This window comes from Sphingomonas sp. J344 (assembly GCF_024700005.1).
Taxonomy (GTDB): Bacteria; Pseudomonadota; Alphaproteobacteria; order Sphingomonadales; family Sphingomonadaceae; genus Sphingomonas.
Window position 1 is genome coordinate 1,581,250 of sequence record NZ_JAJONB010000001.1, and the last position, 114,034, is coordinate 1,695,283.

Annotated in this window: 114 protein-coding genes, 9 pseudogenes and 1 riboswitch (2 of these 124 running past the window's edge); of the genes and pseudogenes, 22 read left to right on the plus strand and 101 right to left on the minus strand. The window is 63.3% G+C overall.

What is annotated here, in order from left to right; all coding sequences use genetic code 11:
* On the minus strand, positions 1-252 hold the 5' portion of the coding sequence (locus tag LRS12_RS08085) for a hypothetical protein (RefSeq protein WP_257844116.1). It extends 144 nt beyond the left edge of the window; only the first 252 of its 396 coding nucleotides appear in the window; it begins with the start codon at positions 250-252; its stop codon lies off the left edge, out of view.
* 75 nt (positions 253-327) lie between these two features.
* Here LRS12_RS08085 and LRS12_RS08090 point away from each other — a divergent pair, with 75 nt between their 5' ends.
* Positions 328-495, plus strand: coding sequence for a hypothetical protein (locus LRS12_RS08090; RefSeq protein ID WP_257844118.1), 168 nt, complete (start codon positions 328-330; stop codon positions 493-495).
* Between the two features lie 171 nt (positions 496-666).
* Here the strand turns inward: LRS12_RS08090 and LRS12_RS08095 are convergent, their stop codons facing one another.
* From LRS12_RS08095 to LRS12_RS08345, 52 genes and pseudogenes are all read right to left on the minus strand, one after another.
* Positions 667-1,113 carry a hypothetical protein gene (locus LRS12_RS08095; protein ID WP_257844119.1) on the minus strand — a complete coding sequence of 149 codons (447 nt, stop codon included), beginning with the start codon at positions 1,111-1,113 and terminating at the stop codon, positions 667-669.
* Between the two features lie 11 nt (positions 1,114-1,124).
* Entirely contained in the window at positions 1,125-1,367 is a 243-nt protein-coding gene (locus tag LRS12_RS08100) for a hypothetical protein (protein ID WP_257844120.1), read from the minus strand.
* An 85-nt stretch (positions 1,368-1,452) separates the two neighbouring features.
* A complete protein-coding gene (locus tag LRS12_RS08105) occupies positions 1,453-1,809 on the minus strand; it encodes a hypothetical protein (RefSeq protein WP_257844121.1) in 357 nt (118 codons plus the stop codon).
* A 144-nt stretch (positions 1,810-1,953) separates the two neighbouring features.
* Complete coding sequence (locus LRS12_RS08110; RefSeq protein WP_257844122.1) at positions 1,954-2,295, minus strand: hypothetical protein; 342 nt, start codon at positions 2,293-2,295, stop codon at positions 1,954-1,956.
* 26 nt (positions 2,296-2,321) lie between these two features.
* Positions 2,322-2,648: a DUF3574 domain-containing protein gene (locus tag LRS12_RS08115; protein ID WP_257844123.1), complete on the minus strand. Its 327-nt coding sequence runs from the start codon at positions 2,646-2,648 to the stop codon at positions 2,322-2,324.
* The gene (locus tag LRS12_RS08120) at positions 2,632-2,898 is read right to left on the minus strand and encodes a hypothetical protein (RefSeq protein WP_257844124.1); all 267 of its coding nucleotides are present in this window, start codon (positions 2,896-2,898) and stop codon (positions 2,632-2,634) included. Before LRS12_RS08120 ends, LRS12_RS08115 begins: the two co-directional genes overlap by 17 nt.
* The gene (locus LRS12_RS08125; protein WP_257844125.1) at positions 2,891-3,166 is read right to left on the minus strand and encodes a hypothetical protein; all 276 of its coding nucleotides are present in this window, start codon (positions 3,164-3,166) and stop codon (positions 2,891-2,893) included. Before LRS12_RS08125 ends, LRS12_RS08120 begins: the two co-directional genes overlap by 8 nt.
* 9 nt (positions 3,167-3,175) lie before the next feature.
* On the minus strand, positions 3,176-3,454 hold the full coding sequence (locus tag LRS12_RS08130; protein ID WP_257844126.1) for a hypothetical protein: 279 nt from the start codon (positions 3,452-3,454) through the stop codon (positions 3,176-3,178).
* Positions 3,451-3,642, minus strand: coding sequence for a hypothetical protein (locus tag LRS12_RS08135; protein ID WP_257844127.1), 192 nt, complete (start codon positions 3,640-3,642; stop codon positions 3,451-3,453). Before LRS12_RS08135 ends, LRS12_RS08130 begins: the two co-directional genes overlap by 4 nt.
* The gene (locus LRS12_RS08140) at positions 3,639-3,791 is read right to left on the minus strand and encodes a hypothetical protein (protein WP_257844128.1); all 153 of its coding nucleotides are present in this window, start codon (positions 3,789-3,791) and stop codon (positions 3,639-3,641) included. The genes LRS12_RS08135 and LRS12_RS08140 overlap by 4 nt, the downstream gene beginning before the upstream one ends.
* A gap of 2,040 nt (positions 3,792-5,831) precedes the next feature.
* Positions 5,832-6,662 (minus strand): phage terminase large subunit, encoded by an 831-nt coding sequence (gene terL, locus LRS12_RS08145; RefSeq protein ID WP_257844129.1) that lies wholly within the window; start codon positions 6,660-6,662, stop codon positions 5,832-5,834.
* A 132-nt stretch (positions 6,663-6,794) separates the two neighbouring features.
* Positions 6,795-7,592, minus strand: coding sequence for a phage terminase large subunit (terL, locus tag LRS12_RS08150; RefSeq protein WP_257844130.1), 798 nt, complete (start codon positions 7,590-7,592; stop codon positions 6,795-6,797).
* Positions 7,593-7,718: 126 nt separating this feature from the next.
* Positions 7,719-8,018: a hypothetical protein gene (locus LRS12_RS08155; protein WP_257844131.1), complete on the minus strand. Its 300-nt coding sequence runs from the start codon at positions 8,016-8,018 to the stop codon at positions 7,719-7,721.
* 42 nt (positions 8,019-8,060) lie between these two features.
* Positions 8,061-8,369: a hypothetical protein gene (locus LRS12_RS08160; protein WP_257844132.1), complete on the minus strand. Its 309-nt coding sequence runs from the start codon at positions 8,367-8,369 to the stop codon at positions 8,061-8,063.
* A 28-nt stretch (positions 8,370-8,397) separates the two neighbouring features.
* The gene (locus tag LRS12_RS08165) at positions 8,398-8,745 is read right to left on the minus strand and encodes a hypothetical protein (RefSeq protein ID WP_257844133.1); all 348 of its coding nucleotides are present in this window, start codon (positions 8,743-8,745) and stop codon (positions 8,398-8,400) included.
* Positions 8,742-10,856, minus strand: coding sequence for a phage tail fiber protein (locus LRS12_RS08170; RefSeq protein WP_257844135.1), 2,115 nt, complete (start codon positions 10,854-10,856; stop codon positions 8,742-8,744). The genes LRS12_RS08165 and LRS12_RS08170 overlap by 4 nt, the downstream gene beginning before the upstream one ends.
* Positions 10,857-10,912: 56 nt before the next feature.
* Entirely contained in the window at positions 10,913-11,323 is a 411-nt protein-coding gene (locus LRS12_RS08175) for a hypothetical protein (protein ID WP_257844137.1), read from the minus strand.
* Positions 11,324-11,340: 17 nt separating this feature from the next.
* Positions 11,341-12,150, minus strand: coding sequence for a hypothetical protein (locus tag LRS12_RS08180; protein ID WP_257844138.1), 810 nt, complete (start codon positions 12,148-12,150; stop codon positions 11,341-11,343).
* 213 nt (positions 12,151-12,363) lie between these two features.
* On the minus strand, positions 12,364-15,213 hold the full coding sequence (locus LRS12_RS08185) for a hypothetical protein (RefSeq protein ID WP_257844139.1): 2,850 nt from the start codon (positions 15,211-15,213) through the stop codon (positions 12,364-12,366).
* Between the two features lie 20 nt (positions 15,214-15,233).
* On the minus strand, positions 15,234-17,357 hold the full coding sequence (locus tag LRS12_RS08190; RefSeq protein ID WP_257844140.1) for a M23 family metallopeptidase: 2,124 nt from the start codon (positions 17,355-17,357) through the stop codon (positions 15,234-15,236).
* Between the two features lie 15 nt (positions 17,358-17,372).
* Complete coding sequence (locus tag LRS12_RS08195; RefSeq protein WP_257844141.1) at positions 17,373-17,702, minus strand: hypothetical protein; 330 nt, start codon at positions 17,700-17,702, stop codon at positions 17,373-17,375.
* Positions 17,703-17,815: 113 nt separating this feature from the next.
* Positions 17,816-18,250 (minus strand): hypothetical protein, encoded by a 435-nt coding sequence (locus LRS12_RS08200; protein WP_257844142.1) that lies wholly within the window; start codon positions 18,248-18,250, stop codon positions 17,816-17,818.
* A 44-nt stretch (positions 18,251-18,294) separates the two neighbouring features.
* Entirely contained in the window at positions 18,295-19,299 is a 1,005-nt protein-coding gene (locus LRS12_RS08205) for a hypothetical protein (RefSeq protein WP_257844143.1), read from the minus strand.
* Between the two features lie 58 nt (positions 19,300-19,357).
* On the minus strand, positions 19,358-20,485 hold the full coding sequence (locus LRS12_RS08210) for a hypothetical protein (RefSeq protein WP_257844144.1): 1,128 nt from the start codon (positions 20,483-20,485) through the stop codon (positions 19,358-19,360).
* Between the two features lie 20 nt (positions 20,486-20,505).
* Positions 20,506-21,108, minus strand: a complete 603-nt coding sequence (locus tag LRS12_RS08215) for a hypothetical protein (protein ID WP_257844145.1) — start codon at positions 21,106-21,108, stop codon at positions 20,506-20,508.
* Entirely contained in the window at positions 21,108-21,479 is a 372-nt protein-coding gene (locus LRS12_RS20305) for an endonuclease VII domain-containing protein (protein WP_374580593.1), read from the minus strand. Before LRS12_RS20305 ends, LRS12_RS08215 begins: the two co-directional genes overlap by 1 nt.
* Positions 21,480-21,546: 67 nt before the next feature.
* Positions 21,547-22,311 (minus strand): annotated as a pseudogene (locus LRS12_RS08220) (hypothetical protein); the annotation flags it as partial.
* 556 nt (positions 22,312-22,867) lie between these two features.
* Positions 22,868-23,740, minus strand: a complete 873-nt coding sequence (locus LRS12_RS08225; RefSeq protein ID WP_257844147.1) for a hypothetical protein — start codon at positions 23,738-23,740, stop codon at positions 22,868-22,870.
* Entirely contained in the window at positions 23,737-23,988 is a 252-nt protein-coding gene (locus LRS12_RS08230; protein ID WP_257844148.1) for a hypothetical protein, read from the minus strand. The genes LRS12_RS08225 and LRS12_RS08230 overlap by 4 nt, the downstream gene beginning before the upstream one ends.
* A gap of 8 nt (positions 23,989-23,996) precedes the next feature.
* Positions 23,997-25,532, minus strand: a complete 1,536-nt coding sequence (locus LRS12_RS08235) for a portal protein (protein WP_257844149.1) — start codon at positions 25,530-25,532, stop codon at positions 23,997-23,999.
* A gap of 561 nt (positions 25,533-26,093) precedes the next feature.
* Positions 26,094-26,900 (minus strand): hypothetical protein, encoded by an 807-nt coding sequence (locus LRS12_RS08240; protein ID WP_257844150.1) that lies wholly within the window; start codon positions 26,898-26,900, stop codon positions 26,094-26,096.
* Positions 26,897-27,028: a hypothetical protein gene (locus tag LRS12_RS08245; protein WP_257844151.1), complete on the minus strand. Its 132-nt coding sequence runs from the start codon at positions 27,026-27,028 to the stop codon at positions 26,897-26,899. Before LRS12_RS08245 ends, LRS12_RS08240 begins: the two co-directional genes overlap by 4 nt.
* Positions 27,029-27,143: 115 nt before the next feature.
* On the minus strand, positions 27,144-27,731 hold the full coding sequence (locus tag LRS12_RS08250) for a hypothetical protein (protein WP_257844152.1): 588 nt from the start codon (positions 27,729-27,731) through the stop codon (positions 27,144-27,146).
* A 181-nt stretch (positions 27,732-27,912) separates the two neighbouring features.
* Positions 27,913-28,224: a hypothetical protein gene (locus tag LRS12_RS08255; RefSeq protein WP_257844153.1), complete on the minus strand. Its 312-nt coding sequence runs from the start codon at positions 28,222-28,224 to the stop codon at positions 27,913-27,915.
* Positions 28,225-28,767: 543 nt separating this feature from the next.
* Positions 28,768-28,962 carry a hypothetical protein gene (locus LRS12_RS08260; RefSeq protein WP_257844154.1) on the minus strand — a complete coding sequence of 65 codons (195 nt, stop codon included), beginning with the start codon at positions 28,960-28,962 and terminating at the stop codon, positions 28,768-28,770.
* On the minus strand, positions 28,959-29,291 hold the full coding sequence (locus LRS12_RS08265) for a hypothetical protein (RefSeq protein WP_257844156.1): 333 nt from the start codon (positions 29,289-29,291) through the stop codon (positions 28,959-28,961). Before LRS12_RS08265 ends, LRS12_RS08260 begins: the two co-directional genes overlap by 4 nt.
* A 13-nt stretch (positions 29,292-29,304) precedes the next feature.
* The gene (locus LRS12_RS08270) at positions 29,305-31,299 is read right to left on the minus strand and encodes a DNA polymerase (RefSeq protein ID WP_257844157.1); all 1,995 of its coding nucleotides are present in this window, start codon (positions 31,297-31,299) and stop codon (positions 29,305-29,307) included.
* A 14-nt stretch (positions 31,300-31,313) separates the two neighbouring features.
* The gene (locus LRS12_RS08275) at positions 31,314-31,544 is read right to left on the minus strand and encodes a hypothetical protein (RefSeq protein WP_257844158.1); all 231 of its coding nucleotides are present in this window, start codon (positions 31,542-31,544) and stop codon (positions 31,314-31,316) included.
* A gap of 21 nt (positions 31,545-31,565) precedes the next feature.
* Entirely contained in the window at positions 31,566-32,114 is a 549-nt protein-coding gene (locus tag LRS12_RS08280) for a DUF6378 domain-containing protein (protein ID WP_257844159.1), read from the minus strand.
* Positions 32,086-32,532, minus strand: coding sequence for a hypothetical protein (locus LRS12_RS08285; protein WP_257845543.1), 447 nt, complete (start codon positions 32,530-32,532; stop codon positions 32,086-32,088). The genes LRS12_RS08280 and LRS12_RS08285 overlap by 29 nt, the downstream gene beginning before the upstream one ends.
* Positions 32,465-33,736 (minus strand): toprim domain-containing protein, encoded by a 1,272-nt coding sequence (locus tag LRS12_RS08290; RefSeq protein WP_257844160.1) that lies wholly within the window; start codon positions 33,734-33,736, stop codon positions 32,465-32,467. The genes LRS12_RS08285 and LRS12_RS08290 overlap by 68 nt, the downstream gene beginning before the upstream one ends.
* Positions 33,733-33,957, minus strand: a complete 225-nt coding sequence (locus LRS12_RS08295) for a hypothetical protein (protein ID WP_257844161.1) — start codon at positions 33,955-33,957, stop codon at positions 33,733-33,735. Before LRS12_RS08295 ends, LRS12_RS08290 begins: the two co-directional genes overlap by 4 nt.
* Positions 33,954-34,082, minus strand: a complete 129-nt coding sequence (locus tag LRS12_RS08300) for a hypothetical protein (protein WP_257844162.1) — start codon at positions 34,080-34,082, stop codon at positions 33,954-33,956. The genes LRS12_RS08295 and LRS12_RS08300 overlap by 4 nt, the downstream gene beginning before the upstream one ends.
* Before the next feature lie 31 nt (positions 34,083-34,113).
* Entirely contained in the window at positions 34,114-34,380 is a 267-nt protein-coding gene (locus LRS12_RS08305; protein WP_257844163.1) for a hypothetical protein, read from the minus strand.
* Positions 34,381-34,553: 173 nt separating this feature from the next.
* A complete protein-coding gene (locus LRS12_RS08310; protein WP_257844164.1) occupies positions 34,554-35,006 on the minus strand; it encodes an N-acetylmuramoyl-L-alanine amidase in 453 nt (150 codons plus the stop codon).
* Positions 35,003-35,377, minus strand: a pseudogene (locus LRS12_RS08315) (RusA family crossover junction endodeoxyribonuclease); the annotation flags it as partial. The pseudogene LRS12_RS08315 and the gene LRS12_RS08310, both read right to left, overlap by 4 nt.
* 41 nt (positions 35,378-35,418) lie before the next feature.
* A pseudogene (locus LRS12_RS20310) lies at positions 35,419-36,006 on the minus strand (hypothetical protein); the annotation flags it as partial.
* 116 nt (positions 36,007-36,122) lie between these two features.
* Positions 36,123-36,287 (minus strand): hypothetical protein, encoded by a 165-nt coding sequence (locus tag LRS12_RS08325; RefSeq protein ID WP_257844166.1) that lies wholly within the window; start codon positions 36,285-36,287, stop codon positions 36,123-36,125.
* Entirely contained in the window at positions 36,284-36,577 is a 294-nt protein-coding gene (locus tag LRS12_RS08330) for a hypothetical protein (protein WP_257844168.1), read from the minus strand. Before LRS12_RS08330 ends, LRS12_RS08325 begins: the two co-directional genes overlap by 4 nt.
* Positions 36,577-36,966, minus strand: coding sequence for a hypothetical protein (locus tag LRS12_RS08335; protein WP_257844169.1), 390 nt, complete (start codon positions 36,964-36,966; stop codon positions 36,577-36,579). Before LRS12_RS08335 ends, LRS12_RS08330 begins: the two co-directional genes overlap by 1 nt.
* A 90-nt stretch (positions 36,967-37,056) precedes the next feature.
* Entirely contained in the window at positions 37,057-39,438 is a 2,382-nt protein-coding gene (locus tag LRS12_RS08340; RefSeq protein ID WP_257844170.1) for a DNA-directed RNA polymerase, read from the minus strand.
* A 194-nt stretch (positions 39,439-39,632) separates the two neighbouring features.
* Positions 39,633-39,842: a hypothetical protein gene (locus LRS12_RS08345; protein WP_257844171.1), complete on the minus strand. Its 210-nt coding sequence runs from the start codon at positions 39,840-39,842 to the stop codon at positions 39,633-39,635.
* Between the two features lie 341 nt (positions 39,843-40,183).
* Here LRS12_RS08345 and LRS12_RS08350 point away from each other — a divergent pair, with 341 nt between their 5' ends.
* A complete protein-coding gene (locus tag LRS12_RS08350) occupies positions 40,184-41,434 on the plus strand; it encodes a site-specific integrase (RefSeq protein WP_257844172.1) in 1,251 nt (416 codons plus the stop codon).
* On the opposite strand, the gene LRS12_RS20315 is transcribed toward LRS12_RS08350, so the two are convergent.
* From LRS12_RS20315 to LRS12_RS08360, 4 genes are all read right to left on the minus strand, one after another.
* Positions 41,351-41,662: a DUF5131 family protein gene (locus LRS12_RS20315; protein ID WP_374581273.1), complete on the minus strand. Its 312-nt coding sequence runs from the start codon at positions 41,660-41,662 to the stop codon at positions 41,351-41,353. The genes LRS12_RS08350 and LRS12_RS20315 overlap by 84 nt on opposite strands.
* A gap of 4 nt (positions 41,663-41,666) precedes the next feature.
* Entirely contained in the window at positions 41,667-42,806 is a 1,140-nt protein-coding gene (locus LRS12_RS08355) for a hypothetical protein (RefSeq protein ID WP_257844173.1), read from the minus strand.
* Between the two features lie 227 nt (positions 42,807-43,033).
* A complete protein-coding gene (locus tag LRS12_RS20320; protein WP_374580603.1) occupies positions 43,034-43,315 on the minus strand; it encodes a helix-turn-helix domain-containing protein in 282 nt (93 codons plus the stop codon).
* Between the two features lie 206 nt (positions 43,316-43,521).
* The gene (locus tag LRS12_RS08360; protein WP_257844174.1) at positions 43,522-44,157 is read right to left on the minus strand and encodes a hypothetical protein; all 636 of its coding nucleotides are present in this window, start codon (positions 44,155-44,157) and stop codon (positions 43,522-43,524) included.
* A 211-nt stretch (positions 44,158-44,368) separates the two neighbouring features.
* Here LRS12_RS08360 and LRS12_RS08365 point away from each other — a divergent pair, with 211 nt between their 5' ends.
* Positions 44,369-44,860, plus strand: a complete 492-nt coding sequence (locus LRS12_RS08365; protein ID WP_257845469.1) for a site-specific integrase — start codon at positions 44,369-44,371, stop codon at positions 44,858-44,860.
* 263 nt (positions 44,861-45,123) lie between these two features.
* Here LRS12_RS08365 and LRS12_RS08370 read toward each other — a convergent pair whose 3' ends face one another.
* On the minus strand, positions 45,124-45,498 hold the full coding sequence (locus LRS12_RS08370) for a hypothetical protein (RefSeq protein ID WP_257844175.1): 375 nt from the start codon (positions 45,496-45,498) through the stop codon (positions 45,124-45,126).
* A 21-nt stretch (positions 45,499-45,519) separates the two neighbouring features.
* Here LRS12_RS08370 and LRS12_RS08375 point away from each other — a divergent pair, with 21 nt between their 5' ends.
* The 4 genes and pseudogenes from LRS12_RS08375 (at position 45,520) to LRS12_RS08385 (ending at position 49,130) form a co-directional block, all read left to right on the plus strand.
* Complete coding sequence (locus LRS12_RS08375; protein WP_257844177.1) at positions 45,520-45,864, plus strand: DUF3768 domain-containing protein; 345 nt, start codon at positions 45,520-45,522, stop codon at positions 45,862-45,864.
* Between the two features lie 313 nt (positions 45,865-46,177).
* Complete coding sequence (locus LRS12_RS08380) at positions 46,178-47,122, plus strand: hypothetical protein (protein WP_257844178.1); 945 nt, start codon at positions 46,178-46,180, stop codon at positions 47,120-47,122.
* 244 nt (positions 47,123-47,366) lie between these two features.
* Positions 47,367-47,456, plus strand: a pseudogene (locus LRS12_RS20325) (SEC-C metal-binding domain-containing protein); the annotation flags it as partial.
* Between the two features lie 162 nt (positions 47,457-47,618).
* The gene (locus LRS12_RS08385; RefSeq protein WP_257844179.1) at positions 47,619-49,130 is read left to right on the plus strand and encodes a hypothetical protein; all 1,512 of its coding nucleotides are present in this window, start codon (positions 47,619-47,621) and stop codon (positions 49,128-49,130) included.
* A gap of 190 nt (positions 49,131-49,320) precedes the next feature.
* Here LRS12_RS08385 and LRS12_RS08390 read toward each other — a convergent pair whose 3' ends face one another.
* The 17 genes and pseudogenes from LRS12_RS08390 to LRS12_RS08470 all read right to left on the minus strand — a co-directional run bounded on the left by LRS12_RS08390 (position 49,321) and on the right by LRS12_RS08470 (position 68,212).
* Entirely contained in the window at positions 49,321-50,676 is a 1,356-nt protein-coding gene (locus LRS12_RS08390) for a hypothetical protein (RefSeq protein ID WP_257844180.1), read from the minus strand.
* 724 nt (positions 50,677-51,400) lie between these two features.
* Positions 51,401-52,087 (minus strand): Fe2+-dependent dioxygenase, encoded by a 687-nt coding sequence (locus LRS12_RS08395; RefSeq protein WP_257844181.1) that lies wholly within the window; start codon positions 52,085-52,087, stop codon positions 51,401-51,403.
* Positions 52,088-52,104: 17 nt separating this feature from the next.
* Entirely contained in the window at positions 52,105-54,288 is a 2,184-nt protein-coding gene (locus tag LRS12_RS08400; protein WP_257844182.1) for a TonB-dependent siderophore receptor, read from the minus strand.
* Between the two features lie 275 nt (positions 54,289-54,563).
* Positions 54,564-55,586, minus strand: a complete 1,023-nt coding sequence (locus LRS12_RS08405) for an ABC transporter ATP-binding protein (protein WP_257844183.1) — start codon at positions 55,584-55,586, stop codon at positions 54,564-54,566.
* Positions 55,587-55,596: 10 nt separating this feature from the next.
* The gene (locus tag LRS12_RS08410; protein WP_257844184.1) at positions 55,597-57,183 is read right to left on the minus strand and encodes an iron ABC transporter permease; all 1,587 of its coding nucleotides are present in this window, start codon (positions 57,181-57,183) and stop codon (positions 55,597-55,599) included.
* Positions 57,174-57,602, minus strand: a complete 429-nt coding sequence (locus LRS12_RS08415) for an extracellular solute-binding protein (RefSeq protein WP_257844185.1) — start codon at positions 57,600-57,602, stop codon at positions 57,174-57,176. The genes LRS12_RS08410 and LRS12_RS08415 overlap by 10 nt, the downstream gene beginning before the upstream one ends.
* Complete coding sequence (locus LRS12_RS08420) at positions 57,556-58,221, minus strand: extracellular solute-binding protein (RefSeq protein ID WP_257844187.1); 666 nt, start codon at positions 58,219-58,221, stop codon at positions 57,556-57,558. The genes LRS12_RS08415 and LRS12_RS08420 overlap by 47 nt, the downstream gene beginning before the upstream one ends.
* A 187-nt stretch (positions 58,222-58,408) precedes the next feature.
* A pseudogene (locus tag LRS12_RS08425) lies at positions 58,409-58,504 on the minus strand (IS5/IS1182 family transposase); the annotation flags it as partial.
* A 107-nt stretch (positions 58,505-58,611) separates the two neighbouring features.
* Complete coding sequence (locus LRS12_RS08430; RefSeq protein ID WP_257844188.1) at positions 58,612-59,385, minus strand: acyl-CoA thioesterase; 774 nt, start codon at positions 59,383-59,385, stop codon at positions 58,612-58,614.
* Positions 59,382-59,951, minus strand: a complete 570-nt coding sequence (locus LRS12_RS08435) for a flavin reductase family protein (RefSeq protein ID WP_257844189.1) — start codon at positions 59,949-59,951, stop codon at positions 59,382-59,384. The genes LRS12_RS08430 and LRS12_RS08435 overlap by 4 nt, the downstream gene beginning before the upstream one ends.
* Before the next feature lie 38 nt (positions 59,952-59,989).
* Positions 59,990-60,988: a bile acid:sodium symporter family protein gene (locus LRS12_RS08440; protein WP_257844190.1), complete on the minus strand. Its 999-nt coding sequence runs from the start codon at positions 60,986-60,988 to the stop codon at positions 59,990-59,992.
* An 85-nt stretch (positions 60,989-61,073) separates the two neighbouring features.
* A complete protein-coding gene (locus tag LRS12_RS08445; protein WP_257844191.1) occupies positions 61,074-62,102 on the minus strand; it encodes a methionine synthase in 1,029 nt (342 codons plus the stop codon).
* Positions 62,103-62,132: 30 nt separating this feature from the next.
* Positions 62,133-63,119 carry a DUF1852 domain-containing protein gene (locus LRS12_RS08450; RefSeq protein WP_257844192.1) on the minus strand — a complete coding sequence of 329 codons (987 nt, stop codon included), beginning with the start codon at positions 63,117-63,119 and terminating at the stop codon, positions 62,133-62,135.
* Positions 63,120-63,246: 127 nt separating this feature from the next.
* Positions 63,247-63,470: riboswitch (cobalamin riboswitch) on the minus strand.
* 731 nt (positions 63,471-64,201) lie between these two features.
* Positions 64,202-64,552, minus strand: coding sequence for a DUF3147 family protein (locus LRS12_RS08455; protein WP_257842939.1), 351 nt, complete (start codon positions 64,550-64,552; stop codon positions 64,202-64,204).
* 61 nt (positions 64,553-64,613) lie between these two features.
* Positions 64,614-65,417 (minus strand): copper resistance protein B, encoded by an 804-nt coding sequence (locus tag LRS12_RS08460; RefSeq protein ID WP_257844193.1) that lies wholly within the window; start codon positions 65,415-65,417, stop codon positions 64,614-64,616.
* Between the two features lie 220 nt (positions 65,418-65,637).
* Positions 65,638-67,407: a copper resistance system multicopper oxidase gene (locus LRS12_RS08465; RefSeq protein WP_257842941.1), complete on the minus strand. Its 1,770-nt coding sequence runs from the start codon at positions 67,405-67,407 to the stop codon at positions 65,638-65,640.
* 79 nt (positions 67,408-67,486) lie between these two features.
* Positions 67,487-68,212: a glutaredoxin gene (locus LRS12_RS08470; RefSeq protein ID WP_257845404.1), complete on the minus strand. Its 726-nt coding sequence runs from the start codon at positions 68,210-68,212 to the stop codon at positions 67,487-67,489.
* Between the two features lie 169 nt (positions 68,213-68,381).
* Here LRS12_RS08470 and cueR point away from each other — a divergent pair, with 169 nt between their 5' ends.
* The gene (gene cueR, locus LRS12_RS08475; RefSeq protein WP_257842942.1) at positions 68,382-68,795 is read left to right on the plus strand and encodes a Cu(I)-responsive transcriptional regulator; all 414 of its coding nucleotides are present in this window, start codon (positions 68,382-68,384) and stop codon (positions 68,793-68,795) included.
* Here the strand turns inward: cueR and LRS12_RS08480 are convergent.
* Genes LRS12_RS08480 through LRS12_RS08490 form a run of 3 tightly spaced genes read right to left on the minus strand, consistent with a single transcriptional unit; the run spans position 68,774 to position 70,040 of the window.
* The gene (locus LRS12_RS08480; RefSeq protein ID WP_257842943.1) at positions 68,774-69,328 is read right to left on the minus strand and encodes an RNA polymerase sigma factor; all 555 of its coding nucleotides are present in this window, start codon (positions 69,326-69,328) and stop codon (positions 68,774-68,776) included. The genes cueR and LRS12_RS08480 overlap by 22 nt on opposite strands.
* On the minus strand, positions 69,325-69,759 hold the full coding sequence (locus LRS12_RS08485; RefSeq protein ID WP_257842944.1) for a periplasmic heavy metal sensor: 435 nt from the start codon (positions 69,757-69,759) through the stop codon (positions 69,325-69,327). The genes LRS12_RS08480 and LRS12_RS08485 overlap by 4 nt, the downstream gene beginning before the upstream one ends.
* Positions 69,756-70,040: a hypothetical protein gene (locus LRS12_RS08490; protein ID WP_257842945.1), complete on the minus strand. Its 285-nt coding sequence runs from the start codon at positions 70,038-70,040 to the stop codon at positions 69,756-69,758. The genes LRS12_RS08485 and LRS12_RS08490 overlap by 4 nt, the downstream gene beginning before the upstream one ends.
* A gap of 108 nt (positions 70,041-70,148) precedes the next feature.
* Between LRS12_RS08490 and copC the strand changes: the two genes are divergently transcribed.
* Both copC and copD read left to right on the plus strand, forming a co-directional pair.
* The gene (gene copC, locus LRS12_RS08495) at positions 70,149-70,538 is read left to right on the plus strand and encodes a copper homeostasis periplasmic binding protein CopC (RefSeq protein WP_257842946.1); all 390 of its coding nucleotides are present in this window, start codon (positions 70,149-70,151) and stop codon (positions 70,536-70,538) included.
* Positions 70,539-70,566: 28 nt separating this feature from the next.
* A complete protein-coding gene (gene copD / locus LRS12_RS08500; RefSeq protein WP_257844194.1) occupies positions 70,567-71,418 on the plus strand; it encodes a copper homeostasis membrane protein CopD in 852 nt (283 codons plus the stop codon).
* Here the strand turns inward: copD and LRS12_RS08505 are convergent.
* Positions 71,415-71,861 (minus strand): nuclear transport factor 2 family protein, encoded by a 447-nt coding sequence (locus LRS12_RS08505; RefSeq protein ID WP_257842949.1) that lies wholly within the window; start codon positions 71,859-71,861, stop codon positions 71,415-71,417. The two genes, copD and LRS12_RS08505, sit on opposite strands and share 4 nt — an antisense overlap.
* Positions 71,862-72,778: 917 nt before the next feature.
* On the opposite strand from LRS12_RS08505, the gene LRS12_RS08510 reads away from it, so the two are divergent.
* Genes LRS12_RS08510 through LRS12_RS08525 form a run of 4 tightly spaced genes read left to right on the plus strand, consistent with a single transcriptional unit; the run spans position 72,779 to position 75,708 of the window.
* A complete protein-coding gene (locus LRS12_RS08510) occupies positions 72,779-73,243 on the plus strand; it encodes a hypothetical protein (protein ID WP_257844195.1) in 465 nt (154 codons plus the stop codon).
* Entirely contained in the window at positions 73,240-74,433 is a 1,194-nt protein-coding gene (locus tag LRS12_RS08515; RefSeq protein ID WP_257844196.1) for a PfkB family carbohydrate kinase, read from the plus strand. The genes LRS12_RS08510 and LRS12_RS08515 overlap by 4 nt, the downstream gene beginning before the upstream one ends.
* Positions 74,430-75,026: a 7-cyano-7-deazaguanine synthase gene (locus LRS12_RS08520; protein ID WP_257844197.1), complete on the plus strand. Its 597-nt coding sequence runs from the start codon at positions 74,430-74,432 to the stop codon at positions 75,024-75,026. Before LRS12_RS08515 ends, LRS12_RS08520 begins: the two co-directional genes overlap by 4 nt.
* Before the next feature lie 49 nt (positions 75,027-75,075).
* Positions 75,076-75,708 carry a hypothetical protein gene (locus LRS12_RS08525; protein WP_257844198.1) on the plus strand — a complete coding sequence of 211 codons (633 nt, stop codon included), beginning with the start codon at positions 75,076-75,078 and terminating at the stop codon, positions 75,706-75,708.
* Here the strand turns inward: LRS12_RS08525 and LRS12_RS20330 are convergent.
* Positions 75,665-76,447 (minus strand): hypothetical protein, encoded by a 783-nt coding sequence (locus LRS12_RS20330; protein ID WP_374580614.1) that lies wholly within the window; start codon positions 76,445-76,447, stop codon positions 75,665-75,667. The two genes, LRS12_RS08525 and LRS12_RS20330, sit on opposite strands and share 44 nt — an antisense overlap.
* Before the next feature lie 185 nt (positions 76,448-76,632).
* Here LRS12_RS20330 and LRS12_RS08535 point away from each other — a divergent pair, with 185 nt between their 5' ends.
* A complete protein-coding gene (locus LRS12_RS08535) occupies positions 76,633-78,606 on the plus strand; it encodes an ATP-dependent endonuclease (protein ID WP_257844200.1) in 1,974 nt (657 codons plus the stop codon).
* Positions 78,603-80,474, plus strand: a complete 1,872-nt coding sequence (locus LRS12_RS08540) for a UvrD-helicase domain-containing protein (protein WP_257844202.1) — start codon at positions 78,603-78,605, stop codon at positions 80,472-80,474. The genes LRS12_RS08535 and LRS12_RS08540 overlap by 4 nt, the downstream gene beginning before the upstream one ends.
* 531 nt (positions 80,475-81,005) lie before the next feature.
* Here LRS12_RS08540 and LRS12_RS08545 read toward each other — a convergent pair.
* From LRS12_RS08545 to LRS12_RS08570, 6 genes and pseudogenes are all read right to left on the minus strand, one after another.
* Positions 81,006-81,773: a sulfite exporter TauE/SafE family protein gene (locus LRS12_RS08545; RefSeq protein ID WP_257844204.1), complete on the minus strand. Its 768-nt coding sequence runs from the start codon at positions 81,771-81,773 to the stop codon at positions 81,006-81,008.
* A 57-nt stretch (positions 81,774-81,830) separates the two neighbouring features.
* Positions 81,831-82,649: a universal stress protein gene (locus LRS12_RS08550; RefSeq protein ID WP_257844205.1), complete on the minus strand. Its 819-nt coding sequence runs from the start codon at positions 82,647-82,649 to the stop codon at positions 81,831-81,833.
* Positions 82,650-82,688: 39 nt separating this feature from the next.
* Positions 82,689-83,678 carry a TerC family protein gene (locus LRS12_RS08555; RefSeq protein WP_308222991.1) on the minus strand — a complete coding sequence of 330 codons (990 nt, stop codon included), beginning with the start codon at positions 83,676-83,678 and terminating at the stop codon, positions 82,689-82,691.
* A gap of 144 nt (positions 83,679-83,822) precedes the next feature.
* A pseudogene (locus LRS12_RS08560) lies at positions 83,823-84,136 on the minus strand (zf-TFIIB domain-containing protein).
* Positions 84,137-84,139: 3 nt separating this feature from the next.
* A complete protein-coding gene (locus LRS12_RS08565; RefSeq protein WP_257845471.1) occupies positions 84,140-84,781 on the minus strand; it encodes a Bax inhibitor-1/YccA family protein in 642 nt (213 codons plus the stop codon).
* A gap of 71 nt (positions 84,782-84,852) precedes the next feature.
* The gene (locus LRS12_RS08570) at positions 84,853-85,029 is read right to left on the minus strand and encodes a DUF465 domain-containing protein (protein WP_257844207.1); all 177 of its coding nucleotides are present in this window, start codon (positions 85,027-85,029) and stop codon (positions 84,853-84,855) included.
* 499 nt (positions 85,030-85,528) lie between these two features.
* On the opposite strand from LRS12_RS08570, the gene LRS12_RS08575 reads away from it, so the two are divergent.
* Entirely contained in the window at positions 85,529-85,792 is a 264-nt protein-coding gene (locus tag LRS12_RS08575; protein ID WP_257844208.1) for a hypothetical protein, read from the plus strand.
* 68 nt (positions 85,793-85,860) lie between these two features.
* Here the strand turns inward: LRS12_RS08575 and LRS12_RS08580 are convergent, their stop codons facing one another.
* The 6 genes from LRS12_RS08580 to LRS12_RS08605 all read right to left on the minus strand — a co-directional run bounded on the left by LRS12_RS08580 (position 85,861) and on the right by LRS12_RS08605 (position 98,963).
* Positions 85,861-85,992, minus strand: a complete 132-nt coding sequence (locus LRS12_RS08580; protein WP_257844210.1) for a hypothetical protein — start codon at positions 85,990-85,992, stop codon at positions 85,861-85,863.
* Between the two features lie 157 nt (positions 85,993-86,149).
* Positions 86,150-87,064 carry a hydrogen peroxide-inducible genes activator gene (locus LRS12_RS08585; RefSeq protein WP_257844212.1) on the minus strand — a complete coding sequence of 305 codons (915 nt, stop codon included), beginning with the start codon at positions 87,062-87,064 and terminating at the stop codon, positions 86,150-86,152.
* A gap of 485 nt (positions 87,065-87,549) precedes the next feature.
* Positions 87,550-90,180 carry a DNA-binding protein gene (locus LRS12_RS08590; RefSeq protein ID WP_257844213.1) on the minus strand — a complete coding sequence of 877 codons (2,631 nt, stop codon included), beginning with the start codon at positions 90,178-90,180 and terminating at the stop codon, positions 87,550-87,552.
* Positions 90,177-91,304, minus strand: a complete 1,128-nt coding sequence (locus LRS12_RS08595) for a DNA repair exonuclease (protein ID WP_257844214.1) — start codon at positions 91,302-91,304, stop codon at positions 90,177-90,179. The genes LRS12_RS08590 and LRS12_RS08595 overlap by 4 nt, the downstream gene beginning before the upstream one ends.
* Before the next feature lie 33 nt (positions 91,305-91,337).
* Positions 91,338-97,037, minus strand: a complete 5,700-nt coding sequence (locus LRS12_RS08600; RefSeq protein ID WP_257844215.1) for a DUF3320 domain-containing protein — start codon at positions 97,035-97,037, stop codon at positions 91,338-91,340.
* A 1,194-nt stretch (positions 97,038-98,231) separates the two neighbouring features.
* Entirely contained in the window at positions 98,232-98,963 is a 732-nt protein-coding gene (locus LRS12_RS08605; protein ID WP_257844216.1) for a hypothetical protein, read from the minus strand.
* 838 nt (positions 98,964-99,801) lie between these two features.
* Here LRS12_RS08605 and LRS12_RS08610 point away from each other — a divergent pair.
* Positions 99,802-100,429, plus strand: a pseudogene (locus tag LRS12_RS08610) (response regulator).
* 68 nt (positions 100,430-100,497) lie between these two features.
* Here the strand turns inward: LRS12_RS08610 and LRS12_RS08615 are convergent.
* Complete coding sequence (locus LRS12_RS08615) at positions 100,498-103,749, minus strand: PAS-domain containing protein (RefSeq protein WP_308222992.1); 3,252 nt, start codon at positions 103,747-103,749, stop codon at positions 100,498-100,500.
* A 218-nt stretch (positions 103,750-103,967) separates the two neighbouring features.
* Between LRS12_RS08615 and LRS12_RS08620 the strand changes: the two genes are divergently transcribed.
* Positions 103,968-104,804: an alpha/beta fold hydrolase gene (locus LRS12_RS08620; RefSeq protein ID WP_257844217.1), complete on the plus strand. Its 837-nt coding sequence runs from the start codon at positions 103,968-103,970 to the stop codon at positions 104,802-104,804.
* Here LRS12_RS08620 and LRS12_RS08625 read toward each other — a convergent pair.
* On the minus strand, positions 104,740-105,639 hold the full coding sequence (locus LRS12_RS08625) for a LysR family transcriptional regulator (RefSeq protein ID WP_257844218.1): 900 nt from the start codon (positions 105,637-105,639) through the stop codon (positions 104,740-104,742). The two genes, LRS12_RS08620 and LRS12_RS08625, sit on opposite strands and share 65 nt — an antisense overlap.
* A 104-nt stretch (positions 105,640-105,743) precedes the next feature.
* Between LRS12_RS08625 and LRS12_RS08630 the strand changes: the two are divergent.
* The 3 genes and pseudogenes from LRS12_RS08630 to LRS12_RS08640 all read left to right on the plus strand — a co-directional run bounded on the left by LRS12_RS08630 (position 105,744) and on the right by LRS12_RS08640 (position 108,757).
* Positions 105,744-106,645, plus strand: a pseudogene (locus LRS12_RS08630) (VOC family protein).
* A gap of 3 nt (positions 106,646-106,648) precedes the next feature.
* A pseudogene (locus LRS12_RS08635) lies at positions 106,649-107,807 on the plus strand (alpha/beta hydrolase family protein).
* Positions 107,807-108,757: a fumarylacetoacetate hydrolase family protein gene (locus LRS12_RS08640; RefSeq protein ID WP_257844219.1), complete on the plus strand. Its 951-nt coding sequence runs from the start codon at positions 107,807-107,809 to the stop codon at positions 108,755-108,757. Before LRS12_RS08635 ends, LRS12_RS08640 begins: the two are co-directional and overlap by 1 nt.
* Before the next feature lie 177 nt (positions 108,758-108,934).
* On the opposite strand, the gene LRS12_RS08645 is transcribed toward LRS12_RS08640, so the two are convergent.
* The 7 genes in view from LRS12_RS08645 to LRS12_RS08675 are tightly spaced (at most 38 nt apart) and all read right to left on the minus strand, a layout consistent with a single transcriptional unit that may run on beyond the window.
* A complete protein-coding gene (locus tag LRS12_RS08645; RefSeq protein ID WP_257844220.1) occupies positions 108,935-109,708 on the minus strand; it encodes an SDR family NAD(P)-dependent oxidoreductase in 774 nt (257 codons plus the stop codon).
* The gene (locus tag LRS12_RS08650; protein ID WP_257844222.1) at positions 109,695-110,588 is read right to left on the minus strand and encodes an NAD-dependent epimerase/dehydratase family protein; all 894 of its coding nucleotides are present in this window, start codon (positions 110,586-110,588) and stop codon (positions 109,695-109,697) included. The genes LRS12_RS08645 and LRS12_RS08650 overlap by 14 nt, the downstream gene beginning before the upstream one ends.
* Positions 110,588-111,151, minus strand: coding sequence for a cupin domain-containing protein (locus LRS12_RS08655; protein ID WP_257844223.1), 564 nt, complete (start codon positions 111,149-111,151; stop codon positions 110,588-110,590). The genes LRS12_RS08650 and LRS12_RS08655 overlap by 1 nt, the downstream gene beginning before the upstream one ends.
* Positions 111,148-112,314 carry an MFS transporter gene (locus LRS12_RS08660; RefSeq protein ID WP_257844224.1) on the minus strand — a complete coding sequence of 389 codons (1,167 nt, stop codon included), beginning with the start codon at positions 112,312-112,314 and terminating at the stop codon, positions 111,148-111,150. Before LRS12_RS08660 ends, LRS12_RS08655 begins: the two co-directional genes overlap by 4 nt.
* Before the next feature lie 10 nt (positions 112,315-112,324).
* Complete coding sequence (locus LRS12_RS08665) at positions 112,325-113,440, minus strand: FAD-dependent oxidoreductase (RefSeq protein WP_257844226.1); 1,116 nt, start codon at positions 113,438-113,440, stop codon at positions 112,325-112,327.
* A 10-nt stretch (positions 113,441-113,450) separates the two neighbouring features.
* Positions 113,451-113,582 carry a hypothetical protein gene (locus tag LRS12_RS08670; RefSeq protein ID WP_257844228.1) on the minus strand — a complete coding sequence of 44 codons (132 nt, stop codon included), beginning with the start codon at positions 113,580-113,582 and terminating at the stop codon, positions 113,451-113,453.
* Positions 113,583-113,620: 38 nt separating this feature from the next.
* Positions 113,621-114,034, minus strand: partial view of an MBL fold metallo-hydrolase gene (locus tag LRS12_RS08675; protein WP_257844230.1) — the 3' portion only. 387 nt of this gene lie beyond the right edge of the window; 414 of the gene's 801 nt are visible here — the last part of the coding sequence; its start codon lies off the right edge, out of view; the stop codon is at positions 113,621-113,623.

Sequence of the window (114,034 nt, forward strand, 5' to 3'; positions counted from 1 at the left end):
AGTGACCAGCATGTCGAACCCGACGATCATGTAGCAGCCCGGACAGAGCGGCTGAGTCGAGGCCTGGTGGAGAGTCCTCCCGCGCGCACCAACGCGCATGAGGTGATCGAGGTCGGTGGCTAGGGCCTTGCCGAGATCGGCGCGCTTACCGTCGGGGACGTGGATCAGGTTCGGATCGCCGCCATAGACGCGGCCCTCCGTGCCGTCCTGTGTAAGGCGCACGCCAAGGCGTTCCGCCAGAACGGTGGACATAGTGCTTCTCCTTGTGGCAGACTCCGCCCCATGCGGAGCATCTCTCAGACGTGGACGAGCGGTTTCGTCGCGCTCGTGACGCTGATCCTTTCAGCGGCCGCGGTCGGTGGCCTCGTGCTGTTCGTGACGGCGGCCGTAGTCGGCAGCGATGACGCGCCAATCTGGACGGCCTATGCGGCTCCGTTGTGGGTGCCGTTGAGTATCTGGATGGGCCTCAGCGGTGTCCGGAAGGCTCAGCCGTGAGGACCTGGGCAAGCGATAACGTCTCGCCCTCACGCAAAGGGCCGGAGTAGGACCGCAGCATTGCCCAGAGGTTTTCCTTGACGGCCTCCCTGTCGGACCCGACGGGATAGCTGGCCTCGACACCGGGACGGAACCAGCCGGGACGGCCGTAGATTTCCAGTCGGAACCGGATCATTGCCAGTCCGCCCCGGCCCCGCTGAGGGCGCTCTCAAGAGGCTCGAGGGTCTCCGGATCGAGAGGACGCTTCGGACCGACCGGAATGAACATGCGCTCAGCCTCCGACGTTCCCATTTCGACGGCCTTGGCCGGGACGTCATAGACCACCGGCCGGAACCCTGCGGCTACGTAGAGGCGACGATACCGAAGCGGAAACCACCGCTCGAAGCACTCGAGGTCTGGGGCTCCAAAGATCGGAGGGCGACCGAAATCGCGCTCGAGGCGCTCCCAGCGGCGGCTGGCTGAACCATATCGAAGGTCGTTCAACGTCTCCGCGATGGCTCTTGAAGAAGCGGTGATTTCCGCAACAAACTTGCGGAACTCCTCCCACCCCAGCACAGGCCAAGCCGTGCCGTAGAACGGCCCCCGACCAGCTTCATCCTCCATCCGATAGATGAGCATGACGTGTCTCCCTATGCGTGGATATATCCGGCCTCGAGGGCCGGCCCGAACTTTTCGAGCGTGAGCATGAACACGGGGAACGGCTGATCGGCGATCTTGTAACCGTTGTCGCTCCAGTCGACGGTATTCTCGTCTACGAGACGAGCGCCGAGCTCGCGCGCGATGGCAGTCGATCCGACCGGACGCTCAGCGGCGGGGATGAAGTCGGCGATGGCAGGGACGTCATCGACGAGGGCAGTGCCACCAAAGCACATAATTCTGTTCCTTGTTCTGATCCCGACACGACGTCGGCTAAAAGGGCGGACAGCGAGAACCGCCCGCCCTTCAGGTCGAGGTTGGTCAGATGATGCGGGTGAAGACGGCGGCGTCGCCGACCTCCTGGTCGCGCGTGGTGATCCAGACGCCAGCGGTATCCGGGGCGAGCGGGTCGCCGAGGAGGATATAGGCGACTTCATCCCGGTCGATCCCGACCGCGCGGATATCGTCAGCAAACAGCATGACCGAGTCCGCGACGGCGGCCGCATCAGGGGCGGGTGTCAGCTTGCCGGCCCAGACAAGGGGCTTCAGGTCCCGTGCTTGGCGCTTCGCGCCGACAGGTTCGTGACTGATCGGCAGCAGGTTCGCATCAGCCGCTTCACCGGTCGGCGTAACGGTGATGAGCGAGGCGTCGTGCTCACGAAGTTCGGTGTCGAGCATGATAATTCTCCTTGGCATTATCCGGCCCAGCGCCGGCTAGACGCGCGGATGCGAGACCCGCGCGTCAGGTCGAGGCTGGAGTAGGAGGAGGCCGCAGCCTCGACAATCGGGATGGGAGGAACATCCCGTAAACGTGAACATTGGTTAGGCGGCGAGTGGGTACGACGCGACGACCTCCGCCTGGGTCGGATCAAAGACGACCTGAACGCCGCCCTTGAGAACGTGCTGATCCGGAACCTCGAACTCGAAGAGCTTGTAGGCCCGGTCATGGAGCGCCTGACGGGCGCGCTTCGGAAACCAGCGGATGACGTCGCGGATCGTAGCGCAGCCGCATGGACGCCCGCCGCCATTCAGTATTCCGTCCTCCCAAGGACAGGGCATGGCCTGATAGTGGCTCGGGCGTCCCAGCGCATATTCGAGGACCCGCTGGCCTTCTCCCTGGAACGGCCCCTGACCGCAGTCGCGCTGCACACGAAAGACACGCATCTCATATCCTCCCTGAAACGTGACTATCAGATGAAGTCGACCCGCACGGGTGACGTTGAGCGCATCACGGTGTCCTGCCGGTAGAGCGCCTTATAGACCCTAGCGACCGCCAAGAGCGCCTTGACGCTCTCCTCCGACCCGTCATGGGCGACCTCGATGATCGTCGCGGGTTCGTGAACGGGCTCGCCGGTCGCCTCATCGCGCCATGCGCCCTCGGCGTGGATCACAGTGTATCCCGCCGGAAACGCAGGGGCGACGTGACGAGCCTCGAAGCGCGCCCAGTCTAAGGCGTCCACGAAGGAGCCGTCAGGGACCTTGCGGCCGAACGTCAGGCGGTCAAGCGTGGTCAGCATGGTCAGCCCTCCGGATTGAAGTGGTTCCGTCGAGGTGGTCGAAGTGGACGTCGAGGCCACGCGCCCATCCAGCCCGAATGGCGACAGTGGTTGCGGCGGCCTCGGTAGGGTAATCGGCCAGCCACATTGGAAGGCCGTCGGTGTCAGCCTCGTAAAGCCCCCAAGCGGCAATACGGTCACCCGCAAACGCCCGCTCGAAAGAGCCGTCGACCGGCTTGACCGGACGGACTTGGAGATAGCTGTCATCCATCACTATCCCCCTCGTTGCTGTCCGGGTCCTCAGCGGCCTCCATGTCGTGCATCCGGAGAGCCGACAGGACGAAGGCCTCGACGTCCGCCACTCCGGCTTCCAACCGGGCGAGGTGGGTCAAGCCCGTGATGAGGTCCTTGATCCGGGTCGACAGAGGCTCAACGTCATCGACGGATCGACCGGAGCCGGGGAAGTAGACCTGAGCGTCGAAGGCGTCCTGAGCGATGCGCGCCCAGTCCGCACGGTCACGGTTGGTGACTTGGAACATGGCCGGCTCCTATCCGATGATGCTGTAGGGTTTCGCCTCGCCCATCCGGTAGAGCTCCGAACGGTAGCGACCGGGTTCCGCGAGGGAATACGGCGGTTTCCAGTGGTCCGCCTGATCGTTGATCGCCTCGTGGTCGGACTCAACCGCAAGGTAGCGATCCAGCCAGACCGTCCCGTCAGGCTCGCGGATGACAAGGCGATGCGTGGCGACCTTGCCGATGATGGCGGTCGCCTCACCGCGCTCGATTGCGCCCGTGACGTGGTGGCGGAGGGTTCCAAGCGGGCTCACTTCAGGTCGCCCTTGCTCTGCGCGACGTAGGCGTCAGCCAGCCGCGCCATGCGGAACAGCTCCGCTTCGGCGGCCTTGATGCCGTCGTAATTGCCGTTCTGGAGGATCATGGAGATGATCCCCGCCGTCTCTTCCCATGTGGGCGTCAGGTCGATGGTTCCGACCACTTTGACGTCACCGGCCTTCACAGCTTCACCCGCGCCGCGTCAGCCAGCGTGGCGACAGCGGTCCCCGGATAGTGCTCATCCAGAAGCGCGGTGCGCGCCGCATAGGATAGCCGTCCAACGACAGCTTCCGCAGCCGCGATAATCGCAACCGCTCCCTTGAACGTGAACATTGTTCGCCTCCTCAGATGAACAGGTCAGCAAAGAGGAACGAGATCAAAACCCCCGTGACGGCCCCGAGAATGAACATTGAAAGCGCGAGGCTTTCCTCATCTTCGCGGATGCTGCGGTTGGACATGACGGTCCCCTAAACGTGAGTATCGGGTGCAATCCGGGTGATCCGGACGGCTTCTTTTGGGGATGGCTGCGCAGCGTGTTAGGTTCGTCCGACTAGTCGGTGCACCGGGTCGAAGTCCCCTAACGCATCCCCAAAAGAAACCGGGGCGAGCGTGATCCGTCGCACTCGGCACTCGCCCTGTTTCCCTTTTCGTAAGCCTCTACGCCACACGGCGACCCCTTGCGGGACGGCTTGGCCCTGCCCTAGCAATGCATATCCCTCCGCAGGACGCATATCGCCGGTAACCAGACCTCTTGCGCGGACTGAACGCTGTAGCCTACTCAAGCCGCCCGCATGTTTTCCAGCTTGCAGCGCACAAGGCGCGGTCCCACTGTTAGCCCATCCGACGCTTGCGCGACTAGGAAGGGCCATGCGTGCCGCAAGATGGTTCTCCCATCGTCCGACAAGGCTAAGCCGCCAAACAGAGGCGGATCAATCGAGGGGGCTTAGCGGTCCCTCTAGCTTCCCCCGGACGGACCTAAGGGAAGGCTTATCTATCGCCGTTCGATCCTAACGCGTCGCGTTAGGCTCCACCGTGGCGGACCTTGGCGGGTTCCGATTGGAGCCGCTAGAGAACCGCGAGAACCGTCCGACTAGACGTAACGGGAGCCGCAGAACCCCTTGGCATCCAAGCCCGGCCATTACAGCACAAGGCAGGGGACCCTAGGTCCGCCGCCGGAGGTCTTTCGCCCCGCGTCCGGATCATCCGGCGACAACAGGAATATGGATTAATCCGGTGTCCGATACAATCCCCCTAACGTGATTTTCTCGACTTTTTTCGGTTTCCCTTGTGCATCAAGCACTTAGCGGGGCGTTTTTGGCGCTTCAGGGGTGCTTCAAGGCAGCCGGCAGGGTTCCGCTAAGGCCTCCGCGATGGTCCCCGGATCGAAAAAGGCAGGGGCTAACAGGCGCTCGCCTCGCTGTACGGATCAAGCCAGCCCCGTCCCCTGCCGTCCCTCGCCCCTCCAGCCCCTCCACCGTGCCCGTCTGGCGCACAATCCGCCATCCGATTGGCTGATTTGCGAGGGGTCCGCGTCAATTGTGCCAGCATGTTGCGCCAAGAGGACGGCGTGGCGCCTTGCGGACAGGGGAAGACGCGACGCGCGTAGCAAGAACCGTGCCACCCACCCCTATGGGGGGAACCGCGGTGTCGAGCGCGCGTATATGGGGTCTCGGAATTGTGCGCCAAAAGTGATCGACTTATACGGTCCAGCGTATAGGTCCCCGACATGCGCAAAAGCGTATATGCTCTAATTTGCCCCAGGAGCCCCGTACAGAGCCTTCAGGCTCCTCACGCTACCCTGATAGCCCCCTTACCCATATCTGCGCTGTAGACCCTGTTTCACGGCGTTTCACGGGCCTATGGATGTCCGAAAGATGCCTACATGGTTCGGACAGTCCCCGGCCGGGTGTCCGACCAGGGTCCGCCACGGCGAGAGACCGGTCCCAGGGGAGGGGACCCCTTGAAAAGGAGACCGATCTTTCTACGTATATACCTTAAGGATACTATAAGGGTTCCGTGACGGTATCCCTTACGGTATCCCTTACGGTATCCCTTACGGTATCCCTTACGGTATCCCTTACGGTATCCAGTCTATGTTTCTCTTTCTGTCTTCTACCCTAAGGAGAACCTCAAGGACTCCTTCACGGCATCCTCAAGGCGTTCTCAAGTCTCACCACTCGTGATCCCGGCCGAACCCTATGGGTGGGGGAGTGTGATAGATCGGGTCCCCGTCCGAGGTGACCAATCCGGTATCCACATGGTCCGGACCGTCCACCGTGAGGTGGGGGAGAAGAGGGTCGTCCTCCCAGGGACCCAGCGACCGGGGTCGGGGAGGGGCCACTCGGCGTCCCGTGATGTAGGCCATAAGGTCTCCTAACGGCGCCTGCCGCGTCCCCGGCCGGTCTTCCGGCGGGAGTGGACAGGGATCACCTGGGTCTGGAAGATCAGCCGCTCGAACTCTCGGTCCTGAGCCTCCTTCAGCTTCAGCTCCGCCTCGTGGGCGTCGGCGTTCATCCGACTGGACCAGTAAGCGAGAGCGTGGGCGAGGACGTCGAGGCGGTCGTCGTGCTTCAGAGCACCACGAGCCTCGGTCAGGTGCGTGAGCTGATAGAGCCCAGAGGTCTCCATCGAGGAGCCCCTATCGGAACCCTTGAGGAGCTGTGCGGCTCGCTTGGCGGACTGGAGGTCGTCCCGCACGACGGTCGTGTCGATCACGATGCGATGCTGCTGGAGCGCCGGCCGGATCAGGCCCATCATGCGGACCTCCTTCTGCCCAGAGACCTTGTGGTCTTCGGTGGCGACCGGGTAGCCGACCGCGCGGAGGTGAGGCTCGAGGAGCCGCAGGAACATGCCGTCGCCAAAGTTGCCCTCGGCCCGAACCAGGTTCACCTTCTCCTCCTTCGCGATCTCCGCAAGGCGCCGCAGGGTTGCCTCTGAGTGGCCGTCACGGAACCCGCCCCAGCGGCGGATGAAGACCACGCCGTTGAGGAACTTGGTCACGATGTAGGCGGTCTCGTCGCTACCGCGGCCCGAGGGGTCGATGTCCATGACGGACCCGCTGAAGGGCTGGAAGTCGGCGGAGGTGAAGATCGGCGCGTACAGCCGGTCGCCGTCGAAGCCGACGTTGTCGAGGTCCTTGTGGACCTTCTCCGGGGCAGCGCCCCAGGCGACACGAACTGGAGCGACCTCCGGAGGGACGTCCATCACGATCAGGTCGCGGGTCTTTAGGGGAACCGCTCGGCGTCGCTGAGCGACGTGTCGAGCATGAATTGGAGCTGGAAGCCGGCCGCACCCCACTCCGCCTCACGTTCCATGAGGTCGGTCTCGTGGAACCGGTCAGGGTCCGTTGGGGCTCCGCCGAGGGTCGAGCCGGTCGCCTTCATCAGCGCTGGGTTGGCGTCGATGTCGGCCTTCAGCGGCGGCGCCAGGAGGTCGGCGTAGAGGTGGAGCTTCTCCGCCAGGGGGATACCGGGCGGGCCATAGCCGCATCCCGTAGCCCTTCTCCATGAGGTGCCGATAGATCGACTGCATGGACTGGAAGGTGCCGAGGTAGATCACCTCGCCGCCTGGCTTCAGGATCGCCGCGGCCTCCTCAGCCCGGCTCTCGATCTTCTCCCGCTGCGCCTCCGTCTCGGAGTTGCTGGGGACCTCGATGTCGTCGAACAGGATCAGATCAGCGCGGCCGCCGGTCATCTGCCCGGTGATCCCGACGGCGAACACCGAAGGGTCCTTTGAGGGCGATGAGGGGCCAACGTCGAACTCGAGGGTGGAGTTCTTCTGCTTCGGGCCGGCGCGGAGCTCGGCCCAGGGGACCTCCTCGCGCGTGATGCGGTCTTCAGCGTTGATGAGGGTGTGGACGAAGGCGGCGACCTTGGTCGCAAAGCGCTCGTTCGCGGACACCACCATGATCTTGAGATCGGGCTCGCGCCAGAGCCGCCAGACAATGTAGGCGGCCGTGAGGAACGTCTTGCCGACGCCGCGGAAGGCCGCGATGAACCGCTTGCGCGGCCCGTTGGCGATGTAGTCGGCGATGTCGAGCTGAACCCGCGTGGGCTTAGGAAGCCCCAGGATGCGGGTCCAGACATACCACAGGAAGACGATGAAGGAGCCTTTGAGCTTCTCTTCGGGGGTCACAGTGCTCCCTTGCGCGTCAGATATGCCGTGAAACGCCGTGGAACAGGGTCCTCAGCGTGAATATCACGTTTCGGGTACTAGGAGACCACTCGAGGCTCGAGGGCGCTGTACGGGCCTCCTAGAGGCTCACTGGAATGAGGCCATGTCGCCCACGTCGAGGTCCCTGAGGGCTTCCGCGAGGTTCGACACCGCCGATCCCCGAGCCGGGGAGTCGATGCCGTTGTCCTTGAGGAACTTCAGGACCTTGTCGATGAGCTGCGGGTTGAGCGCCTGGTAGGCGGGGTTCGGGATTTTCGCCTTCCCATCAGGGGATCGGATCGTCCGCGGTTCCCGCGCAGCGGCCGACGCCCGCTTCAGTTCGTCCGCCAGCGTGCGTGCCGCGAGGGCGTGCAGGGCGTCGAGCTCTGAGGCGGCAGCGCGGCTCACTTGCGCTTCCCGAAGAGGGACTTGAGGTGTTCCCAGAGGTCCTTAGGGGGCTTGGCCAGCGACCTCAATGGCCGCCAAGCGGAACCGGCGTGCGCCCTCAAAGGCCGACATGCCGATCCCGAGCTTGACCGCGTCTTGTACGATGGTTGGCCAATCAGGAAACATTGCGACCAGCGCTCCTCCAACGTAGTGGCTCACGATGAGGCCAACGGTGAATTGAAGGATGCGTTGGGTCCACGGTAAGGCGCCCTGGAAGAAGACGCCGAGCGCCGCCCCGATCATCCCCGGCACGAGTCCGGAGATGAAGCCGAGGATGTCCCTCAGGAGAGTTGCGGGTTCGTTGTGGGTCAATTTAAGGGAGTCCTTGAGAGGCGGTGCGTCATGCAATCCACGGGCCTTCGACCGTCAGGTTGAACTGCGTCCCCGCGTCGATGTTTGTGGTCGACTCACCCGAACCGGCCGATCCGAACACTATCTTTGCCGAGTTTTCGGCCTGAATGAACGCGGTGAGCGTGACAGGCGCGGGCAGAGCCTCGAGCGGCACCGCCCGTACATCGTCGCCGGGTCGCCCGCCGTTCAGCGTGAAATTGAGCGAAGCATTCGCCGTCGGGGACACATAGACTGCGCTGCCCAGCGTCAGGGTGAACTTGATATGTCGCCCCGTCCGCCCATTGATCGACACGAGGTTGTCGTTGACCGACGCCCCCTCAGGCAACGCATCGTTCATCCGCGCATTGGTGACGAACGCATTCCCCCGGTCGGGACCGGCTCTGTCGTCTGCGGCTGTCCGTCATAGACGATCACCGCGCGCGCCGTTTCGGCAACGCCCGTCTGAACCGAGCAGTTCGTAGAGCCGCTTAGCTCCCCCTCCACGTCGTGCGACGTGATAAGCCCGATGGTCAGCCAGCAAGCTCGGTTAGGACCATCTGCCGCGAAATAGCTGATGCCGTAACTCTTGTTGTCGATGGCCCAGCCAATATACCCATCCTCGATCCGACGGATGTTCATCCTGATATTGTCGTTCCGGCCGAACACCCAGATTGACGAACCCAGATTGTCGGCCGGCTTCCCGCATCCGCTGATGAGGTCGAAGTCGAACGAACAGCCCGTCGATCCGAACGCAATCACGCCGCCATGTGATCCGCGAGACAGGCGAGCGCCTGTGACCGTGAACCGTTTTGCAATCGGCAGCGCCAGCGCGGCGAATTGCGCCCACCCCGACGTGCGATCATACGTCCCATCAATGTCGATATTGGTCAGTGACGTATCGACCATGCCGAAAAACCCGACCGAGTTGGTGAAACTACGCGCCAGCGTTTCGGCAATGGTGATCGTAGTTCCATCCTTTGAGACGACATTGTAGATGCCGCCAACCAGCGCCTTTACAACAGCATTGTCGGCGTGTGCTTCGGCAGCAGTCCCGAACATGCCCCGGCCCGTCATCGTGAACGATCCACCCGATGCAGACACCTCGACGATCTCGCTTCCGATCAGCAGATAGACGAGGTTACTCGTCCCGAGTGTCGTGCTGGCGGTCTCGTTGAAGGCGATTGCCCCGGTGCCAGTCCCTAACGCACCGTCAAGCGTGTGCTCGATATAGCTGTCTTCATCGTGCGCCAGGATCAGCAAGCGCGCACCGGGCTGGATGCCGCCCGCGAACTGTGCCGTCAGCGTCGACGCCCCCGCGGTGCCGGTGACATAGGTTTGCCAGACATGCGACTGAACGACGCCAATCGCGGGCGCCGTGTTTTCCGAAAGCGTGGTGATCTTGGCTGACGCGCGGATCGTTACCCGCTGCGCCTCGATGGACAGGTTCGACGGGAGCTTGATTGGCCCGCCGCCAGTGACGTTGGTGTTAACGTCCTTCGTTATCACAACCGATCCAAGCCGAAGTTTGGCCCGGCATCGGTAGAGATCGGCAAATGGGTTTACCGACCAGTGCCAGGTTCCGCGAACCATAGTCGCGTCGATTTCAGCACCAGGACGGTTGGCTTCTACCCATTCAAGCAGGGCTTTGAACTTTGCGGTGATGTCTATGGAGTTCGTTCCAGACATCACGTCGGCCCGCTCGGCTGGTGTGAGCACGTCAAGGAGGCTAATTTGTTCCGCAACCTTGTGGTTGAGATCGATAATCTGGGAACCCGTCGCCGCCTGTTGGAACGTGACCGACTGCGCCCCCTGACGTACCCATGCGCCCCCACTCAATGGCTCGTTGTCGCTTTCGATGATGTTGATGTCGTCATCGTCTCCGGTGAAATCACCGGGGGTCCAATTGAAGGTCGCCCCGTCATAGATCATCGTGACGTTGGCAATCGCCGCCGCCTTGAGCTGGGTCAGATCGGCGGCGACGTTGCCTGCTGCGCCGGGCTCGCCCTTAAAGAGAGTCCGCGCGGCCGCCACGCTAAGCGCAGAGGGGTTCCCGTCAGTGTCATACGACGCTAGACTATCAGCCCGTGTTGAGGCGCTTGGCAGTGCGGCAATCGACTCACCTTCCGGAGTCCTGACCGCCCGAGCAGTGATCGCCGCCGCGTCGTCAGCAATCTCCTGAACCTTGCGAAAAACTTGATCGCTGTCGACGTTCAGATCGGACGCGCCGAGAACGGCGGTATCGGCGAATTCGACCTCACGATCTTCGAACGGGGTGGAGCGGAAGATTTTGATACGCGCTCCGGTGTCAGGAGCGGCTGCGAACCTAAGGGTCGAGGGGTTGTCGAGGGAGAACTCGGTCGCTTCGCCGTCGACCGTCGCGTTCAGATCGGTGGTGCTCGACTTATAGTCGAACGGGATCGAGTAGGTGACGGTCGAGCCGTCACCCACGTAGACCACTTGGGTCGCCATTGGGTTCCTTCAGAAGTAGGGGGTGAGGCCGGGAACTCGCCCGGCCTCGGAAGCGATCAGCGGCGGCTGACCTTGAGGTCGACTTCGACGGCCGCCGAGGCGGCGATGTCGGCACCGCCAACCAAGAGTTCGATGATGTCGCCGCTGGCCAGGTCGAAGGGGACGGTCGTCTGCGCGGCGCCGGTAACCTTGCTGGCTCCGCCGGCCGTCGTGGCCGCCGTAAGGACCGTTCGGGTTCCGCCGCGGTTCGCGCGGAGCTGGACCGTGCAGCTTGCGCCGAGGGTCCCGCCGACCTTCAGCGAGGCGTCGAAGAGGCGGAAGTTCTCACCTACAGGAACCGTGAAGATTTCGATGGTGTCGGCGTTGTCCGCCGCGTCGGCGGCGAGGGTGACGCTCTTGCTGATGACACTGAGGCCACGGCTGAGCTGAGGGATGGTGTCGTTGCGGTAGGAAGTGACGTTTGCCATGTTCTATGGTTCTTTCGTTACTCGCTCGGTTGGAGACCAAGCTGTTGGGCAAGGCGCTGGGCCTCGCTCTCGTTCTGTTCACGGGTTGCCCCGCGGAGCTCGCCGGCCTCAAAGACCTCCTGCCGGAGGGCCTTGTAGGCGAACCCCTTATCCTCCTGGAGGAGGGCGTCTGTGGCCAAGCGGCTGAAGCCCTCCATCTCCTTCCGGATCGCTTCGACGCGCGCGGCGTCAGCCATCTCGGCATACTCAGGGAGTTCAATCAGGGTCTGGAGGGTTTCCTCCAGCGTCAGTCCGGTCCGCGCGTTGCGAACGACCTGACCTTTCAGCTCGAGGAGCCGGCTGTATTGAGCCGCTGTGAGCTTCACTCCCTCGACGGTCCGCCGAGAGCCGGGGACCTTGAAGGAGAGGCGCTCGAGTTCGGCCGCCAACGGATCGGCGTCCTCGTTGGACCCGACCCCAGCGCGGAGCCCGACCAGTCGGTCGAGGCCCTCGAGGGGGACCGGGCGGCCCAGGAGCGGGTCCCGGCGGACCGGCAGCGTCGAGGCGCCGAGCGAGGCCTTCATCAACTGATCGTTGAAGGTCATCGCCTGACGCATCGCCTCGTCGCCCCACTTCTCCGCCTGGCGCTGAACGCCGGACGCGGGAACGAAGCGGGTCGCGAAGCCTTGGATGAAGCGATCCACACGAGACGAGAAGTCCTCGTCCGAGGTGGCCCCTGCGAGGTCCGTGAGGTTCCGCAGCGAGGTCAGCCAGGTCTTCGACAGCATGTTCGCCGTCAGGGACCACAAGGTGGCCTCGATGAGCTGCCCCATCATCTCGGGGGGCATCGGGGTCCCCTTCGATGGTCCGGAAGTAGTCTCGGAGATCCGCGCCGATCCCCAGCAAGGTGCCGAGAGGATCGATGCGGCTGAACTCGTAGACGTCGTCGCCGACCCGCAGCGAGTAGCTGGGGCGGCCCGTCCGGGCGGAGCTCGTGTAGCCGCCGTCGTTGCCCACGATGGTCCGGTCGTCCGCCAGAGCGAACGCCGTCGACATCGCGATCAGGCCCATCGAGATGCGCGCGAGCGCCTCATCCCGTTCTGGCCCGCCGGCCACGATGGCCTTCCTGATGCGGTCCTTGAGGAGGCCCAGGGGGTGTAGTCGATGGCGGTCCGCTCCAAGATGCGGAGCGGGGTCTTGATGAACGGCACCACAAGGTGGAGCAGCGGGGTCGCCCCCAACCCGTCGTTCATCTTCTGCGTGATGATGAGCTCCAGCTCGTCCTGGAACAGGACTTCCCGAGCTTCAGCTTCGCCGGCCGCGCCGACCGCTTCCCGAACTCCGGCCTCGAAGCCATCGTCCGACCAACCGGCTGAGTGATCGGCGAGCTGGATCGTTCGGGCCTTGAGGTACTGGCTCAGGCTTGGCCCCTCCAGGCCCAGCTCCGCCGCCTCGCTCGCCGCGGTTCGCACCGCGTGGCTGTAGGCGCCGGCACGGGCCGCAAGGGTCCCGATGAACTGGTCAGGGAGGTTGATGAACAGGATCGTCCCGAGACGCGACAGCGAACCGACCACGTTGGTCGACCCGGCGATCACCCGCGCGAACGCGGCAAGGCCTTCTTGGAGGAACTCTGGGCCCGGCATTTCGCGGGCCATCTGCTGCATCGCGCGCCACTCCGAGGGGAGGATCGCGAGGTTGCGATAGCTCTTCACGTCGGCGCGCTCGAAGGAGCCGTCGATGATCTCACCGGCCGCCCGGTTGGAGCGGTCAGCGGCCTTCATGGCGAGCTTGTGGAGACCCAGCGTGTCCAGGTTGAGGGACAGCTCGGAGCCGCCCTCCTTCTCCAGGACGCGGATCGTGTTCGCGAAGGCCTCGCCGAAGCTGGAAACCAGCCCGTGGGAATAGGCCCACGCATCCATTACTGCCAGCCGAGCCTGGGCGCCGGCCGCCTTCCCGCCCAGAGGGGCGAGGGCCAGTCGGGCCATCATCGACATCGTCCGTTCCAGGATGCGCGATCCCAGCATGGTAGCGCCGGAGGCGACGTTGTAGATCGCCGTGGCGGACGAGAAGAGGTTCCCGACGGTTTCCTTAAGGGCTCCGTCAAGCCTCCTCAGGACGCTCATGTTCTCCCGACGGACGTGCCGCGAGAGCTCCCCGACGTCGCCGCCGAGGGAAGTGAGGCGTGCCAGGGCTTCCAGCTTTTCGGCATCCGTCACGAGCCGCTCAGCGAACTCGGAGGCCCCTTGGACGACGCGGTTCTCGGACACAGCGCGGCCGGTACTGACTGCCTCTGTCTCCAGGGCATCAGTGACCGTCTTGGCCGCCTTCGGCTTGCTGACCTTGGCGAGCGTCTGAAGGGAGCGCAGCGCCCGACCGACCTCCGACCCGGCACCGCGCAGGGCGCCCAGGTAATAGGCGTGCCGGTGGAAGGCTTCGAGGAACTCGGCCCACTTGGCCCCGGCGCCGCCACTCACGATCTCAGTCGCGGCCTCGTCGGCCAGCGCGAGCAGCTTGTGAGCGTGTGCGCCGACGAACATCCGGGCACCCATCAGCTCCTCAGCGAGGTTCGACGTGGAGCCGTGGACGGACTTCAGGACATCCGCGGTGGAGGCCAGAGAGCGCGCTGCGGAGGCCGTTGCGGCTTCCGTGATGCGGAGGTTCGAGCGGCCCAGCTTGGAGGCGTAAGTCTCGTACAGCTCCGCCATCCCCTTCTGGAGACGGCCGAGCATGTCGGGATCGTCGAACTTGGAGAAGTCGAGCTTCGCCGGATCAATGCCGATCTTGGCGAGGGCGTTCTCGGGGTCGCCGAACAGGAGGTTCTCAGCGAACCGTGCGGCAGTCGCTTCGTCGACCTCGAGGTCACCCGACTTCCGCTTCAGGTAGTCGAGCACGTCCTCGAAGTCGGTGACGTTCGGGGCCGCCTTGGCGTCCTTGGAGGGATCGTAGGCGCCCTTGGGGATGTCCGAGAACTCGGCATCCGCAGCGCCGGCTGCGTTGTCGTTCGCACCGCGCGAGACGTTGTCGTTGGCGACGGTGGGAAGGTTGCGCGCCTTCGGGTCGAGCTTGACATCCTTCTTCAGAGCGGCGACCGTGGCGGCCGCTTCATCAGCCGTACCCTTCCAGGCGCGGTAGGCGCGGATCGCCTTGGAGCCGACCTCGAAGGCCGCATCGCCGAGGAGGCCGATAGGGGCGCCCACGGCGGCCGCGCGGAAGCGCGTCTCGAGGGCGTCGTCATCGTCTTCCGCTGCGAGCGCGTCTAGGACGTCCGACTTCAGCCCGAAGCCGTCGCGGAGCGCGTTGGCGATGTTGCCGGAGACCGGATCGGACTGGGTGAAATCGACAGCGGCGCCGGCAAGCATACCTCGGCCCGCCCGGCCGAGCCAGGTGGCCCCACGAGCGATCCCGACGGCCTTGGCGTAGCCGGTGAAGGGGATGGCGTAAGAGGTCAGGCCGCGGAGGACGCGCTCGGCGACCCCGGCGTTTTCCTCGCCTTCGAGCGTCGGCAGCGTGGTAGCCTTGCGGCCGGCCGAACCGGGGGCGAAGGTGGAGCTGACGGCGCCCGCGATGGCGCCTCCGGGCCGCGTGCGCTTGACGAGGTCCAGGGCGGAGCCCACGACCCCGCCGCCGGGGAGACCGGTCAGCGGGTTCTGCGAGAACTGCCCGAGCTGGACGTCACGGCGCGCGGTGTAGCCGGCAAGGTCCCCTACGGTATCGATGAGACCCTGTGCGGCGTCTCGGAGACCACCGACGGTGACGCGGTAGATCGAGAAGGGGCGGGGCTTTGGAGGCCGCGTAGGCCGCGCGGCGGCGGCCTTATCGAGATGCTTCCCGCCCTGCTCCTTGTCGTCCTCGTCCCGAAGCTCCCGCTCCAGGCGGCGCAGCTCGTCGAGTTCAGCCTTTGTGAGGGACATTCAGTCTCCTTGAGGGGGTCTTAGCGGCCTCCCTGGCGAGCCCTGAGCTCCTGGAGGCGGCGCTGCTGAGCCTTCTTCCGACGTTCGTCGTTGGGGCCGTGCTTCGCGATTGCTGCGATGTACGCGGACTGAGGGTCCTCGCCGCTCTTGATGAGCTTCTTGTATTCCGCGAGCATTGCCGGCCGGGGATCGACGGGGTCCGGACCGGCTCCTTGAAGAGCCCGCTGGACGCTCGTCCCCTTGAGGGTCGGCGGCTTGTAGTAGTGGTCGATATACTCGGCGTGCTTGGCGACTTCAGGGTCCGAGAGGCGGGCCTGCTCGCCCTGACGGGCGGCAGCACGCAGCATCTTGAACCGAGCCACAGCTCGCCGGCCGGAGCCTAACTCGCCGCGCTCGAAGCGCCGGACGTCGTCCTCATGGGTCGCGCCGCGGAGAACGCCAGTGCGCCGCATGTCGGCCTCAGCGCCCGCCTCGAAGTCGAGGTCGGCATCTGCCGAGCGTTCGGCCTCACGGGCTTCAGCGGTTGCCATGCGGGCTTCCTGACGGGCGTCGGACTCGATGCTGTCGACCAGCGCAGAAGCGAAGCGGCCCGAGATATCGTCACGGGTTTCCCATTCGCGGATCGTGGCGATGCTGGGCGTCCGCCCTTGCGCCATCTCCGACATCAGGATTTCTTCGTTCGCCTCGTAGCGCTCCGTTCGGATGCGCCGCGCCTCGACCCGCATGTTCTCCTTGATCCGGTCACGCTCCCCGCGGATCGTGGCGATCTCTTCAGGGGAGAATGAGGGCGAGCCATCCTTGCGGGTGGAGCGCCCGAGTGCGTCCAACCACTCGGGGCGCTTCTTCTCTTCGGCTCCTGAGAGGAACGCTGAGAGGAGGGCCTTCTTGGCCACACCGCGAGGGACAGTGTCCGGAACGCGGGCCATCGCCGCCTCGAAGTCGAGGGGCGCGGGAGCGGCAGCGACTTCAGCGTTCGCCTGCGCGGGCTGGAGGTTCGGATCGGCCGTCGCTTCGGTGGCTGTCTCGGGAAAGCGGAAGCTCTCCGGATCGACAGCTTTCCCGTCGACGCGAACCACATAGTGGAGGTTCGGCCCGGTTGCGGTGCCGGTTTTGCCGACCTTCGCGAAACTCGAGCCGGCCTCGACCGTGTCGCCCTTCTTGACCCCTACGGAACTCAGGTGACTGTAGGAGGTCTGCACCCCGCCGGGGTGCTCGATGACGACGAAGTTGCCAGAGTTCTTGTCTTTGCCAACACGGATGACCTTGCCGGACGCCGGGGCCTCGACGGAGGCCCCTATCGGAGCCGCGATGTCGATGCCGTTGTGGTTCGTGGAGGCACCAGCGGTTGGTGCGCGTCGGCTCCCGAAGCCGCTGGTGAGCCGCCCTTGGACCGGTAAGCGGCCAGTAGGCGCCTTCACCGGGGACACAGCGGCCGCCTTGGGGGTAAGGTTCGCAAGTGTTGGCGGAGCTCCAGGAATGGCCGCAATCGGCCCCTGCTCGAGCTCCTGAAGGACGTTGAAGGCCACTCGGCCGACCGCCTCGGAGTTCGTCCGTTCGCGGATCGCTTCGTAGGCAGCACCCATCAGCCGAGTTCGCGTGGCGTTGAGCTGCTGGGCCACCGCCAAGGAGGCTTTGGGGTTCCCGAAGTCTCGAGGCTTTCCCTCGTCATCGGTCGCGAAGGACCCGAAGGCGTTGTCGATGATGCCCTGAATGTCGTCCAGCGTGGCCGGATCGTCCTCGTCCGCCAGCCGATCTTCGATCAGCTTCGTCACGTCGAGATCGAGTTGGAATGCGCCTCGCTTGGCTCCCTCCAGTTGGAAGGCCTCACGGTACGCATTCGACTTGGCGAAGAGGGCCTCATCGGGAGCCCCGCGGGCTCCATCTAGAGTACCCATGCCGGCGCGCTTGGCGGCCGTCTTCTCCATCGCGTTCTCGCCGATGGCGGCGGCAACATCAGTGGCCAGCCCTAGCGTGCGGGCGAGGATTTCAGCGCTCTCGGCCGGGCCTGAGGGACGGACGATGGGGGCGTTGATCTCCAGTCGAGGCGCATCGGTGTCGCGCCGCGACGGGAGGGTATAGTCGCGATTTGAGGTTCCTCGGCGCCGAGCTTCAGTCGGCGTCCGGGTCTTCGCCAAGTCTGCCATCAGGGCTCCTTGAGGTTAGGTCTTCTTCGAGGCGCCCGCGTAGGCGCTGCCGCCCGAGAGGGCGATTTGGAGCCCCGCGCCTAAAGCGGTCGGTCGCGATGACATCCGCGCTTGCGCTTCAGTCCGTGCGGCGTCCTTCCGGCTTTCCCGGTTCGCCAAGGAGCGGGAGTTTGACAAGCCAGCTTGCTGCGCGCTGTCGATAAGGAGAGCCTCGATCCCGCCACTCTCAAGGTTTAGGCCGGCTTCTCCGGCTGCAACCATGATACGGCCCTGCTCTCGGCGGGCCTCGCGGAGACGGTCATTGATCTCGGCCGTGGCGGCCCGGTCAATTTCCTTCTCGCGCACGGCTAGTTGGGAATTAATGGCACCGGCTTGGGCATTGGCTGCCTGAATTTGACCTACGGTCGAGACCGCGGTGCCGGCGACGGCGATGGCCGCAAGAGCGATAGGGTTACACACTAGACGGTCCTCGCAAACTCAAAGAAGAGCCGGCGCTCCGCGCCATAGGCCGCGTCTGCGTCGATTAGGTGGAAGCCCGAGCGAAGGAGCCATTGAAGGCTTAGCTCGTTTCGGGCGTCGATGAAGTTCCAGAGGACCGGGAAGTCCTCATGCATGTATTCGAGATGGCGGCGTGTCTGCCGCGCGACGGCGATCCACTCCCGCTCGATCCCCGAGGTCCCGAGGAGCCACACTATGCCGACACCCGGCGTAGGAGCCGGGGCGACACCGAAGGCGCCGATAGGGAGGCCGGTGCGGTCGAGGATCAACCAGGACCGATCCGAGGCCGCCCAGCTCGCCTTCAGGGTCTCCACAGGGTCACCCTCGGTGGACGCCTTGACCTCGTCGAGGTCCTCCTTTCGGAGGTTCTCACCGATGTAGGTCAAGGCGTCCATGAGAGTGTCGTAGGGGATCGTTGAAGTCTCTACTGTCCGGGCCCTCAACCGAAGGCTCGCGAGAAGAAGAGGCCTTCCCACTCAGCCGCGACCCAGATCGAGGCGTAGGGACTCGAGTTGGTCAGTGCGACGTAGACCAGCGAGGCATCGCCGGCCACCGGGAAGGTGAACGAGGCGGTCCGGTAGGGCAGACTGCCTAGTCGGTACGTGTTCGAGCCGATCACTCGGCCATTAAACACGACAGTCTGGGTCAGGTCCCCGGCGGCGACCGCGTCCCGCCCGTAGGGCTGGATTTTGGCCTCGAAGTAGGCGGTGTCAGAGTGGAAGACCGTGAAGGTGTGGAGCTGGAGACGACCGGTCGTCAATGGACGCCCCTGGTAGTCCAGAGGGAACTGACGGCTGAAGACCAAGCGGGTCTCATAGACCTCACCGACGGTGGCGGTGTGGCTACTTTCGTTGCCCGGCACGGTGACCGTCAGGCCATCGAAAGTGTATCCGCCGACCGGGATCAAGGACTCCGGATGAGTAGCCCCGGCCCCTCGAACGAGCCTGAAGGTATCCGGATTGGGCTCATACGGCAGGGTGAACGTGGTTGTTCCTTCCTCAGCGTCGTATTCCCCCTCAATCGACAGTTGTCGGTCGAGATAGATGAGATGCTGCTGGTCCGGCGTCTTCGCCTCCGGACGGAGGTCGATCTTCTCGAGGAAGAAAGAGCCGTCACGCTTAATCAGGAGGTGAAGCTCGCCGTCGAGGAAGACCCCGGAGACGACCTCGCCGTTCCCGAAGTCCCACGGCCGCCAAGCGGACAGGATTTTACGCTCGCCGTCCCAGAAGAACTGGTAGACGAAGGCCTTGTTGCTGTCCTCCGCGTTCGCCCGCAGAACCACCACCGCGTTGAGGTCGGGTATCGGGATCAGGCGTGACACGCCGGTCTTGATGAGGCCCGTTACGTGCGCCGTGATGTCCGCTGCGTCGGTCGCGTCGGACCCGTCGAGGCGGCTGTATTCCTGGACCGCGACGTAGCCGCCGGAGTCCGATGCGAAATACACTTGGTTCCCGAGGGGGACCGGCCGGACACCCGGAGAAGTCACGAACGAGGTCACCGGGTTAATCTCGATGCTCGCGGCTGACAGCCCGGACTCGCCATTCGATAGGGGAGAACTGGCGCTGAGCGCTGAAGAGCATGATCCCGTCGTTGAAAGGGACCGCATAGTCGAGCAAGGCCACGTCGGTGGTCGTTGCGGAAACCGACAGGGGGTCGCTCTCGATATAATCGAGAACCGTCCGGCGCCAGAAGTCACCATAGTCGCCCGCTACCGAGAATACGACGCTCTCGTCGACCAGGAAGCCCAGCCGGTTCTTATAGAAGAACACGTCGCGCAGGCGGCGGTTCACGAACGGAGGGGCTGGGTTGGTCACGAGATCGCCCACGCGGCGCGGCTTCCAGGAGAAGGGCGCGAACACGAAGCTCCCGTCCGACTGCCTCACAAGGGCGTGAGGCATCGTCGCAGCGGAGATCGCGTTGGGAAGTCCAGGGGATACAGTTTCGTCCCAGACGCTCCCGTTACGGACCACGTAGTATGAGACAAAGCCAGTCTCCGCGGAGCCGGCAATCCTGTAGATTTCGCCATCGGCGGGGCTCTCAGGGAGGTCCTCGAACTTCTGCACGGTTCCCGTCAGGGCACCTGCGGTCGGGTTCGGGCCATACTGGTACGCCCCACCACCGATAGGCGCCTGTGACGGGTCACCAAGGAATACGCCGTAGTCCCGCGGCGAGTTACCGCCCGGCCAGACGTAGTAGTCCGGCTGCGGGGTCTGATCGGCTTCAACCTCATCTAAGGCGCAGACGACGTCCGCGTTCACGATGAAGGTGTAGTCCGCCACGGTGATCGCGCGGTACGAGGAGCCGGGGGAGCTGAGGTAATCAAGCCCGCCTGGGGCTGTCACAGTCTGCTCCTCGCCCGTCTCGTGGTCGAAGACCTTGATGAGGTCTTGGTTCACGATCACGAGATAGCGCTCATTCACGTCACGATTGATATGGTGGATGAAGGCACCGTCGAGGTCCGCCGATACGATCTCCGCGACTAGGCGGGTAGGGGGGCGGCGGGCGACGCCACTAGCGATCTCGCCCCAGGTATTGAGCTCATCCTCGGTTTGATCGGGAGAGCGGAGAATGGCCGGCTGGCGGGAGACGCCATTGTTGATCGCCGGCAGAGTGCGCGTGGTGAGCGCCAACTATGCCTCCAGTCTGGAGGTCAGAACCTCCGACGGCTGTAGAAACGGCGAACTCCAGCGTTCGCGCGGAAGACGTTCGTGTCTCGCGTCCGGCGCTCGCCGCGCTGGAGCAGAAACCAGGCCCGCTCTTCGTCAGTCTCATTGTATCGGTCGAGGACCGTCGAGGAGACCACGCGAGCCTGGAAGCGCCGCGCTGCGGCCGTCGAGATGTACGTGCGGGCAATCTGCGGGAGATCGTTGAAGGCGATGCCCCAGATGATCTTACAGTCCACCGGGGAAGTGAACGTGAAGGTCCGGTTGTCGAGGTCCCAGAGGCACATGGAGCCGTTCTGGGGATTGCGACGTTGCGCGACGTTGACCGTAGGGTCCGCTGCGTCCACGTCGAGGACGCCGTTGGGGATCAGGATGTACCCATTGGCGTCCGGAGAAAGGGGATAGGCGTCGTCCGTGTTCCAGCTCCAGCCGGCCGTCTGGACGTCGCGCGAGGTTTCCTCAAGGTCCTGTCGGGCCTTGTTGACGTCACCGATACCGGTGACCTCGAGGGTGTTCACGGGGGCCTGACCGATGCTCTTAAGCATCCGGTTGACCGCCTCGAGTTCACTCATGGGAGCGAGCAGCGCCATCAGCGAGTACCTTCCAGATATTTGATGGCCTCTCGAAGGAGGTCCGGGCTGTCTCGAAACTTGCCGAGACCGGTGTTGCATTTCTGACAGAGAAGGCCGCGCACTTCCCCCGTCGAGTGGTCGTGATCGACAGCCAAAGATCGGCCGTCTTTAACCTGCTCTGGTTCGCTACAAATCGCGCAGACGCCGCCTTGAGCTTCTAGCAAGTCGTGGAAATCCGTCAGACTTAGGCCGTAGCGGTTTCGGAGATCGCTCTCTTTCGCGCGTGTCGGGTGTCGCGCCCGATAGCGGCGGGTCGCGTCTCGGTAATACGCCCGCCGGCAATGGTCGGGCCACGAATGGATAGGCCCTTCAACGTCTTGACAATCCAAAATTCGGCCTACGTAATGACGAAAAAAGGGGCCGAGCCCAAAGGCCCGACCCCTTTAGGTGTGCGAGTTAAGCGATCTTCAGTTCGACCGCGCACTTGTTGCGCAGAGCGCGCGTGCCGCGCATCTGGCGACCGATCATCAGGATGCCCTGCTTCTCGGGCTGATCGACCATCTGGAAGCCGAGGTCCTGCACGACTGCCGAAGCCGCCGCGAACTCGGTCCACACGATGCCACGAGTGTTCGTGAAGTCAGCGCGATAGTACGAGGGGATCGCGGTGTTCGAGCTGTCGTTGACGCCGAAGACGCGCGAGGCGACGTTCGACTTCAGGATTTCGATGTCGTCGATGGTGCTCAGCGTGTGCTTCTGGATCGAAGCCGCGCCGCCGTTGTAGTCACGGTTGAGGTTCCGGTCCGACCGGGCGAGCAGATACCACTGCGCCGGGAGCAGGAGGCCGTAGACCTTCTGCGTGTCCACCGGGACGCGCTTGGTATCCATCGCCTCCTTCGCCTGGCTGAAGCCGTCGAAGAGGGTCGTTGCGGTGGTCGCGAAGCCGGCCGAGGTCAGGCTCGAGCCGCCGCTGTCGCCCGTGAAGAGAGCGCCGCCGCGCGAGGCCAGGATGACCGCACGCATGATGTTCGCGTCCGAGTGTTCGGCCAGTTCGCGGCCGATGGCCTCAGTGTAGGGCGACCGGACGTTGACGTCGAAGAGCTCCTCATCCACGTCCGACACGAAGACCGAGGAGATCAGCTTGTCGTCGGGCGTGACGGTCACGTCCTGCGAGGCGATCTGGCCGCCAGTGATCTCCACGCCGGGGACGTGGTATTCTGCGCTTGCGTTCCAGAAGGCGGGGGAACTTGACCGACTTGGCGCCGGAGAGCTGCTGCGTCTTGTGACGCGAGTCCATGACCGTGGTAGCGTTGTAGGCCGTCAGGACCTCGCCGCCGCGGACATCGAGCATCAGCTCGGTAACGTCGCTACCGCCCTGGCGAAGGGCCGGACGCGACGGATTGCTATTTGCCATGTTACTTTCGTGCTTTGTTGAGGTTGGGTTTCTTGGGTCCCGTTGTTCCTCAAGGTCCGCGCGTGAGTGGGGTTGTCGGCCGCAGCCGGCCCCCGCTTCGGATTATCTTTTGGCAGCTTGGGTATAATCCGGAGAGACAGCGGCCTTCCGAGGAGCGTCCTCTGCGCTTTCGCGCTCGACCACTATCCGCTCTGCTGTTTGGCCCCGTCAGGGGCGTCTCTCCGGGCAGGAATAGCCCGAGTTCCACGGGCGTCCCCCTGAGCGCGTCCGCTTGAGGGTTGTTGGGCGAGTGAGGGGCGGGCCAACTGTCCCCGTCCCGATCAGTGCGCTGCGGTATCTATCCGCGCGCCGACCAGGACCATCGCGTCATCGGCGGAAGGGGCCGGACCGCGGAGTGATCTCCTTGACGGTGCCGGCCTTCTTCGACCGTTCGAGCTTCTGCACGGCCTTGATGCGGGCGGCCTTGTCACCAGCCGCGTCAGCCGCGGCGAGGTCCTTCAAGAACTCGCTCTTGTCCGTGTAGACTTCCCCGGTGACGGGGCCGTTATTGATGTTCGTGAGCCTGCCTTCGCCCGGATTGGCCTCCTTGAAGGAAGCCATGAGGCCCTTCACGGTGGTCTTCACGAGCGCCGGATTACCGACCGAGGCGTTGAACGCGGCGATCTCCTCCGGAGACCAGTTCTCGGCCGCCCACGCGGTCGCCTCAGCGAACGCTTCAGGACTCCCGGCGGCTTCGTGAGCGGAGGCTTCAAGAGCCCGCTCCGTCGCCTTGACGCCCGCGATGTAGGTCTCGAGGGCCTCGGCAGGGATGCCGGCCGCGACCAGCGCGTCCTTGTGCTCCTGCGGAAGGTCGCCGCCTGCGGTGGCGTAGGCCTCCTGAGCGGCCGCGATGGCCGACGTCAGGGCCTCGTTGGGCGGGTCCTGCTTCTCGCCGGTATCGGCGTCCGGATCACCGTCCGGATCACCGTCGGGGTCCACCGCGTTGGCGTCGTCAGCGGGAGGATCGCCCTCGGGCTTGCCTCGGCCCTTCTCGAGCTCGAGGTAGCTCTTGAGGAGCGCCTCCTGGTTCACCTCGCCCTTCTCGGCGTCCCAGAACTTCTCCGGGACGTTGTCGGGGCGGGTAGGCTTGTCGGTTTCCGGAGCGGTGTCCGGCGTGGTGCCGTTACGGCCGAGTTCGGCGAGACGCTGGGTCTCTTCCGACAGCTCGATCTGATCCTCTTTGCCCTCCATGGCGATCAATACCGAACCGTGTGTACGATCCCGCCGTCAAGCTTGAAGCTCTCTTCGCGGTCAGCCTTGGGGGCCTCCGCGGGCGGGAGATCGGTGTTGTCGATGAGCTTGATGTTCGTGTCGACCGACACTTCCGGCTCGACCGCCTCGATGGCCGTCTCGACCTCGATCTTCGGCTGCTCCGGCTCGGTCACGACCGGCTCTACGACCGGCTCAGGCTGAGGGGCCGTCGAAGCGGCCCGATTTGGTTTCGACATTCAGTCTCCTATTGAGCGGCCATTGCGTCCATCGCCCCCTTCGCCACTTGCGGGGCGACGGCGGTGGCGATGTCCCCAGCGGCGGCGTTCGTCTGATCCGCCTCCATGGCCTCGGGGGATTTGATGAGGGTCTCGACGGCTTGCACGCCTCTGCCGGTGCCAAGACGCTTGGCGATCTCAGGCTTGTCGAGGAAGTCCAGCGCGGCCTCTCCGAGAGTCTCCCGGAGATCGCGCAGCCAGTCGCGTAGAGCCGCCGTCTCGTGGTTCTGCCCGAGGGCGTTGAACCCGGTGACGATAACCGGCGTGACGCTCGGCGGGAGCTTCGGGGCCTTCTTCTGGCGGCTCAGGATGTAGAGGAGCCGCTGGGCGTATGGCCGCTGCACTTCCGACGAGAGGACGGTATAGGTTCCTCCCAGCGCGTCTTCGAGTTCCGAGGCGATGGCCCGGATTTCCTCAGCCGTTACGCGCTCCGCATCGCGGATGGCGTTCGTCGTCAGGAGGAAGGCCTGGCTCAGCCGCCGCTCGATGGACTGGGCGATACTCCAGAGCACGTCGAAATCCATCGACTTGTCGAGCTGGAGCGTCTTGATCCGATCCGCGAACCCGGTGAGCACGTCGCCGGACTCGGCCGTCGCAAGCTCCTCTACGTCGATGCCCGAGTTCGGATCGACGATGCGGAGGATGCGGGCGGCTTCGGCTCCGAACTTCAGGATAGCCTGCGAGGCGTCCTCGAGGGTCAGGAGGTCGCCTGCGTACTCGGTCACATAGGACCGACCGTAGTCGGAGCCGGGGACGGCCTGCCACCGAAGGGCTTGCCAGCCAGCGTCGTCGACTTTGACGGACCCGCGCGAGCCGGGTACCTCGATGTCGTTGATCTCCTCCCAGTGCTCCACCTGATCCTTGACCCGGCGGATGTACGTGTAGAGGGGGACCTTCCTCTCTTCCTTCGCGGATGCCTTCGAGGGGTCTTCGTCTTCCTCAATTTCGATCTCGACGGCGGCCCGAATGGCCTCCTCAAGCTCGGAGGGGTAGACTTCCTCGCGGATCACCGCCTCGATCATGTCGCCCTGGGCGTTGCGGCGGACCACGTACTGGTCCAGACGCCACATACGCATCCGGGTCCCGTCGTCGGGGTGATAGACGAGGACGTTCCCGGCCACCACAAGGTGCCGGAAGACCTCCATCCAGATAGTGCGGGAGCGGGAAAGCTCCGCTAGGACCATCGCCTTTCGGGAGATGCCGGCGAGCGCCGCCTGGACGTCCCCGATCTTGGAACCCATCTCTTCCGCCGTGTCTTGATCGACGTCGAGGCGGAAGAAGGTGCGCTCCGGAGGGAACATGGTGACCAAGAGCTTGGCCGAGATATTATTCACGCCGCGTGCGCCGACGGAGGTGTAGGGCTGCTCCGTGACGTCGTGCGGGTCCGAACTGCCCTCTTCAGGGATCAGTCCGGGGATGGTGACGCGCGCCGCTTCTCGAGACGATGTCAGGACCGTGTTGCGGGCCTTGCTGAGGCGGTTGTACGTCTGCGCTGCGGTCGCCAAGGGCTACCTCAGTTTCCCATGATCGGGATGCGGATGCCTGACCGGGTGTTCGTCTCGTCGCCGCCGCGGTCGATCCTCAGTGAGGAGCGGCCCATGCGGGTCGAGCGGATGGACTGGTCGAGGCCGTCCAGAAGAGGGGTTCCGTAGCACCGGCAGCGGCTTGTTGCTGTCGGTCGGCGTTTGGATTTTAGGGGTCTTCACGACGCACACGGCGGCCGGCTCCTCGTCGGGCGCTCGGCGGCTCCTCGTAGGGCCGCGCTCGCCATTGCTTCAGGAATTGCACGACGGACCGTTGACCGGCGCCGTACTTGATTTGGTCCATCGTTGTGTCAGGCCCGATGGCGGGCTCGGGGAAACGTCGATCCAGCTCGTCAAGGAGATCGTCGACGGAGTTCGGGAAAGCGGTCACTCGGCCTCTCAAGGAAAAAAGCCCCCGCCCCACGCAAGTTGACCCCGCGCTTCACCGTACAGACGGCTGCTACTGGGTGTTGCTGGGCGAGGGCGAGGAGGGCTTGCCAATAGGAGGCTATGAGGAGCTTCTACGTCTCCTCTAGGCGTCCCCTAATTAACGTCTTCGGGATCGTAGGCGGGCGGAAGCCAGAGGAGCGGGCTCCGGCCGTCATAGTCCCGGTATTGGAGGATGCGCGCGAGGCGGGCCTGACGGATCGCAGCGTCTTCGTCGCGGCCGACATGGGCGAAGGCCATCAGGACCTCCTCCCAGGCCTCCTCCTCGGTCTCCGCCTCGAGCACGTCCTGAGCGTAGGGGCTCAGCTTGCCGACGCCGGGTGCGCCAGGATAGCCGTCGGTCGTGTCGCCGACGATGGTCTGCCAGAAGTGGAACCGGATCGCCTCGATCTCGGAAATGTCCAGGATGCGCGGCTTCTTCAGCGGGCGCCCCTTCTCGTCGACCTGGCCCTGTGGGCGGTAGAGCAAGCCGGGGACCGTCATCATGTCCTTGTCGGCCGACACGATGATCCTCTCATCGGTCCGCGAAGGGTCCGTTGCGATGATCCCCATGACGTCGTCCGCCTCGAGCGCGGTGCGCTCCTCGACGATGTATTCCGACCGGAGCCAGTCCTTGACGTCGTAGAGGTAGACCGGGCGCTCGGTGGACGCGCGGGCGGACTTGTAGGTCCGGTCGATGCGGTCCTTCCGGAACGACGTCAGGTCGTCCGATAGGCACACGATCATCTCGTCAGGCTGGAGCCGGTCGATGAGCCGGTTGAGCTCGTCCTCAGCGTAGCGCTTGGCGGCCTCGAAGTCCGCCGAGACCGACACCGTCTCGCCGTCCCACTTGTATCCCTTCTGCGTTGCCGCGGAGGATCGGTAGGACAGGAGATCGGCGTCAACCAGGAGCGTTCGGGTCACGCCGACGGCTCCTCCCAGGTAACCCCGAGTTGCGCCAGGCGGCCTTCGTGAAACGCGAGAAGCGTGTGGACGACGAGGTCCTGCTCCTCCGCGGTCAGGCGCAGGAACAACCGGCCCGTGTCCTTCACGGGACCTTCCGGGTCTGTCCCGGATAGCGTCAGGTAAACCGGCCGGCTCGGGTCTGGACTCCACGACCCGATCTCGTCGACTCGGGTCAGCGAGTGGTAGGCACGACGGAGTTGGTCAGGCTGCAAGGTGTCGCTCCTCAGTGAGTTCGTGGAAGCGGTCCAGGAACCACTTCTTCGCCTTCGGCTGCGCGACGGCGGCGATCCGGAGACCAGGAGCGGGCTCACCGGGGACCAGCCCCGGCATGGGCGGCGGCTTCAGGAGGTCTCGCTGCTCCGCCAGCAAGACGGCGTTGTCGGCCAGCTTGATGGACGGATGGAGCTCGATAGGGAGTTGAAACCGACGCGCGATGGCGCCCCAGACGCGATCCTCGATCTCTCGATAGTTCGTCAGGGCGGGCTTCACGGGTCTCGGAACGTCCACCACGTAGGCCTCTGAGGCGTCGTGGAGGAGAGCCTGGAGGGCATGCTCCGGTGGCACGAACCGGGAGACATAAACACTATGCTCCGCGATGCTGTACCAGTGATCGGCGTGGCCGGCGAAGCGCCCCTGCATTGAGAGCGAATGGGCGATGTCCTCGATGTCGACCTCTTCGGGGCGCGGATCGAGAGGCCAGAAGGCCTTGCCCGTGTAGGTCTGCATCCAGTTTCCGACGCGGTCAGTTCCGACGGGCCGATTGTCGTAGGTTTGGTTATCGTAACTCATTCGCCGATCCCCTGCTCCTCGACAGCTCGGAGAGCGACGGCTCGGGGGCTCCGCCAATACTCGCCGAGGTGGAGGTCGAAGCAAGCGGCGCAGGACCCCCAGTTCACGACGTGCTCACCGTCGGAGATCGGGGCTCCGCACTCGGCACACCACGCGATCTCGACCGCGAGGGCGCGGCTCATTAGAAGACCCCCAGGAAGCGCTTGCGCTCGAGCTTCTTCTTTGCTTCAGCTTCGCGAGCATCACACGCGCGCCCGATACCAACGAGGCCGTCAGCGCGGGCGTTAGCTTCGTCGACTTGACCGCTCTCTCTGTTAGCGAAATCGACCCAATCCCCAGCGCGGTCAGTCCTGGGGAGGGGAGCGTGAGGGGTCTTCTTGGTCAGCCCCGACGCCTCCGCCATCTGGGTGAAGCACGGTTGCGCATACAGCGTCGTCGACGCCGTCACGCAGGCAGAGAGCCCGAAGGCCAGCGGCATGAAGAGCAGGGTCAATGCGGTCCGCCGCACCCGGCGCAGAAAGGATGTCACGAGATGAGGTCTCCGTGATCGTGCGGATTTCCCGGACTCGGTCCTGGGTCTGCACGGTGATCTTGAGGGAGTCCGTTCCGGCCGCAGCTTGGCTCTCGGCCACGACCTGATTGCCGCGCGCTTGGGCGGCGTCAGTCGCAAGGGAAACAGGGCGGATGAAGAAGTACCAGCCCGCAAGGGCGGCGAGGAGAAGGGTTCCGATGAGGGCTCCGATCTGGAACCCTCGGGACCACTTGAGGGGGGCTCACGCTGGCTCTTCGATACGCACAGGAACGACTTCACAGCGTCCCATGTACGCGGCTGTCTTGTGGTTGCCGGCTCTGACGTGCTCTTCAGACCACGCTCGACGCTCTTCCTGATATCGCGCCTCTTTCGCGGCGGACTTAGGGTTCCTCCAAAACTGAGCCTCTTCAAAAGGCGCGCCGCCTGAGTAGCTCTCACCAAATGAACGCCATTTGGTCGGGTCCTCGACAGACCTGACGGCGTAGAGGGTAATGAAGCCCGGCATCAGAGATCGACCCGGCCGCCGTCGCGGAACGCCTTGAAGACGATCCGATAGGCGTCCTTGAAGAAGTCGAAGAAGGCCGGCAGTTCATCCTTGTAGAACTCGTAGCTCCCCAACACGAAGCTCGCGGCAGCGGCGTAGGGCAGGAACACAAAGGCGACGAACAGGGCAATCAGGCGGTTCTTGAAAGCGGTCATGGGTTTCCTTTCGGAGACGCTCCAGTCACCCTGACGCCCCTCTGGAAGGTGGCGTAGAAGCTCGCGATGGCGCGGAGCTCTTCGATGCTGGCGTCTGATTTGAGACGGTTGGCTCGGTTCGAGATCACGACGATGTTGCCCGGCACGTAGCCAAGCTCCGGCTCGATCCGGTCGAGGGACGGCGAGTTCGGCCCGCCGCCCTTCTTCCCGGTGATCTGGAACAGAGGAAGCCCGAGGATCGGGCAGTGTGTGGGGACCACGATGTCGCTGGCTTTGAGCAGGAACGGCACCCCCGCGGCTTTTGCGCGGGCGCGGGCGTTCTGGATCATCACCGTGCGGACGTCAGTGGGTTGCCGACCAGCGGTCCCCGATGTCGCAGCTCCCCGCGAGGGGGCAGCGGAGCCCGAACGCTTCACCCGCTTTGCGGATGGCGTCAGCGGCAATCGACCCGATCTCCTTCGCAAGGTTCTCGTCGGCCTCTATTTGGAACTCATCATGGACGTTTACGACGAAGGCGTACTCGCGGCCGAAGGACCAGCCACGAGCCTCGAACTCCTCGTAGGCGAGGACCAAGGCCAGCTTCATCATGATGGCGCCGCCGCCCTGGAGCAGGGTGTTGAGCGCCGAGTGGAGACCGCGGACGTGCAGTTTCCGACCGTCGAGGCCTCGGAGTGACCCGCTTCGAGCGGTCTCCTTCACCTTCTCCTGGAGCTTCCCAAGAGCAGGCAGGCCTCCTTCGATCTTCCGCCGGCCGCGCAAGCCGAGACGGCTGAGGGCGCCTTCACGCTCTTCGCCTGCCGGGTGCTTCGACGCGAACGAGGCTCGGGAGTTGTCCCCGAGGTCTTCGTAGGCGATGAAGCCGAGCTTCCAGTTCCCGGCGCCGTACAGGTAGGCGTAAATCCAGGTCTTGGCGTTGTCGCGGGAGTTGAGCCCGACAACGTCCCGGTTGACGCTGTGTGCGTCGGAGGCGTCCGCCTTGTTGCCGTCGACCACGTTGTGGACGTAGGCGCCGCCGTCGTAGCGGGCCATGTAGTGGGCCAGCATCCGGAGCTCGAGCCCCTCAGCGTCAACGCCGACGAGCTTCTTACCCTTCGGCACGATGAACAGCGAGCGGAGCTCGTAGCCATAGCCGCCGGCCAGCCCGAGGATCGGGTTACCGTCGTGGTCGACCTTCACCTTTGGCACCTGAGCCAGGTTCGGGCTGAAGTGGGTCATGCGGCCCGTGACGGCGCCGTTGGAGTTGACGCGGCCGTGGATGCGGCCGTCAGGCCCAACCATCTTGAGGAGGGCCTTGTCACCAGTGGCGAGGAAGCCCAGCCGCTTGGCTAGGGTCAGGTAGTCCTTGAGGAGCGCAGCCTCGGGATACTCCAGCCCGTCGAGGGTCGTTTCGTCGACCTTCGGCTTGCCACCCTCGGTGAACTCCTGCGGCCGCCAGCCGAAGAGCGTGGTCAGTCGGTTGGCGATCTTGTCGCGGGAGTTCGGCTCGAAGCTGACCAGCTTGAGCTTCTCGTAGGTCTCGCCCTTGGCGAACTCGACGAAATACTCGGAGCCGTCCTCGCGCCACCGTCGGACCTTCGTTCGGCGCTTGGCAGTGACGACCACTGGCTGGCCCTTGTAGCGGACCGGCTCGACCCACGGCGGAAACGCGACGCGCAGCTTGTCCTCGAGCTCGGCCATCACGCCGGTCATCTCGATGGCGAGCTTCTCAGCCGCCTCAACGTCGAACAGGATGCCGTGCTTCTCTTGGAGGTCGATGATCTTGGCGACCTTGGTCTCGATCTCGAGTGAGGTCGGCGAGTAGCCTTCCCCTTCGATCTTCTCGACCAACTTGCATGTCACTCCGACGTCTTGGTCGCAGTATTCGTCCATCTCGACCGTGAAGGCGTCCCAGGGACCTTTGAAGTCCCCCTTGTATTCGCCCAGACGGAAGCCCCAGGCCTCCAGCGAGTGCTTGCCGATGAGCTTGAGCTCCTCGAACTCGCGAGGCCGGCGGCGACGCTTGATAGCGCGGAGGTCGATGTCTCGGATTTGGGTCCAGATGACCCGAGCGTAGATCAGGGTATCGTGGATGCGGCCCTTGGGGCGGAACCATGGGAAGATTTTTTGGATCGCGGGGATGTCGTGGCCGATGATGTTGTGGCCAGCGATGTCTTCCGCCTCCATCAAGCGGCGAGCTCCGTCTTCCAGGGAGCCGTCCCGCGGGGCAGGGGTGCCATCCGCGTAGAAGCCCTCATTGTATCGCTCCCGCCGGCCGGTTGCCCGGTCGACGAGATTGATGCAGTGGAGCTTTGTCATATCCGCGAGAAAGCCGTCCCCTTCGGTATCGAAGACGAGCATCGGCCTCCTTTGGATTAGAGCTTCAGGATGCTCCCGATGCGGTCACGGACCGCGATGGCAGCGCGCTCTTCCGCCGAGTGTTCGGCGTGGCGGGTGGCGAGGACATCGATGGCGCGCTCGACGGTTACCTTGCGGAGCTGTGCTCCTTCGGCGACCGCCTGAGCTTCGATCTGAAGGACCTCGAGTTTGGCTTCGAGGTCAGCCGCGGAGGGAGCTCTCAGGGCGCGGAAAAGGGACAGGGACATAGGGGGTTCCTTGTTCTTGGATCAGACCGCGGCGGCTTCTTCAGCGGCCATCAGGTCGTCGACGAGCTTCGCGTAGCCGACCATGTCGTGCCAGTTGTCGCGGTAGGCCGGGTCGCCGGTCAGCGCCCGGCTCATCTTGAAGAGGATCATCTCGATCCCCTCGCGCTGGTAGTCCGTCATGTGGGGCCACGAGGGGGCCGACGAGATCAGCGCTTTGAGCCTCTGGGCGAACCGCGCGTTGTCCGCGAAGGAGCCGTAACGGGACCCGCGCTCGGCGAGGGTGGCGGTAATCCCGACGCTAGGGGTTTCGGAGGGGGCCGTAGAGCGGTTTCGGATGAAGTAGTAGGCGTTCCGATCCCCGCTGTTCCAGGTCCCATCCGCCTCATACCACCACGAGTCGCGGAAGCCATAAGGCGGGTCGCCCCGGCGATAGGTCGCGTCAGGGGGAATTTCGACCAAGTAATGGTTGTGCCGGTTTGGACCCTCCAACAGCAGGACCGGGGTTCCATCGTCCAGCTCAATGGGGGCCGACCAGTCGATCTCAGAAGTCTTGGCCTTGCGTTTCGTCACGGAACTTTACCTCTTCCTCCAGGTCGACCTCAAAGAGCCGCCCGGTGTCTCGGTCGTACTGGAGGCCAAACGTCACGCCCGTTGCGTCGCCCGTCTCGCGATCCTTGAGGATGCGGAACGTGGTCGGATCGTCGGGGCGTTGCTTGTCGCGTTCCAGCGCGAACATGTTGTGGGACCAGCGGGCGATGGCTCGGCCGCCAGTGAATTGCTTTTCGAGGACCCGTCCGCCCTCCTCGTGCGCCTTCCCGTCCGGTGTGGTTAGGTGGCTGATGAGGTAGAGCGTGAAGTCATGCTGCTCGACGAGGCTGGCGAGGTCCGCCATGATGACGTCAAGAGCCTTCCGGTCGTCCTCAGCGAACGCCAAGAGGGCCGTGAGGTGATCCAGGAAGACATCCTTGATCCCCAGGCCGAGGACCATGTAACGGATGACGTTCTTGATCCCGTCCCAGTCCTTCGCGCCGAAGTGGTCGTAGGGGGAACAGGAGACCGTCCATCTCCTCCATCGCGGCCTCGAGCTCCGCCGGATCGAACTCGACGCCGGGGACGTGGACGCGCTTGCCGATACGCATACCGGCGAGGGTCTTCAGGGTCTTGTCAGGGGCCTCTTCGAGGAGGATCGCGCCGACCTTGCGCGGGGTCTGCCAGTCGGGCGGAAGGTCCATCCCCTCGTGGTCCTCAGCGACCATCGCCGGGAACATCGCGGACAACATGAGCTGTTTGAACAGCGTCGTCTTGCCCGACCCGACGCCGGCGCCAATGGTGTAGAGCTCCCGCCGACGGATGCCGTAGGTGCGCTCCGTGAGGGTCCGGAAGGGGAACGGGAGGCCGAAGGTTGGAGGCGCAAGCGCCTTTGCCTTCAGCTCACCGACCGACCGGATGCCGTCCGGCCGATACGCGCGGGCCTGCCAAGCGGCGTCGACCAGCTCCTTGGAGCGGCCGGCCTTGACCATCTCGTTGGCGTCCTTGAGGGGGAGCTCAGCGATGTAGGCCTTGCCCGGCGTGAGGACTGCCGCGGCTTCGACCGAGGCGGCCCGGCCGGGATCGTCCATGTCGAACATGAAGACGACGCGGTCGAAACCCTCGAGCCACGCTGCGGCTTTCGCTATGGCCTTGGCCGCTGACGGGGCGCCGTCCGGAATGGAGACCGCTGGCCACGTCCCGCCCATCGCCTGGGCCACGGACATGGCGTCGATCTCGCCTTCCGTCACGACGACCATGCGTCCCCCGGACTTCCACTTGGCTTGTCCGAAGAGTGGGAGAGCGGCCTTCTTGTCGCCAACCCAGCTCATGCGGTTCTTGTCGCGGGGGCGGACCTTCTGCGCGACCACGCGCCCGGAGGCGTCGTGATAGGGGGCCAGTTGGACCGTCTCGCCGCGCTGTTTGCCGACCCGGTAGTCGAACTTCTCGATGATCTTGAGATCGAGCCGCCGGGATGCGAGCGGGGCCTGCTCGCCGGGGATCAGGTCGGGGCTGAGAGGCTCCGAGCTGGAGCCCTCACGGGACGCGCCGTGCGTCACTCCACAGGAGAAGCAATGCGTGTGGCCGTCGTCGTAGAGGGCGCAAGCGTCAGAGCTTCCGCAGTCCGAGCAAGGCCCCTTGGAGACCAGCTCGGAGTCGCTCACTCGCCCAGCAACGCCCGCAGACGAGCGCGCTTTTCACGAAGCTCTTTCTTCAGGATCGAGCGGATGGTCTCCATTGGAACGTAGACCGTGAAGCTGGGGTTGTAACCGAGGACCGCCGAAGCCCGTGAATTGGACCCTTTGGTCTGCTCAAGCTGCCGCTCTAGGACGGAGATGCGGTCGGAAATTGCGACGACCTCGCGGGCGGTTTCTACCGCGCTCACGCTGTTCGCGTCCCCTTCCAGGTCGCCGTCCGCGCCAGCCCGTTCATGTGGTTCAGCGCGGCGCCGTAGACGACATCTTCGGGAACCCCGATGGCCAGCATGGCGTCCTCGAAGGCCAACCGCATGGCGGTCTTGTAGCGGAGCGGACGGATGCGCTCAGGCGCGGGCGCGCTCGACGCGCCTCCGTGCGGACGCCGACGATTTCGAGACGAGGTGGTATTCGCCATAGGGCGCTCCTTTGGTGTCGACTTTGTGGACGGTCACGATCTCCATCCCTTCCGGGAGGAGGTCGGACCGTTCGTTCCGCAGTCGGTGGATGACGTCGGCCAGTCGGAACCGGCCGTATTCGATGAGAGCCGAGCCCTCAGAAATGTGACCGCGCTGCGCCAAATGGCGGGCGACGGTGTCGATGCGCGACTTCATAGGATGAAGACCTCTTTGACGCTGTCACCGCGGCCGAAAGCCCGTGCCAGGCCTTCGGCCGCGATGAAGCTTGGGCCGGACTTTGCGGCCGAGACGCTTATTCAGGCTCCCAGGCGCGGAAGGGAGGGCGGGTTCATCAGCATCGTCGTCCCATGCGACCCATCCGATGCTTCTCACAGCTTCGCATACTCCGACTTGGCGTCGAAGCTCGGGCAGGCCTTCATGTATTCATGCGGCTCGACCTTGCCGTCCTTGTCGAGGTCCGGCGAGAAGTCGCGGTGGCCCTGGACGATGGCGTTCGGGAAGCGCCGCTTGAGGGACTTCAGGAGGTCCGTCAGGGCGACCTTCTGGGCAGCCGTTCGGGTGTCCTTGGGGGTCTTGCCATCCTTTGCCAGGCCGCCGGCATAGACGATGCCGATGGTGTTCGCGTTGTGGCCCGCGACGTGCGCGCCAGGCTGCTCTAACGGGCGGCCACTCTCTACGGTGCCGTCCAGACGGACCACGTAGTGGTAGCCGATCCTGGCAAAGCCGCGCTGCCGGTGCCAGCCATCGATCTCCTTTGCGGAGACGTCACGGCCTTCAGGCGTGGCCGAGCAGTGCACCACAAGGTGCGTGATTTTCCTCATTCCGTGTTCTCCAGGAACTCGATCTGGACGAGGTATCCGGGGGTCTCGCCGGGCCTCGTCCAGCGCTTCCGGAAGGGACCCTCGACGATCTGATCGTCGTCCTTCCACCAGCCGCCAGACTGCGTGATGGCGTCGAAGACGCCCTTCTCGAAGTTGTCGCGGTCGCCGGAAGGGCGGCGCTTCTTGGTCGTCTTCGGCTTCTCGACGATCACCTCCACGCCGACCGAGACGTCCCCCTCGAAGGGGGAGTCAGGGAATGGCGCCTCGAGCTCTTTGATGAGCTCGACCGCTCGGTCCTTCCATTCCCGATACTTCGGGTCGGTGTAGACCGTAGCGAAGCGGCCCCGACATGTGCATCGGGACCGCTGGCTGGGGTTGGGGGGGGATCGCGAGAAAGAACTGGCGCTTCACGTTAGAAGTCGCCGTCATCTCCGCTCTCGTCCGAGAAGCCGCCGGCCGAGGTCGGCTCGTCGCCGTCTTCGATGTCGTCGCCGTCTTCAGCGGTGAAGCCGTAGAAGTCCGCGGTGCGTTCGCCGCCCTGGATCAGCTTCAGAATTTGCGCGCCCTCGAGCTCGAAGCGCACGCCGATGGTCTTGTCCTTGGCCATCCAGTAGTCCATCGGGACCACGCCGAGCTTCAGCACGGAACCGCCGCCGATCTTCGGGGGGTTCTTGAGGGACTTGCCCTTCGCGTTGAAGATGTCGGGCTTCTTGTCGAAGCTCTGGCCAGCGCGTGGGCCGTTCTTGATGTCGACGCGGGCGTTCATCGAGGCGCGGAAGATGTAGAACCCGGTCTCGTCGCCGGTCTCGGGGTCGATCTCGGGCTTGATGATGGCCTCAGCCTTGTTCAGCTCCTTCAGGAGCGCGCCCTTCTTCTCGCGGGTCAGCTCGGCCTTCTTGGCCTCGAAGGCCTCGTCGAGGATCGCCTGGGCGGCGTCAACGACCGGCTGCCAATTCGGGAGATCGTCGGCGGCGATACGGAGACGGGCGTGATACTCGCCGGTATCTTTTTGAACTTGTAGTCAGGCTCGTTCAGCGCGGGCCAGATCGACGGGGCGGCCGGCGTGATGAGGCGGGGGTAATCTTTACGTTCACGAAGCACGGATGCTTGTCTCCTTCAGCGGTCGGCGAGGATGCGCTCGACGTCGCGGGTGAGGTTGCGGAGGAGGTAGCCCTCAGCGGAGAGCTCGGACTGGATGGCGACGTCGACGACGCCATCATCCAGATATTGTTCGACGGCCTGCTCCAGGAGGAACTGGATGCGGCCCTGTTGCGCGTTCACTGGCGAAGTTCTCCCTTCGCGTATTCGGAGATGGCCGACGCGGCGGACTCGACCGCCTCGATGTCGGGGACCTGACGCTTCGCCCGAGCAATGAGCTCGTGGGCGTCCACACCCAGCGCGCGGGACAGGATCACGGCAGCCGCGAAGACCGCCTCGATCTGCCGAGGCGCAGGGAGGTGCTGGAGCGCGTCGATCACCTTGAAGGCGGGGTCACGGACCGCATCGGCCGATACGGAGGCCGCCAAGGCGAACCGGATGTTCGCCGGGACGGTTCCCCATGACGGATGCATCAAACGAGCTCGACCCGCTTGAGGACGTCGCCTTCGGAGGTGAGCTTGATGACGCCGATATGGCGCGAGGAACCGCCGACACGGCGGTCAGCGTCGGCTTCCGTCTTGTAGAACATTCCGACGGATGGGCCACTGTGCCTCGCCGAGCGGTAGACGTTAGCATAGCGCTCGATGCGCTCCGGCACGTTGACCAAGTCGGCGTCATTCGGAACCCCTCCGGACCCGCTCAGACTGCCGTCAGGATACCGATAGACGATGACCTCCTCGTCGCCGACGTCGATAGCCGCGAGGATCGGGCGAGAAGCGTCGCGACCCCTGAGGTCGGTCGCGAGGATACGAACCGGGAGACCGCTACGGGTCCGGGCCGGCTTGGTGGGATCGAAACTCATGTGATATCTCCTTGGGCCGGGCAGGCCGGCTTCTGTCTCCTAGAGGTGGAACCTAATAACGTTTGCGGGATAGTCCCTTAAACGTGAGTATCAGGCAAAGACGTAGGGGCTCCTCTCGATGTCATCGAGATCGAGCGTTCCTTTGGGCGGCAGCGGAGGGATTTGTTCCGCAAGGTCAGGTGGAAGCTGCTCAACGATCTCGTCGCGCAGGCGGGCGAGAACGTCAGGCCTGTATTGGTCGACGAAGGTCTCCCGAAGGATCGTGACGAGCTCGTCGGTCCGCGCGGCGTGCGTCCCGAAGCTGTCATGGATCACCGCAAGGTAGTCGATGCCCCGCGCCTTGGCCCCGCGCGCGACGGCCCGAAGATGGGCGGCGTCGAGCGAGTGGACGAAGTTTGGGGCGATGCCGTTGATCTGGCCACGGGAGTTGATCCCGGAGCCCTCGACGGCGAGCGTGACCTTGATCTGACGGCCCATCCAGTGGGCCTTCACGCGGCGCCCGTAGAGCTCCCGGTACGATTGCTCGACCGGCAGACCGTCAGGGGTCGTCCAGCGGATCGGCTCGTTCGCCGCAACGGCGACCCTCGCGACATCGCGCAGCCACCCCATCGCGCCACTCGCGGCGGACACGACCTCGGAGATCGCCTCATACATGACGTGGCTCAGGTAGAGCGCAGCGGCATAGTTGTCGGCTCCTTCGAGATGCGGCAGCTTGCCGGCCTCCGCGTTCGCGCGGTCTAGGTCCCGCAATGCCGACAGGATCATGTCCTGCATCCCGAAGCGGGTCGCCGAGTAGACGAACGTCATCGTCGGCCGCTTGGAGATCGCGCGGATTACCTTCCCGTTCCGCCACGGGTCCGCTTCTGGCGCCGGGTCGGCGTCCACGACGGCTTGAGCCCGTCGGCCGACCTCCATGTAGACGTCCTGGGGCTCCGCGGCGGGCAGGAGGTTGACCGCGGCGGCGCCGACAGGATCGCGCAGCATGGCGCTGAAGTGCTGAAGACCGGAGTTCGACCCGTCGAGCGGGATCGGCAGGCGCGAGACGTGCGCTTCCCCGTGCTCGAGGAAGTCGGCGAAGTCGAAGGCGGCCGCGAGGGCCATCCACGGGGAGTCCGCGGTGGTCCAGAAACGGTTACCGTCGAGCGGGTTCAAGGCGCTGTCGATGAGCTCTGCGGAGTGCGCGTAGGTCCAGTCGACGCGGTCTTTGAAGGAGACCTTATCGACCCCGAACAGGTTAGCGATATGGACCGCCAGCCAGAACCCGCCGGTCGGCCCGACGGGCAGCCCGTGGGCAAACTCGAGGAGCGCCTTGCCGGGGTCGTCGGCTTGTGGATGCACGCCCATCGCCGGCATCGGGTAGACGCGTCCGCGGAAGTCCATTGAGTGCGGGAAGTAGATTTCCGGCTCGTCGACGAACTTCTCCCCGAGCCAGAGCGTCGTCTGCACCCGGAGGCGCCGGGCACGGGCCTCGGCGTTCGCCTCGTGGATCATTGCGGCTTCGCGGTTCCAAGCCTTCCGCACGTCGTCGTCGACGTCGGCCGCCTCGGGTCGCTCAGGGATCGTCTCGTCTTCGCGAGGCGGAAGGCCGGCGAGCGTGCCGCCTCCATCCCAGACCTCGCGCATCACCTCAAGGACCCGGCGATTGATCCGCCAAGGGGTCTCTTGGATATGGTTCACGGCCTCGTAGACGAGAGGCATTGAGGTTTCCGCGAGGAGACTTTGGTGGGTCTTGGAGCTCGACTTCACGATCCGGTGCGAGGACAGGCCGGTATCTTGACGACCAGCATGGGCCACCCGACGGGAGCCCAAGTAACCGCCAACCTTCGGCGTCCGCCAGCGCTTCGGCCGAACGATCATGGGCAAGAGCATCGGGCTCAGGAGCTCGCATCGCGCGTGCTGCCGCTCGAGCCAATCTTCAACCAGCTCGGTGGGTCGTATTACATAAGCGCGATCTCGCGGTCGAATATGCGTGAGGTCGACCTCGAACAGGCCCGTGGCCTCGATCAGCGTCTCCAAGACCATCGTACCAAGGTGGATTTTCTCCGTCACCGTGATCTCCGCCCGAGCGTCCTCGTTCTTGAGGACGTTGCGGACAGCGGATGCGCGCTTCTTCGAGCCTCGTGTCTTGCCCTTCTGGCTCCCGACGAGGCCCCGGTAGCCCGGAGCGTTCTTCTTCCGCAGGCTTTCCATCTCGACGTGGTGGATGATCGCCTCGCCGAGGTTGCGAGTGGTCGTCTGAAAGGAGGCGCGCGCCATAGCGGCACCCAGCGCGACTCGAGCGGCGAGATAGGCCACAACCTCAGGCTTAGCGCTCTCCAGCCACTTGAGGGCAGAGAAGCGCCGGCCAGCTTTTCCCGACGCCGCCGCAGCCAGCTTCTCTCGGAGGAGCGCGGCCGTAGGCTCGACCGCCAAGCGAATGAGCTGTTGGCCAGGGGGGGAGGTTGGCTTCTTCGTCGAGCGGAACGCGCTCACCCTCTTCAGGGCGAGGACGGGAGTTCCGATAGCGGATCGCGCCCAGCGTCAGACCCTCTTGTTCGAGGTCGAGCTGACGCCGGACGTCTTCACGTAGGATCATTGAGGTTTCCTTATGGTTCCTTAAGGGTGTCGCCCTTCGGGCTCCCCTAGAAGTGGAACTTAATTGCTCCCGTTAGCGTGAGTAACGGCGCTCATATCTCTCCCCGCCAGGCTGACCTGACGACCATCACGGTGAAGCCCAGGCATAGAAGAACCATGCCAATCGCGCCGATCTTAAGCGGGGCCGGCGAGTCCATCTCGAAAGCCATCAACGGCCCCGCCAGCATGGCAAGCGAGAAACCTCCCGCAAGAGAGCCCGCAAAGATAGCTTTGAGCAGTCGGAGAATTGCCACACTGCGCATCTAAATACTCCCTTAAACGTGACTAGTGTGCCAAACCGTGGCGGCGCCGCGCGGATCGCGCAGCGTTCCATTGGCACAGTCGAAAAATGAGCTGAAAAGTGGCGGAAAACGGCCATCGGGATGCCGCCCGCTCCGCCAGAACCCCGATCCATGGCGAACCAATGCGAACCAGCGCGAGCTGCTAAGCTTTTGCTTTTATATCGACTTTTCTGAAATCCAAATCGCCCTCTTGTTCGCCATGGGTCGTAGTTGTGGGCTTTAGACCGCCGCCAGAGTTATGGCCAAACTTATGACTTGATAGCGATCTTAGATTTCATTTATCGCTTGGCGCGGCGAATGTGATGCGAATCAGAAACAAGTTAAATGTGAAGCAGCTGGCTGGGCTCAGGTCACCCGGTGTCTACTCCGACGGCGGCGGGCTGTACCTGCGCGTTCGGAGCAGCGGCTCGCGGTCTTGGCTTTATATTTACTCTCTGCACAGCCAGCGTCGCGAAATGGGCCTCGGCTCGGATTTGGACGTCACACTGGCAAACGCGCGTGAGAAGGCAGCTGCTGCACGCGAACTGGTACTGGCCGGGATTGATCCGCAAAGGGCACGGATTACGGCCAAAGCTTCAGCGCCTGAAAAGTCGCCGATGACGTTTGGCGAGTTCGCGACCGATCTGATCGACAGCATCGAGGACGGCTTCAAAAACCCAAAACACCGGCAGCAATGGCGCAATACGCTGACGACCTACGCCGCCTCGCTCTTCCCCGTGCCGATCGCCGACGTGTCGACGACCCATGTGCTCGAAGCGCTGAAGCCGATCTGGTTGAGCAAGGCCGAGACGGCCTCGCGCGTTCGTCAAAGGATCGAGCGCGTCCTGGATGCTGCGAAAGTCAAAGGACTACGTTCCGGTGAGAACCCGGCGCGAGGTCGCGGTCACCTCGATCTGCTACTGCCCAAGCGCCCGAAGGCCGATGTAAAGCATCATGCCGCCCTGCCCTTCAATCAGGTCGCTGGGTTCGTGAAGGAACTTCGGCAAAAGGCGGGAATGGCCGCGCGTGCTCTCGAGTTCACCATTCTGACTGCCGCACGATCGGGCGAAATTCGCGGCATGACCTGGAGGGAGATTGATCTCGAAGGCAAGTTGTGGACCGTGCCAGCGAGCAGGATGAAGGCCGGTGCCAGTCATGAGGTCCCCCTGAGCGATGCGGCAATCGCGATCCTCAAAGCTGTCCGCCCAGAAACGCTTCGGCCCGAGACGATCGTATTTCCCGGTGCCCGCGGCGTTATGTCCGACATGACGCTTTCGAAGGTGCTGAAGCGTATGAACCGGGATGACATCACCGTTCACGGATTCCGATCGACGTTTCGGGACTGGGCTGGCGAGACAACCCAATTCGGGCGCGAAGAGATTGAAATGGCGCTGGCGCACACGATCGAATCTGCGACCGAGCGCGCATACAGAAGAGGCCGCGCCCTCGACAAAAGACGCGACCTCATGGCCCAGTGGGCCGATTATTGCCTAACAGCCAACAGCTCCATCGACGCCAACTCGCCTCACACCGGTCACGGCAGTGACCAGAACCCCATTGACGCGAACGTCTAACTGCCTGCCAGGCTGGTTCGGCATTCCGTCATAGGTGCGTCCTTGGAGCAAGCGTCCGGTTAGCTTCTTTTTCGGCCCGCCCCATTGCTTGAAAAAGAATGCGACGTCGTGACGGCGGCACATCCGATATATCTCGCGCACCCAGGCCTCCGGCATGGGCCGAGCACCCGGACCACTTTCGCTGCCCAAGATCGCCCAATGGAAAGGCTGGGGGGCGCACGCCCCCAGCGGTTTAACGGGTCTTGATGATGGGCAGGTTCCAGCGTTTGGCGCGGATGTACGGCATCAGATCGACCCAGAAGCTGGCGATGGCGTCGGGATGCAGCACCGCCTTGCCGCCGTGCGCCTCCCGCAAGGCAAGCGCCCGTACGAAGGCAGTGATCCTGCTGCGAACGCCCACGCCGCCACCACCGGCAAACATGGCGTCCTCGAACGGAACCATGGTGCGAAGCTGCGCCAGGCGAAGGTAGCGGACATACCGATCCCCCTTCTCGCTGCCGTTCATCTGTCCCCGCTTGCCATCCTTCCCTGGATTCCAGTTCATGCACTTGTATGGCTGTTTGAACAGATATGCTGATACGCGCATTAAGTTGATCGGTGTCGCCTCAACCTTCTTGACGTTGATGGCGGGTGCACCAGAGATGTTGGATGCGTAGCGAGCGGCATGCTTCACGGCGACTTGATTTGCCTTGGCCAGCGTTCCCGGCGGTCCAGCGATGATGGCGTGCCCATGGGGTTGGAGAACCCGACCCCCGTGCGGATGACGGTGGCTGTTGAACAGTGCCAGCTCGTAAACGCCAAAGAAGAAACCCGGCGCCATAGCCCGAAGCGTACTCACCATGCGTTTCCGTGACGTATTCGGGTCGAGCTCGGCGACGAAGTGTGAGGTTGCATCTTCCCCCGAGATGAGGGTGACCAAACCAAACTCGATCTCAGAATCGGCCTGGGCCATCTCAGCGAGCGAAACACCGAGAATCTTGTAGGCTTCCAGGCACACGAGCTCGCTGGTGAGCAGCGGAACGGATACTGCCCCAGGGTGGTTCAAAAGCGCCTCCACAATGGCGCGCTTATTGGGTGGCACCTTTTCGCAAAGCGCCCTCAACGCCTTCTTGCGATGGGTGGCAGCCCATTTGGAGATGTGCGCATCGATCTCCTGATCCGTCCGGCATGCCCACAGGCCTTTGTACGTCCCATCCCTCGGTTCAGGTGTATTGGTACCGTTGAGTAAGGCTGGATCAACGAGCGAAATGTGCGGCTTTGGCCGCGTACGCTTCTTCCATGTTGAATGCTTTCGACTTGAGTTGCCGACTTTACGCCTCGAATTGAAAAAATGTTTCAAAGTGCGGTTCGAACCGTTGTTGCGCTTTGCCATAAAAAATAAATTTCTTTCGACTGAATCGGGCGCAAACAGCCGTGTTCAGACGTGTAGGACGCCTAAACTTGATATGTTTGCAATGTACGGATTGGTTGAATGAATACTACGAAGCTTGCCGGTATGATGCGTCTCTCACCACGCACCATTCGGCTGCTCGTAAATTTAAATTATTCTGTAATTTTCTAGATTGACGGGCAGCTTTGTCAGACAGGCGTAGCGATTGGCTAAAGTCCTGCCGCTCGATGGATGCTAGCCAGCGTGATACGCGTTGCACGCCCGAGCTTAACGCGATCCAGCACCCCCGAGTTGATCAGCTGATATGCCTTTGTCTTTCCACAGCTTAAACGCTTGCAGGCATCCTTCATCGTTACCAACAGCGGTTCTACACCACGACAGTTCGTGATCATCCCCGCGTCTAGTGTCGCAGACTCGTTCTTTTTAGCCATGGTCAGGTCCTTTCCGTGGGAGATACTTGCTATCTCCACGCTCTCAAATCCGCATGCCATCTGCGGACAAGAGCGTTCAAACACGGATGATGGCGTGACACAGAGCGGCTAGGATAATGGATTTGGCTATTTGGCCGGGCTGCCAAGTGGCACAAGCTATGCGCCGCTCCGGTGCCACAGGTCCATGATGGCTTTAGCCTTCAGTTTTGTTGTCGACTCCGGTGGTTCTTCACCTGTTTCCCTTACTATGCGCTCTCGAATGAAACTCACGATCCTCGCCTGCGCACCATAGTCATCTGAGCTGCCAAATTGAGACATGTCACCGTGTTCGACTCGAGACTCGAGCTCGGCGAGAGCCGTGGCCCATGGCCACTTCTTTTTCTAGGCTTGGCCCGTGCACTGCCTCGCTTCTCGTCGACGTGGCGCGCTAGCTTGTCCAGGTAGTCGGACGCTTTCTGCGCATTGAATTGAACATCGAACGCCACCCATCGCTTCGGCACTTCGACGAACCATCGGTCGTCACCTTCCCATTGCACCAGGCCTCCCTGTGCAGAAGCGGCATGCGCAAATATGCCCTGCTGCCAATTCCATAATCTGCCTGGCACGATCGAGCGGCCCCCTCGCCAGAACGCCGGCAAAATAAGGACAGGCTGTTCGTTAAGCGCGAAGCGCTCATAGCAAAATGGACCAAACTCTCTTGGTGCTGATATAGGAACCTCCCCATAGTCAGGTCCTACGATCCCCACTGCTGCCCGGGCGTGCCAAGCGTTATTGACCAGTGCTTCATCTAGCGCCTTTTCGGCTAGTTCTGCGTTGCCCAAAATTTGAATCGTCCGATGAAAGATATCTGAGCTATCTATCCAATCACTTGCTACAGGCGGTTGTTTATCAATCAAAAACATATTGCATCACTCAATGTTCCCGACTTGTTCTAAATAAATTTATGTGCTAACGTAAGCGTAGCAGCAACAGTTAAGCTCGTTACACGAGGGTGATCTGAACAGACGTTTGCATTCAGTAAAAGTTAAAAGCCGCCGTGCCAAACTCATCCCCATCCCAGACCAGAAACGCTTCGTCGAGCGCGTGGCAACGAAGCGTCATGGCACGCGAAATATGGTAATCGCGTTGCTCAGCCTCAAAGCCGGACTTCGTGCGTGCGAAATAGCCGGACTTGATTGGTCGATGGTTTGCGACACGAGCGGTCACGTCGCCGACAGTCTTGAGATCGACCGATCGATCGCAAAGAAGGGCAGCGGTCGTCGCATTCCGATGCACCCTGAACTTCGTGCCGCGCTCATTCGCCTGCACACTGAATTGAATGGCCCACGATCAGGGCCCGTGTGTCTGTCGGAACGGGGGCACGCAATGACTGCGAAAGTCGTGGTGAATTGGTTTTCCCAGCACTATCGGGCGCTGGGTTTAGCGGGGTGCTCCAGCCACAGCGGTCGTCGAACCATGATAACGATGGCCGCGCGAGCGCTCGCACAAGTCGGCGGCAGTCTGCGTGACGTTCAGGAACTTGCTGGGCATCGCAACCTCGCCACGACTGAGGGATACATCGAAGGCGATCGAGAGGCGCAACGTCGCTTGATCGAGCTTGTATAGCGGTGGGCGGAAGTGCACACGCTGCGCTCCGCCCTCCACCCCAACCATCCTTCAAAACCTCTCACGCCGTCGAGTTAGCGGCACGCCGTGAATTGGCGCCTTTCCTTCAAGGGCAACTCGCTTCGCTATGCAGCGTCTACTCGATCATTCATACGCTAGAGTTAGCGTTAGCCAACGCTCAGACGCCGTCCGATGCTCGGTGTCGACAGCTGTTTCGGCTCAGCGTCGAATATCTCGATCGGCGACGATGGCTGGCCGAAGCCTTAGTTGACGGCCTCGAGCCTGGGCGCCGCAACGCGCTTGCTCGCCACTTGGCCAAAGCGGTCACCACGACTGACGTTGAGATTGCCTTTGAAAGGCCGGATCATCGCGGCTGGTCGATCGAACACGTATTCACTTGGATCGAGCAGAGCCTGGCCCGTGGTCAGCCCGTGTTGATCACGCTCACCGGTGCCCTCGAGCACCACACGGTGGTTGCGGGGATCACCGCTAAGCGCCTCCAACTGTTTGACAGCAGCGGGCACCAGTTCGTCCGTAGGTCCAGCTGCGGCATCCGCAGCGGTCGCTACCGGCTTCCGCTCAACGCACTGCTTCGCGTCGCGATCACGCGACCGACCTAGCCCCACGATTTCCACCACCGACGATGAAGGAGACTGGCAATGGATGGCCACGATGGGATGACCCGCGCCCAGCGCATAGCGGCGCTGAATGACCGGCTACGAACGACAGGGCAGGGGGGCCGCATGTTCGTGACGCAAGCGGTCGCTGCCTTGCCGTCGCATGTCAGTGATCAACTGCTAACCCGGTTGCGCAGCTTCGCCGAATTTACGCCGCACAATGATCCGCATGGCGAGCAGGACTTTGGCATTATCACGATCGAGGGCACCGATTTCGCGTGGAAGATAGATTATTACGATGTGAACCTGGAATACGGCTCGCCGGACCCAGCCGACGAGACCATCACCTGCAGAGTACTCACGCTGATGACGGCGGAGGATCTCTGATGGCCCACCGCACTCTTGAACTTTGCCGTTTCCCCCAGCATAGCGATGTCACCTGCGGTCAGTCCCGCGGGGGAGGCGTAGGAACCTCAGATAGCATACGCCGGTCGAGATCTTTCGGCCGGGTGGCCGTCACGCATGTCCAGGGTCCGCCTAAAGGTGGCGGCGCCTTGGGTATGCTCAGGGTTCCTAACACCCGGCTCTCGCCGGTGCCTCCACGATTGGGGGTGCTGATGCCGCGTGACCTGACCATTCACCTTTTTTCAGCGCTGAGATTTGCGCCGGCCACGCCTCCTAATCAGGGGAGGGCGGAGCGATGAAGAGGCTCGATCATCGCGGGCCCCACGATGGCCGCTCGGACGACATCATTGATGCCGAGTTCACGGAGGTTCCTAGAGGTCTGGGAGCAGCGTCTAACGATGGGCAGACCATTGGTCAGTGGCTGCGCAGTGTTTGTTTGTACGGTTTGAAAGTCGTGGGAATTGTAGTCTCCCTCGGCATCATTGCGACCTTGGCGATCGCCATGTTGGCCCCGCTTTTCGAGACGGATCAGGCTAACGCGATTGACCATGAGCCGCTCGATGTGAATGCGACCGAGCCAAGCCCTGACTTTGTCGCGTACATTTACAACGACCCAACTAGTGCTGGCGGTATCGCCATGATCGACGAGCTTCCCGACAGCGCCGCCCCCGTGTGCGACGGGAAGCTGATCTGGACCTTCAACGGCAACGACGACACATTCACGCTGACAGGGCCGGATACTAGCAGCTCAGGCCGCTACGCATTCGACGGCGCTCGGCTCAAGCTGACGAACGTCGAGGAGCAAGATGCTGACGGGAATGCAATTGGCGCGGCTAGGTCGTTCACGCATGAGGTTTCACGAGGGGCTGGAGGCCGAGTTGTAATCGGCAGCAGATCCTATCGACAGTGCGCGGCGACGGGCGCTGGCGGAAACGATCGCCAATCGCAAGCTGAGCGAGAGCGAGCGGCTTCCAGTACCCCGGCGCAAGCTGCTACGTCGGAAGTGCCAGCGCTTACCTGCCACGCCATTGAGCAAACAGCCGCCCAAATTATTTCCGGCCGGACCGGCCGAAAGATTATCGAAATCAACATTTCGAGCGAGACGGTGGAAGACGGCCAACTGAGTTGCAGGGGTACTGCGATGACCGATACTGGTGGGGGCACGATCAGCTTTGGTACATCGACAACTCCTCAGGGACGTCGATTGGTGGTAGCTTACTTCATACCAGTAAGCTTCTGATCCTTCCGTGCCTGGCGCTAACCTCGGCAGAGTGGCGGCTTTGCGTCCTACTTTTGGTCATTCCGCTTGATCGACGGATAGCCCAAAATCTGCCACCAGCATGATCTCCTGCAACGCCGGCAATCGGGTGGAAAGCCGCCCGATGTCTTTCGATCACTTGGATGGCAAGAACCGACGCTTGTTCACGAAGCTCGGCGATGACACCTTAGTTTCTCTGCTGCGTTAGCGGCGCCGCGCGCGAGAGATGGGGGGAGAGGGGCCAGGAGTGGGTAAGATCGGAAGAAACCAGCCTTGTCCGTGTGGGAGCGGCAGAAAATATAAGAAGTGTCACGGTCAACTCGGTGCGACCGTTAGTCCTGCAGCAACGATCGTGGCAGGGGCACGGCTGCGTGCGCGCGAGGCATCTGAGATCATCCGCCAACGAGCGGAGGGGCACGGTAGGCCCATCATATCGACGGAATTCAAAGACTATCGGTTCGTCGCGATTGGCAGGCGAATGGCTTATGGCAAATGGCGCTTCTTCACCGACTTCTTGATCGACTTTGCCAAGGATACACTGGGGCGGGACTGGGGTCGCTCTCTGCAGGGACGGAAGCAAGCCCACCCCTTTCTGGAGTGGCTTCGCCTCTTGCAGGCCCACAAGACGGAGGCCACCCTCCAGGCAGATGGGACGGTGTTCGCCACGGGGGCCGCCTACGCACTTGCGGTTTTCCGTTTCGCATACGCGCTCTATCTGATCGAGCATCATAGCAAGCTTCCCAAGCTACTGTTGAAGCGGCTCCGAAATCCTCACACGTTCAGGCCTGCCGCTTTGGAGACGTTGGTCGTCGCGGCATTCGCTCTTGCCGGATTCAAGGTCGAGATGGGCGAGACTCAGCGCGGCGTCAGTCCGGAAGGCGAGTTCACTGCCATCGGAGAAAGCGGCATCGCTTACAGTGTTGAGGCCAAGCGCAAGGATCACTGGACGGCCGGCACGGGAGACGTCCAAGCTGAAGCTTTCAAGGATGAGCTCCGTCAGTGGGTGCGACAGAAGCTCTACGCAGCAGCACGAAAGAAACTGCCAAAGCCGATTTACTGGTTCGAGCTTTCCATTCCGGACTTGGATAATCGTGAGAAAGCCCTGTCAGTCCAAGCGACCGTTCGCGAAGCTCTACGCTTGGCGGAGCGCGAACTGCGGGTCGGCGGCGAAGTGCCAGGCCCCGCCTACGTCTTCGTGACGAGCCACTGCTATCTGGCGGACGATCGTGCCGCCGGCGAGCATTGTACCATGTTGGAGGGGTTCCACATCCACATGCATGTCACCGGGGACGTGGTCGACATTGAGGCGGCCTTAGATGAGCGCGACCGCGATCGCGAGATGGTATGGCTGCTCAAGTGCCTAGAGCGAGTGCAGCAGGTTCCCCACCACTTCGACGGGACCCCAGATGCGCTTGTCGGCCCTAACAAGAAGCCGTTTCCTCGTCTCCAGGTGGGCGAAGTCACAACAATTGAAATGCCTGATGGCGCAACATTCGTCGGCTTGGTCCTCGACGTCGTTTCAACGGGCGACAAGGCGCATGTTGTGTTGATGGACGAAGCAACGGGCGCTCAGCGGATGCTTGAGGTCCCTCTGTCGGCAGAGGAGCAAGCGGCTGCGGCTACCTTAGGAGACGTCGTGTTCGGGAACCCGAACGCTACCGAGCGCATTCCCGACGAAGATCCCCTCGCAATCTACGACTTCTTTTTAAATACGTATTCTAGAACCCCACGGGATAAACTGTTGTCGTTCATTGCGGAACATCCTCACGCGCGCGAGCTTAGCAAGCTGGAAACTCCCGATCTGTGTCGGCGAGTATGTCGCGAATGGGCCAAGTCCGTCATTGCCGACCATCAGCGGCGAAACCCAGGCCCTCACCCCATCAACCGGCCTGTCTCGGTGATGGCGCCGGACAACACCGACCAGCAGGTTGACGAAGGCAGCCAAAGTAAAAACCCGGTTGGCATGCGGCAGGCCGATAAAACCACCTGACAAACTTCAGGTCTAGGAGGAATCCTTTTAAGCGCAAGGCGTGCGCATTTAGGCCGAAGCTGCATTTGATCACTCGGACACCAGCAAGGTCAGCTAGGCGCCAATTGGGCATCGGATCTGTCTAATGCAACAAGCTGTTGCGGTGATACGGTTCAGCCGAATGCACGGCCACAGGCCCTGAGCAAAATCACTAGTGGAATTCATCAGTGTCCGGGTGATCCGAGAACCATTCGCATGATAGGATCAGCAGCCACCGGCCGATGGCTTCTGCGCTTCCCCTAAGCTGGGTCCAATCATGGGCAAAATCATCGCTGGAACCATGGATAAGCCTGCTCCGACCCGCATCGTAAATTTGAGCAATCAGGGCCTTGGTCGTGCGGCCATCGGTCATCAGCGGATCATCGGGCTTATGACCCAAGCGAGCACCGATCAGGGCGATAATGCCCCGAGCCTTTTTCCCGCCCGCCAATGCATCCATGCTGGCAGCGAATTTGGTGGTCGCGATCTGATCCTGTGCTTCACGGCAGGCCTCGTGATACCACCAGAGGCTAAGGAACAGCGCGTTCATAACCTTCGGGCGTCTCGCTGGCCGGACCGGTTGTATGTAAGCGAAAAGTGCCTTCCCAACTTGATCAAACAGCCATTGATAGGACCGGATATTCTCCAGCAGTTCCGGTTCTGAATAGCGGCCGGAAGGCATCTCCGGGCGCTCGGAGTTCGACCCCACGTTGGCGCCATTGCCAAACAGCACGGTGTGCCGACGATCCCGTCGCCGATCATACAGCAAGTTCATCCAGCGAATACCTTCGGATGGCTGATGCCAAGACAGAGAGATCGCCGTCATGGCCAGCCGAGCCGCGAGCAGACCTTTCTGCTGAACGTACTTTCCTGAGAGGCCCTCGGTGGCGACACTGCATACGATCGGGCACTCGCCGATCGCGTCAAAAATCGATTCCTCAGCGGCAGAATCGAAGCTGCGCTTGCGCTTTCTGAGCGGTTTCCCGTTCCAGTGAGCCAGCAGGCGGCGCGCCGTCGTCGCGGATAGTTTGCCTGCTTCCAGCATGCGCTGCCGCCAAGCTTCCCGTGTCTCGAATTGGACCGGTCCGATCTGGATGGGGTATGGCTCGTCGCCCTCGATCAGGTGGCATCCAACGGTCAGGTGGATAGGCCGAATGCTTTGTTCGACCTGTTCGGCCAGTATAGCCGTCACCCGGCCGCTGACGGTGGGATGTAATTGTTGATCGGATAGATCGAGGTCGATCTCCCCCAGTGCCGTCGCAACGGCCTGATGGACCAGCCGTTCAAGTTCATCGATCTTAAAGCGGGGTCGCAATCTTGGGTCATTATCCCAACATATCCGCGCGTAGGCCACGATGGCCTTCAACAACCCTTCGGTCGCGCGGAACGACCGACCATCGCCTGGCCACAGGGTGGGCGGAAAGCTGATCTGTCTAACAGGACCAGATTGCGGACGTTGCCATTTCTCGGTCTGCGCCTTTCGGATTTCCCGCAACATCTCGGCAATCAGTTCGGATTTGGTCGTCATAAATGGTTGGCATCACTTCCGTGTTGGACAAGACCGTAGGTCGAGAACTTTCACCATCAGGCGTATATCACCGCGGAAGAACCGACGGCAGCTGACGACGCCTCGGCCCGGAACCGCGAATGTCAGCCCCGTCGGCGCAAATGATCAAGGGTTCAAAGCGCGTGGAATGTCCGGCTGTGGCGTAAACGGGACATAACTGATGCCGGATCGGAACGGCTGGAGCTGGTCGCAAGCCGAGGTTCGCTAATATAACGCGACAATGGCAGCTATCGCGTTTCCTAATTTCGAAAGCGGACTAACCATTTAGGGCCCATCAGCAGCCTGCCTGCTTTCGTCACAACCAGCCCGTCGGCAACGCGCCCTAATGTCGGTCGTTCCGGCAGGCCTCAAGAACTCCTGAAACCTGCCGTTCGATCAGACGCCGTTACGTCCGGACCGGGCGAACCGACTCAGCCTGCGCCCGCTTTCGGTCGCGGACTTCCGGCGCAAACTTGTTCGTCGCTTTGCTCATACACGCTCCACCTTCTCAGGAGTTGGAGCCTCCGGCAAACCCGGGGCGGTTCACGAAGTCCGCAGAATCGGTCGGGAGCTCACCGGTGAGTTTTCCGAGGCGGGTGTGGGTAGCAACCTCCCCTTTGGTATATTCCCAGAGGTTGGCGCGCATGTCGCCGACCTTCGGCTTCGTGAGTGCTGTAAAAGGACCGCGCGCAAAGGGCAGCTGACGTTAACCCGATCCTGCCGACCATGACCTGACCAGATTGTGATAGCATCCAGTCAGCGCGATCAGTGCGGCGTCCGCGTCGCCGACACGCGCTCTCAGCGATTGAATGGCGATGTCCATGTCGAACAGGATGTCACGACGCCCCGCATCAGCGACCAAGCTCTCGACCCAGAAAAACGATGCCACCCGTGTCCCGCGCATGACGGGCGACACGCTGTGGAGCGTAGTCGCCGGATATAGAAACAGGTGCCCGGCCGGGAGCTTCACCCGTTTGCCATCATGTCCGTCCTCGATCACCAGTTCGCCGCCATCATATTCGTCCGGGTCGGACAGGAAGAGGGTAGCGGACAAATCGGTCCTGATCGTCGCCCCGCTGCTGCTGGGACGCCAGGCATTATCGACGTGCGAGCCGAAGCCTTGGCCGATGCCGTAGCGATTGAACATCGGTGGAAAGATGGAACGCGGCAGCGCGACCGACCGAAATACGAGACTCTGTTCCAGCGCCGCCAGGATGATGGCACCCGCTTCACGGGTTTCGGCGCAGTCTTCGGGAAGCTGCGCGTTGCTCTTGGCGAGCGCCGACTGATACCCGGCCGTAGCCTTGCCGTCCGCCCATGGCGCGTGTTCAAGAATGAGGCGGATGCGGCGAACCGCATCCGCGTTCAGTAGGTTTTCGAGCTCGATCATCATGCCCGAGCCTTCAAAGATCAGTATTTGAACGTCAAGGTAAGCGTTGCCGATCGACCCGCCGCCGGAATGGACTGGCCGCTGGCGAAGGAATAGAAATAGCTTTCGTCGCCGATATTATAGACATTTGCGCGCAGTCCGATCCGATCGGTGATGTCATATTCGGCAAAGGCATCGAAGACCGTGTAGGAGGGCGTGACGATCACGAAATCCGATGTCGCGGTCGGACGGATGTTGCTTGTCCGGCTGGACACGTGTTGAGCGCCGCCGCCAATGACAAACCCCGTCGCCAGTGCATAGCTGGTCCAGATCGAGGCGGAATGCTCCGGCGTTCCGTCGAGCCGCTGGCCTACCTCAAAAGGACGGTTGGATCGGGTCACTTTTCCATCGAGATAGCTGTACCCTGCGAACAGGTTCCACTTCGACGTGACGCGACCGACGGCCTGGAGTTCAAATCCACTGACGCGCTGCTCGCCATCCAGCACGACCGCTGGATCGCCCGGGTTGATGCCCGGGGTCCGCGCATTGTCGCGGGTTATCTGGAACACCGCACCCGAAAGCTGCAGAGTGTCCTGCATCAGGTCGATCTTGGCACCTGCTTCCCACGCCCGGCTCGTTTCCGGATCGACGAAGAAGTTGGCTGCGGTGACGGGAGCATTGTTGTTACCGCCCGCCAGCTGAACGACCTCCGCCCCGCTGCCCGGTTCGAACGCGGTGCCATAGGCGACATAGATGCTCGAATTGCTGCTCGGCTTGAACACCAGCGCGGCATTGCCGCTCCATTCGCTGTCGCTGCGGGTGAAATCGACCACAAATCCCGGCGCGGTGCCGGAATCATCGATGCCCCGCGCGCGGGTCTTGACCCAGTCATGCCGCACTCCGGCAACGATGTTCCATTGTTCGCCGAGTTCGATCGTGTCGAATATGTAGAGCGACTGTGTGGTCACATCGGTCCGTGCACGTGTGCCGTTGTACGCGATCGGCGCTGCCGCCTGGAGCACCGGGTCGAACAGGTTCGTCACAGGGCCATTGGCATCGAGCCGCCGCCGGTTCTCGTTCGATTCGTCGACCAGTTCGCCGCCGATCACCAGCGTATGGTCGATTCCGCCGGTCGCGAACTTCGCCGTCAGGCTGGTCTGGTTGATGAACAGCCGGTCGACCTGATCGCGCGGCTTGCGATTGCCGACGGCCTGGGTGGCAGGTCCCAGCGTCGTGACACTGCCGACAAAGCGAGGCGATGAGATCAGCTGGTCGTTATGGACCCTAGCGAAGCGGGTCGTATTGCGGATGGTCACGCTGTCGCTGAAACGATGTTCGAACCGCCCGGTGACGCTGTCCGTGGCCACCGTGCGATAATCGGTCGAATAGCCATAGAAGTTGGTGCGGTGGACGGGCGCTACGCGACCTTCGAAGCCGGATCCCGCCAGACTGGGATTGCGACCATTGGGCAAGCCGGCATCGGGACGGTCGTTCTGCTCCAGATGTAGATAATTGACGATGAAGCTGGTGTCGCCGTCAAGGCCGAAGCCGATCGAAGGCGCTACCGCCCAGCGGCGGTTGAACACATGATCGCGGCCCGGCTCATCCGCACTGTGTCCCATCGCGGTCAGGCGAACGGCAATGCCGGCCGCTTCGTCGACCACCTGGTTCACGTCGAACGTACCACGGAAGAAGTTGTCGGTGCCGACACCCAGTTCGCCGGAAATCCGACCTGCTAACACGGGTTGGCGGGTCACGATGTTGACGGTCCCGCCGACATTGCCGCGGCCGGCAAATGCCGAAGCCGGGCCCTTGGTGACTTCGATCCGCTCGGCATAGAACGGATCGCGGAAATAGTTGCCGGGATCGCGAATCCCGTCAACGAACACATCGTCCCGCGCGGAAAAGCCGCGCACATTGAAGGCGTCCGATCCGCCTGGCGGATTACCCTCGCCGGCCTGAAAGCTGATGCCGGTGATGTTGCGCATCGCATCGCGCAAGGTGCGGCGGCCCTGCTCGGCCATGAGGTCGTCCTCAACGACGGTGATGGTTTGCGGCGTATCGACCAGGGGCTGGGTATGCTGCGGTGTCGACAGGCGGTCGGCCAGATACTTCCCCGTTACCACGACCTCATTCTCGACAGGGTCCGACCCCTGCGCAGAGGCCGGGGTCCCTGCAAGTGACGCGCCGGAAACCAGCGCGCCGATCAGCGTATTGCGGATCACTAACCACTCTCCCGCGAATATCGCGAGCCGAATAATCGTAATGCGAATTAGTTGCAACTTTGAGTTTGGCTTGAGGCGCTCGCGCCCGTCGGGCTTTGAATGCTGGCGAGTGCGCTGATGATTGCTGTCGGAGGCTTGATTAGCACCGGGGAATGACCGTCGCGGCAGGGCTAATCAGTGCGAAGTCGCTCGGGCGGATCGAACGAAAGTGCCCCGAACGATGCGAAACAGCGGTGCGCCTTGCCTCCGCAGAAAGGTCGCCGACCTGCGTAGGCTCAGCGAAAGATGCGCGCCCGCTTCGGATCGACCGCAATCCCAACCTGCTGCCCGGATTGCGGGGCGTCGCCCCGTACCGAGAGCGTGAAGCGGGTCTCGGCGATCCGTACCGTCACATCGGTTGCGTCCCCGGAAAACCGGGTGTCGATCACCTCGGCGCGAATGGGGGACTTCTCGCGCAGGGCAAGGGCGTCGGGGCGCACCATCAGCTCGGCGGGGCCGTCGGCCTGCGCCCCCGCGTCGAACGTCCCGATGACGCACTGGGTGACCCCGGCCCGAATTTGCGCGGGAAAGACGAGCGCATCTCCCAGCAATCGTGCGGCCCCCACCGACACCGGGGCACGGTAACAATCCTGCGGCGACCCCGTCTGTAATATCTGTCCGTGCGACATCAGGATCAGGTGATCGGCCACCTGCATCGCTTCGCGCGGGTCGTGGGTGACGATCAGCACGCTCGTTCCGGTTGCGCGCAGATCGGCCAGCACCGCCGCCCGCACCTCGGCGCGCAGCTGGCCGTCCAGGCCGGAAAAGGGTTCGTCGAGGAGCACCAGGGCTGGGTCGCGGGCCAGCGCGCGGGCGATTGCCACCCGCTGCTGCTCCCCGCCGGACAGGGTGTGCGGCCAGGCATGCGCCAGATGCTCGATATGAAAGCGCGCGAGCATCGCTGCAACCCGCTCTGCCCGCGCCGCGCTCGGACGCCCGCGCAGGCCAAAGCCGATATTGTCGGTGACGTTGAGGTGCGGAAACAGCGCGAAGTCCTGAAACACCAGCCCGACGCCGCGATCCTCCGGTGCGATCGCCCGCCCGGGCTGCGAAGCGATCGTGCCGCCCAGGTGGATTTCGCCGCCATCGACCGGCTCCAGCCCAGCGATCATCCGCAGCAGCGTGCTCTTGCCGCAGCCAGACGGGCCGAGCAGACAGGCGACGCCCCCCGCCGTCAGGGTAAAGCTTGCGTCGGTCACTGCCGGCCTGTCGCCATAGCGGCGCGAGACAGTCCGGACGTCGAGCACAGGATGGGTCATCCGCTTGCGCCTAGGTGCCGGGCCGCGCCCGCGCAATCCGGCGCGTGAGCCATGCGACCGCAGGCAGCGACAGCGCGACGATCAGGATCGAGGGCAGCCCGGCCTGGCCCAGCCGCTCGTCGAGCGCATAGTTGCTGGCGATCACCGCCAGCGTGTCGAAGTCGAACGGGCGCAGGATCAGCGTTGCGGGCAGTTCCTTGAGCACGTCGATGAACACGATCAGTGCGGCGGTCAGCATTGCGCCGCGCGCCACCGGAAGCTCGACGGCGAAGGCGGCGCCGCTCTCGCTGCGCCCGAGCGTCCGGGCCGCCTGGATCATCGACGGGGTGACCCGCGTCAGGCCCGCGTCGATCGGCTCAAGCGCGGCCGCCATCAGTCGCGCGGCATAGGCATAGACGAGCAGGACGATGCCCACCGCCATGCCCGATCCCGGCACCAGCCCCCAGATGACCCCGGCCGGCGCGAGCAGCCCGATCGCCATCACCGCGCCGGGCGTAGCATAGCCAAGGCTTGCCAGCCGTCCGGCAAGCGGCAGCCGTCGGGTTCCGAGCGCGAGCATGGTTGCGAGAGTCACGGTGACGATCGCACCGGCGATGCCGAGCGACAGGCTGTGTCCCGCCGCGCGGGTCAGGCGCGGCCAGTCCGGGGTGACCCCGGCGACATTCCATGCGAGCCAGCCGACCGGAAGCACCAGGCCCGCGAGCAGCAGCACCGCGCAATATCCGGTTGCCGCCCAGGCCGAAGGTCCGGCGAGCGGTCGGACCGGCATGTCGCGCCAGCGCCCGCGGCCCGATTCATGCGTGCTGCCCCGGCGACCCTGCCGTTCGATCCACAGCAACAGCGCTGCGGCTGCCAGCAGCGGGAGCGCGAAGCGTGCGGCGCTGACCGTCGATCCATAGACCGACCAGGCGCGCACGACGCCGGTGGTAAGGGTCTGGACGCTCAGAAACTGGACCGCGCCATAATCGGCGAGCGTCTCCATGACTGCGAGCGCGACGCCTGCGGCGAGCGCCGGTCGTGCCATCGGGAGCGCCACCCGCCACAGCGCCTGCGATCCGCTGCAGCCGAGCATCCGCGCGGCTTCGAGGATGTTGACCGACTGGTTCACGAACGCGGCGCGCATCGCGAGGTAGACATAAGGATAGAATGCGCAGGACAGCACGAATGCCGCCCCGCCGCTGGTGCGGATCCCGAATGGCAGGTCAAAGCCAAGGTCGGCGCGCATCCAGCTGCGCAACGGCCCTGCGACATCGAGCAGATCGGCATAGCCATAGGCCAGCGCAAAGGCGGGGACGGCGAGCGGCAGCGCGAGCGCCCAGGCGAACAGGTCGCGCCCGGGGAAACGGTGCATCACCACCAGCCAGGCCGCGACCGTGCCGGTGACCGCAGTGGCGATGCCGACGAGCAGCGCCAGCCAGGCGGAGGTGGCGGCATAGCGCACGACGTCGCGCCCGGCGATGTCCGCGGTCTCGCTGCCCAGCGCTGCGAACACCACACCGATCAGCGGCAACGCAACGGCAATTCCGGCCGCCCCTGCAAGGGCGGCCGGGATCGAGATGCGTGGAAGAACGCCTTGGCGCAGCGCCGTCAGCGCCAACCCGCCGCGCTCATCATCGATTGGGCCTCGGGCTGGCGCGCAGCGAAGGCGGCGACGCTCATCGGGTTGGCGGTGAAGGTCGCATAGGCATCCACCGGCGGCGGTGCGGGCACATCGGGCGACGCGGGGTACTCGTTATTGTTCTTCGAGATATGCGCCTGGCTGTCGGCAGAGGCGAAGAATTCGAGCAGCTTGAGTGCATTCGCCTTGTTCGGGGCGTTGGCCGCGACGCCGCCACCGGAGATGTTGATATGCGCGCCCTTGCCGTCGAGGCTGGGGAATCCGAGCTTCACCTTCTGCGTGATGGCGCGATCCGCTGCGTCTTCACCGGTGGCCATCCGCACATAATAATAGCTGTTGGTCAGCGCGACTTCACATACGCCAGCGCCGACCGCGCAGAATCTGGTCGCGGTCGCCACCCTCCGGAGGGCGGGCCATGTTGGCGACGATGCTCTTGACCCACTGGTCCGTGCGTGCCGGCCCCCAGGCCTCGATCAGGGCACCGACGAGCGAGAGGTTATAGACGCTGTCGGACGAGCGGACGCAGATCTTGCCCTTGAAACGCGGGTCGGCAAGCTTGGCGTAATCGTCAATCTCTTCGGGCTGAACCTTGGCCGCGTCATAGGCGACGACGCGCGCGCGGCGCATGAAGCCGTACCAGTTTCCGCCGGGTTCGCGCAGATTGTCGGGGATGCGCGCGGTCAGCGTTTCGGACTGAACCGGCTGGAACAGGCCCGCCTGCTGCGCGCGCCACAACGCGCCGGCATCGGCGGTGATGAACAGGTCGGCAGGGCTGTTTGCACCCTCGCTCTTCATCCGGGCGATGAGTTCGTCGGGCCGCCCCTCGATCCGGTTGATCTTGATCCCGGTTTCGCGCGTGAACCGCTCATACAATGCATTGTCGCTGTCATAATGGCGCGCGGTGTAGAGGTTGACGACCTGTTCACCCGCGGCTGCGCCGCTGTCCTTGGCGCCGTCCGAACAGGCGGTGGTCAGCGCGAGCGTAAAGGTTGCGGCGACGGCAAGAAATCTCGACACATCAACTCCAGTCGTTCGTAAATGACCCCGCCGATCTAGACCAGTTGCAACCGGTTCTCAACAACCCCGTGGCGGGATCAGCAGCGCGTCATTCGATTCGCTAGCGACCAGCCAAACCGCGCGCAACGCGATCCGACGCTCAAAGCCGCTGAGAAAAGTTGAGATGTTCGAGATGCACCGCGCGCCGGATGATGCCGCTGATCACCCGCCGATCATCGACCCGCGCCACACCGCGCACGTTGTCCGGCAGCGGACGCAGCCGTTCGAACTGGGCTTCACTCAACCAAAACTCGCTCTAATTCCCGAAAGCGGTCGTCGTTATCATGCTCTTGCGGTTCGCTTGGAGATGAGACGCAGGCCGCCTAGAAGAACGGCAGTGAGCGGCATATGTCACCCGAACGCGGTGGGCCGTCCTTCGCGGTCGACTGCAACCATCGTAAAGCGCGCCGACCCGGCCAGGCGGCGTTCGCCCGTCAAAAGGCCTTCTGCCCACAGGTCCACAGCGATTTGCACCGACGTGCGGCCGGTACCAACCGGTCTGGCTGCGAGTTCGACCAACTCACCTTCACGGATGGGAGACTCGAATTCAATCTTGTCCGACGCCGCCACGACCATCACCGCGCGCGCGCGCCGGGTCGCGGCGATAAACGCCGCCTTGCCCATCATCTTGAGCGCGTCGCCGCCGTAGAGCGTACCATAATGGTTGGTCTGCGGTGGGAATACGATCTCGACCATCCGCAAGAGATCGTCGTTTGGCGCAGAAGCAGTCAGGTCGAGCGGCGGGAGCGGCAGGACCGTTTCGGCCGTCTTTACCGCGACCATCGCAAAGCGCCCGCTCGCGCAGGTGCGTCGCTCACCAGTAACCAGGGCTTCGGCAACGAGTTCGACCTCCACATCGAGCGAACTGTTGCCGACACGAACCACGCGACCGGTGGCCTCGACCATCTCGCCGATGCGTCCCGGTGCCCTGAAATCGATCTTGTCCGATGCTGCGGTAACGAACGGTGCGCGGCCATGACGTGTGGCGGCAAGAAACGCCACCTTGTCCATATGTGCGAGCGCCACGCCGCCGAACAGCGTGCCGTGATGGTTGGCATCGCCGGGGAAGATCATATCGATCAACTGGACGGTACCGGGCGCAACGGCGGCGAGGTCGCTGCTCATCGATCTGCGCACGCTGCCGAGGCAGCGGCTCCGACCTTGAGCCCTGAAGATGGCAATGAACAGTGCATCTGATCGACGGGCGCAAGAGTGTGGAAGTCGCTGGAGTGGAAGACGAGAGGCATGACCGCGTTGGCCACCGATGCGCGATGAAGGCGAAACAGGACGATGTCGTGGTCTCCGGCAGGTATCTCCCGCTCGAGTGCGCATTCGAGCCAGGCTGTCGCACCGGCGAGGAACAGCCCGCCGTTGGTGGTCACGTCATAATCCAGCCCCTCAAACCGGTCGTCGCTGCGCTGCGATAGCTGACGCGCGACTGCGGCGTGCCCGTGGCCCAGAAATGAGATTCCGATCCGGTCGCACCCGCGCAATTGCTGCCAGGTCCACGACCCGTGCTTGATGCACACCGAGACCAATGCGGGCTTGAGCGAGATCGCCACGAAGGCGCTTGCGGTCATGCCGATCGGCTGGTCCCCATTCATCGCGCACAATGCCGTGACGCCGGTCGGGAACCGGCCGAACAGCTGGCGCAGATCGCTGTCGTCGTCGATATCGCGGAGGATGGTCATAGGGTTTGATCCTTGACTGACGGCTGGATGAATCGGGGTCATGCCGCGGCTGTGACCATCGGCACGGCTTGTTCGGGGCGCAGGCTGTAGCGCCGGGCGAGCGCGGCGCAGATCATCAGCTGCATCTGGTGGTACAGCATCAGCGGCAGGACGATCAGGCCAACAGTGCTGGCCGGAAAGAGGATGTTCGCCATCGGCAGTCCGCTCGCCATGCTCTTTTGCGATCCACAGAACGCGATCGTGACTTCATCCTCGACCGGCAGGCGCGACAGGCGAGCGGCCGCAGTCGTGAAGACGAGGGCGATCGACAGCAGCAGCAGATCGAGCAGGATGACCAGCGCAATGCTCTGCGGCGTCACCTTGCTCCAGATGCCCGCGACCACGCCCGCGCTGAACGCCGCATAGACGACCAGCAGGATCGATCCGCGATCGACCAGCATCGTCAGCGTCTTCTGGCGGGTGAACCAGTCGCCGACCAGCGGGCGCGCCAACTGGCCGATGATGAAGGGCAGCAGGATCTGCAGCGCGATCTCGCGCACCGCGTCGAGCGAAATGCCGCCGCTATTGGTGGTCAGCAGCAGTGCCGCGAGCACAGGCGTGATCACCACCCCGGCTAGGTTCGACAGCGACGCGCAGCACAGCGCCGCCGGGACATTGCCGCGCGCGATTGAGGTCAGCGCGATCGACGATTGCACCGTGGAGGGCAACAGGCACAGGAACATCAGGCCGGTGACCAGCCCGCTATCCAGAACGCCCCCCGCCAGAGCGATCAACGCGAACCCGATCACCGGGAAGGCGAGGAAGGTGGTGGCAAAGACCAGACCCTGCAGGCGCCAATGGGCGATGCCCTGCCAGATCGCCTGCCGCGAAATCTTCGCGCCATAGATGAAGAACAGCAGCGCGATCGCGGCGTGCACGACATGATCAAGCACCTCTTTCCCGACGCCCCGCGCGGGAATGATCGCGGCCACCGCGACCATCGCCATGATCGCGAAGATATAGGGATCGAGCCGCGGGCGGCGCAGAAGAGCGTTCATCGAATATTCCTGAATCGAGCACGCGACCGCGCCCGGATACGCCGTCCGGCGATGCCGTGTGGGCATCGCCGGACCCGATTTTTGCTTACGCCGCCAGTTCCTTGCGGACGATCTCCGCACCCGCACCCAGCGCCCTCAGCTTGCCGTTCGCAACCGCACGCGACAGCGGCGCCATGCCGCAGTTGGTGGCGGGGATGAGCTTGTCGGCATCGACGAAGCGCAACGCGTTGCGCAGCGTCGCCGCGACCTCTTCGGGCGTCTCGACCGTGTCGGTCGCCACGTCGATCGCGCCGACCATCACCTTCTTGCCGCGAATGAGCTCGATCAGGTCCATCGGTACGCGCGAACACTGGCATTCGAGGCTGACGATATCGATCGTCGACTTCTGCAAATTGGGGAAGATTTCCTCATATTGCCGCCATTCGGAGCCGAGCGTCTTCTTCCAGTCGGTGTTAGCCTTGATGCCATAGCCATAGCAGATGTGGACCGCGGTCTCACACTTCAGCCCCTCGGCGGCGCGCTCCAGAGTCTTGATGCCCCAGTCGTTCGCCTCGTCGAAAAAGACGTTGAACGCCGGTTCGTCGAACTGGACAATATCGACGCCTGCGGCTTCCAGCTCCTTCGCCTCTTCGTTGAGGATGCAGGCGAATTCCCAGGCGAGCTTCTCACGGCTCTTATAGTGATCGTCGTACAACGTATCGATCATCGTCATCGGACCGGGCAGCGTCCATTTGATCGGCCCGTCGGTCTGCGCGCGCAGGTACTTGGCATCCTCGACGAACACCGACCTGGGCCGCGACACCGCGCCCACCACCGACGGCACGCTGGCGTCGTAGCGGTTGCGGATGCGCATGACCTGCTTCTTTTCCCAATCGACGCCTTCCAGATGCTCGATGAAGGTGGTGACAAAATGCTGGCGCGTCTGTTCGCCATCGCCGACGATGTCGATACCCGCCTTTTTCTGATCATCGACCGCAAGGCGCAGCGCGTCCTGCTTGGCGGCGACAAGTTCTTCGCCTTCATGCTTCCACGCGGCCCACAGCTTCTCGGGCTCAGCGAGCCAGGAGGGCTTGGGCAGACTGCCCGCGGTCGTCGTGGGCAACAACATCGTCATGTTCGAAAATACCTTTGAATTCAGGGGAGATCAGGCGGCGAAACTGGCCGACCATTGTTCAAGCGCTGCGCGATAGGGCTTGATGAACCGCTCTTCGGCGAACTTGCCCTGTTCAAACGCGAGCCGGCTACGCTCCTCGCGGTCATAGACGATGCGGGTCAGCGAATAGTCCTGGTATTTCAGGCTAGGCCGATACTGTTCCGCCGCTACCGAATTGGCGTTGTAGATCTCGGGGCGATAGATGCGCTGGAACGTGTCCATCGTCGCAATCGTGCTGACCAGCTCGAGGTTGGTATAGTCGCCCAGCAGGTCGCCGATATGGTAGAAGGCGAAGGGCGCGGCGCTGTTGCGCGGCATGAAGTAGCGGACCTTCATCCCCATCTTCGCGAAATAGTCGTCGGTCGCCGAGAACTCGTCATTCTCATATTCAAAGCCCAGGATCGGGTGCTCGTTGCCGGTACGCTGATAGGTCTTGTTGCTCGACACGCTGAGACAGATCACAGGCGGCTTGCTGAACGTTGCGCGATACGCTTCCGACTTCAGGAAATGCTTGAACAGATTGCCGTGAAGGTCGCCGAACCCTTCTGGCGTGCCCGAGTTGGGATGCGCCTTGCTATGTTCGGGCAGCACGACGCTGAAGTCGTAATCGCGGATGTAGGAGGAAAAATTGTTCCCGACGATGCCGTCCATCCGCGCTCTGGTCTTCTTGTCGATGATCGTGGTCCTGAGGATCTCGATCAGCGGGAACGCATCCTGAGCGCCGTTGGCGGCGACATGCATCTCGGCGGTGATGATGGTGAGCTCGAGCGCGTAGCGATCGCCCGCCGGATTGTCCCAGTGCACCAGTGAATTGAAGCGGTTGTCGATCATGCGCAGCGTGTTGCGCAGATTTTCCTCACGGCGCTCACCCCGCGCCAGATTGGCGAAGTTGGTCGTGATCCGCGTATTGTCGGCCGGCCGATACTCTTCGTCGAACGGAATGCTCTTGAGCGTGAAGGTGAAGGCGCTGTCGGTCATGGTCGGTACCCCAAACTGCATGTGCGGGCAGGAGGGCCGAAGGAAGAACGCGCACGATGGACAGGCGACGGCGGACAGCCGCAAGCCCTGCGTCAAGCGCGATCCACCGGAGACACCCCCGTCCGAGGAACGTTATCGCGTCGGAGGCAGGTCTCCTGGCTCACGGGTCGTCGCGGTGGTTCCGGCCTTCCCGAGCGTCTTGCGGACGCTCAGTGGCACAAAATGGAACCGCCACTCGCCGCTTACAGTTGCGGGGGCAGCGCCGGAATCTGCCCAGAAGGACATCACCGGCTTCCCGTCTTAGCCCCGCCGTCGTGCCTGAGGCGGGGAACCTCGACGCGCCCTTTCAACACAATCGAAACTACGCTGTCAATCCTGATATAAAGATATCTTTATATCGTTATGAGATTGTGCTGCGCGGCGATTGTCATGCGGGAATTGATGATTGACATATCGACGGGTGCGGCCGGTCGAGAGCGTGACGCACAAGGGTCGACCAACGACATGGTCCGCAATCGGGGCGAGATCGAGAGCCATGCTCTCGGACCGCAGACCCACTGCGAGGTGATGATCGAGCGGAAGACGGCAGTGTTCAGAAACGGAGTTCTGGCGCAATCGGCTTACGTGCGTCGGCTTTGCCCACTGCCGTACCCGAAAATAGACAGGCTGCTGACGGCCTAATTCGAGTTGTACGCGCACCACCCGCTACGATGTCTGCTTATGCCGCTCCGGCGGCCACAAGCCGCCAGTCCGGTTGCGGCCCATTTTCGGCCATCGCCCGGCAGGGGTAGCGAACGGCGGGATGTGGGCCGTAAGCGGTCTGGCGGCTTTTGGCAGGACGAACCACGAAAGCAGCCATCGCGTGACTTGCGCGGACAGTGGGTAGATCCCCGCCAAGAGGCTAGTGGATTTCTGCGTTTCAATCCGCTCAACTGCTAGAGGTTATCTCCGACCATCGGTCGCTAGAGGTCAGGTGGATTCGGGGTGGCGACCAAGGCTTATGCGCTTGCTCAATATACATTGCCTCGAACCGGTAAGCTGGATTCGCTAATCTGGCATCGCGAGGTCATGAAGTAGCCGCCTTAAAGCCGGACCCCGAATCGTCCCAGCACAACCGTCATCCCCGCATAGAGCAGCACCGTCAGCACGCATCCGGCTGCGAGCGACGGCAAGAAACCGACGCCACGCTTGAGTAACAGTGGGATCACCAAGAACATCGGCAGGCTGGGAAGCACATACCAGAAGGTCGCGAGTGCGTGATCGGCCATCAGCGTTATGTCGGGTTTGTCGCGCCAGAGCCAGATCATGCCGAGGACAGAGACCAGCGGCAGCGACGCGACCAGCGCGCCGAAGCCGGGGGAGCGGCGGGCGATCTCCGAGACGAGCGCGATGAGCACGCCGGAAATCGCCGCCTTGATTGCTAGGTAGAGCATCAGACCTCCTGAACCGCGCTATGCGCATGCGCCACCATCTTCAGCCCTGCACCTATAACCTTCAGAACCAGGCACGGACCCCCAGGACGAGACTGGTCGCATGCGTATCCTCGCCGGACGCACGCGCGAAGGATGCGGTTCGTCCAAACTTTCGCTCATGCACGATGCCTACATAGGGCGCGAACTCGCGCGCGATCTCGTAGCGCAGACGGAGCCCCGCCTCGGCGCTCGAGAACCCGCCCCCGATGCCGAGCGCCGGGATGTCCTGTGCCGATAGCTCGAACTCGATCTTCGGCTGAAGGATCAGGCGCTGGGTCAGACGCTGGTCATATTCCGCCGACGCACTGGCGCGCAGTTCCCCCTGTGTCGAGAGCGACAGATAGGCATCGACCTCAAACCAATAGGGCGCGAGCCCTTCGATGCCGATCACGGCATGGGTCCGGTCGGGACCATGACCAATCTCCTGTCTCAGACCGCCCTGAAGATTGAAATAGGGGCCGATCGCGCGTGAGTAGAGCGCCTTGAAATCAACGCCTTCGATCGCCTCGCCAAAGGTGCCTTCGCCTTCAGCCTTCAACGCGAGGCGGTTGATGTCACCGCCGAACCATGCGTCGGTCTCGAAACGATATCCTTCATGTCCCTTGGCGATGGTCAGCTCGGCCAGATCGATCGTCACCTTGCTGAACGTGCCGCCACCGTGATGGCGGCGCAGGTCGTCGCGGGTCGGCTGCATCGCCTCGCGGCCCCAGACGCGGTCGGCATAGTTCGCCGCGACGGGGGCGGGTGCCGGGCCAGTGCCCGGCGCCAGGTCGGTGCCGACCGCATCCTCTGCCGGTGCCGCGTCCTTGGGTGTGCAGTGCCCCATTTTTGCGTGTTCGGGGGGACAATCCGGGTCGTTCGTGGGGGGCTCGCCGGCGCCTTGGTATCAGGCATCTGGCAATGCCCCATCGCCGCATGCTCTGGCGTGCAGGCTGACGCGGCCTGAGCCTCAGCCTTGGGAGCCGCCATCGGCGGCATCGTCTGTCCGGCGGGCGCAAGACCCATGGCAGAAACAAAGCCGGTCCCGGCGAGAAGTAGGCTGCCGATCATGCCGCGTCCTCCTGCGGGCGCACGGTCACGACCTGCATCATCCCGGCATGCATGTGATAGAGCATGTGGCAGTGGAACGCCCAGTCGCCCACTGCGTCGGCGGTGAAGTCGAAGGCAGCGGTGCCGCCAGGCTGAACGTTGACGGTGTGCTTGCGCGGCGAATGGTCGCCATGCCCCGTCACCAGCTCGAAGAAATGTCCGTGCAGATGGATCGGGTGGGTCATCATCGTGTCGTTGACCAGGGTGACCCGGACGCGTTCGCCTTCGGTGAACGGGATCGGGGCGCCAACCTCGGACAGCTTCTCGCCATCGAATGCCCACATATAGCGTTCCATATTGCCGGTCAGGTGGATGCGCACTTCGCGCTCAGGGCCGCGAATGTCGGGGTTTCGATCGAGCGCGACCAGATCACGATAATTGAGAACGCGATGGCCGACATCGTCCAGCCCCTGTCCAGGTTCGCCCATCCGATCGACTGGCATCGGCGAGATCGACTGGACCGTCGGCGTCTTGGCAACGTCAGGCGCGACCGAGAAATCGCGCATCGAATGCTTCATCGCGGTGCCAGCGCTGTGTTCCGCGCCGTCGCCGCTTGGCATCGTGCAATGGCCCATGGCCGCATGCTCAGGCGTGCAGGCGGCAGCGCCATGACCGCCCATGCCACCCATTCCCATATCCTTCATCGTCGCCAGCGGTCGCTTGCGCAGCGGTGGCACCGGTGCGCGCATGCCGGGCCGAGGTGCCAGCGTCGCGACCCCCATTCCCGAGCGATCAACCGTCTCGGCGACGAAGGTGTAGGCGCGGTCCTCGCTCGGCTCGACGATCACGTCATAGGTTTCTGCGACCGCGATCTGGAACTCGTCGACCGCAACGGGGCGCACATTCATTCCGTCCGCCTGCACGATGCTGAGCTTCAGCCCCGGAATGCGCAGGTTGAATGTCGTCATCGCCGACGCATTGACGATGCGCAGCCGCACCCGCTCGCCCGGTCGAAACAGGCCGGTCCAGTTCTCTTTCGGGCCATGGCCGTTGACGAGGTAAGTGTATGTCGCGCCGGTGACGTCAGAAATATCGGTCGGGTCCATCCGCATCTTGCCCCAGGCCATCCGCTCGGCGGCCGACATCGCTTCGCCGTCGGTCGCGGTCAGCTTCTGGTGGTTGAAGTAACCGCCCATCTGCTTGAGCTTCTGGAAGATCCGGTGCGGATGCATGAAGCTGTAGTCGGACAGCACGATCACATGCTCGCGATCGGACTGGATCGGATCATCGCCTTCGGGATCGATCACGATCGGGCCGTAATGGCCCATCTGCTCCTGCAACCCCGAATGGCTGTGATACCAGTAGGTGCCTGCCTGAACGATCGGGAACTCGTAGGTAAAGGTGGTGCGTGGCTTGATCCCAGGAAAGCTGACCCCCGGCACCCCGTCCATGTGAAAGGGGAGGATCAGGCCGTGCCAATGAATCGAGCTGTCTTCGTCCAGAGCGTTTTCGACATGAAGCCGGACATTCTGCCCCTCGCGCAACCGGATCAGCGGCCCCGGCACGGTGCCGTTGATCCCGATCGCATGGCCGTGGCGGCCGTCGAGATGGATCATCTGGTGCGCAATGCGCAGCCGGATGTCTTCGCCGGACACCGTCTTGAGGTCAGCAACCAGACCGGGAGAATTGCTGCGCGCCCATGCCGGCATCCATTGCGAAAGCGCAAGGGCAGCGCCCCCCATCCCGACGCCGCCGAGCAGCTGTCGTCGATCCATTGTTCGAACCATGGCTTGTTAAAGCTCCGTTGAATTGCACCTGACTACGCGCCGATGCGGGTCATCCCTCACGGCGATGCATGCTGTGGGCTCAGTGCGTGGCAAGCAGCGATGGTTTTGCCACCATCCACACCGCCATCGCGACCATCATCACATTCTCGGTCAGCGAGACGAAACCCAGCGGAACCTTGCTGTCGCCGCCGACGCAGGCGCATTTGAGCTCCCGCCGCTCGATATAGACGGCATAGAACACGGATACCGCGCCGATCGTGCCGATGAACAATGCGATGGGCACCGAAAGCCACATCATCGTCCCGGTGACCATCAAAATGCCGGCGGCAAGCTCAGCAAAGGGATAGATGCGGCCATAGGGCACCCACCGCTTGGCCAGCAGGTCGTAGTTGAGGAACATCGTCGCGAAACTCTCGACATCCTTGAGCTTCTGAAGGGCGAGCAGACACATGGCAAAAGCGATGAACCACTCGGCCGCGCGAACCGTAAACAGGCTCTGTTCGATTGCCCAGCTGGCCGAAAGCGCCATCGCGGCGGCGACGCCGAACAGCGCGATGACCGGGACATAGGTCACCGCGTCCTTGTCGCGGACGCGCTTGCCCAGATAGCGGCGCAGATCGTCATAGCCGCCAATGCGCCGTCCATCGATGAAGACCTGCGGCGTGGTCGCCACCCCATGCTCTACCTTGAACGCATCGGTTTCGGATCGCGTCGTCAGGTGATGGTCATCGACCGAAAAGCCTTCGCGCCGGAGCAGATCGAGTGCCTTCAGGCCGTAGGGACAGGTGTGCTTGGGCATCACCATACGAAACAATTCTGCGGTCTTTACGGTGCGTGCCACGTCGAACTCCTTGAATTTGCGGAGTCAGGGTCGCTTCCAACCCCAACGTGATGGGCCAATAATCCTTCCAACCATTGGAAGGTCAAGCCGGTGCCGCTATATTTTTTGCGTCGGTATCAGCGGGCGGACAGACATGAATATAGGCACGGCGGCGCGGTTAACGGGAATCTCGGCAAAGATGATCCGCTATTATGAAGAGATCGGGCTCATCCCGCCCGCGGATCGCCGCGATTCTGGCTATCGCGACTATTCGGATGCCAATGTCCACGAGCTACGGTTCATCGGGCGCGCGCGCGACCTGGGATTCTCGGTCGCGGAGATTTCCGAACTGTTGGGCCTGTGGCGCGATCGCGAACGCAAGAGCGCCGATGTGAAGGCAATGGCGGCGGGCCACATCGGCAAGCTTCAGGCCAAGATTAACTCTTTGCAGGCTATGGCCGACACGCTGAGGGATCTTGCGTCGCATTGCGCGGGGGACGATCGGCCGGAATGCCCGATCATCGCGAAGCTGAACGATCCGTCGGATCACCCTGCATCGAGCAGATAGCGGCGCGCGCGGTATAACCGCGTCTCGACCGCTTTCTCGCTGATTCCGAGCAGTTCGGCGACCTGCGCCTGGGTCAGTTCGTCGATCGTCCGCAGCAGCAGCACTTCTCGCAAGCGCGCGGGCATTCCCGCTATCCTCCGTTCGATGCTGGTCAGTTCGCTGCGGTCGGCCAGTTGGCGATCGGGCAAGGCAGCGTCATCGGCGACATTCTGACCCTCGCCGATCGGCAGCAGTGCCCGAAGCGCCGCGCGCACGCGCTCCTTGCGCCGCCAGTCCCGCGCCTTGTTGAGCGCGATCCGCGCGAGCCAACCCCGCAGCGGGCGATCGGGATCATAACGCCGAAGCGCGGCATGCGCCGACACGAACGCCTCCTGAACCAGGTCGAGCGCTTCGTCGGGATCGCCAACCAGCCGGACGATGATGGCGTAGAGATAGCGTTTGTAGCGCCCGACCAGAATGGCGAACGCGCGCTGGTCCCCTGCCAGCGTTCGCGACACCAAAGCGGCATCGCTGCCATCGTCGCCGACGCTCACTTGGGCGCTTCGACAAGCGCCTTGGTCACAGCCTCATCGAACACCCCGACCTGGTCGTCCCGCAGCAACGCGCGCATAGCGAAGACATGCGCGACGGTCGCTTTTTGAAGCTCGCCCATCGTCATGTGTGTGGCGTCGATCGCCGCCTCGACCGCAGGGCCGTTGCGGTGCTCCGCCTGGATTGCGGCGGCGAGCCGACGATTGTCTGCGCGCATCCGCGCCTCGAGCGACCGTCGCTGCTCCGCGAAATCGCGCTCCAGAACCTCCAGCTTTTTCGCCTGCTCGGCGTCAAGGTTCAGCCGTTCGTGGAGCACGGCGTGAATATCGACCGAGGGTTTGACGGGGTCAGGGATCAGAAAATGCGCGACCAGCGCGCCGCACAGCGCAGCAACAAACGCAATCAACGCGAGTCCGGCGCGACGGCGGATCATTCGGCCGCGCTGCCCAGCAACAGCGTGGACGGCGCCAGCGGCCCCGGCTCAACCAATCCATGCGGCGTTGCGGCCACCGCGCGCTGGCCGGGCACGCCTCCAAAGACTGCGCCGATCAACAACGCGCCCGTCGCAAGCATTACGGTCATGCGCGGCCCCACCGCGTCGGAACTGCGCGCATCGATGCCTGCGATGATACGTTCCTCGATGCCGTCGAGGCCGGGATGCTCGGACCAGCGCGTCTGCGCCATGTGGGCGGTATAGTCGATTTCGGTTGCCATCTTTTTCGTCTCCGCCCCTCACTACGTGCGTATGGGCGTGTGCCCTCGAAATTTCGAGGGGTGCGATGTGCCTGCACGTATCATGCATCGAACCAACTGGAGTAGTTCATGCGCTTCCTTTCGAAATCCATGTTCGCAGCAGCGATCTTCTCGCTGCTCGCGGTGCCGGGCATCGCGCTGGCCCATCCCAAGCTGCTGTCCGCGAGCCCGGCGGCGAATGCGACGGTCAAGACCGCCGCGCGCATCGTCCTGAAGTTCAGCGAGCGGCTGACGCCGAAGCTGTCGGGAGCGACGCTGACCATGACCGGCATGCCGGGAATGGCCGACCACCCCGACATGAAGATGACGGGCGTCAACTCGGCCGTCGGCAGCGATGGCAGCTCGATCGTGCTGACCTCGGCCAAGCCGCTCCCGGCTGGCACCTATCGGGTCGATTGGCACGTCGTCGGCGGCGACACGCATCGGATCACCGGCACGCACAGCTTCACCATCGGCTGACATGATCGGGGTAATAGCGGGGGAAGGCGTGGCAGTCGCGCTGCGCTTTCTCCTCTACCTCGATCTGATGGCAATCGCCGGGTTGCTCCTGTGCGCGCAGCGAACCGCGCCGGCCGCGGTGTCGCCGCGTTTGATCGCCTTGCTCGCTGCCATTGGCGTGGTGGTCACTGCCGCGCATTTCGCGGCAAGCGCCGCAGCCATGGTCGGCGGTGATGAAGCCCTTCTCGATACCGAAATGCTGCGCTTCATCGCGCTCGAAACGAGCCACGGAAAAGGGGCGGTGGTCCGACTTCTGGCCTTGGGCGCGCTGCTTGTGCTTACCGTGCTAGCGCGATCCGAACGTTCCCCCCTGCTGCCAACAATGCTGGGCGTAGTTGCGCTCGCGAGCCTCGCCTGGTCTGGCCATGCGGGGGCTGGCGAGGGTGCGACGGGCGTCCTGCATAAGGCGTCCGACATCTTCCACCTGATCGCGGCCGCCATCTGGATCGGTACGCTGGTCCTTCTGCTCGTTGCAATCGGGCGGCGCGAGCCCGCGATCGACGAGATCGTCCCGGCATTGCGCCACTTCGCGAACACAGGCACGGCAGTCGTCGGTGTGCTGATTGTGACCGGCGTGATCAACCTCGCCTTGATCGCCGATCTCGCCCGTCCCGTGCAGTTGATCGCGAGCGACTATGGCCAGACGCTGGCGGTCAAGATCGCCCTGTTCCTGGCGATGCTCGCATTCGCGGCGGCAAATCGCTGGCGCTTCACCCCGCAACTCGAACATGCCGCCGGTCGCGACATGCGCGCGATCCGCATCAGCCTGTTGCTCGAATTAGCGCTCGGCATCACTGCGGTGCTGGTGGTTGCGCTCCTTGGAACGCTATCACCCGACTAGCGCTTGGTCGCCGATGACCAGTGAATATGGACGATCTTCCACACGCCAGCCGTTCGACGCAGGATCATCGTCTCCGTGCCGGTAAGGGCAAGCGTTTTCCCCTTCAAAGTGCCGGTCGTCTCGGTTTCGCTGGTGACCCAGGCGGACTCGGCTCCGATCCAGAACGTACGCTTCACCAGCTTGCGTTGGGTCGCGCCCGCGAACTCGGCGTCCGCTTTAAGATGATGGTTCGCATATTCCGCCTTGCTGCGCTCTGCCCGACCGGACTCGTAGATCAGCACATCGTCGCTCAGCAGCCTGAGCGCGGCTTCGACTCTCCCCTCAGCCAACGCTAAGTGAAACCTGTCCACCGTCGCGATTGGTGGTTGGACGGCGGCGATGTCCTCAGCGGTTGTGGCGATTGCGAGTGGTGTCTTGCTCAAGCCGACAAGCGCCAGCGTCATTGCGATCAACAGTCCTGTATTCATCATTTTCCCCCTCCACCGGCCATATAAATACGCGAACTGCCAATGTGTCCCTCATCGGGCGTGGCCACACGTTAGAAGTATCGGCCGCATTGCCGAATAGCCACGTTCCATACCGACGTCCGGCACCGAAGTGCGTAGCCCTGAGCCGTTCGGCCTGCGCGCCGATGGACAGCTTCCTATTCGTTAGCTCACGCGGCCTGCCAATCGGCGAGGGCCGGATCAAATCGCGGTTTTGCGACCAGGCCTTGTCGCTACAAGGGATAGCAGACTTGCAGATATGGGCCGGAAAGGTACTATCTCCCCTTCAATTGGGAGGCTGGCAATGAACATGAGCGACTGCTGCGATAAGGACTGCCCCTGCTGCGCTAAAGAAAGAGATAAAGGAAAATGAGATTAGGGCCGCGGTGCGAACTGCGGCTCTTTCCAGATCGATGCTCCACAATCGGGTGCATCGCGCGATCCATTCCCAACAGGTGTGGCAGGACACCAAAACCACCGCTCTCGCGGCATCGGGACGAACGACGGCTTTTAGGAAAGCTCGCGGCCCTGCTGAACGACGGATAATGGGGCGCAAAGCGGTCGTCACTCATGGCATTTTCGCCAAAGTGCCATGAGTGACGACGGCTTTGCGCCCTAATATCGGTCATTTGAGGTGACCTTGAGGACTGCCAAAAGCCGCCATTCGCTCGACGCCTGGTCAAGGAATGCTATAGCCATGACGGGCGGCCACCCGTCAGCTCCTAACAGCTAGTGCATTTGCTCGAGCAGAGCCTCAAGGCCGCAAACCTTCGCCGGATCTAGAAATTCGTGCGACCATCGGCGCACGGATGGGCGCGCTATTGTCGTGCTGATATCAAACCTGCCGTCTGGCGCGGCTGGGTGTGAATAGGGAGATGTATACACACCTCTTTGAAACAGACGAGATTGACGCAATTGCAAATGAGCGCGAAATCGTACCTCCAATAATCACTTGGAGAACTGCCTATGTCGGGGGAGGAGATACAAGTTCCGGCTTTGATGATTGGCGTCAAAGCGGAACTTCACAAGGTGGCAGTGCTGGAGAAGGCGGCGGCGGTGGGGGTCCGGATAAGTGTGCGATCTATGAGAAGACTGTCATAGCTTCGGCCGTCGCTTCGGTGGTTGCGACGCTCAAGGCTGGCGACATCCTGTTGGTCGAGCTGGAAACGGCGCCTCGTAACCGGGTTGTGGTCAAAACGGTCGCGGGCGCAGTCGTGGGCGCCGTAACCTCACTCAGGCTCGTCGATATGATCGAATGCCTGAAGGAGAAATTTGCCTATCAGGCCGAGGTTCTGTCGATCAGCGGGGCAAAGGTCGAAATCGAGATCAAACCGGCATGACCGCGCTCTCTGTTGTCGGCGGAGTCTACGGAGAAGAATGCGCGTTTCCGATCAGGAGGCAGGTGTTCGGCTCCGCTGGCCGGGCGGCTGTTGCGTTAGCTCCGTACTTCGACGCCGTGACACTTCACACGGTGCTGCCCGACCTCGCAGCCGAGCGCGTAATCCCCAATTTCGAAGCCTACGGAGTCGATGTCGTCCGTCATGGCGGCGACCAGTTCATCAGCTTCGAATATCTACATTCTCTGGCCGAGCCATTAATTCATCCACGGCTGTCTGAGATCATGGCTCAACCGTCGTTCCATTTGGATGGCGGGCTGGTTTTGCAATTCGGGATGCTCGAATGCTCTCCGACGGTGAGGGCTGACATCTGCGTCTACGATCCCCAGTCGCCAATAAGCCCGAAGGGTTTCCGGCAATCGGGTTCGACTGCCGATCGGCTCGCCATTGTCGCAAACGCGGCGGAAATCCGGCTGCTGACGCGAATGCAGGTCGATCAGGGTGCAATGCATCTTCTCAAAGAGGAAAGCGCCGAGGTTGTGATCGCAAAATGTGGGCTTGATGGCGCGCGCATATTCACGCGTGATGGCCTGGAAGGGACCGTCCCAGCGTATCGAGCCTCGAGCGTATTCACAGTGGGTTCGGGCGACGTGTTCGTAGCAGCGTTTGCGCTTGCGTGGGGCAAGGAGAACATGACTCCTGTCGAGGCCGCCGACTACGCTTCACGAAGCGTCGCCGCCTATGTGGAGTCCGAAACCCTTCCGATCGCTCCGATCTCTGAAACCTTGGCGGGCTCGCACGAGCCCATCCGCCTCGCGGGCGGCAAGGTGTATCTGGCCGGGCCGTTTCGCGAGCTGGGGCAGCGCGTGATTATCAATGAAGCGCGAAAGGTGCTGGCCGGTTGGGGTATGGAGGTATTCAGTCCCGTTCACGATATCGGCCACGGACCCGCTGAAGCCGTGGTCGAGCAGGATCTTCAAGCAATCCGAGATTGTGACGCAGTGCTAGCCATTATCAATGGGAGCAGCCCAGGCACACTGTTCGAAGTCGGCTACGCTGTCGCGCTTGGTAAGCCGGTTTTCTGCGTTGCTCAGAACATGCGCTCAAACGACACAAAGCTTCCTGCCGGGGCGGGATGTACCATCCATGAGGACTTCATCAGCGCCCTGCATCTGCTTGCGTGGCGAGCATGACCAAAGCGGTCCTTCTGTCCGGCGGGATGGATTCGACCTGCATCGCCTACTGGCAACGACCCGCATATGCAGTGACGATAGATTACGGACAGAGGCCTGCCGCAGGAGAAGTTCGGGCGGCCAAGGCGGTAGCTGACGCGCTCGGAATCGAGCATGTGGTGGTTGAAGCTAATATCGCTTCGCTCGGCAGCGGCGACTTAGCGGGAACGCCAGCCTCCGAAAGCGCACCCGCAAGCGAATGGTGGCCGTACCGAAATCAGTTCCTAGTCACCGTTGCGGCCATGAAATGCCATCAGCTCGGTGTAACGGAGCTGATGGTCGGCGCACTCCGTAGCGATGGATTCCACGCGGACGGAACCCCTTCCTTTTTTGCAGCCGTCAACGAGCTGATCGGCCAACAGGAAGGCGCGCTACAGGTCACAACGCCCGCAATACATCTCACAGCGGGGGAACTGGTGCGGATTTCGGAAACGCCGTTGGAAGTCCTTGGATGGTCGCTGTCCTGCCATATCAGCGATATTGCGTGCGGATTCTGCCGCGGATGCCGAAAGCACTTCGAAGTCATGGGAGAGGTCTTTGGACTCCCACATTGACCCCGTCCCAAAGCATTCCAATCGAACTCGGCCGAAGGACCCCTGGCCGATGACTTCGATCTACGACATGCCGAGGACGGAGTTCGCCCCGAAAAGCGGCTTTCTCGATGTGGCGTTAGGCCGCCGAACGATCCGCGAAATATCGTCGCTCGATCTAGATGAAACCTTTGCGCTCGTTCGCGAGGTGATGCAGGTGCGGCAACTTGGCATTGGGGGAAATTCGGGCCGGGCTCGCAAGGTGTCGCTTTCCGCCGGAGCATTACAGTCGATCGAAGTCCTGATCGTTTCAGGCCCGGGGGTAGAGCTGCCAATCCTCTATTGCGACACCCACGACGTGTTTGGAACAATCGAGGTCGAGAACGCCGAACGCCTCAACGAAGCGCTGACCCCGCTGCGGGGGGTGCTTCCCGATGCGTCGGGGCACTTCCTTTTACTGGTGGCGAACGTACGACATGCCGAACAGTCGTATGAGAATCCGATAACGCTGCTCTGGCGCGATACCGGTGCGGTGCTTCAATCATTCTCCTTATTCGCCGCCGCCTATGGCTGCGGCTTCGCACCATTGGGGCCCACTGGTGCGGATTTGCTGTCGAGCTTGAAGCAGCCCCATTCAAACTATCTCGCGGTTGGGACGGCCATCATTGGACGCAAACGGTCTCCCGCTGCACATGAGTCCGATTGATCGCGGTTGGACCGATCCGTCGCATATAGTCCCACATAAGCGAGTCCACCAAACTCGCGGGCTCGCCGATCGCTCCGCAGAATTGAAGGAAGCGGGCTTCAAGTTTGAAATAGTCCCTCGCGGGATCGGCGCCGGGCAGAAATAGCCCCATCGCTACACCGGCTCTCAATATGTGTACATCGAGGATCGCAACTTCGTCGCACGCGTAGTGATTTCGAACTACCCAGGACGCGGTTTTCGGTCCTATCCCGGGCAGGCGGACGAGGAAATCGCGGAGTTGCCGGGGAGCTTCAGGGAGTGCGCCAGTCATTTGCAGAGCATGCCAGAGGTAGCGCGCCTTTTGCTTTGGAAAGCGATATCGCCGCTGCCGATTTCCAATATGGAACGGCTCGCTAAGCGCGCGCTCGATTTCTTCTTGCCGTACCTCAGCCGCCAGAAGGCTGCGGTCACGCAATCGATGAAAGGCCGCTAGACCGAGTTCCGCCGGCATACCGAATCCTCCGAGGAGGCAGACTGCCAGCTCCTCTGTGATTGTGTTTCCGAGGCGAAATGAATTGCGGTCGACGCGAAGCTGAAAGCCAGCGGATTGATATTTCCAAAATGCGGGCGTGAATAACTCCGTCGCGCAGCCCCAAACCACGCCCGGCATTATCTCGGCCGAAGCGGGTGGGATTTCGAGGGAGCGTAACTGCCGTCCGCTATAGGTCCAAGCGACCTGTATGCTTTGCTCCACCACCATAGCGAGCTTGAATCAACGAAGTTTATCGCCAGCAACCGGAGATATTCGACGTTCTCAGCATGATCCGCATTTGGACTCGTTCCGATTCAACAAGCGCCGCGCTTTTCATGAGGGGTGTTGCAGGGCGGCCACGGCTTTCTCACGCCGCTGCGATCCAATACTGTCTTGCGTGTGGAGGATGCCCAATGAAAATAGAACAAGTCACCATCTCGAATTTCCGATGCTTCGGTCCGGAGCCGGTGACGATCCAGTTCAGGGATGATGTAACAGCCATTGTCGGCAACAATGGGTCCGGCAAGACCGCTATTTTCGCGGCGCTCACAAAACTATTCGGTATCTCGCCATCGCTCCGCGCGTTGCGCAAAAGCGACTTCCACGTGCCATTGGACAGCACAGGCCCGGCATCCGGCGCCACCCTCTCCATTGATTGCGTACTTGGCTTCCCGGAACTGGAAGCCGACGATGATGGCGAGGACAGTGCGACCGTCCCGGAAGTTTTCACGCATATGGCGACCGGAGACGAGGACTCTCCGCTCAAGGTCCGTATCAGGCTTCAGGCAACCTGGGCGGACGACACGACGCCAGACGGCACGGTGGAAGACGAGGTTCGATGGATTACGACCCTCGATGACGAGTTCACATGGGAAGAGTGCCGGCGGGTTCAGGCTGTCGAGCGAAACTACATCCAGCTGGTTTACGTGCCTGCTAATCGAAATGCCTTCGATCAGGTCACGAACCTTCTGAAAGGGCGGCTGTGGCGCGCCGCCCGTTGGTCGAACGCGCTGTCCGAAATCGCGCTAAAGGGGGCCACCGACATCCAGACGCAGTTTGATGCGGAACTGCCCGCCAAGTTCATTTCCGAACGATTGGAAAAGCGGTGGGCAGAAGTCCACCAAGGCGACACGGACTCCAAACCGCTAATGCGTCTGGTTGAGCATGAAATGGAACAACTCGTGCGTCGCGCCGAGTTTGTGTTCTTCCCTGACGAAGCAGCCCAGACGAGGCGTTTGGACGACCTTAGCGATGGACAGCGCTCCCTGTTCCACATCGCTCTGACGGCTGCCACGTTAGAAATCGAACGCGACGCTCTCGCCCAAAAACCTGCCGATAGCGTGTTCGATCAGGAGAAGCTGCGCAGAACCTATTTGACGATCTTGGCGATTGAGGAGCCGGAGAACAGCCTGTCGCCGTTTTTCCTCTCGCGCATCATGATGCAGGCGCGCGACATTGGTAAGCTGGACGGGGCGCAGGTGGTGATTTCCAGCCACAGCGCGAGCGTCTTGAGCCGCGTCGAACCGGAAGAAGTCCGCTACGCTCGGATGGAGGCGAAAACCCGGGAATCGGATGTCCGGGCGCTAACGCTGCCGGAAGCAGACTCCGACGCCAGCAAATACGTTCGCTTGGCTGTAAAGGCTTTTCCGGAACTGTATTTCGCCCGCTTCGTCGTACTCGCCGAAGGCGAGTCAGAGGCCATCGTGTTGCCCCGGCTGGCCGAAGCGATGAAGTTCCCTCTTGATCGATCTTTCGTGCCGATCGTGCCTCTGGGCGGACGTTTCGTCAGCCACTTCTGGAGGCTGCTGGCGGATCTCAATATCCCCTATGCAACATTGCTGGATTTGGATGCGGGCAGGAAGCACGGCGGCGCGGGCGCGATCGCCTACGTGGTCGAAGAACTGGCAGAAATCGGCAACACGCTCGACGAAAACTCGTTCGTCCTATCAGGAGACATCGAAGTCGGTGATGTCGATGAAATTGACGATCAGGAACTGGTCGATGAGGATCAGGCTCATGTTTGGTTAAAGGCGCTGCGTGAGGAAGGCGTGTTTTTCTCGTCTCCCATCGACCTCGACTTCAGCATGCTTCTTTGCTTCGGCGAAACTTATCAGATGAAAAATGAGGGCGGGACCGGGCCCCGTACAGGAGCGCAGGCCCTCGCGGATAAAAAGGCCGTAACCCTTAAAACGGGCGGCAATCCTGACCTCTATGACGACCATTGGGACGATGAGTTTCTCTGGTATCCGTATCTCTTCATTTCCAACAGCAAGCCCGAAATTCACATCTCCGCTTTGAGCAAAATCGACAACGACGAACTCGCGAGCGACGCACCACCTGAACTGATAAAGTTGGTCAAATACGTCCGAAAGTCCGTCCTCGGATGACTTTGATCAAGCCAGACGATTGGGTTCCTCAAGGTGTCGAGAGCTTGGAGGACCGCGCGTGGGAAGCTTTGCGAGAAACGGCTCGAAGCGTGTGTGTCACCGCCGGCGCTGGCGCAGGCAAAACGGAGTTCCTTGCGCAGAAGGCGACCTATTTGCTTCAGACGGGCCTATGTCCACATCCGAAACGGATATTGGCGATCAGCTTCAAGCGGGATGCGGCGCAAACGCTGGCGCAGCGGGTTGGAAAACGATGTCCGGAGCATCAAGCGCGGCGCTTCGTCTCACAAACATTCGACGCCTTTACCAAAGGGCTGGTGGATCAATTTAGAAACGCGCTCCCACCGCAATTTCGACCACCCGCCGATTACGAGATTTCATTTCCGACGGCCGCAATCTTGAACGATTTTCTCCAGCGCGCTGACATCAACGACGTGAATGCGCAGACCCTGACAAAGTGGATCGGGATGCGTCGGCTGCTCGACCCTACTCAGGGAGTGTCGGCGCGGCAGAAGGAAATCATGGATGCGTATTGGCAGGACCAATACCACGGCGGTGCACACGCCTATTTGACCTTTGCGATGATAAATCGACTTGCCGAGTACCTATTACGCACGAATTCCAGAATTCGGCGGGCCATTCGGATGACCTATCCGATTGTGTTCCTCGACGAGTTTCAGGACGCGACCTCTGCCCAGTTTGAAATTGTCACCGCAGCGTTCGATCCGGCCACCGCCAAACTGACGGCGGTGGGTGACGATAAACAAAAGATCATGGGTTGGGCAGGCGCAATGACCAATGCTTTCGCGGCATTTACGGCCCACTACAACGCCCGTTGTATCTCATTGCTTCTCAATTGGAGATCGCATGAAGACCTTGTGGCGATCCAACACATCATCGCCAGCCAGATCGACCCGGATGTTGAGCCCGTCGAGGCGCGGGCGGAGCGCGAGGTTGACGGCGATGTGGCAGCGATTTGGATATACCCCGACAAAGAGACTGAAGTAGCGGGATTGGCCGGGTGGGTGCCCGAAGAGATCGAAAGCGGCACCGTGGAAGCGCACGACGTCGCCATCCTTGTCAGGAACTACGCCGACGCCGTCGAAGCTGAACTTAGCGAAGTGTTTGCCGATAGGGGCGTCACCATTCGTAACCTGGCCCGCAATGTCGGCGACATAGCCATTCAGGATTTGCTGACGGAAAATCTGACCGCGCTTTTGATCCCATGCTTGCGCCTCGGCGCGACCAAGAAAAATGCCGAAGCATGGTCAACTGCGCAGGATGAGTTGCGGTCGCTTGAATCGATCAGCGACGATGAGGACGTGTTGCTGAACAGGTTGAGCATGAAGGTCGAAGAGGTCGCTAAGGCATGCCGCGCCTTCATGGCTGCGAACGCCGCCGCGAAGGGATACGGTGGTGAACTGACGACCTTGATTGTCGATATGATCGGGGAGGAGAATATTCGGCAGGCCAACCCTTCTTATCAGCGACAAGCCGATTTTGACCGGGTTCGCGAAGGGTTTATCGCACTTTTGGATGAAAGCTTGACCGACGCGGAGTCGTGGCCTGATGCGCTCGATCGCTTCGAAGGGAAGAATCAGGTCCCTCTGATGACGATCCACAAGAGCAAAGGGATGGAGTTTCACACCATCATTTTTTTTGGCCTCGACAATCAAAGCTGGTGGAGCCTGACTCCCAACCGCACCGAAGAACTCAATTCATTCTTCGTAGCGTTCACTCGGGCGAAGCAACGTGCCTTCTTTACGCGCTGCGCCGAGCGCGGGGGGCATATCGCCTGGCTCGACAAGATATTGGGAGACACGGTTCCTCGCGTTGCCGGGCCGATCGCTCTTCCGGATGGCAAAGCCTAATATGGCTTGGGGGGGCGCTGTTAGACTAAAGCGAAACGCTCCCTCCATGATGCATTTGGGTCTTTGAAGCCGGCGGCCTAACTCGCGAGAAGAGCCACTCAGCAAAGGATCTGAGCGACGTTCCTTGTAGGCTGCATCAGCGACGTCTTTGTGTCTGCTTCAGGTGGCCGCTGCATCGGAAGCAGACAGTCAACTGACGGCCCATCAGCGGTCTGTCTGCTCTTGTCACAACCAGCCCGTCGGCAACGCGCCCTAATTTCGGCCGTTCAGGCTCGAATGGGAGAATCCCAAAAGCGGACGAACCTCACTTCGATAGTCTCACGATCAAAAGATAGTTCGAATCCATCCGGGCGCACCAATTTCCTAATCGCAGTAGAGGCGGAAAGCGGCGGGGAAATGCGGAACTCGCATAGCATTGGTGGCGGAACACGGTGCCCGCCAGGTTTCATGGTTTGGCACCTCTCACCACGAGTGTGTGTTTTCTGAACGTCTGCCAAACGAGCAACCGAACCGACGCCCTTCAGCGAAGGGCTATCCGGCGAGCGTTTGCCAGATGCCGAACAGGCTGATTGCGGCCAAAATAAACCCTATTACAACGAGTAGCGCCTTGGCCGGGACGCGCTTCGCCACCAGTCCGCCGAGCGGAGCTGCCAGTATTCCGCCGATCAGCAATCCAATCGTAGCGGCCGTGAATGCGGCCCAGCCCATCGTTGCGATGAATGTCGCGGATATGGTCACGGTCAGAAAGAACTCGGCGACGATGACCGTGCCGATCACCCGGCGCGGCGTCGCACCCTGAACAAGCAAGTTACTGGTCACGATCGGTCCCCAACCACCACCGCCCGCTGCGTCTAGAAAGCCGCCGACCAGCCCAAGTGGCGCAACATACCGTGGCCTGCGATCGGCGGGCGGGGCTCTGAGTCCTTTCCAAACGAGAAAGATGGCCAGAATTGCGAGGTAGGCCAGAACGAAGGGGCGGGCGATCTGCGCATCAACGTGAGTGAGAACATAAGCACCCAAAACGCCTCCGATCACGCCGGGAATGACGAGTCTCAAGAACAGACGCCAGTCGACATTCTTGTGGGCGATGTGACTGGTTCCAGAGGCAGCAGTCGTGAAGCTTTCCACCGCATGGACGCCAGCCGAGGCCGCGGCAGGAGGAACCCCGAGGCTAATCAGCAGCATGCTCGAGATCACCCCAAATGCCATGCCGAGGGCGCCGTCCACCATCTGCGCGGCAAATCCCACCGCGATGAACGGGACGAGGTCTGCCCAGGTCAGGAGGCTCAGGTCAAACAACGAGGGCTCTCAAGAGCCGGCCGGCAACTGGCTGGCATCGCAAGGCTCGCTTCAGGATCAGTGCGATAGGAACGTAGGCAGCGCCGGTGCTTGCAAGACCCCGCGGGTGGCTCCGCCCAGAACGAACTCCCGGAAGCGCGAATGCCCATACCCTCCCATCACCAGGAGATTCGCTTCCAGACGGGCGGCGGCGGCATTGATGGCTTGAGCTATGGTCAGATCGCCACGCTCGGTCTGTTCATAGCAGGCCGTCACACCGCGGTGCTTCAAGGAGGCAACGACGCCGTCACGCGTGAGACTTGATGCCATTTCCTTGTCGTCTCCGAAGGTTATGATCGCGACTTCTTTCGCCGCTCGCAGGAACGGCATCGCGTCGCCAAGGGCGCGCGCTGCGGTCCGGCTGTAATCCCAGGCGACGATCACTCGCTCGCAGGAAAAGGGTCCCGAGTGATCGGACGGAACCACGATGAGTGGACGTCCTGATTGGAAGAGCACATAGTCGGCTATAGCGTGCTCACTGAGCAAGCCGTGGTCGTCTATTCCGCAGACGGTAAGGTCATGCAGGCGCGCCCGGTCGGCGACTACCTCTGGAATAGTGTAAGCAAACGAGCGGTCCGTCAGCACCTCGGCTTCCAGCTGCATACCGGCGGCAGCGTCACGCAGACCCGCGGCTTTCCCTCGTGCATCGGAATTGCGTTGCGCCAGGGTCGTCCGGGCCTCGGCCGTGATCTGGCGCCCATAGGCGCTGCGCGGAAGCACCACGTCGAGCTCGTAGACCAATGCCGTCAACCGGGCGTCGAATGCGCGCGCAAGCTGAAGCGCGTACCCTGTTGCCCCGAGCTGCGGGTCGCAGCGTTCTGCAGCTGCGTGGTGCAATATACTATGGAGTGTCATGTTGATCTTCCCCTGAAGACATCAAGCGGTGGTCGAGGATGGGGTTGCGGACGCGCGGGTCTTCCACAGCGACCACACGACGCCCACGAGCAGAATCGAGAAGGTCACCCCAAGTGAGGCGGCAGGCGGAATTTTGGCCAGGCCGAGAGCATCGGCCACGAAGATCTTGGAGCCAATGAACACCAGCAGGACGGCCAGCGCGTATTTCAGATAGTGGAAGCGGTCGACCATCGCCGCGAGCGCGAAATAGAGCGCCCGAAGACCGAGGATCGCGAAGATGTTCGAGGTGTAAACGATGAACGGGTCAGTGGTGATGGCGAAGATCGCCGGCACCGAGTCCACCGCGAAAACCACATCGACGAACTCGATCATAATCAATGCGAGAAACAAGGGGGTCATGAACCACGCCAGCTGACCCGTCTTTGGATCGACCTTTCTTACCCAGAAGCTTTCGCCGTGTAGCTCGTCGCTGACGCGGAAGCGTCGCCGCACCCACTTCAGCACGGCCGCGTTCCCGACGTCGTAAGGCTTGTCCGCCATCACCCACATCTTGATGCCGGTGAGGATCAGGAAAGCAGCGAAGACATAGAGGACCCAGCTGAACTGCTCGACCATCGCGGCGCCGAAGCCGATCATCACCGCGCGCAGCACGATGACCCCCAGAATACCCCAGAAGAGCACCCGATGCTGGTAGAGCCGTGGGATGGCGAAGTAGCTGAAGATCATGGCGATAACGAACACATTGTCCATCGCCAGGCTCTTCTCGATCACAAAGCCCGTGACGTAGGCCATCCCGGCGGTTTGCCCCATATACCACCAGACCCAGGCGCCGAAGGCCAGGCTGAGCCCGATATAGATGGCCGACAGGATCAGGCTCTCGCTGACGCCGATCTCGCGCTGCTTGCGGTGAAGCACACCCAGGTCGAGCGCCAACAGAATGATCACGATGCCGATGAAGGTCAGCCACATCCACGCGGGCTTGCCAAGAAAGTCGAAGAACAGAAATTCCATGAGTAGATCCGATCAAAACCGCGCGTGCTGACGCGATGCTGGTTCGATCCGACATCGCGGCTGGTGGAGGCCAGCCGCCAGAGGGTCCCGGATCCGAGAAGATGGGCTCCACTGCCGACGCTGGACGCCGGCGGCGGGATGAGTTCAGTCGAATAGCTCCGAAAGGAACGACTTTTTGCGCTTGCGATAGCCGCCGCGACGGTAATCATCGTGGTAATCGTCGCTGTAGCGTTGCTGAGGGGGTACGGCGCCTGTCTTCCTCCCTCGGCACGGGGGAGCGGTGGCGGCGCCGTATCAGCCGCGTTGCGTTCGATGATCTTGTCGAGCTCGCCACGATCGAGCCAGATGCCCCGACAGGTCGGGCAATAATCGATTTCGATTCCCTGCCGGTCGGACATGACCAGAGCGGTCCTGTCGGTGGGGCAGAGCATCGCGCTTACTTCTTCCTGACTACGCATGGCTTAGGTCTCCTGGCGCTGGCCGAAGAAGGCCAGCAGCAATTGAAAGAGATTGACGAGGTTGAGGTAGAGCGAGAGCGCGCCCATGACGGCGAGCTTGTCGGCATGCGGCGTTCCCGCATAGGCGACGTAGTCCGACTTCGCCCGCTGCGTGTCCCAGGCGGTAAGGCCGGTGAACACCAACACTCCAACCAGCGACACCACTAGCTGCAGCGTCGACGATCCCAGGAACAGATTGACGATGCTCGCGCTCACAACGCCGATGAGGCCCATGAACAGGAAAACCGTCCAGCGGGTGAGGTCGCGCTTCGTCGTATAGCCCCACAGGCTCATTCCCAAGAACATCGACGCGGCGATGAAGAAGGTGCGGGCGATGCTGGTCCCCGTGTAGACGAGGAAGATGCTCGCCAGCGAGATGCCCATGACCGCCGAAAAGGCGTAAAAAGCCGTGCGCGCCGAGGCGGTTGTCATCCGCTCGATCCGGAACGACAGGAAGAGGACGAAGCCGAGCGGAGCGAAGATCGCCAGCCACTTGAGCGGCGTCCCGAAGATCGGGCCATGGAGTGCCGGGGTGGCCGCGACCAGGAGGGCGACCAGGCCGGTGATCGCCAGCCCCAATCCCATATGATTGTAGATGCCGAGCATGTGCCGCCGGAGCCCCTCGTCGAACGGGGCTCCGACGCGTGCTTCGGCGCGCGGCACCGGGTAGGGCGTGTTCACGCGCCGACCCTCTTGTCGCGAAAACCGTGGTGGAGACGGTCCTTGACGGCGAGCCGGAGCTTCTTGAGCCGCAGCAGCTTGATGCTGTCCGGGAAGCGTCGCTTGAGCTCCCGACGGATCTCGTCGTCGAGCTTCCGGTGGATAACGCTCAGTCTATACATGAATGCGTTCATAGCCTCTCTCCAATCGACGTTGCATCGATCGGGCGGGCCGCGGCGCAGAAACGGGGCGTGTAGCTGCACCGGACCAACCCGATGCGGTCCGACATCGCTGTTGTCAGGGGGAGACAACCGCCAGAGGGGCCCGGCCCGCAACCCTCATTTAGCGCGCGGCGGGCATATCGACCATTCGATTGAATAGGCCGCCTGCGATAGGTTGCCTCTATCGCTCGGGACGCGAGGTGAGCGGCGAGGCTTCCTTTCTGAATAGGGTAAGCGACCATGAGGTATGATGGGGCCCCCTCAGCGGTTCCCAGCGCGATGCTTAGCTCGACTTCGAGCCCTGGCACCGATCACCGCAAAGCATCGCGGCAGAATTTGAATGGACAAGACGAGGCATTCAAACGCGGCGGCTTGCCGTCTCTATTGGCTTCATTCGGCGGTTCAATGCATTCCCATTTAGTCCAGCATTAATACTGGGACATTTGGCTGAAACTCACCTCGAGTAACCAGCTTGATTCTGAAATTCGTCGTGCCGCTGCCGCGCATCCTCTACACGATTGTGCACATCGTCGATTCTATTAGAGAGTTCCGGCGCGACGGCGTTGAGATGTTCGTTAGCTCGAGAGCGGATCTCGTTTTCGGCGGCGGCGGCTCGCTCGGAAATTTCGTTGCGGACCTGATCTTCTGCGGCCTGCTGGACATCGCACGCGGCGAGCGGGAGAAAGACAAGGATAAAAGCGAACTTCTTCAATCTGGGTCTCCGCTTGTTCCGTAGACACTTCAGTCTTTATGCTCTTGGGCCCGTACCGGTGCTAAGGCCCACCGGAATCCTCGCAATCGGATCTAGTCATCATCATTTTCATCAGCCTGAGAGCCCCGTTCCGTGCGATCGTCTTCATTGTTGTCACTCTGCGGGGCGTCGCAGGCCGACAAGGTGAGTAGTACAGCGGTTGCAGATGCGATGAAGAACTTCATTTTTTGCTCCTTAGCCCTGAAAACTCATGCAGCGAACTGAAACCGCTTTTCACCAAGCCGGCCACGCCAATTGCGCGCATGGCAATGACCCACTCGCTTAGGGCACGGCGGGCATGACAGCCATTCGATTGAAGGGACCTCCAGCGAAAGGTTTTTTCTATCGCAGGGGCGGCGCGGTCAGCAGCGAGGCCTCTTTCTGAATACGGCGAGCGATCATGAGGTACAGATCGCCGTAGGCGGCCCCGCAGCGCCACGCTGCGGCGATGCTCCTCGACTCCTTCCAGCCGGCGACATCGAGCACCCGCACGCCTGCGCCGCCACCGACCTCAGAGCGAATGTAGAATTCCGGCAATATCGCGAGGCCAAGCCCAGAGCCGGCCATTTGACGGAGGCTGTCCAAGCTGGTGCCTTCATAGTCGCGCAGCAGGATCATCTCATAGTCGGCGCAAAGGTCCGCAACCGTGCGGTGGAGGTGATGGCGGCGATCCAGGCTGAGGATTTCCGCTCCTTTGAGGTCGTGTTTCGTCACCCGCGATGCCTGCGCAAGCGGGTGATCAGGCGGCGCCACTAGGTACAGTTGCTCACGCAGCAGCGGCTCGATGACCAGATCGTCTCCCTGAATCGGCAGCGGCCCCAGCAGCATGTCGATCTGGCCGCGCGTCAATTCCAGCGCCTGTTCGTCCGGTATCCCTTCGCGGATATAGAGCCTGAGGTCGGGCTGCTCGCGATGGAGGGCAGCGACGATCGCCGGCATGAGATAAGGTCCCAGTGTGGGCGTGACTCCGAACCGGATGGTTCCCGCCCCGCCTTCAGCGGCGCGCGTGGCCAATGCACGGATGTCTTTCATTCCGATCAAGAGACGCCGGGCGCGATCGGCAATTTCCCTTCCGACAGGTGTGAGTTCGACGCTGCCGAGGCCCCGTTCGACCAGCGTGACGCCGAGCCGCTCCTCGAGAGCGCGAAGCTGTTGGCTCAACGTGGGCTGCGAAACGTGAGCTGCCTGCGCAGCCCGACCGAAATGTTTCAGATCCGAAACTGCGACAAGATACTCGAGTTGGCGAAAGGTCGGCATGCTAATCCTATAGCGACATTCTATCGCTTTCCGCGATTTCTCTCGCCTTGCCTACTAAGCCAGCGCGGGATCGTTGTGCGAGCCTGCCGTATGATCAGGGAGATCGACCTCCCGAACGGTCCCGGTTTCGGCCTAGTCATGTCCGCTAATGTGGACTCTCCGGCAGCCTAGAGCGTCCACGTTGGCAGCGATACCGACCGACTGGTCGCGTGGCTGCGACGGCGTCTCCTCTCAGAGCTGTCGTTGACAACGCGACCACCTCGGCGGGAATTAGTCGACGGCTTCCACCGGCAGCTCCCATTGTGGCGGCCGAACTTGCGCCTGGTAATTGGATCGATTGGTCCTCGTCGAATTATCAGCGGCGGCGCGGTTGTGGGGGTAGCGGCAACTGGTGGACCGCGGCGGCTCTATGGTAGTACGAGCGGCGACACATATTCGTTATTTTTATCCAGCGTGGGGCGCCAATCATGACCATTTTCCCGCGTTCATGCTGACGGCTGCCAATCCGTCATCTGCAATATATTTCCACCTAAGCGCTGAAACGCGCGTTGGCGGCAGGAAAAGACGATGATCTGCTGATCGCGCGCCTGGCGATGCAAGGCATCGAACATGCGCTCGATTCGATCGTCGTCCGAATAGACAAGCGCATCGTCCAGGATGACCGGCGCCGGGCGCCCGTCGCGTGCGAGCAAGCGGGCGAACGCCAGCCGGGTGAGCACCGAGAGCTGTTCGCGCATACCGCCGCTCAGACGCTCGACATCCTCTTCCTGACCGCCGCGCACAATCTTCTGCGGCAACAGGGTGCGATCGTCGAAGCTGATCGTAACATCGTCGAACAACAGGCCGAGCAGCGGGCGCAGTTCGTTCATCACCGGCGTGAGATACAGGTCACGCGCCTCTGCCCTCGCCGTCTCAAGCGCCGCAGACAACCGCGAGAGCACCGCCACCTCCTGCGCAAACGCTGCCACCCGAGCTTCGGCCGCATTCAGCGCATCGACGGTCTGAAGCCAGTTTTCCTCGACGGCGTCGTCGGATCGAGCCGTGATCCGCGCATTCAGTCCCGCGATGGTCTCGCGCAATTGCTGGATCTCGCTCTCGGCGGCCTGCTCGACCGAACGAATCCGGCGCAACGCTGCCTCCGCGGCGTCGAAATCCTGCACAGCGGAGACCAACGCATCCACCTGTTCCTGCGCTTGTCCAAGCAGCGCCTCGCGCTCGGCAAAGCGGATGCCAAGCTCCTCGCCTCTCGCCTCGCGCGCATCTGATGGGCCCAGCACCGCAGCGCTCTGCTGCTCCCGCGCCTGCAACCGCGCCAGTGCCGTTTCCGCGCCAACGAATGCCGTTTCCGCCTGAGCGCGAACCGGTTCGGTCACGCGGATCGTCTGCGTTGCATCGCGTCGTCGTTGTTCCGCCGCTTCACAAGCGACGCGCGCCTCCTCCGGATCGGCCTTCAGTTCGATCGGCACCGGATCGACCGCCGCCAGCATCACCGCAGCCCCGCGCAACGCCTCCAGCCCATCCGGCGCAAGCACGGCGAGCTGCGCGCGCGCCTCGCTCGCCTGCGCCTCGATCCCTTGCGCGTGGACCTGCTGTTCGCGGGCCGCCGCCAGATCGGGCACCCCCATCGACGCGAGCAGCGCACGCCGCTGCGCCTCCACCGCGGCGAGCCGGCCGTCATCCTGATCGGCCCGGTTCGATCGCAGCGTGATCACCCCGACGCCCGGTGCGACGAGTTCGGCGTGACCGTCATAGCCGCGCTCCTCGCCATCCTCCAGCACGAGACCCTGCAGCGTGACGCTCTCCGCAGCGCCGTCGGCATAGGTGACGGTGACCGAAGGGCGCGCGGCATCCTGCACGGCGCGGATGCGGACGATTTCCACGTCGAGCCCGGCCAGCTCCTCGATCGCCCCCGCTGGCAGGCGCACCTGCGCGAGCCGCGCCTCACAGCCTTCGATCTTTGAGCGCGCTTCCTCGGCGCGGCGAAGACGATCCTCGACCTCGGTGCGCCGCTCGGCAGCATCGCGTGCGCGCGCTGCGGCATTCAGTGTGTCGAGCAAGGCGCGCGCTTCGGCTTCCTCCGCCTCTGCCTTCTCTGCTTGAGCCTGCGCCGCAGCGATTGCGGCGCTTGCCGCCTGGCGACGGCGGACCGCCTCGTCCCGCTGCGAATTCGCCGTGCGGCTCTCCTCGGCCACCTGCTGCGCTTCCGTCGACGCGGCGAGAAACTGTTGCTGCTCGCGTTCCGCCATATCCCGGCGTTCGCGTGCCAATCCGAGTTCGGCTTCCGCAGCCTTGAGCTTGTCAGCCTGCGCGCGAGCCGCATCCAAGGTGGCTTCGGCGGCAATCACTGCCTGGCGCCGCGCATCGCGCTCGTCCGCATTCTCCAGTTCGGCAAGCCGCTTCTGCGCCACGCCGCGCCGGTCAAGCTCATCGCGTAGCGCCGCAACTTCGTCCGCGAGCCGGCGCTCGTCCGCCGCCAGGCAATCGCGGAGCTCGATCGCAGCGGCGTAGCGCCCACCCGCCTTGGGGCGACCGGTTGCTGTCACTAATGCCCCGCTTTCCTCTGCGGCGGCAGCGATGATCTCGGCCATGCGCCGCCCGCCCGTCATTGCTTCGACTTCGCCCTGCACCGATTCGAGCAGACTGGTGCGCGCGAGCCGGTCGCTATCCTCCGCTGCGCGGCTCCGCTGTTCGATCCCGGTGATGCCCTGGCGCACCCAGAGCAGCCCAGCCGGCCCGCCGGCGCCGCCATGGATCAGGCCGGCGATGAAATTCTCCGCTTCGTCAGCCTGCGCAATCAGCCGACCACTGGCCATATCCGCAACTTTGGCGAACCTCCCGGTATAGAATTGCTTGGTGATGCGCAGCTGCTGGTCGCCAACTGCGATATCCGCCTCGATCAGCGGACTGCCGCCGCTATAGGGGCGCAAATTGCGGACATCGCCAGCGGTGCTCGAATGCGGCTGGAAGAACAGGCCGTGCAGCGCCTCGAAGCTGGTCGATTTGCCGAACTCATTGGCAGCACACAACACGTTCACGCCATCCCCAATCCCCTCGATCGCCACGCCGCGCCCGCCGAAGCGCTTGACGTTATGCAGGCGGAGGGCGGTAAGCTTCATGCCGACACCGCCTGGGCATAGCCATAGAGCCGCGCCAGCGCAGCCGCGGCGACACCGCGTTCCGCCGCAGAACGGCTGCTGTCCTCGCTTTCGGCGAGCAGGGCGTCGGCTGCCTCGCGCAACGCGCCAGCACGATCGATCCCATCCAGATCCTCCACCGCACACTCGGTCGCGAGATCCGCGTCGTCGAGCGCAAGCCACCCGAAATCGGGCGAAACCGCTTCCACCCCCGCTGCCAGAGCGGTGCGTGCCGCTAGTCCTGCGCGTCCGCTGGCCACGATCCGCGCGAGTGTCTGCCGACGATCGCGCAATTCAGGCAACAGCGCGGCCAATGCAGGGGCAGGATCGTCCTCGGCCAGCAAATGCAGGTCGAGCGTACGCCACACAAAGCTGGCGGTGGCGAGCGCAGTCGCCTGCGGCAGTGCGCCGGGTCCGGCGATCTCGATCAACAGCGCCTCTCCCGGACGGTCATGCTTGAACCGATCCTGTTCGGGCGTGCCGCTGTAGCGCGTGCGCGGATCGACTTCGATCGCACCGTGCCAGTCGCCGAGCGCCAGATAGTCGAGGCCAGCCCGGCGCGCACGATCAGGCGCGATCACTTCCGACGCGCCGGAGTCCTCCGAAAAACTCTGGATCGGGCCATGCGCCATGCCGATGCGAACTGCTCCCTCGGGGGTCCCCGCCCCGTCCATCCACGCACTCAAATCGCGTCCGGGGCGGCGCGTGGTGCACGGCGCCGGAAGCAGCACGGCCCCGGATGCCAGCTCCATCGGAGCAGCGTCGACCGCCAACACGACATTCTCGGGCGCTTCTCGCGTCAGTTGCGCCCACAATTCGCTCGCCTGGAGCGAGTCATGGTTGCCTGGCAGGATCACCCAGCGGATCGGCGCGTGATGCGCCATTTCGGTAAGCGCCTGGCGCCGCACATCGGCGGCTGGCGTCTCGGTATCGAACGTATCGCCGGCGAGCAGGATGGTGTCCGCCCCCTGTGACCGCGCATGTTCGGCGAGCCGACCAATCACCGCGTGACGCGCCTCGCGGAGCCTGCCGGGCAGGTCGCCGTCGAAATTGCCGAAGCGCTTGCCCAGATGCAGGTCGCTCGAATGGATGAAGCGGATGGTCATTCGGTGATGTTCTGCATTATCGGCGGCCCCGCGTCACCGCGCATCCGCGCGATCGCCTCGTCGAGCCGCGTGCGCGATCCCGCCGCGAGCCGTTCGACACCCAGCAACCGCGCCAGTTCGCGCGCGGGATCGGGCTCGTCGAGCAGTTCCGGATGCGCCTGAATCACCGCCGCCAGTTCGGCCAACGGGATATCCGGTATCCCGCGACGCGACTCCTCGTCCGCCGACATGCGGTATGGGACGGTTTCGGCTATCGCACCCCCGCTTCCAGATGAACTCGCCGCTCGATTCCTGTGTTCGGTCGAAATCGCGCAGATGCATTTCGATGCGCTCGCGGATCTTGGAGCCGGTACGCAGCCAGCCATGTGCGCGCGCGATCCGCTGGTATAGGATATCGGTGCGCAGTGGGCTTTCGCTCTCGATCACCGCCGCGATCAGCGCCCGGAGCGTGTCGCGATAGGCAAAGTCGAAGAAGCGATCGGGATCGGTCGCGATACCGGACAGATCGGTCAGGCGATACGCCCCCTCCGCAGCAACGCCGGGCGATGCTTCCCCTTGCACGGTTGCGACCTGGGTTGGGGGCGCTTCGGCTGCGACCACTGCGCCTTCGGCGACGCCGGGCCCTGGGACCGTTTCGAAGGTCTCGACGACGTCATTGTCGACGATTGGCTCGATGCCCTCGGCTTCATGCCCGGCGTCCCAACGGACCGTGACGGCTGGCTCGGTTTCTGCGACGCGGCCGGCCTCCAGCAGCGCATCGAGCGCAGCATGCAGCCGCTCGATGCAGCCGGATGGGTCATACCACCAGTCGGTCGACCAGACGCGCAGGATATTCCAGCCCAGCCCGACCAGGACCTGCTCACGCACCTTGTCGCGATCGCGCGCGGTTGCGGCGCTGTGATAGGAGGCGCCGTCGCACTCGACACCGGCCAGATAGGCTCCGGGCAGATCGGGATGGCGAATGCCGAGGTCGATGCGAAATCCGGAAACGCCGACCTGCGGCACGACCTGCCAGCCGCGCCGCTCCAGCTGCTCGGCTACCGCTTCCTCGAACGGAGAATCGAAACCCCCGACCGACCCCATGGTCCGTGCCGGCAACGCGATCGTCCCGCGCTCGGCATAGTCGAGAAAGGTCTTGAGGTGATGGACCGCCATCGCCTTGGTGCGCGTCGAATCGATCTGGTCGGCGGTGAAGCCCGAAAACACGATCAGCTCCTGCCGCGCGCGCGTGACCGCCACGTTCAGCCGCCGCTCGCCACCGTCGCGATTGAGCGCGCCGAAATCCATCGTCAGCTTGCCCGCCGCATCCTTCCAGAAGGTGATCGAGAACAGGATGACATCGCGCTCGTCGCCCTGCACATTTTCAAGATTCTTGACGATCGTCGGCTCGATCCGCTCGTCGGCGAAAAACCATTCGAGCGCGGGCATTTCGCGCCGGGCTGCGTCGAGTAGGTCGAGGATCAATGATTGCTGCTGCGCATTGAAGGTGATGATCCCCAACGTCGGGCGGGTCTTTTCGGGCAGGTCGAGCCAGGTCCGCATCCGCGCCACGGCTTCGTCCGCAACGACCTGCGCCTCGATCCGGTTGGTCCGGCTCTTGCCACGGTCGTAAACTCCGTTCGGCACCTTGTGCAGCCTGACTGCGCGATCCTCGACTTGGGGCGACGGGAAGGTGACCAGCCGGTTCTGATAATAATGATAGTTCGAAAAGGCGATCAGCGATTCGCTGCGGCTGCGATAGTGCCAGCGCAAGTCGCGCACCGGAATGCCCGACGCCTTGGCTTCGTCGAGGATACTTTCGAGGTCGCGCTCGTGATCGGCGACCTCCTCCTCTTCCTCGTTGCGCCCGAAGAAGTTGGTCGGCGGCAATTGCTTGGGGTCGCCGACGATGATCGTCTGGCGTCCACGCGCGATTGCGCCCACCGCGTCCCAGGTCGTGATCTGCGAGGCTTCATCGAAGATCACCACATCGAACAATGCCTGATTAGGCGGGAAATATTGCGCGATCGACAGCGGCGACATCAGCATGCACGGTGCCAGCTTCGAGAAGCTCTCGGGCATCTTGCCGATCAGGTCGCGGATCGACTGGCTGGGGCGTTGCAACTCCATCTGATAGCGCAGCAGGCCCAGTTCGGAATTGCGCGGCACTGACTGCACCGGCGGAAGCCCGTGCGCGATGGCGCTGATCACCCGCCCGGTTGCATGGCTGCGAACCAGATCGTCAATCTCACGAAACTCGACGATGGCGTTGTCATGGCTGAAGCGGCGGAAGTCGCGCAGCACCGGATCGCCATCCAGCACCGAGGGCAACCACCACCGCGCATAACCCAGGCGGAACGCCGCCTGGGTCTGGTCCGGGGCCACGCCCCCATCTTCCAGGCGGGCGACCAGCCCTTCCAGCCCTGCCGCGATGGCGCGGTTGCGCACGCGGCACCATGCCGACCAATCGCGCAGCAGGTGGCGCGACTCCGCCAACGCCCCAAGCGTATCGCCCAGCGCGGTCAGCGCGTGTGGCCCGCTGTCGACTGTCACGCGGCGCCCTGCGCTGCTGGCAAAGCGGTCCCGCGCCGTGTCGAATACCCGCGTGGCCGCGAGCAGCTTGGCGCCCGCCTGCCAGATCCAGCCCGTTTCATCGCGATCCCGCAACGCAGCGGCGATGCGCTGCGCCACAGCGTCGCGATCCTGTCCGTCTAGCTTCACGGCAGCGCGGAGCTTGCCCGCGCGGGCGAGCAGGTCGGCGATCGCCACAGCGTCGGTGTCGAGGCCCGCTATCGGCAAAGGTCGATCGGTGAGAGGCGTACCGTCAATCACTGCCAGCTGCGCCTTCATCCGGCGCAGGTTGGGCAAGTCCTTTTCCGGTCGCGGCTCGCCACTTGTCGCGTAGCCCTGCAACAGCCGCGCGACCTTGCGCCGACCCAGCGCTGACAACGGCCAGAATGAGGCGCTCGCCTCGCGCCACTGGCGCTCCAGTGCCTCGGGATCCAGATCTCGCACGGCAGCGGGCTCGAACGTTGCGGCAAGCCCGTGCTCGGCACCGCGATAATCGGCGATCGCTGCCTCCAGCGCAGACAGGTCGCCCGCCCAGCGCGCAAAGTCGGGATCGAACGCGATCGACAGGTCGCGTCCGCGGGCACCCTCCATCGCTTCGGCGAGCTTCGACAGCGCGACGATTTCGGCCTCGCCCGGCCGATCCGCCGCCTCAATGCCGAGCGCGGACCGATAGCCGTCAAGCGCGCCTTCGAGCAATTCGCTCGCATTGCGCAACGACGCCCCCGCCGCGAGCGCTTCGTCCTGGCGTGCCGCGCTCCATTCCTCGATGTCTACCAGATCGAGCGCCGGCCGATGCTCGACCGACCCGAAGACCTTCCCGAGTTCGTCCGCCAGTTCCTCCAGCGCGGCCAGCGTCTGCGCGTCTTGCACCTGCCCCGGTTGCCAGCCGAGTTCCGGCGCGGGTGCGTCCGCGGCCCGTAGCGCGATGCCGAGCGCGAGATAGGGCGTCCAACCATTGGGATAGCGCTTGTGCAGCGCTGCGACATAACCGTTCAGCATATCGCGCCGCACCCGCAGCCGCTCGTTCACCGCGATCCATTGCGCCGGATCACCGCTCCCCCCATGCTCCCATGCGGACTTGAGCTGCGCCAGAAAATGGCGCCGATCGGCTTTGTTCGAATGCAGCTCGATGCAGTGATCGCCCAGGCCGTGCTCGCGCAGCCGACGATAGACCACGTCGAGCGCAGCCGTCTTCTCGGCGACGAACAGCACGGTCTTCCCCACCGCCAGGCAGTTGGCGATCATATTGGCGATCGTCTGGCTCTTGCCCGTGCCGGGCGGACCAACAATCACGAAATCGCGTCCCTCCGCCGCAGCCAGGCTTGCGGCAGTTTGCGACGAATCCGACGGCAACAGGCAGATGATGTCCACCGGCGCATAGATGCGGTCGAGCTCGGCTTCGTCATGAAAGGCCACCTGCCCCTCCTCACCGGAGAAGGGGTGTTCGGGCGTATCGATGAGATGTCGCACCACGCGATTCTCGCGAAGCGCATCGGTCCGTTCGACCAGATCCTTCCACATCAAGAACTTAGCGAAGCTGAAGGTCGACAGCGCGGTCTCGTCGAGCACTTCCATTCCCGGCACGTCGCGCACGGCGTGACGCATCATCGCATGAATCCGCGTCACATCGATACCGCTATCGTCGGTGGGCAGCGCGCCGGCGAACTGCGGCAGCTTCAAATCGAACTCGCGCTCCAGGAACTGCAACAGCGTCGCGTTGAAGCGCGGCTCGTCCTCGTGGAAGCGCAGGCGGAAGGGCGCGCTCGCGCTGCGCCGCTCAAGCTTGACCGGCACCAGCAGCAGCGGTGCGCGATAGCTGCGTGAGTCTTCGGGCTTTTTCTTCCAGCGCAGAAAGCCCACCGCGAGGAACAGTGTGTTCGCGCCGCCCTCGGCAAAATCGTTGCGGACCTGGCGATGCAGGTCAATCAGCCGCGCCTCCAACAGCGCTTGTTCGAGCGGCGACGGCAATTCATCGCGCGCCAGCGCTTCCGCCGCGAAACCGCGTTGGATATCGCGCCCATGCACCTCGCGGTACAGCCCAGCATCGCGCTCGCCGAGCGGGTTCTGATGGGGCAGCGAGACGATCTGGATCGCCGCGCCATCGGCCAGCCGATCCTCGAGATAGGCCACGTCCGTGCACAGAAACGGGATCGTCTTCTTGGTGTCCGGGAAGTTGAGCAGCCGGTTGCGCAACGTCAGATCGAGCAGCTTGCGTTGCCAGCGATCAATCCGTCCGGCGGCATTGGTCGGCTTTTCCTCAACCGGCACGACTGCCAGCTCATTGAAAGAAGGCGCCGCGGGCAGGGACAGTTCGGCTACCGCCGCCGCATCATCCGCATCCACATCCGCAGGGGCCCGCAGCTCGTGCGAGGCGAGCGGTGTGATCCCGCCGCTGCGCGCGCGCCGCACGTCGATTGCCGCGACAAAGCCGTGCGCGTCTTCCTCCCCCAGTCGGTAATCCAGCGCGCGCTGCGCCGCGTCGAGCGCCATCGCTGGTCGATGCGTCACGCCTGTGGTCTCGAACACGATCAGTTCGTGCGAGGCAAGCGCCTTGCGCACTTCCATCGCATCGGTCTCGATCGTATTCGCCAGCGTCCGCTTGACCAGCCATACGCCGACTGCGGCATGTCCCTCGAACATAAGGATGACGGGGTATAGGCCCGCCCCTTCCAGCGCCGCCGCGAACAGCAGCGTGGTGTCGAGGCAGGTGCCCAGTCGCTCCTCGGCAATCGTCGCCGGGCGGCGCACCTTCTGTCCGCGAGCCTCGAAGCTGGCGGGCGGCTCGGCATAATGCACTCCCATGGCAGCGATCGCCGAATAGATCGCCGCACACAGCATGTACGCGCGCTGCGGGTCACCCGACTGATAGCCATCCAGCCCGCTGGCATGGCCATGCGCCGCCAGCCGCTCTGCCGCGGTGCGCAGAATACGCGCGACCGCGGGTTCGTTCGGCATTACGAACGCGGGAAGCAGTTGCGCCATGTCGGCGACCCCGCCCCATTCGTCGCGCGCCAGCAGGCGAACGGCGAAGCGCTGCTCGTCGAGCAGCGTGTCGCCAGCGATAAGCCGCAGCGTGATCTCGCCGCGCTCGGCCTCGTTCAGGCCGGAAAGATAGTCGGCGTCGAGCTCGACCTTGCGGTCGCCGAGCGGCAGGCTGTCACCCGGCGCAAGCCTGTCGATCATCCAGGTCTTAGGCCGCAAAAAGGCGGGGGACGCAGTCAGCTCCAGTCGGCAGTTTTCATGGCGCTGGCCCGGTTCGTTGTCGATTCTGGATCGAACGAAGTACGGGGATCGCGTTCTGATAGGAAGCGTAAGTGAAACTGCCCGCAACATCGGCGACTATCGCCGGATGGCGCCCCTCTCCTGTCTCCGACCCTGCCGCATCATCGTTGAAAATCTGCATGGCATCCCCCTTGATGGACAGGATAGCGACGCATTACCAAGTTAAAAAGAATGAACTGCGCACGAATTTTCGGCCGTTATGGTCTGTTCCGGCGCGCGCCAGACGTTCCCGCTGCTTGACCCAGCTGTAAAACGATTGCTTCAAGCAGCATCGCTCGACAATTAAGTTTGAGAGCATGCGGAGAACAAAGGCCAACGCGATATCCGCAAAACTCTACGGTGATGGCGGCGCAACCAGGGTGTCGCAAGCCTGCCTTTGACCTTACCGAAATCTGTCATCCAACAACGCCAGCGACGCCCTGGAAAACATTCAGGGGACTTCCAGTTCATGTTGAGTCTGCGACGCGCCGGACGTCAAGCTCGACGACGTTCGCGTTCTGCTTTCTCAAGGCGTGCCGATTTGTCAGCTGTGCTGGAGCTCTGAGCGGTCACAGGTAACATCATAAACGAGTGGCTGAAGTTTGGAAATCGCAAGGGCGGCCTGAATGACCGACTGTGGGTCCTTTGCGACTCGAGGCTTAGTTGAACGAAGGTCCGCTTTCACAGCTGCTGCTCTTGAAACCGGCCAGTCTGCAATCGGCCCAGTAGCTGCCGGGCCGTCTCAGTACAAACTGCCAGTCTGCAATGCGCTCGAAAATCCGTCATTCAGCCTGCCGATCGTGCCACTACAACCTGTCGCGACAGTATTATTATGCGACGGCTCTTCTCAATCGCCCTATTGATTCATTTTGACCGGCGCCGCGTCGAGAACGCGTCACCAACTTGGGTTATTGCCCGACCGGCATTTGCGTCATCTTAAGCGCAAACCTGGAGAGATGCGGCATGTCCCTTTGTCAGCAAATGGACGCGGTCCGCAAATCCCGAGCATGGAGCTCTGAAAGCGATCATTCGCGGGCAGCATGGCAGCTATTAGCGCGCTCAATCGAGCATTTTTTACAATTGCAGCGCGCATGGGATTAAAATAATAGTAGCACGTCAAAATATTATGTCGCGTTCATCGCGACTAGCCGTGACTTGATACGCCTTCTTGATATCTTCGATCTGCATCAGAAAGTTGTTCAGATCGGAGTCTGGGTGGGGCACAAAATACCGGACCGTTCGATCATTCAGCACGACGACATCGCAGATTGCGTCGATCCGACGCAGATCCCGGATCAGGTCTCCAATCTGATCGGGTTCTACCCGAAGATACTCAGACATCTTGCGACCCAGGTAGTTCGAGCCGCGCACCACGCGTCCTGGGGAATCGGGAACCACAATCAAAACCTCATCGACTCGGCATATCTCAATGGCGTTCTGCAGACTCGTTGCCCACTCCTTCGCGGTTACACGCGCCTCGGCTCGCTCGACTATCGCTAGCGCGCGTTCATAGCTCGGTTCTGGGGTCGTCGGCACCGCACTGGCGGAACTGCCAGAATTGAGCATCTGCAACGCTGCGAGAGGTAGGGCGATCAAAGTTGCCACCTCGCCTGGCGAGGTGCGCCGCTCGTTGAGCCACTCAACCGTCGCAATCCACATTGTGGTCAGAGACCCCTGCTGTGCGGAGAGCAGTTCAAGCTCGATCCGCACCTCATATCCGCCGGTAGCTGCTAGTTCTTCCGCCATGCGCGTGAAGGTCGAGGTAACACCACCGATGAAAGCGGCTGGAAGTGTGAGCCGCGGCTCATCTAAGCGCCGGAATTGAAACGTGACAGCGTCGTTAATCATCTCGGTCTCACCTCTTGGGGTGCATGATGGGAAATTGCTCGCGGCGCGTCCAGGATTAACGGCAGCAGAGGGAGTTCTAACTTCATTGGCCTGCTCGATTAGCTAAAGTCGGGAATGTTGGCAGTGATGCTACTTTGGATTTTGGCCGTGTTTGCGTCGCCAACATGAGGAGCCAGATCAGTTCATGGAACTAAGTTTGGAGGTCCGCAGAAGGGATGCGACCTGCTCGCGTTCATCGTGTGCTTAGCAAAACGGATTTTTTAATCTGCGCCTCAACTCCGGACCGGCTATCCCAGTCTCCCCGGTCGATCGCTTGGCCAACAGGAGCGGTCACCTTTAGAGCCCCGAACCAGCGCGAGCGTCCGACCGTAGCGATCCCATGCGCTTGATGCGAACATTACCGATCAATGTGGCCTTGGGAAGCGCTGAGATGCCCTTGGGTCGTATGGCGCGCATTTGCGGCCCGCACCTCCTCCTCCGCTGTCGTGGTTGTGGCGTTTTCTATTCATGACGAGTCCGAAGCCGGCTTTATGGCCAATATTATGACGAAACACTTGAAAGACATAATTTCTCTTTAGATTCAGAAAAATTTGGCAGCCTCCCGCTCCGCCATTCGTCTCTCTTTCACGGGCGTGCGATTTGCCCGCAGTCCTGAACGGCAATGCTCGCGGGCACCTTGGCGTCCGTGTCGTCACGTCCCCATTGCGACCGAATGGCTGGCTGATAAGTGTTCGACTTCGGGGTCGGACCCGGAGTCCGCGACCGGGGGAGTGTTGACGAGAGTGCCTATCGGAATTCAGCGCTTGGACGGCTCCATGCTTCACTTGGCGATTCTGTCGTGAGCGGGTCGGTCCTGATCGCGGACGATCACCCGCTGTTCCGCCAGGCGCTGAAGCTGGCGATCGAGCGGATCATGCCGGGCGCGCGCATCGTCGAGGCCGGCACGCTGGCGACCGCTGCCGCGGCCGCCGCATCGACGCAGGAGCTGCGCCTGATCCTGCTCGACCTCAAAATGCCCGGCGCGGTCGGCTATTCGGGTATTGCGTTGCTGCACGCCGAATGCCCCGATGTTCCGATTCTGGTCGTATCGAGTGCCGGAGCCGAAGCGGCGGGGGGAGGCGCGCGCGTTTGGCGCGGTCGGCTATCTTCACAAAGGGTGCGACCTCGCCACGATCGAGGATGCGATCGCTCGCGCGCTCAACCATGTCGCACCGGTCGAACAACCGCCCGGTGTCCAGCCGGCAGATCAGGTCCGCAGGACGGTTGCCGGTTTCACTCCGATGCAGCTCAAGGTTTTGCTCGCGGTGCTCGATGGACAATTGAACAAACAGATCGCCCACCGCCTCGATATCAGCGAGGCGACGGTGAAGGTTCACATGACAGCGATCATGCGCAAGCTGGACGTGCGAACGCGGACCCAGGCGGCGCTGGTGGCGCGCTCACTCGGGATCGATTCGCGCGACTGAGGCGCCGCGCAGGAACGCATCGATCGCGTCGGGGGTCGCGGGCTTGGCGAGCATCTCGACGCCCAACGCTAAGCCCGGGCGCACAGTTCCGCGCCGGACTCTGCGGTAACCAACAGAATCGGTAGTCCCGACCGGCGCGCGCGCAAGGCCGGGATGAGGGCCAGACCGGTTTGTGCGTCGCCAAGCTGATAATCGACCAGCGCAGCGTCTGCGCGCTCCACCATCTCGAGCGCTTCGTTCGCGTCGCGCGCACCCATGCCACGATGGCCCAATGCCGCGAGCAGCGCGAGGCTGGCCGCGACGATGCGGGAATCGTCATCGACGACAAGGACGGTGAGCGCACGCGACGGCCCGTCAGGCTCCGTTACCGCTGCCGGGTCATGCGCCGGGACGCCGTCGGCGGCAGGCAGGGTCAGAATGAACCGGCTGCCGCGACCCGGGCGCGACCGGACGTCCAGCCGGCCGCCGATCAGCGGCAGGATCCGTCGCACCAGCGCCAGGCCCAGCCCGAGCCCCTCCGCCTCGACCATGCCCAGCCGGGTGAACTCGGCGAAGATCAGGGGGATCTGCGCTTCCTCCAGGCCGACCCCGGTATCGACGATATCGATGCGCCAGTCGCCGCCACGGCGGCGCACCCCGACCAGCACGCCGCCCGCAGGAGTATAGCGCAGTGCGTTGCCGACAATGTTCTGCAACACCGATCGGAGCAGCCCGACGTCGCACCGCACCGCGCCGCGCAACGCGACGGCGTCCAGACGCAATCCCTGCGCCGCCGCCGTCGGACGGAGATTCGCGAGCAGATCCGACAAGAAGGGAGCAAGCGCGATCGCGACCGGCTCTGGCGTGACCCCACCCGCGTCGAGTCGGCTGATATCGAGCAGCGAGCGCAGCAGGTCCTCGGCTGCCAGCAGCGAGCCTTCGATCTGTCCCACCAGGCCCTGTTGCGTCGGTGACACGTCCCGGGCGAGCGCGCCGGTAAACAATCGCGCGGCGTGAAGCGGCTGAAGCAGGTCATGGCTGGCCGCCGCCAGGAAGCGCGTCTTGTCGCGGTCCGCCAGCGCGAGCCGCTGGTTGGCGGCGCTCAACTCGCTGGTGCGCTGATCGACCCTGCGCTCCAGCTCCTCCAGCGTCGTGCGCAATTCGGCCTGCGCGCGTGCTTCGGCGCTAATATCGGTGAACGACATGACATAGCCGCCGCCCGGCATCGGGCCGCCAACGGTCTTGATCGTCTTGCCGTCGTGACGGCGGCGCTCGAAGCTGTGCGGCTGACCGTTGCGCAGGTGATCCAGCCGCTTCTCGACATGATAGTCGATCTCGCCCGGTCCGAAATCGCCATGGCGGGCATTGTGGCGGATCAGGTCGGCGACCGGTGCGCCGACATAGACCATGTCGGACGGATAATCGAACAGCTCGAGATAGCGGCTGTTCCACGCGACCAGGTTCAGGTCGGCGTCGACAACGCTGATCCCGGCATCGATATTCTCGAACGTCGATGCGAGCAGCTTGCGCGAGAATTGCAGGCTGGCCCCGCCTTCGTCGAGCAGCCGTGCGACATCCTGGAGGCTCATGCGGTTGCCGGCGAGCGCCGACGCGACGAGCGCGCGTGCGGAGGAAGCGCCGACCACCTGCGCAATCAGCGCGCGCGCACGGCGCGCCGATCGCCGATCGACCGGTGCCATCGGGTCCATGTCGTCAAAGGCGCGATCCGCGCGCTCATGGCCGACAAAGCTACCGGTCAGTGCGATAAGGTCGCGCTGGTTGCTGATTGCGCGCTCGGCTCCGAACAGGCGGGGCAATTGTGGCGCATGGATGCCGCGTGCTGCCACTGCCGCATAGACGAGGAGATTGGCGCCGACGCTCCAGATCACGCCATGCGTCAGCGGAGAGGCGGAGCCGATACCAAGAAGGTTGACCGGGTCAGCCAGTCCACCCGTCAGTCCTGCAATCCAGTACGCGGGCAGCACCGGCGGCAACGCCAGCGTGTAGAGCCACAGCAGGAACCCGGTCGCCAGGCTCGCCCGCGCGGCTAGCGGGTCGCGATCCTTCCCGGTCGCGGCGAGCATCAGATGCGGCACGAATTGCGCCATCGCGGCAAAGGCGATCAGCCCGATCGAGGCAAGCGAATCCTGCGACGAGACCAGTAGCGCCCATCCGAGGCCAAGCGCCATGATCGCGAGGATCGTGAGGCGGCGGAGCGTCAGCATCCGCTCACCCATCGCGCCCGATGCGGCGGCGGAGGCGAGGCCGCGCCGCCGCACCAGTGTCGGAAACAGCAGGTCGTTCGAGACCATCGTCGCCAGCGCGGTCGAATCGACGATCGCCATCGACGCAGCCGCGCTCACCCCGCCCAGCAGGGCGGCGATCACCACCCAATATTGGCCCTGCTCGGCGGGCAGTTCGAGGACGTACCAGTCGACCGGGACATCGGGTTGCAGCGAGATCACCCCGGCCAGCGCGATCGGCAAGACAACCAGCGCCATGACCGCCAGATAGGAAGCCAGGCCAAAGCGGGCGTGGACGAAATCGTCGGGCTGCCGCGCCTCGACCAGGCCCATATAGAATTGGCGGGGCAGGACGATGATCGCCGGCATCGCGATCAGGAAGATCACCGCGACTTCGATCGAGATTCGATCGGTGCTAAAGCTCTGCTGGAACCGCTCCAGCCCACGGCTCAGCGTTGCCGAATCGCTATTGGCGATCACCGCCACCGCGATCCCGGCGACGAGCAGAAGGGCGACAAGCTTGATGACCGATTCGAGCGCGATCGCATAGAGCAGCCCTTCGCTGCGTCCGGCGAGTTCGAACTTGCGCGCGCCGAACAGCGCCGCAAACAGCGCGAGCACCGGCGCCGCGACCAGCATCGTCTGGGTGGCGACATCCGCACCCGACACGATCGAAAAGGCGGCCCCGATCGAGCGGAGTTGCAGCGCAATGTACGGAATCGTTCCGAACAGGGCGATGGTGGTCACCAGCCGGGCGACGACGATGTCGTGGCGAAACCGTGCGGCGATAAAGTCCGACACGGTCGTCGCCCGCTCCTCCGCGACCGAGTAAGCCAGACGTCTGAGCAGGCGCGGCGCGACCAGCAGCAACAGGATCGGCGCGGCATAGATCGGCAGATAGCTCCACCCGTCACGCACCGCGCTGCCGACCGCGCCGTAAAAGGTCCAGCTGGTGCAATAGACGCCCAGCGCGAGCGTGTAGGCACGGCGACGCAGATGCGGGCGCACGACGTCCGACTTGCGCTCGACCAACGCCGCGACGGCAAACATCAGGAGAACCAGCGCCAACGCAAAGAAAGTGGAGAGGCTGAGGCTCACAGTGACTCCGCAGAGCAATTGGGGGCGAGCAGATGTCCCGCCCGAGCGGCTCGACCTTGGCAGCACTAGGCAGTCTGGCCGGCTGTGCGCAATCGCATTCGTCGCAGGTCGGCGCTTTGTCCCGGGGTGAATGCGCGCCGCCTGCTCGGGCTCGTCATCTGGCGCGGCGACCCGAATGGGCCTAGGCGCAGTCCCGGCGAAACGGTCAGGGGGAATGCGTGGACGAGGACGTGCTGATCTTGCCGGGGTTGATGTGCGACGCGGCCATGTTCGTGGAAACGTTGAAGCAGGTTCCGCGATCGCACGTGATCGATGATCACTATGGCGGCGCCGACCGGATCGATCAGATGGCGGCGCACGTTCTAGCCGCTGCGCCCGACCGGTTCGCCTTGATCGGTCATTCGATGGGCGCGCGGGTCGCGCTCGAAATCGTCGCGCGGGAACCCGATCGCGTTACCCGATTGATGCTTGCCGATACGGGCGTCCATGGCGTCCGTCCGGGAGAGATGGAAAACCGCTATGCCTTGCGCGATCTCGGTCGCCGCGAAGGCTTCGACCGGCTGGTCGATGCCTGGCTTCCCCCGATGGTGGGTGATGCGGCACGCGGCGACCCGGTGCTGATGGATGCGTTGCGCGCCATGTGCCGGCGTGCCGGGCAGAAGGTGTTCGAGGCGCAGACCGAGGCACTGTTGCACCGCCCTGAAACCGGCCTGGTGCTGCAGGCACTGACCTGTCCGGTCAGCGTGGTCGTCGGGGCCGAGGACCGATGGTCACCGCCTGCCCAACATCGCGAGATTGCGGCGGGCATCGCCGGCGCGCAGTTTCATGTGCTGGACGGTGCGGGGCACATGGCGCCCGCCGAAAAGCCGGATGAATTCAACGCATTGGTTCGCGGGTGGCGCGCGCTTCCGACTAAAAGCAACCCGCCCGGCTCCCTGAGGGAGCGGTCAGCGGCAGTCTGGACGCGCGTCGCGCCGGTCGACCTGCACATCAGCGCGTCGAGTCGCGGATCAGGTCGATCAGCCAGCGCAGGCCCGGATCGTTGCTGCGCGTAACATGATATTGCGCCATCTCGACCAAGGGCGGGATCGGCAGCGGGGGTGCCACGGCCACCAGCGGAAAGTTGCGCGCCATCTGCGCCGCCAGCCGTCCCTGGATCAGCGCCAGCCAGTCCGTATCCTGCAACAGCCACGGCAGCATGCCGAAATTGGGCGCGATCATCGCGATGCGGCGCTGGATGCCCATGCGGTCGAGAAAGGCGTCGCCGAAGCTTGGCAGTCGCTCGTCGCCGATCGCGACATGGACATGGTCATAGGCCAGCATCGCCGCCAGCGTGGTCTCGCCGCCGAGTGCCGGGTGGCCCGCACGCCCAACGAGGTGATAGGCGTCCTCGAACAGCGGCTCCGACGGCAGTTCGGGGGTCAGATATTCGCGCAGCGTGATGAGCAGGTCGATCCCGCCGCTTTCGAGCAGTTCGATCCGGCGCGGGCTGGGCAGCAGCAGTTCGATCCGCACGCCGGGCGCGGTCGCGGACAGGCGGGTGACGATCGGGAACAGGATCGACGTCGCGATGTAATCCGATGTCATGATCCGGAACGTCCGGTTGGTCGTCGCGGGATCGAAATGGCGCGAGGTGGCAATCACCCCCTCCATCGTCTCCAGCGCCTGTCGCACCTGCGGCAGCAGTGTCTCGGCGAAGGGGGTGGGATACATGCGCTTGTTGCGCGCGATCAGCAGCTCGTCGCCGAAATAGCTGCGCAGCCGGGCCAGCGCGTTGCTCATCGCCGGCTGGCTGAGGTTAAGCCGCTCCGCCGCGCGCGACACGCTGCGGTCGCTCATCAGCGCCTCGAACGCGACGATCAGGTTGAGGTCCAGTCCCTTGAAGCGCATCGGCCATCCATTTTTTGCATGAATGCTAATGGATAAAAACAATCACTTTTTCAATGAAGATCGATGCCGCTAGGGCGGGGACAACCACGATTGGAGCAGGATGCATGAGCAAGGTAAGCGAGATCCGCTATGTCGGATATGCCGTCACGGCGCTGGAGGAAGAGCGCGCCTTTTACGCCGATGTCTGGGGGCTGGAGGCGGTCCCGTCGGACGATGGCATGGTCTATTTCAAGGCACAGGGGCACGACGAGCATCATGTCGTCCGGCTGCGCGCGGCGGATACCAAGCGGATCGATGTGATCGCGCTGGCGGCGGAAAGTCGCGCCGATGTCGATGCGCTGCACGCCAAGGTTGCAGCGGCCGGCTGCCGGATCATCCATGCCCCGCGCGATCTGACTGCGCCGGGCGGCGGCTATGGCTTCCGCTTCTTCTCCCCGATGGCCTGCCGTTCGAGATTTCGAGCGATGTCGCGCGCGGATCGAGCCGCGAGATGCAGCGCTGGGACGGCGTGCCGCAGAAGATCAGCCATATCGTGCTCCACTCGCCCGACCATCAGGCGATGGTGAAATTCTTTGTCGACGTGCTCGGCTTCCGCGTCAGCGACTGGCTGGGCGACTTCATGTGCTTCCTGCGCTGCAACAGCGCGCATCACCGTATCGCGATCCTGCCCGGGCCGGCCTGCCTCAACCATGTCGCCTATGACATGCTGACCGTGGACGACATGATGCGCGGGATCAGCCGCCTGCGGAAGAAGGGCACCGATATCCGCTGGGGCCCGGGGCGGCATACGGCGGGCAACAACACCTTCAGCTATTTCACCACGCCGAGCGGCTTTGCGGTCGAATATACTTCGGAGCTGGAAGAGGTCGATTTCGAGAATCATGTCGACAAGGTGCACGTCCCGGGACCGCAGATCATGGACCAATGGGGCGTCGGCGTCGGCGGCCCGCAGACCATGCCGCATCCCGAGCCCGATGCGGGCCTGTTCCAGGCGGCGGAGGTCTGATCGATGGCACTCTTCGAATATTTCCCGAACTATATCTGGAACCTGTCGGTCGCCATCGCGCTGGAGAGCGGCGGGCGGATCGGCGAGATCGTCGATATGTGCCAGCCGATCCGCGACGCCGCCGCGTCGGGTTCGGATGCCGGCACGCCGCAATTCATGGCCAAATGGGTCGAGATGGGCGACAAGCTGATCGGCCTGGCGGACGAGGATGAGGCCGCGGGGCGCGGCTTCTCCGCCTCCGACAAGCTGGAACGTGCGTCGCTCTATTTGCTCGTCGCCGAGCGGATGCAGGGCCATGGCCATCCCGGCCGCGCCGAAACCTATGCGCGCGCGCTCGACACCTTTGCGCGCTCGACCCGGCTGGGTTCGATCAACCGCGAGCGTGTGGAAATCCCGCTGACCACCGGCACCATGCCCGCGCTCTGCACCCGCGCCGAGGGGCCGGGGCCGCATCCGGTGGTGGTCTACTGCAACGGTCTCGATAGCTGCAAGGAGCTGCTCTACTGGTCCCGCCTGCCCGAGGCGCTGGCCAAGCGTGGCATCTCGACCCTGTGCGTCGATCAGCCGGGCACCGGTGAAGCGCTGCGCCTGCAGAACCTCCCCCGTCGATCCGCACAGCGAAAACTGGGCGAGCAAGGCGATCGACTGGCTCGAAACCCAGCCCGACGTCGACCCCAAGCGCATCGGCATGACCGGCATCTCGCTCGGCGGCCATTTCGCGCCGCGCGCCGTCGCCTATGAACCGCGTTTCGCCAGCGGCGCATGCTGGGGCGCGAACCACAATTGGGCCGAGGTACAGCAGAAGCGGCTGAAGCGCGAAGGCGAGAATCCGGTCCCGCATTACTGGGCGCACGTGATTTGGGCGTTCGGCGCCAAGGACATGGACGACTTCCTCGCCAAGGCGGAGGATATGAACCTCAACGGCCATATGGGCGGGGTGCGCGTCCCCTTCCTCGTCACCCATGGCGCCAAGGACCGGCAGATCAGCGTCGATTATGCGCAGGATTGCTACGACCAGCTGGTCAACTCGCCGCGCCGCGAACTCAAGCTGTTCACCGAGCGCGAAGGCGGGGTCGAGCATGTCGGGGCCGACAATATGAGCTTTGGCCGCGACTATATCGCCGACTGGTTTGCCGAGACGCTCGGCGGAAAGCTGTCCTGATGCGCCTCGCGACATTGCGGCGCGGCGGGCGCGACGGGACGTTGGTGGCGGTTAGCCGCGACGGTGCGCGCGTCGCGCCGGTCGCGGGCTATGCGACGCTTCAGGCCGCGCTCGACGATTGGGATGCGGCCCAGGGCGCGCTGGCCACTGCGGCTGAAACGGCGGAGAGCGGCGAGGCGGTCCAGCCGGACGATTTCGCCGCGCCGCTGCCGCGCGCGTGGCAGTGGCTCGACGGGTCGGCCTTTGCCAATCACGGCGCGCTGATGCAGCTCGCGTTCGGCCATGCGCCGATCGAGACCGATCTGCCGCTGATGTATCAGGGGATGAGCCATCAGTTCATCGCGCCGACCGCCGACGTGCCGCTGCCCAGCGAAGCCGATGGCATCGATTTCGAGGGAGAGTTCGGCGTCATCACCGGCGATGTGCCGATCGGGTGCAGCGCCGCCGACGCGCTGGCTCATGTCCGGCTGGTGGTGCTGATCAACGATTGGTCGCTGCGCGCGATTGCGATCCCCGAGATGAAGACCGGCTTTGGCTGGGTGCAGGCCAAGCCCGCATGCAGCGTCGCGCCGTTCGCGGTGACGCCCGACGCGCTGGGCGATGCCTGGCGCGACGGTCGCGTCCATCTGCCGCTGACGGTCGAGGTCGATGGCAAGTGGTTCGGCAACCCCAATGGCGCTGCGATGGGCTATGGTTTCCACGAGCTGATCGCGCACGCCGCACGGACCCGCTCGCTGCCCGCCGGCACGATCATCGGATCGGGCACGGTGTCGAACGCGGAGCATGAGACGGTCGGATCGACCTGCATGTCCGAACGCCGCGCGATCGAGATGATCGCTCACGGCGCACCGCAGACGCCGTTCCTGTCGTTCGGCAGCCGTGTGTCGATGCGGGCGGGGGAGGGCGCATCACCGTTCGGCGCGATCGATCAGCGGGTGGTGAAGGGGTAGCTCCGATCCTGTGAACTCCCCTCCCTGAAAGGGAGGGGCAGGGGTGGGTTTAGCGGCCAGCGAGGCTCGATGCCTCGCTGGCCGCTTTTTTTCGCGCTGTCTGTTGGAGTCTCTTCGGCGCGCAGACGCGCGCACCCACCCCCGCCCCCTCCCTTTCAGGGAGGGGGGGATTGGCACCTAACTCCCGTCCGAAATCAGCGTCCCGCCATCGACCACGACGGTTTGACCGGTGGTGAACCCGCCCGCGTCGCTGGCGAGGTAGAGCGCGGTCGCCGCGACCTCGTCCGGTGATCCGGCGCGACGCAGCGGGGTCATGCCCAGCCGCCGCGCGGCGCGCTCCGGGCTCGACAGGATCGCGCCCGCCCAGTCGGTCTCGATCAGCCCCGGCGCAATGGCGTTGGCGCGCACCCCCGACGGCCCCCATTCGACCGCCAGGTTGCGCGCGAGCTGCGCCAGCGCCGCCTTGGTCATCCCGTAATGCCCCAGCATCGCATTGCCGCGCAGCCCGGCGATGCTCGACAGCAGCACGATACTGCCCCGCCCGCGCGCCGCCATCGCCGGGGCGATGCGGCTGGTGAGGCGCAGAGGGTGGAGCAGGTTGATCGCATAGAGCCGCTCGCGCGCGTCCTCGGTCATCGCGTGCATTGGCGACGCCTGTCCCGCGATCCCGGCGTTGCAGACAAGAATGTCGATGCCGTCGGTCCGGGCCTCGGCCTGCTGCGCGAGCCGGTCGAGCGCGGCGGCATCGCCGACATCGGTGGGGATGGAGATGCCGCCTAGCTCCACCGCCAACGCATCGCACGCCGCGGCATCCAGATCGGCCAGCACCAGCCGCGCTCCGGCTCCGGCGAACAGGTGCGCGATCGCCAGTCCGATCCCACGTACCGGCCCGGTGACCAGCGCGGTGCGTCCGTCGAGGCGAAAGGCGGCCAGGGGGTCAGAGGTCGCCAATCACCGTCTCCACCAACTTCGTCAGATTGCCGTCATGCCGGAACCCGAGCGCGTCGGCGCGCGGCGTTACGAGCTGCGGGTAGCTGCCGAAGGTCGCGCGGGTCGCGGGAACCTCTTCAAACCGGATCCCCGATACGTCGCCGTGGCGCCCAAGCTCTGCGACAAGATTGCCGACTGTCACGCGCAGCGCGGGCAGCGTCACCGCCGTCTGTTCGGTCCGCTCGCCCAGTGCCGCCGCAACCAGGTTGGCGGCGCAGCAGCGCACCGACATCAGCCAGCTGGTCGCATCGGGCGCGACTGGCACCCGCAGCACCTTCCCTGCCAGAGCGGAATGAAACATGCCGCTCAGAAATGCCGAGCCGAAACCACCGGCCGCAGCCGGTCGCGCGACGATGCCGGGCAGGCGCAGCGCGAAGCCGGTCACGGCCCCGCGCCGCACCGCGTCGCCAAAGGCCAGCTCGACCATGCGCTTGTGCGTGCCATAGACGCTGGTCGGCGTCGGCACTGTCGCCTCGTCCACCGGATCGGGCAGCACGCCGCCGAACACCGCGATCGACCCGGCGATGACCAGCCGCCGCCCGCGCATCGCCTCGATCAGCGCGAGCGGCATGTCGAGATTGACCGCGCGCGACGCGGCGGGATCATGCTCCGCAGCACCGCCGGGCAGGGCCGCGAGGTGGAGCACCGCATCGACCCGCTTGGCGGTCAGCGCGGCGATCACCGTCGGGTCGGTCAGGTCGCCTTCAAGCGTTTCATGCCCGTCGAACCCCGCCACCTCGCGGTCGGCGAGCAGCAGGTCGACCCCCGGATGTTGCGCAGCAAGCTGCCGCACGACCGACCGGCCGACGAACCCCGCCGCGCCGGTGATCGCCAGCCGCATTACTTCAGCTCGGGCGCGAATTCGCCGTCGATCAGGATGAAGGCGATCCGGCAATTGGCGTTGGAGCGGTTGGACCAGCCATGGTTGGTGCCGCGCTGGATCACGATGTCGCCCGCGCGCACGGTGGTCTCGCCCTCGTCCATGATCAGGACCAGTTCACCCTCCAGCACGATGCCGTAATCGATCGTCTCGGTGCGGTGCATCAGCGCGTGGCGGCTGCCTTCGCCATGATGCGCCGACGCATCGCCCGCGCCGATTTCGGCGAAATGCGCCTGCGCCTCTTCGGGTGACATGGTGCGGATCTCGTCGCTCTCGGGCGGGATGTCGAGCACGCGGATGCGGGTGCCGCCCTTGGGCGGGGCGAGCTTGATGCCGTCCTCATGCGGCTCGCCCGAAGCGGCGTCGATCAGCACCGGAGTCGACTGGGTGTTCCAGATTTCGTGGAACATCGGCCCCGACGGCCCGCCGATCTGCTGCACACGCGGGGCGGCGCCATCCTCCTGGATGATCGCGCGGCCGCTGGCATCGTGGCCGGTGACGACGCGACGTACTGGCTTGGTCATTTCATGCTCCTTGAGTTGCCGGACTGCGACGCAGCAGCGCGACGCCCGCGCCGATCGCCGCCGCAGCCGCGTAGAAAAGAAAGACGCCCGACAGGCCGCCGAGCACCCCCCGACAGCGCCACCGCGACGATCGGCGCGACGAACTGGGCGAGGAAGAAGGACCCGGTCCACACACCCGTCCCGCGCCCGCGCGTCTCCGGCGGAAGGCGGCGGAGAACCCAGGCGAGCATCGTCGGCAGCATCAGCCCGTTGCCGATCGAGATCACGACCGCACAGGCGGCGGTCAGCGCGAAGCTCGTGGACAATGCAATGCCGACATAGCCGAGCGCGACCAGAGGAAGGCCGATCGACAGCAAGGTCTGCCCCGACCAGCCCTTGAGCCGCCCGAACAGCATCGACCCGGCCATCACGCCGAGATTGGCGGCGGCTCCGGCCAGCCCGATCGTGGCGGGGGAGGTGACCCCCGTCGCTTCGATCACCGGCCCGAGCTGGACGATCAGCGTGTAGAACAGCATGCCGATGCCAAAGGTGATCGCGACCAGCATCGCGATGCCCTGCGCCTTGCCCGCAGCTGCGGGCGCGCTCGCGGCAGTCTTCGCCGGTTCGAACAGGATCAGGGCAGCGGCAAGCGCCACGGGCAGCGCCAGCAGATACAGCCAGAACGGCCCGCGCGACCCCAAAGCCTCACCCAGCGCGCCGCCCGCCGCGATCAGGACGATCGCGCTGACGCTCGCGGTGGCGATCTGGATCGACACCCATTTTTCGCGCCGCTCGCCGGTGAAGTAATCGCCGACCAGCGCGGTCGCGACGGTCATGATGATCGCCTCGGTCACCCCCAGCGCGACGCGCGCGCCAAGGATCATGCGCAGATCATCGAGCAGCAAGGGCAGCAGGCCGAACCCCGCATAACCGACCAGCGCCGCAATCAGCAGCCGCTTGCGGCCGAGCTTGTCCGACAGCCAGCCGGCGACCGGGGAAAACAGCGCGACGCACAAAGCGGGAATCGTCAGCGCCATCGGCACCAGCACCGCCGCGCCCGGCACATCGGCGAACTCGCGCATCAGCAGCGGCAGCACCGGCACCAGCGCTATGATCGCCATGGTCGGCATCACCGCGGTGAGCATCAGGATCACGCCATGCCGGGTCGTCGCTTGCTGGGTCATCGGACGATCCTCAAATTGGCTTTGCCACGACTTCGAACATTTCGTGCGTTGCCTTGGCATTGTCCACCGGCGGCCCCTTGCCGAGCTGGCCCATGCAGATGGCGAGGCTGGAGCGGACGATATAGGCGCAGCGCTCGAACCGGCGCGCGCGATAGGCGGTCAGCGCTGTCTCGATGTCGTCGTGGCGCGCCAGCTCCTCGGCCAGCACCAGGCTGTCCTCGATCGCCATCCCCGCACCCTGGCCCAGATGCGGGGTGGTCGCATGCACCGCATCGCCCAACAGCGCGATCCGCCCGCGATGCCACGCGCCCTCGACCAGCATGCCTTCGAGCGGGCGATAGACGACGCCATCATCATCGGTGACCAGCTCCGACAGCTCGCGGATGTACGGCGCGCAATTCGCCATTTTCGAGCGCATCACTGCGGCCAGCCCCTCACGCGGGTAGCGCGGGTTATCGGGCTCGGGCGTGGTGACATAGATGTACATCAGGCTTTCCGACACCGGCACCAGCCCGACGCCGGTCGGCCCGTTATAGACGTGCAGCGCGTCGAGATCGGCGGGGCGGGGCAGGTTGTAGCGCCACACCGCTTGCCCGGTGAATTGCGGCCCGGTCAGGTCGGGGAACAGCGCCGCGCGCGTCTGCGAATAGACGCCGTCCGCGCCGACCACGAGGTCGAAGCGCGCGCTCTCGCCATTGGACAGTGTCACATCGACGCCCGCGCCATCGTCGCTCAACTCGGTCGCGGTCACCCCCAGCAGCACCTTGGCCCCGCTGGCGATCGTGCTGTCGCCGAGGATCTTGTGCAGCGCCGGGCGGGCGATCCCCATATTGGCCGGATAGCCGTCGACCAGTCGCGGGGTGGGGACGCGCGCGACCTTTACCCCCGTCGGCGTGTAGATCTCGACCGCATCGAACCCGACGCCCGACGCGACATATTCGTCGATCAGCCCCAGCTGCGCCATCGCGCGGATCACGTTCGATTGCTGGATGATGCCGACGCCATAGACCGACCAGTCGGGATCGCGCTCGATCACCGTGACGTCAAAGCCCTTGGCGCGCAACGCGATGGCGGTGGTCAGGCCGCCAATGCCGCCGCCGATGACGAGGATGTTGCCGGATTGCATGTTTGTTCTCTCAGAATCGGTCGAGATCGTTGGCCAGCGTAATCGGCCCGGCAAAGCGGGCACGGACCTGCGCGATATAGCCCCGGGTGCGGACGGGGTCGGGGGTGCCGCCCGCGAAATGGGTGATGACCACCGCCTTCACCCCGGCGCGCGCGGCAAGATCGCCGACCGCTTCGGGCGTCAGGTGATGGGTGGACAGATGCTGTTCGAGCTTCTGCTTGGCGGGGGCGGCATGTTCGGCGAATTGCGCGCGACCGTCGCCATTGTCGCGGCCATGTCGATCATCTCGCTGACCAGCAGGTCCGCGCCCTTGGCTAGCCGTTCCACGGCCGCGCTCGGCCCGGTGTCGCCGGTATAGACGATCGACCGGCCGGGCAGGTCGAAGCGCAGCGACAGCGACTTGTAGTTGCGGTCCTCGACGCTGCCGGGCGGGAAATCGTAATGGCTGTTCTGCGCCGCAGTGACGGTCATGCCGTCCACCGTCATCTTGTCGCCGTCGTTCAGCTCGATCACAATCACCGTGTCGGCGGGCGGCGCCCAGGGCTGGCCCGGAATGCCATAGCCGACCCGCGCGGCAGGCTGCATCGACGCGAC

Bases quoted from the DNA above. Each gene is read 5' to 3' on its own strand.
- LRS12_RS08525 (WP_257844198.1), top strand. From the start codon at position 75,076: ATGACTTCGATCTACGACATGCCGAGGACGGAGTTCGCCCCGAAAAGC.
- LRS12_RS08595 (WP_257844214.1), bottom strand. From the start codon at position 91,304: ATGACCATCCGCTTCATCCATTCGAGCGACCTGCATCTGGGCAAGCGC.
- LRS12_RS08200 (WP_257844142.1), bottom strand. From the start codon at position 18,250: ATGGACGCCTTGACCTACATCGGTGAGAACCTCCGAAAGGAGGACCTC.
- LRS12_RS08600 (WP_257844215.1), bottom strand. From the start codon at position 97,037: ATGATCGACAGGCTTGCGCCGGGTGACAGCCTGCCGCTCGGCGACCGC.
- LRS12_RS08590 (WP_257844213.1), bottom strand. From the start codon at position 90,180: ATGAAGCTTACCGCCCTCCGCCTGCATAACGTCAAGCGCTTCGGCGGG.
- LRS12_RS08260 (WP_257844154.1), bottom strand. From the start codon at position 28,962: ATGACCGCTTTCAAGAACCGCCTGATTGCCCTGTTCGTCGCCTTTGTG.
- LRS12_RS08520 (WP_257844197.1), top strand. From the start codon at position 74,430: ATGACCAAAGCGGTCCTTCTGTCCGGCGGGATGGATTCGACCTGCATC.
- LRS12_RS08125 (WP_257844125.1), bottom strand. From the start codon at position 3,166: ATGTTCCAAGTCACCAACCGTGACCGTGCGGACTGGGCGCGCATCGCT.
- LRS12_RS08660 (WP_257844224.1), bottom strand. From the start codon at position 112,314: ATGACCCAGCAAGCGACGACCCGGCATGGCGTGATCCTGATGCTCACC.
- LRS12_RS08140 (WP_257844128.1), bottom strand. From the start codon at position 3,791: ATGTTCACGTTCAAGGGAGCGGTTGCGATTATCGCGGCTGCGGAAGCT.
- copC (WP_257842946.1), top strand. From the start codon at position 70,149: ATGCGCTTCCTTTCGAAATCCATGTTCGCAGCAGCGATCTTCTCGCTG.
- LRS12_RS08180 (WP_257844138.1), bottom strand. From the start codon at position 12,150: ATGCCCCCCGAGATGATGGGGCAGCTCATCGAGGCCACCTTGTGGTCC.
- LRS12_RS08455 (WP_257842939.1), bottom strand. From the start codon at position 64,552: ATGCTCTACCTAGCAATCAAGGCGGCGATTTCCGGCGTGCTCATCGCG.
- LRS12_RS08305 (WP_257844163.1), bottom strand. From the start codon at position 34,380: ATGAAGTCGCGCATCGACACCGTCGCCCGCCATTTGGCGCAGCGCGGT.
- LRS12_RS08380 (WP_257844178.1), top strand. From the start codon at position 46,178: ATGAAGAGGCTCGATCATCGCGGGCCCCACGATGGCCGCTCGGACGAC.
- LRS12_RS08490 (WP_257842945.1), bottom strand. From the start codon at position 70,040: ATGGCAACCGAAATCGACTATACCGCCCACATGGCGCAGACGCGCTGG.
- LRS12_RS08230 (WP_257844148.1), bottom strand. From the start codon at position 23,988: ATGTCGAAACCAAATCGGGCCGCTTCGACGGCCCCTCAGCCTGAGCCG.
- LRS12_RS08395 (WP_257844181.1), bottom strand. From the start codon at position 52,087: ATGATGATCGAGCTCGAAAACCTACTGAACGCGGATGCGGTTCGCCGC.
- LRS12_RS08355 (WP_257844173.1), bottom strand. From the start codon at position 42,806: ATGGCAAAGCGCAACAACGGTTCGAACCGCACTTTGAAACATTTTTTC.
- LRS12_RS08405 (WP_257844183.1), bottom strand. From the start codon at position 55,586: ATGACCCATCCTGTGCTCGACGTCCGGACTGTCTCGCGCCGCTATGGC.
- LRS12_RS08175 (WP_257844137.1), bottom strand. From the start codon at position 11,323: ATGGCAAACGTCACTTCCTACCGCAACGACACCATCCCTCAGCTCAGC.
- LRS12_RS08120 (WP_257844124.1), bottom strand. From the start codon at position 2,898: ATGGATGACAGCTATCTCCAAGTCCGTCCGGTCAAGCCGGTCGACGGC.
- LRS12_RS08190 (WP_257844140.1), bottom strand. From the start codon at position 17,357: ATGGCAGACTTGGCGAAGACCCGGACGCCGACTGAAGCTCGGCGCCGA.
- LRS12_RS08115 (WP_257844123.1), bottom strand. From the start codon at position 2,648: ATGCTGACCACGCTTGACCGCCTGACGTTCGGCCGCAAGGTCCCTGAC.
- LRS12_RS08505 (WP_257842949.1), bottom strand. From the start codon at position 71,861: ATGACGCTGGCGCTTGTCGGCTTGAGCAAGACACCACTCGCAATCGCC.
- LRS12_RS08105 (WP_257844121.1), bottom strand. From the start codon at position 1,809: ATGCTCGACACCGAACTTCGTGAGCACGACGCCTCGCTCATCACCGTT.
- LRS12_RS08350 (WP_257844172.1), top strand. From the start codon at position 40,184: ATGCGAATCAGAAACAAGTTAAATGTGAAGCAGCTGGCTGGGCTCAGG.
- LRS12_RS08570 (WP_257844207.1), bottom strand. From the start codon at position 85,029: ATGAACGCATTCATGTATAGACTGAGCGTTATCCACCGGAAGCTCGAC.
- LRS12_RS08555 (WP_308222991.1), bottom strand. From the start codon at position 83,678: ATGGAATTTCTGTTCTTCGACTTTCTTGGCAAGCCCGCGTGGATGTGG.
- LRS12_RS08655 (WP_257844223.1), bottom strand. From the start codon at position 111,151: ATGACCAAGCCAGTACGTCGCGTCGTCACCGGCCACGATGCCAGCGGC.
- LRS12_RS20330 (WP_374580614.1), bottom strand. From the start codon at position 76,447: ATGGTGGTGGAGCAAAGCATACAGGTCGCTTGGACCTATAGCGGACGG.
- LRS12_RS08375 (WP_257844177.1), top strand. From the start codon at position 45,520: ATGGATGGCCACGATGGGATGACCCGCGCCCAGCGCATAGCGGCGCTG.
- LRS12_RS08335 (WP_257844169.1), bottom strand. From the start codon at position 36,966: ATGAGTTTCGATCCCACCAAGCCGGCCCGGACCCGTAGCGGTCTCCCG.
- LRS12_RS08435 (WP_257844189.1), bottom strand. From the start codon at position 59,951: ATGACCATCCTCCGCGATATCGACGACGACAGCGATCTGCGCCAGCTG.
- LRS12_RS08585 (WP_257844212.1), bottom strand. From the start codon at position 87,064: ATGCCGACCTTTCGCCAACTCGAGTATCTTGTCGCAGTTTCGGATCTG.
- LRS12_RS20320 (WP_374580603.1), bottom strand. From the start codon at position 43,315: ATGGCATGCGGATTTGAGAGCGTGGAGATAGCAAGTATCTCCCACGGA.
- LRS12_RS08440 (WP_257844190.1), bottom strand. From the start codon at position 60,988: ATGAACGCTCTTCTGCGCCGCCCGCGGCTCGATCCCTATATCTTCGCG.
- LRS12_RS08385 (WP_257844179.1), top strand. From the start codon at position 47,619: ATGGCTTATGGCAAATGGCGCTTCTTCACCGACTTCTTGATCGACTTT.
- LRS12_RS08465 (WP_257842941.1), bottom strand. From the start codon at position 67,407: ATGGTTCGAACAATGGATCGACGACAGCTGCTCGGCGGCGTCGGGATG.
- LRS12_RS08580 (WP_257844210.1), bottom strand. From the start codon at position 85,992: ATGAAGTTCTTCATCGCATCTGCAACCGCTGTACTACTCACCTTGTCG.
- LRS12_RS08625 (WP_257844218.1), bottom strand. From the start codon at position 105,639: ATGCGCTTCAAGGGACTGGACCTCAACCTGATCGTCGCGTTCGAGGCG.
- LRS12_RS08485 (WP_257842944.1), bottom strand. From the start codon at position 69,759: ATGATCCGCCGTCGCGCCGGACTCGCGTTGATTGCGTTTGTTGCTGCG.
- LRS12_RS08390 (WP_257844180.1), bottom strand. From the start codon at position 50,676: ATGACGACCAAATCCGAACTGATTGCCGAGATGTTGCGGGAAATCCGA.
- LRS12_RS08535 (WP_257844200.1), top strand. From the start codon at position 76,633: ATGAAAATAGAACAAGTCACCATCTCGAATTTCCGATGCTTCGGTCCG.
- LRS12_RS08515 (WP_257844196.1), top strand. From the start codon at position 73,240: ATGACCGCGCTCTCTGTTGTCGGCGGAGTCTACGGAGAAGAATGCGCG.
- LRS12_RS08215 (WP_257844145.1), bottom strand. From the start codon at position 21,108: ATGGCGCTGCTCGCTCCCATGAGTGAACTCGAGGCGGTCAACCGGATG.
- LRS12_RS08300 (WP_257844162.1), bottom strand. From the start codon at position 34,082: ATGCGGTTGGCCTTCGAGGACGCCATGCTGGCCATCGGGGTTCCCGAA.
- LRS12_RS08265 (WP_257844156.1), bottom strand. From the start codon at position 29,291: ATGATCCAGAACGCCCGCGCCCGCGCAAAAGCCGCGGGGGTGCCGTTC.
- LRS12_RS08650 (WP_257844222.1), bottom strand. From the start codon at position 110,588: ATGCGGCTGGCGATCACCGGCGCGGCGGGGTTCGTCGGCCGGTCGGTC.
- LRS12_RS08445 (WP_257844191.1), bottom strand. From the start codon at position 62,102: ATGACGATGTTGTTGCCCACGACGACCGCGGGCAGTCTGCCCAAGCCC.
- terL (WP_257844129.1), bottom strand. From the start codon at position 6,662: ATGGACGTCCCTCCGGAGGTCGCTCCAGTTCGTGTCGCCTGGGGCGCT.
- LRS12_RS08450 (WP_257844192.1), bottom strand. From the start codon at position 63,119: ATGACCGACAGCGCCTTCACCTTCACGCTCAAGAGCATTCCGTTCGAC.
- LRS12_RS08100 (WP_257844120.1), bottom strand. From the start codon at position 1,367: ATGTGCTTTGGTGGCACTGCCCTCGTCGATGACGTCCCTGCCATCGCC.
- LRS12_RS08285 (WP_257845543.1), bottom strand. From the start codon at position 32,532: ATGGTCCTCGGCCTGGGGATCAAGGATGTCTTCCTGGATCACCTCACG.
- LRS12_RS08470 (WP_257845404.1), bottom strand. From the start codon at position 68,212: ATGGTGATGCCCAAGCACACCTGTCCCTACGGCCTGAAGGCACTCGAT.
- LRS12_RS08665 (WP_257844226.1), bottom strand. From the start codon at position 113,440: ATGCAATCCGGCAACATCCTCGTCATCGGCGGCGGCATTGGCGGCCTG.
- cueR (WP_257842942.1), top strand. From the start codon at position 68,382: ATGAATATAGGCACGGCGGCGCGGTTAACGGGAATCTCGGCAAAGATG.
- LRS12_RS08250 (WP_257844152.1), bottom strand. From the start codon at position 27,731: ATGAGTTACGATAACCAAACCTACGACAATCGGCCCGTCGGAACTGAC.
- LRS12_RS08095 (WP_257844119.1), bottom strand. From the start codon at position 1,113: ATGCTCATCTATCGGATGGAGGATGAAGCTGGTCGGGGGCCGTTCTAC.
- LRS12_RS08460 (WP_257844193.1), bottom strand. From the start codon at position 65,417: ATGGGGCACTGCACACCCAAGGACGCGGCACCGGCAGAGGATGCGGTC.
- LRS12_RS08270 (WP_257844157.1), bottom strand. From the start codon at position 31,299: ATGCTCGTCTTCGATACCGAAGGGGACGGCTTTCTCGCGGATATGACA.
- LRS12_RS08640 (WP_257844219.1), top strand. From the start codon at position 107,807: ATGCGCCTCGCGACATTGCGGCGCGGCGGGCGCGACGGGACGTTGGTG.
- LRS12_RS08365 (WP_257845469.1), top strand. From the start codon at position 44,369: ATGGTAATCGCGTTGCTCAGCCTCAAAGCCGGACTTCGTGCGTGCGAA.
- LRS12_RS08540 (WP_257844202.1), top strand. From the start codon at position 78,603: ATGACTTTGATCAAGCCAGACGATTGGGTTCCTCAAGGTGTCGAGAGC.
- LRS12_RS08345 (WP_257844171.1), bottom strand. From the start codon at position 39,842: ATGCGCAGTGTGGCAATTCTCCGACTGCTCAAAGCTATCTTTGCGGGC.
- LRS12_RS08275 (WP_257844158.1), bottom strand. From the start codon at position 31,544: ATGTCCCTGTCCCTTTTCCGCGCCCTGAGAGCTCCCTCCGCGGCTGAC.
- LRS12_RS08170 (WP_257844135.1), bottom strand. From the start codon at position 10,856: ATGGCGACCCAAGTGGTCTACGTGGGTGACGGCTCGACCGTCACCTAC.
- LRS12_RS08310 (WP_257844164.1), bottom strand. From the start codon at position 35,006: ATGAGGAAAATCACGCACCTTGTGGTGCACTGCTCGGCCACGCCTGAA.
- LRS12_RS08165 (WP_257844133.1), bottom strand. From the start codon at position 8,745: ATGAACGATGCGTTGCCTGAGGGGGCGTCGGTCAACGACAACCTCGTG.
- LRS12_RS08110 (WP_257844122.1), bottom strand. From the start codon at position 2,295: ATGCGTGTCTTTCGTGTGCAGCGCGACTGCGGTCAGGGGCCGTTCCAG.
- LRS12_RS08430 (WP_257844188.1), bottom strand. From the start codon at position 59,385: ATGAGCAGCGACCTCGCCGCCGTTGCGCCCGGTACCGTCCAGTTGATC.
- LRS12_RS08360 (WP_257844174.1), bottom strand. From the start codon at position 44,157: ATGTTTTTGATTGATAAACAACCGCCTGTAGCAAGTGATTGGATAGAT.
- LRS12_RS08510 (WP_257844195.1), top strand. From the start codon at position 72,779: ATGTATACACACCTCTTTGAAACAGACGAGATTGACGCAATTGCAAAT.
- LRS12_RS08330 (WP_257844168.1), bottom strand. From the start codon at position 36,577: ATGCATCCGTCATGGGGAACCGTCCCGGCGAACATCCGGTTCGCCTTG.
- LRS12_RS08185 (WP_257844139.1), bottom strand. From the start codon at position 15,213: ATGTCCCTCACAAAGGCTGAACTCGACGAGCTGCGCCGCCTGGAGCGG.
- LRS12_RS08605 (WP_257844216.1), bottom strand. From the start codon at position 98,963: ATGATTAACGACGCTGTCACGTTTCAATTCCGGCGCTTAGATGAGCCG.
- LRS12_RS08565 (WP_257845471.1), bottom strand. From the start codon at position 84,781: ATGCTCGGCATCTACAATCATATGGGATTGGGGCTGGCGATCACCGGC.